At 72.8% G+C, this 114,933-nt stretch carries 103 protein-coding genes, 1 pseudogene and 2 riboswitches (1 of these 106 cut by a window edge); of the genes and pseudogenes, 80 read left to right on the top strand and 24 right to left on the bottom strand.

Translation table 11 applies throughout. From position 1 onward, the window contains the following. Positions 1 to 272: 272 nt before the first annotated feature. The 3 genes from ACVGV0_RS18455 (at position 273) to ACVGV0_RS18445 (ending at position 3,399) form a co-directional block, all read left to right on the top strand. A complete protein-coding gene (locus tag ACVGV0_RS18455) occupies positions 273 to 737 on the top strand; it encodes a cysteine dioxygenase (RefSeq protein WP_459156946.1) in 465 nt (154 codons plus the stop codon). Between the two features lie 93 nt (positions 738 to 830). Continuing rightward, positions 831 to 2,243, top strand: coding sequence for a MocR-like pyridoxine biosynthesis transcription factor PdxR (gene pdxR / locus ACVGV0_RS18450; RefSeq protein WP_459160056.1), 1,413 nt, complete (start codon positions 831 to 833; stop codon positions 2,241 to 2,243). A gap of 64 nt (positions 2,244 to 2,307) precedes the next feature. Continuing rightward, positions 2,308 to 3,399, top strand: coding sequence for a D-alanine--D-alanine ligase family protein (locus ACVGV0_RS18445; protein ID WP_459156945.1), 1,092 nt, complete (start codon positions 2,308 to 2,310; stop codon positions 3,397 to 3,399). Between the two features lie 180 nt (positions 3,400 to 3,579). Here the strand turns inward: ACVGV0_RS18445 and ACVGV0_RS18440 are convergent, their stop codons facing one another. Further along, on the bottom strand, positions 3,580 to 4,896 hold the full coding sequence (locus tag ACVGV0_RS18440; RefSeq protein ID WP_459156944.1) for an MFS transporter: 1,317 nt from the start codon (positions 4,894 to 4,896) through the stop codon (positions 3,580 to 3,582). Between the two features lie 416 nt (positions 4,897 to 5,312). Between ACVGV0_RS18440 and ACVGV0_RS18435 the strand changes: the two genes are divergently transcribed. Continuing rightward, positions 5,313 to 5,714: a MerR family transcriptional regulator gene (locus tag ACVGV0_RS18435; protein ID WP_459160055.1), complete on the top strand. Its 402-nt coding sequence runs from the start codon at positions 5,313 to 5,315 to the stop codon at positions 5,712 to 5,714. Positions 5,715 to 6,113: 399 nt separating this feature from the next. After that, complete coding sequence (locus tag ACVGV0_RS18430) at positions 6,114 to 7,589, top strand: SulP family inorganic anion transporter (protein ID WP_459156943.1); 1,476 nt, start codon at positions 6,114 to 6,116, stop codon at positions 7,587 to 7,589. An 85-nt stretch (positions 7,590 to 7,674) separates the two neighbouring features. Here ACVGV0_RS18430 and ACVGV0_RS18425 read toward each other — a convergent pair whose 3' ends face one another. The 4 genes from ACVGV0_RS18425 to ACVGV0_RS18410 all read right to left on the bottom strand — a co-directional run bounded on the left by ACVGV0_RS18425 (position 7,675) and on the right by ACVGV0_RS18410 (position 11,745). Continuing rightward, a complete protein-coding gene (locus ACVGV0_RS18425; protein WP_459156942.1) occupies positions 7,675 to 8,703 on the bottom strand; it encodes a LacI family DNA-binding transcriptional regulator in 1,029 nt (342 codons plus the stop codon). Positions 8,704 to 9,009: 306 nt separating this feature from the next. Then, positions 9,010 to 10,470 (bottom strand): alpha-amylase, encoded by a 1,461-nt coding sequence (locus tag ACVGV0_RS18420; RefSeq protein ID WP_459156941.1) that lies wholly within the window; start codon positions 10,468 to 10,470, stop codon positions 9,010 to 9,012. A gap of 373 nt (positions 10,471 to 10,843) precedes the next feature. Next, positions 10,844 to 11,422: a DUF3515 domain-containing protein gene (locus ACVGV0_RS18415; RefSeq protein ID WP_459156940.1), complete on the bottom strand. Its 579-nt coding sequence runs from the start codon at positions 11,420 to 11,422 to the stop codon at positions 10,844 to 10,846. Between the two features lie 89 nt (positions 11,423 to 11,511). After that, the gene (locus ACVGV0_RS18410) at positions 11,512 to 11,745 is read right to left on the bottom strand and encodes an Lrp/AsnC ligand binding domain-containing protein (RefSeq protein ID WP_459156939.1); all 234 of its coding nucleotides are present in this window, start codon (positions 11,743 to 11,745) and stop codon (positions 11,512 to 11,514) included. A gap of 96 nt (positions 11,746 to 11,841) precedes the next feature. Here ACVGV0_RS18410 and ACVGV0_RS18405 point away from each other — a divergent pair, with 96 nt between their 5' ends. From ACVGV0_RS18405 to ACVGV0_RS18395, 3 genes are all read left to right on the top strand, one after another. Continuing rightward, positions 11,842 to 12,807 carry a thiamine-phosphate kinase gene (locus ACVGV0_RS18405; RefSeq protein ID WP_459156938.1) on the top strand — a complete coding sequence of 322 codons (966 nt, stop codon included), beginning with the start codon at positions 11,842 to 11,844 and terminating at the stop codon, positions 12,805 to 12,807. 101 nt (positions 12,808 to 12,908) lie between these two features. Beyond that, on the top strand, positions 12,909 to 13,583 hold the full coding sequence (locus ACVGV0_RS18400; protein WP_459156937.1) for a uracil-DNA glycosylase: 675 nt from the start codon (positions 12,909 to 12,911) through the stop codon (positions 13,581 to 13,583). A gap of 228 nt (positions 13,584 to 13,811) precedes the next feature. Continuing rightward, positions 13,812 to 14,393 carry an Rv1733c family protein gene (locus ACVGV0_RS18395; RefSeq protein ID WP_459156936.1) on the top strand — a complete coding sequence of 194 codons (582 nt, stop codon included), beginning with the start codon at positions 13,812 to 13,814 and terminating at the stop codon, positions 14,391 to 14,393. A gap of 68 nt (positions 14,394 to 14,461) precedes the next feature. Here the strand turns inward: ACVGV0_RS18395 and rpmB are convergent, their stop codons facing one another. Beyond that, entirely contained in the window at positions 14,462 to 14,653 is a 192-nt protein-coding gene (rpmB, locus tag ACVGV0_RS18390; protein WP_459160054.1) for a 50S ribosomal protein L28, read from the bottom strand. Positions 14,654 to 15,059: 406 nt separating this feature from the next. Here rpmB and ACVGV0_RS18385 point away from each other — a divergent pair, with 406 nt between their 5' ends. The 5 genes and pseudogenes from ACVGV0_RS18385 to ACVGV0_RS18365 all read left to right on the top strand — a co-directional run bounded on the left by ACVGV0_RS18385 (position 15,060) and on the right by ACVGV0_RS18365 (position 19,433). Then, a complete protein-coding gene (locus ACVGV0_RS18385) occupies positions 15,060 to 16,655 on the top strand; it encodes a DAK2 domain-containing protein (protein WP_459156935.1) in 1,596 nt (531 codons plus the stop codon). Between the two features lie 296 nt (positions 16,656 to 16,951). Continuing rightward, positions 16,952 to 17,086 (top strand): hypothetical protein, encoded by a 135-nt coding sequence (locus tag ACVGV0_RS18380; protein ID WP_459156934.1) that lies wholly within the window; start codon positions 16,952 to 16,954, stop codon positions 17,084 to 17,086. Between the two features lie 140 nt (positions 17,087 to 17,226). Next, positions 17,227 to 17,328: pseudogene (locus ACVGV0_RS18375) on the top strand (YdcF family protein); the annotation flags it as partial. Between the two features lie 651 nt (positions 17,329 to 17,979). After that, the gene (locus tag ACVGV0_RS18370) at positions 17,980 to 18,747 is read left to right on the top strand and encodes a GntR family transcriptional regulator (protein ID WP_459156933.1); all 768 of its coding nucleotides are present in this window, start codon (positions 17,980 to 17,982) and stop codon (positions 18,745 to 18,747) included. Positions 18,748 to 18,767: 20 nt separating this feature from the next. Then, positions 18,768 to 19,433 carry a YdcF family protein gene (locus tag ACVGV0_RS18365; RefSeq protein ID WP_459156932.1) on the top strand — a complete coding sequence of 222 codons (666 nt, stop codon included), beginning with the start codon at positions 18,768 to 18,770 and terminating at the stop codon, positions 19,431 to 19,433. Between the two features lie 220 nt (positions 19,434 to 19,653). Here the strand turns inward: ACVGV0_RS18365 and ACVGV0_RS18360 are convergent, their stop codons facing one another. Beyond that, positions 19,654 to 20,115 carry a hypothetical protein gene (locus tag ACVGV0_RS18360; RefSeq protein ID WP_459156931.1) on the bottom strand — a complete coding sequence of 154 codons (462 nt, stop codon included), beginning with the start codon at positions 20,113 to 20,115 and terminating at the stop codon, positions 19,654 to 19,656. A 55-nt stretch (positions 20,116 to 20,170) separates the two neighbouring features. On the opposite strand from ACVGV0_RS18360, the gene ACVGV0_RS18355 reads away from it, so the two are divergent. The 13 genes from ACVGV0_RS18355 to mutM all read left to right on the top strand — a co-directional run bounded on the left by ACVGV0_RS18355 (position 20,171) and on the right by mutM (position 35,635). Then, positions 20,171 to 20,869, top strand: a complete 699-nt coding sequence (locus ACVGV0_RS18355) for a response regulator transcription factor (protein ID WP_459156930.1) — start codon at positions 20,171 to 20,173, stop codon at positions 20,867 to 20,869. Then, positions 20,869 to 22,161 (top strand): sensor histidine kinase, encoded by a 1,293-nt coding sequence (locus ACVGV0_RS18350; protein WP_459156929.1) that lies wholly within the window; start codon positions 20,869 to 20,871, stop codon positions 22,159 to 22,161. Before ACVGV0_RS18355 ends, ACVGV0_RS18350 begins: the two co-directional genes overlap by 1 nt. 105 nt (positions 22,162 to 22,266) lie before the next feature. Next, a complete protein-coding gene (locus ACVGV0_RS18345) occupies positions 22,267 to 22,800 on the top strand; it encodes a PepSY domain-containing protein (RefSeq protein WP_459156928.1) in 534 nt (177 codons plus the stop codon). A gap of 145 nt (positions 22,801 to 22,945) precedes the next feature. Beyond that, complete coding sequence (recG, locus tag ACVGV0_RS18340) at positions 22,946 to 25,210, top strand: ATP-dependent DNA helicase RecG (RefSeq protein WP_459156927.1); 2,265 nt, start codon at positions 22,946 to 22,948, stop codon at positions 25,208 to 25,210. Between the two features lie 835 nt (positions 25,211 to 26,045). Beyond that, a complete protein-coding gene (locus ACVGV0_RS18335) occupies positions 26,046 to 29,423 on the top strand; it encodes a pyruvate carboxylase (RefSeq protein ID WP_459156926.1) in 3,378 nt (1,125 codons plus the stop codon). 683 nt (positions 29,424 to 30,106) lie between these two features. Continuing rightward, a complete protein-coding gene (rsmD, locus tag ACVGV0_RS18330) occupies positions 30,107 to 30,775 on the top strand; it encodes a 16S rRNA (guanine(966)-N(2))-methyltransferase RsmD (RefSeq protein ID WP_459156925.1) in 669 nt (222 codons plus the stop codon). Positions 30,776 to 30,844: 69 nt separating this feature from the next. Further along, entirely contained in the window at positions 30,845 to 31,327 is a 483-nt protein-coding gene (gene coaD, locus ACVGV0_RS18325) for a pantetheine-phosphate adenylyltransferase (protein ID WP_459156924.1), read from the top strand. Between the two features lie 287 nt (positions 31,328 to 31,614). After that, on the top strand, positions 31,615 to 32,076 hold the full coding sequence (locus ACVGV0_RS18320) for a guanyl-specific ribonuclease (protein WP_459156923.1): 462 nt from the start codon (positions 31,615 to 31,617) through the stop codon (positions 32,074 to 32,076). Positions 32,077 to 32,254: 178 nt separating this feature from the next. Beyond that, on the top strand, positions 32,255 to 32,995 hold the full coding sequence (locus ACVGV0_RS18315; RefSeq protein ID WP_459160053.1) for a DivIVA domain-containing protein: 741 nt from the start codon (positions 32,255 to 32,257) through the stop codon (positions 32,993 to 32,995). 182 nt (positions 32,996 to 33,177) lie between these two features. Beyond that, the gene (locus ACVGV0_RS18310) at positions 33,178 to 33,747 is read left to right on the top strand and encodes a YceD family protein (protein ID WP_459156922.1); all 570 of its coding nucleotides are present in this window, start codon (positions 33,178 to 33,180) and stop codon (positions 33,745 to 33,747) included. A 2-nt stretch (positions 33,748 to 33,749) separates the two neighbouring features. Then, positions 33,750 to 33,932, top strand: coding sequence for a 50S ribosomal protein L32 (gene rpmF / locus ACVGV0_RS18305; RefSeq protein WP_459156921.1), 183 nt, complete (start codon positions 33,750 to 33,752; stop codon positions 33,930 to 33,932). Positions 33,933 to 33,946: 14 nt separating this feature from the next. Beyond that, the gene (gene rnc, locus ACVGV0_RS18300) at positions 33,947 to 34,711 is read left to right on the top strand and encodes a ribonuclease III (RefSeq protein WP_459156920.1); all 765 of its coding nucleotides are present in this window, start codon (positions 33,947 to 33,949) and stop codon (positions 34,709 to 34,711) included. Between the two features lie 24 nt (positions 34,712 to 34,735). Continuing rightward, on the top strand, positions 34,736 to 35,635 hold the full coding sequence (gene mutM / locus ACVGV0_RS18295) for a bifunctional DNA-formamidopyrimidine glycosylase/DNA-(apurinic or apyrimidinic site) lyase (RefSeq protein WP_459156919.1): 900 nt from the start codon (positions 34,736 to 34,738) through the stop codon (positions 35,633 to 35,635). A gap of 76 nt (positions 35,636 to 35,711) precedes the next feature. On the opposite strand, the gene asnB is transcribed toward mutM, so the two are convergent. Then, positions 35,712 to 37,607 (bottom strand): asparagine synthase (glutamine-hydrolyzing), encoded by a 1,896-nt coding sequence (gene asnB / locus ACVGV0_RS18290; protein WP_459156918.1) that lies wholly within the window; start codon positions 37,605 to 37,607, stop codon positions 35,712 to 35,714. A gap of 288 nt (positions 37,608 to 37,895) precedes the next feature. Here asnB and ACVGV0_RS18285 point away from each other — a divergent pair, with 288 nt between their 5' ends. Together ACVGV0_RS18285 and ACVGV0_RS18280 are read left to right on the top strand one after the other, a co-directional pair. Beyond that, positions 37,896 to 38,543, top strand: a complete 648-nt coding sequence (locus ACVGV0_RS18285; protein WP_459156917.1) for a winged helix-turn-helix domain-containing protein — start codon at positions 37,896 to 37,898, stop codon at positions 38,541 to 38,543. A gap of 154 nt (positions 38,544 to 38,697) precedes the next feature. Beyond that, positions 38,698 to 39,315 (top strand): nucleoside/nucleotide kinase family protein, encoded by a 618-nt coding sequence (locus tag ACVGV0_RS18280; RefSeq protein WP_459156916.1) that lies wholly within the window; start codon positions 38,698 to 38,700, stop codon positions 39,313 to 39,315. Positions 39,316 to 39,333: 18 nt separating this feature from the next. Here the strand turns inward: ACVGV0_RS18280 and ACVGV0_RS18275 are convergent, their stop codons facing one another. Next, positions 39,334 to 39,873 carry a hypothetical protein gene (locus ACVGV0_RS18275; protein WP_459156915.1) on the bottom strand — a complete coding sequence of 180 codons (540 nt, stop codon included), beginning with the start codon at positions 39,871 to 39,873 and terminating at the stop codon, positions 39,334 to 39,336. Positions 39,874 to 40,031: 158 nt separating this feature from the next. Here ACVGV0_RS18275 and ACVGV0_RS18270 point away from each other — a divergent pair, with 158 nt between their 5' ends. Both ACVGV0_RS18270 and smc read left to right on the top strand, forming a co-directional pair. Beyond that, on the top strand, positions 40,032 to 40,316 hold the full coding sequence (locus tag ACVGV0_RS18270; protein WP_459156914.1) for an acylphosphatase: 285 nt from the start codon (positions 40,032 to 40,034) through the stop codon (positions 40,314 to 40,316). Positions 40,317 to 40,426: 110 nt separating this feature from the next. Further along, a complete protein-coding gene (gene smc / locus ACVGV0_RS18265) occupies positions 40,427 to 44,173 on the top strand; it encodes a chromosome segregation protein SMC (protein ID WP_459156913.1) in 3,747 nt (1,248 codons plus the stop codon). Between the two features lie 140 nt (positions 44,174 to 44,313). On the opposite strand, the gene ACVGV0_RS18260 is transcribed toward smc, so the two are convergent. Together ACVGV0_RS18260 and ACVGV0_RS18255 are read right to left on the bottom strand one after the other, a co-directional pair. Next, positions 44,314 to 45,810 (bottom strand): sodium:solute symporter, encoded by a 1,497-nt coding sequence (locus ACVGV0_RS18260; protein WP_459156912.1) that lies wholly within the window; start codon positions 45,808 to 45,810, stop codon positions 44,314 to 44,316. Between the two features lie 2 nt (positions 45,811 to 45,812). Beyond that, positions 45,813 to 46,994, bottom strand: coding sequence for an anhydro-N-acetylmuramic acid kinase (locus ACVGV0_RS18255; RefSeq protein WP_459156911.1), 1,182 nt, complete (start codon positions 46,992 to 46,994; stop codon positions 45,813 to 45,815). 135 nt (positions 46,995 to 47,129) lie between these two features. Between ACVGV0_RS18255 and ftsY the strand changes: the two genes are divergently transcribed. The 3 genes from ftsY to ACVGV0_RS18240 all read left to right on the top strand — a co-directional run bounded on the left by ftsY (position 47,130) and on the right by ACVGV0_RS18240 (position 51,207). Then, positions 47,130 to 48,905, top strand: a complete 1,776-nt coding sequence (ftsY, locus tag ACVGV0_RS18250) for a signal recognition particle-docking protein FtsY (protein ID WP_459156910.1) — start codon at positions 47,130 to 47,132, stop codon at positions 48,903 to 48,905. 303 nt (positions 48,906 to 49,208) lie between these two features. Further along, entirely contained in the window at positions 49,209 to 49,889 is a 681-nt protein-coding gene (locus ACVGV0_RS18245; protein WP_459156909.1) for a FadR/GntR family transcriptional regulator, read from the top strand. Between the two features lie 100 nt (positions 49,890 to 49,989). After that, complete coding sequence (locus ACVGV0_RS18240; RefSeq protein ID WP_459156908.1) at positions 49,990 to 51,207, top strand: CynX/NimT family MFS transporter; 1,218 nt, start codon at positions 49,990 to 49,992, stop codon at positions 51,205 to 51,207. A 696-nt stretch (positions 51,208 to 51,903) separates the two neighbouring features. Here ACVGV0_RS18240 and ACVGV0_RS18235 read toward each other — a convergent pair. Continuing rightward, positions 51,904 to 52,269: a VOC family protein gene (locus ACVGV0_RS18235; protein ID WP_459156907.1), complete on the bottom strand. Its 366-nt coding sequence runs from the start codon at positions 52,267 to 52,269 to the stop codon at positions 51,904 to 51,906. Between the two features lie 89 nt (positions 52,270 to 52,358). On the opposite strand from ACVGV0_RS18235, the gene ACVGV0_RS18230 reads away from it, so the two are divergent. The 20 genes from ACVGV0_RS18230 to whiG all read left to right on the top strand — a co-directional run bounded on the left by ACVGV0_RS18230 (position 52,359) and on the right by whiG (position 72,347). Further along, entirely contained in the window at positions 52,359 to 53,309 is a 951-nt protein-coding gene (locus tag ACVGV0_RS18230) for a helix-turn-helix transcriptional regulator (RefSeq protein WP_459156906.1), read from the top strand. A gap of 183 nt (positions 53,310 to 53,492) precedes the next feature. After that, positions 53,493 to 54,107, top strand: coding sequence for an AAA family ATPase (locus ACVGV0_RS18225; protein ID WP_459156905.1), 615 nt, complete (start codon positions 53,493 to 53,495; stop codon positions 54,105 to 54,107). Positions 54,108 to 54,433: 326 nt separating this feature from the next. Continuing rightward, the gene (locus ACVGV0_RS18220; RefSeq protein WP_459156904.1) at positions 54,434 to 56,155 is read left to right on the top strand and encodes a DEAD/DEAH box helicase; all 1,722 of its coding nucleotides are present in this window, start codon (positions 54,434 to 54,436) and stop codon (positions 56,153 to 56,155) included. 120 nt (positions 56,156 to 56,275) lie between these two features. After that, complete coding sequence (ffh, locus tag ACVGV0_RS18215; protein ID WP_459156903.1) at positions 56,276 to 57,832, top strand: signal recognition particle protein; 1,557 nt, start codon at positions 56,276 to 56,278, stop codon at positions 57,830 to 57,832. Beyond that, positions 57,829 to 58,902, top strand: a complete 1,074-nt coding sequence (locus ACVGV0_RS18210; RefSeq protein ID WP_459156902.1) for an amidohydrolase family protein — start codon at positions 57,829 to 57,831, stop codon at positions 58,900 to 58,902. Before ffh ends, ACVGV0_RS18210 begins: the two co-directional genes overlap by 4 nt. An 89-nt stretch (positions 58,903 to 58,991) precedes the next feature. Then, a complete protein-coding gene (locus tag ACVGV0_RS18205) occupies positions 58,992 to 59,978 on the top strand; it encodes a CPBP family intramembrane glutamic endopeptidase (RefSeq protein ID WP_459156901.1) in 987 nt (328 codons plus the stop codon). An 88-nt stretch (positions 59,979 to 60,066) separates the two neighbouring features. Then, positions 60,067 to 60,885: a CPBP family intramembrane glutamic endopeptidase gene (locus ACVGV0_RS18200; RefSeq protein WP_459156900.1), complete on the top strand. Its 819-nt coding sequence runs from the start codon at positions 60,067 to 60,069 to the stop codon at positions 60,883 to 60,885. A gap of 187 nt (positions 60,886 to 61,072) precedes the next feature. After that, on the top strand, positions 61,073 to 61,531 hold the full coding sequence (gene rpsP, locus ACVGV0_RS18195; RefSeq protein WP_459156899.1) for a 30S ribosomal protein S16: 459 nt from the start codon (positions 61,073 to 61,075) through the stop codon (positions 61,529 to 61,531). Then, positions 61,528 to 61,773 carry an RNA-binding protein gene (locus ACVGV0_RS18190; RefSeq protein ID WP_459156898.1) on the top strand — a complete coding sequence of 82 codons (246 nt, stop codon included), beginning with the start codon at positions 61,528 to 61,530 and terminating at the stop codon, positions 61,771 to 61,773. Before rpsP ends, ACVGV0_RS18190 begins: the two co-directional genes overlap by 4 nt. Continuing rightward, a complete protein-coding gene (gene rimM, locus ACVGV0_RS18185; RefSeq protein WP_459156897.1) occupies positions 61,770 to 62,327 on the top strand; it encodes a ribosome maturation factor RimM in 558 nt (185 codons plus the stop codon). The genes ACVGV0_RS18190 and rimM overlap by 4 nt, the downstream gene beginning before the upstream one ends. A 92-nt stretch (positions 62,328 to 62,419) precedes the next feature. Continuing rightward, complete coding sequence (trmD, locus tag ACVGV0_RS18180) at positions 62,420 to 63,250, top strand: tRNA (guanosine(37)-N1)-methyltransferase TrmD (protein WP_459156896.1); 831 nt, start codon at positions 62,420 to 62,422, stop codon at positions 63,248 to 63,250. Between the two features lie 209 nt (positions 63,251 to 63,459). Next, the gene (rplS, locus tag ACVGV0_RS18175; protein ID WP_459156895.1) at positions 63,460 to 63,813 is read left to right on the top strand and encodes a 50S ribosomal protein L19; all 354 of its coding nucleotides are present in this window, start codon (positions 63,460 to 63,462) and stop codon (positions 63,811 to 63,813) included. Between the two features lie 376 nt (positions 63,814 to 64,189). After that, the gene (gene lepB, locus ACVGV0_RS18170) at positions 64,190 to 65,128 is read left to right on the top strand and encodes a signal peptidase I (RefSeq protein WP_459156894.1); all 939 of its coding nucleotides are present in this window, start codon (positions 64,190 to 64,192) and stop codon (positions 65,126 to 65,128) included. A gap of 59 nt (positions 65,129 to 65,187) precedes the next feature. Further along, the gene (locus tag ACVGV0_RS18165; RefSeq protein WP_459160052.1) at positions 65,188 to 65,913 is read left to right on the top strand and encodes a ribonuclease HII; all 726 of its coding nucleotides are present in this window, start codon (positions 65,188 to 65,190) and stop codon (positions 65,911 to 65,913) included. 21 nt (positions 65,914 to 65,934) lie between these two features. Further along, positions 65,935 to 66,258 carry a DUF2469 domain-containing protein gene (locus tag ACVGV0_RS18160; protein ID WP_459156893.1) on the top strand — a complete coding sequence of 108 codons (324 nt, stop codon included), beginning with the start codon at positions 65,935 to 65,937 and terminating at the stop codon, positions 66,256 to 66,258. 577 nt (positions 66,259 to 66,835) lie between these two features. Then, positions 66,836 to 67,234, top strand: coding sequence for a YraN family protein (locus ACVGV0_RS18155; protein WP_459156892.1), 399 nt, complete (start codon positions 66,836 to 66,838; stop codon positions 67,232 to 67,234). Next, positions 67,235 to 68,764 carry a YifB family Mg chelatase-like AAA ATPase gene (locus ACVGV0_RS18150; RefSeq protein ID WP_459156891.1) on the top strand — a complete coding sequence of 510 codons (1,530 nt, stop codon included), beginning with the start codon at positions 67,235 to 67,237 and terminating at the stop codon, positions 68,762 to 68,764. Positions 68,765 to 68,870: 106 nt separating this feature from the next. Continuing rightward, entirely contained in the window at positions 68,871 to 70,058 is a 1,188-nt protein-coding gene (dprA, locus tag ACVGV0_RS18145) for a DNA-processing protein DprA (protein WP_459156890.1), read from the top strand. 137 nt (positions 70,059 to 70,195) lie between these two features. After that, positions 70,196 to 71,170 (top strand): tyrosine recombinase XerC, encoded by a 975-nt coding sequence (locus ACVGV0_RS18140; RefSeq protein WP_459156889.1) that lies wholly within the window; start codon positions 70,196 to 70,198, stop codon positions 71,168 to 71,170. Beyond that, positions 71,145 to 72,347, top strand: coding sequence for an RNA polymerase sigma factor WhiG (gene whiG / locus ACVGV0_RS18135; protein ID WP_459156888.1), 1,203 nt, complete (start codon positions 71,145 to 71,147; stop codon positions 72,345 to 72,347). The genes ACVGV0_RS18140 and whiG overlap by 26 nt, the downstream gene beginning before the upstream one ends. Before the next feature lie 48 nt (positions 72,348 to 72,395). On the opposite strand, the gene ACVGV0_RS18130 is transcribed toward whiG, so the two are convergent. Continuing rightward, positions 72,396 to 73,055 (bottom strand): M23 family metallopeptidase, encoded by a 660-nt coding sequence (locus ACVGV0_RS18130; RefSeq protein ID WP_459156887.1) that lies wholly within the window; start codon positions 73,053 to 73,055, stop codon positions 72,396 to 72,398. A 610-nt stretch (positions 73,056 to 73,665) separates the two neighbouring features. Here ACVGV0_RS18130 and rpsB point away from each other — a divergent pair. The 6 genes from rpsB (at position 73,666) to ACVGV0_RS18100 (ending at position 78,758) form a co-directional block, all read left to right on the top strand. Further along, complete coding sequence (gene rpsB / locus ACVGV0_RS18125; RefSeq protein WP_459156886.1) at positions 73,666 to 74,508, top strand: 30S ribosomal protein S2; 843 nt, start codon at positions 73,666 to 73,668, stop codon at positions 74,506 to 74,508. Positions 74,509 to 74,634: 126 nt separating this feature from the next. Continuing rightward, positions 74,635 to 75,450 (top strand): translation elongation factor Ts, encoded by an 816-nt coding sequence (gene tsf / locus ACVGV0_RS18120; RefSeq protein WP_459156885.1) that lies wholly within the window; start codon positions 74,635 to 74,637, stop codon positions 75,448 to 75,450. Positions 75,451 to 75,695: 245 nt separating this feature from the next. Further along, positions 75,696 to 76,445, top strand: a complete 750-nt coding sequence (gene pyrH / locus ACVGV0_RS18115) for a UMP kinase (protein ID WP_459156884.1) — start codon at positions 75,696 to 75,698, stop codon at positions 76,443 to 76,445. 102 nt (positions 76,446 to 76,547) lie between these two features. Further along, a complete protein-coding gene (gene frr, locus ACVGV0_RS18110) occupies positions 76,548 to 77,105 on the top strand; it encodes a ribosome recycling factor (protein ID WP_459156883.1) in 558 nt (185 codons plus the stop codon). Between the two features lie 36 nt (positions 77,106 to 77,141). Further along, positions 77,142 to 77,984, top strand: a complete 843-nt coding sequence (locus tag ACVGV0_RS18105; protein WP_459156882.1) for a phosphatidate cytidylyltransferase — start codon at positions 77,142 to 77,144, stop codon at positions 77,982 to 77,984. Positions 77,985 to 78,044: 60 nt separating this feature from the next. Further along, positions 78,045 to 78,758 (top strand): class I SAM-dependent methyltransferase, encoded by a 714-nt coding sequence (locus ACVGV0_RS18100; RefSeq protein ID WP_459156881.1) that lies wholly within the window; start codon positions 78,045 to 78,047, stop codon positions 78,756 to 78,758. Between the two features lie 37 nt (positions 78,759 to 78,795). Here ACVGV0_RS18100 and ACVGV0_RS18095 read toward each other — a convergent pair whose 3' ends face one another. Beyond that, positions 78,796 to 79,569 (bottom strand): VOC family protein, encoded by a 774-nt coding sequence (locus ACVGV0_RS18095; protein WP_459156880.1) that lies wholly within the window; start codon positions 79,567 to 79,569, stop codon positions 78,796 to 78,798. Positions 79,570 to 79,817: 248 nt separating this feature from the next. Between ACVGV0_RS18095 and ACVGV0_RS18090 the strand changes: the two genes are divergently transcribed. Beyond that, positions 79,818 to 80,237, top strand: coding sequence for a hypothetical protein (locus tag ACVGV0_RS18090; protein ID WP_459156879.1), 420 nt, complete (start codon positions 79,818 to 79,820; stop codon positions 80,235 to 80,237). Positions 80,238 to 80,269: 32 nt separating this feature from the next. Here ACVGV0_RS18090 and ACVGV0_RS18085 read toward each other — a convergent pair whose 3' ends face one another. Genes ACVGV0_RS18085 through ACVGV0_RS18070 form a run of 4 tightly spaced genes read right to left on the bottom strand, consistent with a single transcriptional unit; the run spans position 80,270 to position 83,505 of the window. Beyond that, a complete protein-coding gene (locus ACVGV0_RS18085; protein WP_459156878.1) occupies positions 80,270 to 80,953 on the bottom strand; it encodes a metal-dependent transcriptional regulator in 684 nt (227 codons plus the stop codon). A gap of 4 nt (positions 80,954 to 80,957) precedes the next feature. Next, positions 80,958 to 81,803, bottom strand: a complete 846-nt coding sequence (locus ACVGV0_RS18080; RefSeq protein ID WP_459160051.1) for a metal ABC transporter permease — start codon at positions 81,801 to 81,803, stop codon at positions 80,958 to 80,960. 44 nt (positions 81,804 to 81,847) lie between these two features. Continuing rightward, a complete protein-coding gene (locus tag ACVGV0_RS18075; RefSeq protein ID WP_459156877.1) occupies positions 81,848 to 82,585 on the bottom strand; it encodes a metal ABC transporter ATP-binding protein in 738 nt (245 codons plus the stop codon). Next, entirely contained in the window at positions 82,582 to 83,505 is a 924-nt protein-coding gene (locus tag ACVGV0_RS18070) for a metal ABC transporter substrate-binding protein (protein ID WP_459156876.1), read from the bottom strand. Before ACVGV0_RS18070 ends, ACVGV0_RS18075 begins: the two co-directional genes overlap by 4 nt. A gap of 72 nt (positions 83,506 to 83,577) precedes the next feature. Here ACVGV0_RS18070 and rlmN point away from each other — a divergent pair, with 72 nt between their 5' ends. Both rlmN and ACVGV0_RS18060 read left to right on the top strand, forming a co-directional pair. Continuing rightward, positions 83,578 to 84,693, top strand: a complete 1,116-nt coding sequence (gene rlmN, locus ACVGV0_RS18065) for a 23S rRNA (adenine(2503)-C(2))-methyltransferase RlmN (RefSeq protein WP_459156875.1) — start codon at positions 83,578 to 83,580, stop codon at positions 84,691 to 84,693. Positions 84,694 to 84,883: 190 nt separating this feature from the next. After that, entirely contained in the window at positions 84,884 to 85,312 is a 429-nt protein-coding gene (locus ACVGV0_RS18060; RefSeq protein WP_459156874.1) for a hypothetical protein, read from the top strand. Between the two features lie 43 nt (positions 85,313 to 85,355). Here the strand turns inward: ACVGV0_RS18060 and ACVGV0_RS18055 are convergent, their stop codons facing one another. After that, positions 85,356 to 86,159 carry an SDR family NAD(P)-dependent oxidoreductase gene (locus tag ACVGV0_RS18055; protein WP_459156873.1) on the bottom strand — a complete coding sequence of 268 codons (804 nt, stop codon included), beginning with the start codon at positions 86,157 to 86,159 and terminating at the stop codon, positions 85,356 to 85,358. 271 nt (positions 86,160 to 86,430) lie between these two features. Here ACVGV0_RS18055 and ACVGV0_RS18050 point away from each other — a divergent pair, with 271 nt between their 5' ends. Further along, positions 86,431 to 87,045: a hypothetical protein gene (locus ACVGV0_RS18050; protein WP_459156872.1), complete on the top strand. Its 615-nt coding sequence runs from the start codon at positions 86,431 to 86,433 to the stop codon at positions 87,043 to 87,045. Between the two features lie 190 nt (positions 87,046 to 87,235). On the opposite strand, the gene ACVGV0_RS18045 is transcribed toward ACVGV0_RS18050, so the two are convergent. After that, positions 87,236 to 87,520 carry a DUF2631 domain-containing protein gene (locus ACVGV0_RS18045; RefSeq protein ID WP_459156871.1) on the bottom strand — a complete coding sequence of 95 codons (285 nt, stop codon included), beginning with the start codon at positions 87,518 to 87,520 and terminating at the stop codon, positions 87,236 to 87,238. Positions 87,521 to 87,770: 250 nt separating this feature from the next. On the opposite strand from ACVGV0_RS18045, the gene dxr reads away from it, so the two are divergent. From dxr to ACVGV0_RS18005, 8 genes are all read left to right on the top strand, one after another. After that, positions 87,771 to 88,997, top strand: coding sequence for a 1-deoxy-D-xylulose-5-phosphate reductoisomerase (gene dxr / locus ACVGV0_RS18040; protein ID WP_459156870.1), 1,227 nt, complete (start codon positions 87,771 to 87,773; stop codon positions 88,995 to 88,997). Positions 88,998 to 89,009: 12 nt separating this feature from the next. Then, positions 89,010 to 90,281, top strand: a complete 1,272-nt coding sequence (locus ACVGV0_RS18035; RefSeq protein ID WP_459156869.1) for a M50 family metallopeptidase — start codon at positions 89,010 to 89,012, stop codon at positions 90,279 to 90,281. 352 nt (positions 90,282 to 90,633) lie between these two features. Next, positions 90,634 to 91,785, top strand: coding sequence for a flavodoxin-dependent (E)-4-hydroxy-3-methylbut-2-enyl-diphosphate synthase (gene ispG / locus ACVGV0_RS18030; RefSeq protein WP_459156868.1), 1,152 nt, complete (start codon positions 90,634 to 90,636; stop codon positions 91,783 to 91,785). A gap of 133 nt (positions 91,786 to 91,918) precedes the next feature. Beyond that, complete coding sequence (locus tag ACVGV0_RS18025; protein ID WP_459156867.1) at positions 91,919 to 92,758, top strand: GNAT family N-acetyltransferase; 840 nt, start codon at positions 91,919 to 91,921, stop codon at positions 92,756 to 92,758. A 120-nt stretch (positions 92,759 to 92,878) separates the two neighbouring features. Then, a complete protein-coding gene (locus ACVGV0_RS18020; RefSeq protein WP_459156866.1) occupies positions 92,879 to 94,720 on the top strand; it encodes a penicillin-binding transpeptidase domain-containing protein in 1,842 nt (613 codons plus the stop codon). A gap of 156 nt (positions 94,721 to 94,876) precedes the next feature. Further along, positions 94,877 to 95,293, top strand: a complete 417-nt coding sequence (locus ACVGV0_RS18015; RefSeq protein ID WP_459156865.1) for a type II toxin-antitoxin system VapC family toxin — start codon at positions 94,877 to 94,879, stop codon at positions 95,291 to 95,293. A 96-nt stretch (positions 95,294 to 95,389) separates the two neighbouring features. Further along, on the top strand, positions 95,390 to 96,247 hold the full coding sequence (gene map, locus ACVGV0_RS18010) for a type I methionyl aminopeptidase (RefSeq protein WP_459156864.1): 858 nt from the start codon (positions 95,390 to 95,392) through the stop codon (positions 96,245 to 96,247). Positions 96,248 to 96,427: 180 nt separating this feature from the next. Beyond that, positions 96,428 to 97,903 carry a cobyric acid synthase gene (locus ACVGV0_RS18005; protein WP_459156863.1) on the top strand — a complete coding sequence of 492 codons (1,476 nt, stop codon included), beginning with the start codon at positions 96,428 to 96,430 and terminating at the stop codon, positions 97,901 to 97,903. Between the two features lie 55 nt (positions 97,904 to 97,958). Here ACVGV0_RS18005 and ACVGV0_RS18000 read toward each other — a convergent pair whose 3' ends face one another. The 3 genes from ACVGV0_RS18000 to ACVGV0_RS17990 all read right to left on the bottom strand — a co-directional run bounded on the left by ACVGV0_RS18000 (position 97,959) and on the right by ACVGV0_RS17990 (position 101,327). Next, on the bottom strand, positions 97,959 to 99,371 hold the full coding sequence (locus tag ACVGV0_RS18000; protein ID WP_459156862.1) for a mycothione reductase: 1,413 nt from the start codon (positions 99,369 to 99,371) through the stop codon (positions 97,959 to 97,961). Between the two features lie 14 nt (positions 99,372 to 99,385). Continuing rightward, positions 99,386 to 100,513: a VanZ family protein gene (locus ACVGV0_RS17995; protein ID WP_459156861.1), complete on the bottom strand. Its 1,128-nt coding sequence runs from the start codon at positions 100,511 to 100,513 to the stop codon at positions 99,386 to 99,388. 268 nt (positions 100,514 to 100,781) lie between these two features. Further along, positions 100,782 to 101,327, bottom strand: a complete 546-nt coding sequence (locus ACVGV0_RS17990) for a YbhB/YbcL family Raf kinase inhibitor-like protein (protein ID WP_459156860.1) — start codon at positions 101,325 to 101,327, stop codon at positions 100,782 to 100,784. 207 nt (positions 101,328 to 101,534) lie between these two features. Here ACVGV0_RS17990 and ACVGV0_RS17985 point away from each other — a divergent pair, with 207 nt between their 5' ends. The 4 genes from ACVGV0_RS17985 to ACVGV0_RS17970 all read left to right on the top strand — a co-directional run bounded on the left by ACVGV0_RS17985 (position 101,535) and on the right by ACVGV0_RS17970 (position 108,411). Continuing rightward, a complete protein-coding gene (locus ACVGV0_RS17985) occupies positions 101,535 to 102,506 on the top strand; it encodes a sugar kinase (RefSeq protein ID WP_459156859.1) in 972 nt (323 codons plus the stop codon). A gap of 1 nt (position 102,507) precedes the next feature. Beyond that, complete coding sequence (locus tag ACVGV0_RS17980; protein WP_459156858.1) at positions 102,508 to 103,116, top strand: bifunctional 4-hydroxy-2-oxoglutarate aldolase/2-dehydro-3-deoxy-phosphogluconate aldolase; 609 nt, start codon at positions 102,508 to 102,510, stop codon at positions 103,114 to 103,116. Between the two features lie 192 nt (positions 103,117 to 103,308). Continuing rightward, positions 103,309 to 103,430: riboswitch (cobalamin riboswitch) on the top strand. A gap of 54 nt (positions 103,431 to 103,484) precedes the next feature. Then, a complete protein-coding gene (gene cobN, locus ACVGV0_RS17975) occupies positions 103,485 to 107,159 on the top strand; it encodes a cobaltochelatase subunit CobN (RefSeq protein WP_459156857.1) in 3,675 nt (1,224 codons plus the stop codon). Between the two features lie 403 nt (positions 107,160 to 107,562). Then, the gene (locus ACVGV0_RS17970; protein WP_459156856.1) at positions 107,563 to 108,411 is read left to right on the top strand and encodes a S1 family peptidase; all 849 of its coding nucleotides are present in this window, start codon (positions 107,563 to 107,565) and stop codon (positions 108,409 to 108,411) included. 144 nt (positions 108,412 to 108,555) lie between these two features. Here the strand turns inward: ACVGV0_RS17970 and ACVGV0_RS17965 are convergent, their stop codons facing one another. Continuing rightward, positions 108,556 to 109,185 carry a LysE family translocator gene (locus ACVGV0_RS17965; RefSeq protein ID WP_459156855.1) on the bottom strand — a complete coding sequence of 210 codons (630 nt, stop codon included), beginning with the start codon at positions 109,183 to 109,185 and terminating at the stop codon, positions 108,556 to 108,558. Between the two features lie 261 nt (positions 109,186 to 109,446). Here ACVGV0_RS17965 and ACVGV0_RS17960 point away from each other — a divergent pair, with 261 nt between their 5' ends. The 5 genes from ACVGV0_RS17960 to ACVGV0_RS17940 form a co-directional block, all read left to right on the top strand. Continuing rightward, positions 109,447 to 110,295: a S1 family peptidase gene (locus tag ACVGV0_RS17960; RefSeq protein WP_459156854.1), complete on the top strand. Its 849-nt coding sequence runs from the start codon at positions 109,447 to 109,449 to the stop codon at positions 110,293 to 110,295. A gap of 138 nt (positions 110,296 to 110,433) precedes the next feature. Then, positions 110,434 to 110,889, top strand: coding sequence for a GNAT family N-acetyltransferase (locus tag ACVGV0_RS17955; RefSeq protein WP_459156853.1), 456 nt, complete (start codon positions 110,434 to 110,436; stop codon positions 110,887 to 110,889). Between the two features lie 191 nt (positions 110,890 to 111,080). Continuing rightward, positions 111,081 to 111,217: riboswitch (cobalamin riboswitch) on the top strand. Between the two features lie 58 nt (positions 111,218 to 111,275). Continuing rightward, positions 111,276 to 113,435: a magnesium chelatase subunit D family protein gene (locus ACVGV0_RS17950; RefSeq protein WP_459156852.1), complete on the top strand. Its 2,160-nt coding sequence runs from the start codon at positions 111,276 to 111,278 to the stop codon at positions 113,433 to 113,435. Positions 113,436 to 113,768: 333 nt separating this feature from the next. Beyond that, entirely contained in the window at positions 113,769 to 114,383 is a 615-nt protein-coding gene (gene cobO, locus ACVGV0_RS17945) for a cob(I)yrinic acid a,c-diamide adenosyltransferase (protein ID WP_459156851.1), read from the top strand. After that, positions 114,377 to 114,933 carry the 5' portion of a cobyrinate a,c-diamide synthase gene (locus ACVGV0_RS17940; protein WP_459156850.1) on the top strand. It continues 814 nt past the right edge of the window, so only the first 557 of its 1,371 coding nucleotides appear in the window; the start codon lies at positions 114,377 to 114,379; the stop codon falls past the right edge of the window. Before cobO ends, ACVGV0_RS17940 begins: the two co-directional genes overlap by 7 nt.

Genomic DNA, 114,933 nt, shown 5'->3' with positions numbered 1-114,933 from the left:
TGATGCTGGGTACACGGGAGTGTGACCGGAGCATCTCCCGCTTGACGGGGCGGTCCGGGACTGGTTTGGTGCGTGGCGTGTTGCAGCGTGCGTGGACAGTCCGACGCCTCGATCTGGGCGTGCGCCGGGGTACCGGCCTGCGCGCCCACATCGATCTGCGCCGTGTCGCCAGCGCGCTGTGTCCGTGTCTTTCGCGCTGATCGGTTCCGCACCTGGCCGCTGCGCGTGCGCACCGCCGCCGCGCGCCCCTGCTCGCGAAGGATGCCCCTCCCGTGTTCGCCGTTCCGGAAAACACCGTGACTCTGCCTGCCGAGGCCTCCCCCGCCGATCCGGTGAGGCCCACCGCCTTCCGCCCGTCCACCGCGCACCCGGTGCGCCTGGCGCGGGAACTGGCCGCCGACCGCGCGCGCTGGGCCCACCTGCTGCGCTACGACCCGGACGAGCGCTGGGCGAAGCGCTTCCTCGTCACCGAGGACCACGAGGTCTGGCTGCTGAGCTGGCTGCCGGGCCAGGGCGCCGAACCGCACCACCACGGCGGCGCCACCGGCGCGTTCACCGTCGTCAACGGCACGATCACGGAAAACGTGCTGCGGGCCGGTTCCGAAGCGGTGCACGTGCTCGGTCCGGGCCAGTCCCGCGTGTTCGGCCCGGACTACGTGCACCAGATGCGCAACGAGGGCGCGGACCCGGCCGTGACGATCCACGTCTACAGCCCGGAACGCCGCATGGGGCGGTAGGCCCGCCGTGACTCGGACAGGACCGCACCGCCGGTGCAGCGCGGAGTCATCGCGGTGCAGCGCGGGGTCGCCGCGGTGGGGGGCGGGGAACCGGTGAACGCCTCCGCCGTGGAGCCGGCGATCGCGCTGTCCCGGGACAGCGCGATCCCGCTGCCCGCGCAGATCGCCGACGCGCTGCGGCAGGCGGCCGCCGACGGCCGCCTGCGGGGCGGGGACCGGTTGCCCTCGACGCGCGTGCTCGCCCGGCAGCTGGGGGTCAGCCGCACGGTCACCGCCGCGGCTTACGAGCAGCTCCACGCCGAGGGGTGGATCAGCGGTGTGCGCGGCTCCGGCACCTACGTCACCACGACCCCGCCCGCCGCGGCGTCCCGGCTCGCCGCGGCACCCGCGGCGCCGCGGGGACCGGGGCCGGAGCAGGAAACGCCGCTCGTGCCGGGCGCGCCGTGGGCCGAAGGCGTGGACACCGCAGCCTGGCGCCGGGCGTGGCGGGCCGCCGCGGACCACCCGCCGGACTGGCGCACCAGCCGGGCGGGTCTGCCGGAGTACCGCGCGGCCGTGCTCGAACACCTGCTGCGGCACCGGGGACTGGCGGTGACCGCCTCCGCCGACCCGGTCGGCAACGTGCTGGCGACCGGTGGCACGACCGCCGCGGTCTCCGAGCTCGCCGCGGTCGCGCTGCGGCCGGGCGACGTGGTCGCCGTCGAGGAACCCGGCTACCAGCGCGCGGTGGCGGCCTTCCGCGACGCGGGCGTGCACGTCGTCCCCGCGCCGGTCGACCGCGCCGGGGTCCTCGTCGAGGGAGTCCCGTCCGGGGTGCGGGCGGTGTACTGCTCGCCCGCGCACCAGTACCCGCTCGGGGGGCGGCTGCCCGCGGAGCGGCGGATCGCGCTGGTGGAGCGGGCCCGCACCGAGGGGTGGTTGGTCGTCGAGGACGACTACGACGGCGAGCTGCGCTACGACGTGTCGCCGCTGCCGGTGCTCGCCTCGCTGGCACCGGACGTCGTCGTGCACCTCGGCACCACGAGCAAGCTGCTCAGCCCCACGCTGGGGGTGGGGTGGATGGTCGCCCCCGCCGCGGTGCTCGCGGCGGTGCTGGACCACCGGGAGCGCACCGGCACCGGCCCCGCGCCGGCGGGGCAGCGGCTGCTGGTCGAGTTCGCCCGCACCGGGGACCTGGCGCGGCACCTGCGACGGCTGCGCCGGGAGCTCTCGCGCAGGCGTGCCGAGGTGGTGCGCGCTCTCGAGGAGTCCGGGGTCCCGGTGTTCGGCGACCAGGCGGGGGCGCACGTCGTGGTCCCGCTGCCCAGCGCCGAGGCGGAGCGCGACGTCCTGGCCAGGGCGCGGGAGGAGGGGCTCGTGCTCGACGGCCTGGCGCGGCACCACCAGGGCGAGCAGGTGTGGTGCGGCATCGCGCTCGGGTTCGCCGCGTGCCCGCGCGAGGAGCTGCACAGCGCGCTGTCGCGGCTGGTCCGGTTGTGCGGCGGGACGGCGGGAGCAGCGGGTTGAGGGGCCGCGCAGCGGGTGCACGTCCCGCCCGCGCGGCCTGCCGGGGCGCGGTATCGTCCGGTGCATGGCACAGCGCAAGACCCGGGTGGCGGTCGTTTTCGGTGGACGCAGCAGCGAGCACGGCATTTCCTGCCTGTCGGCCGGAAGCGTGCTGGCGCACCTGGACCGGGAACGCTTCGAGGTCGTCCCCGTGGGGATCACCGCGGAGGGCGGCTGGGTCCTCGGCACCGACGATCCCGCGCAACTGGCCCTGCACGGCCGGCAGGAGCCCAGCGTGGCCGAGGACACCGCGCTCGTGCTGCCCGCGGACCCGACGCGGCGCGAGCTCGTGCACCTCGACTCCGACCGCGCCGGGAGGACGCTGTCCGATGTGGACGTGGTGCTGCCCGTGCTGCACGGCGCCTTCGGCGAGGACGGCACCGTCCAGGGGTTGCTGGAGATGGCCGCGTTGCCCTACGTGGGCGCGGGCGTGCTCGCCAGCGCCGTGTCGATGGACAAGGAGTACACCAAGAAGCTCCTCGCCGCGGAGGGCCTCCCGGTCGGCGAGTACGCCGTCGTGCGCCGCGGGGCGCGCACGCTCGACGACGAGCAGCGGGCGCGCCTGTCGCCCCCGCTGTTCGTCAAACCCGCGCGGGCCGGTTCCTCGGTCGGCATCACCAAGGTCGCCGACTGGGGCGGGTTGGACGACGCCATCGCCGAGGCCCGCAGGCACGACCCCAAGGTGATCGTCGAGTCCGCCTGCAGCGGGCGCGAGGTCGAGTGCGGCGTGCTGGAGTTCCCCGACGGCCGGGTGGAGGCCTCGATGCCCGCGGAGCTGCGCGTGACCGGCGAGGCCGACTGGTACGACTACGAGTCGAAGTACCTCGACGACGTCACCGAGTTCGACATCCCCGCGAAGCTCCCGGACGAGGTGGCCGAGGGCGTGCGCGACGCCGCCGTGCGCGCCTTCCGCGCCCTCGAGGGCCAGGGCCTGGCCCGGGTGGACTTCTTCGTCGCCGAGGACGGCGCGCTCGTGCTCAACGAGGTCAACACCATGCCCGGGTTCACGTCGATCTCGCTGTACCCGCGGATGTGGGAGCACATGGGCGTGGACTACGGCGCGCTGCTGACCACCCTCGTGGACACCGCGCTGGCGCGCGGCACCGGTCTGCGGTGATCCCGCGACCCGGTGGGGATTCCGCTGGTCGGTTGACGCGGGGAGTCCGCGGATCGGCTGGTGCAGCGGCTCGGGCGGGGGAACCTCCGGCGAGGCCTCGCTGCGGGATCACCACCGGGTCGCCACCTGCTCCCCGCTGCCCCGGCCCTCCGCCCCGGACAGCGGACATCGGGCGCCCTCCTACTCCCAGCTGCCTCCGGCCGCCGCTCGGGCGCGGTCCGGCGGTTCCGGCGGCGGGTGCTTGACCACGAGCGCGAGCAGCAGCACGGCCAGCGGCAGTGCGCACATGGCCAGCAGTGCGGGCCGGTAGGACTCGGCCGCCGAGCGGCCGAGCGCCAGCAGCAGCGGCCCGAGCGAGGAGGCCCCCACGGTCACCGAGTGCACCGTGCCGCGGAGCGCCCCCAGGTGCCGCAGGCCGAAGCAGCGGGGGAAGGCCACGGCTTCGAGCGTGCGGACGCCGTTGATGCAGATGCCGAGCGCGCAGCCGTAGGCGAACGCGCTCCACCCGGGCTGCACCCAGCCGGCGCCGGCGGTCGCACCGGCGAGCACGGCCATGACGCCGATGATGAGCGCCCGATCGCCGATGTGGTCGGCGAGCCAGCCGAGCGCGAAGCTCGCGCCGAGCCCGGCCAGGGTCTGCGGGACGAACGTGGCGGCGGCCTCGGCCGGGCTGAGCCCGCGTTCGCCGAGCACGGACACGAGGTGGAACGTCAGGCCGGTGGATACCAGGCTGCACGTTCCGACGCCGCTGGCGACCAGCCAGAACATGCCGGTGCGCACGGCTTCCGCGGGGGTCCAGTCCACCGCGGGCAGGTTGCGGCGGCCGCGGCCGGAACCGCCGTCCCCGGACTCCTCCGCTCCGCGCGGCGCCCGAGGCGGTTTCCGGGGCAGCACGAACGCAGCTGCGGGCACGACGAGCAGGAGGACGGCCACGCCTTCCCAACCCCACACCGCGCGCCAGCCCAGCTCGGCGATCAACCGCTCCAGCAGCACCGGTGCCAGCGAGATCCCCGCGGTGCCCAGTGCCGAGGTCACGCCCATCGCGAAACCCCGGTGGCGGTGGACGTAGACGGCGACGGTCGTGGTGGCCACGAGGTTCAGCGCGCCCTGGCCGCCGACGCGGATGCCGACGAAGGCGGCCGTGAGCCCGACGACCTCGGTCACCGCGGTGGCCGCCAGTAGGACGCCGCCGAAGCACAGGCCGATCGCGAGCATGACGCGCCGCGGCCCGTACCTGTCGATGAGCCTGCCGAGCAGCGGCAGCACCAGCGCCCCGGAGAGCGAACCGACGAGGTAGGCCGTGGAGACCGCCGCGCGCGGCAGTTCCAGCGAGCGGATCAGCGGGTCGATGAACACCGAGATCGCGGCGGTCTGCCCCGGGGCGGTGAGGGCGAGGGCGATCGACGCCGCGGTGATCACCCGCACCCGGTCGCCGCGCCCGGTCCCCGGATCCGCGGTCGGCTGCGTCGGTGCTCTCGTCTCGGAAGCGGTGTGCACGCGGCTCCTTCTCCGCCCTCGCGTGTGCTGTCACTGCGGCCGGCGTACCGTGCTACGCCTCCGCGGGTGCGGCGGACACCGCGCGGTGACGCATCCCACGACAGAACGTTCGTGTTTCACACGAACGTTCGCAGTGCAGTGCTCCGCGTTGCGGTGGTTCTGCGGGGAACTCCGCGCCGAGCGGTTCCGCGCCGGACGAGCGCGAGCTCGGGCGTGCGCGGAACGCGGCCGCTCCGCCCGGAACCCTATCGCGACGTCAGGGTTGCCCGCGGCGCGCGGTCAGCGGCCGCGTCGCCGCCCCGGTGCGGTCGGTAGCCTCGGTGCGACGAGCGGACGCGGGCAAGCGGAGCACGACGTCACAGCGGTGCGGGGCGCCGCAGCGGGACGAGGAAGGACGCGGTGTGGCCGACGAGCGGATGCAGATCGGCGAGGTGGCGGAACGCACGCAGCTGTCCCTGCGCACGATCCGCTACTACGAAGAGGTCGGCCTGGTCGTGCCCAGCGCGCGCAGCCAGGGCGGGTTCCGCCTGTACACCGAGCCCGACGTGCAGCGGCTGCTGCTGATCAAGCGGATGAAACCGCTGGGCTTCCAGCTGGGCGAGATGCGCGAGCTGCTCGCCATCCTCGACCCCGCACCGGGCGGTCCCGAACTCGACGACACCGCCGAGCGGCTCGCCGAGTTCGCCGGGAACGCGGAGGAGTCCTGCGCGGACCTGCGCGAACAGCTCCGCGACGGCGAGGAGTTCGCCGCTCTGCTCAAGGCGTACGTGGAGATCGCGCGGCGCGGCACGTGGCCCGCGCACATCCACCGCGACTGAGGGGGTCCGCGGACTGGTCGGCGCAGGTGCCGCACCTCCCGGGCCGCTGTGACGCGGCTCGCGACGTGATCCGGCGCTCATCGGGCGGGTGGGGGAGTGCGCCGCCCCGCGAGCGTTGTCTAACGTCAGGGAAGAGTTGCGGCCGTTGCGGCCTCGCGCCGCTCGGCCTCTGGGGTCACCGACGCCCCCGGCCTTCGACCGCGAAACCGAGGAGCGTCCATGCGTACCGAGCAGGGTGTGATCCGGCCGATCTGAGCCGTCACCCGTGACCGCCCGGGTGGACGGGAGTCCCGTCCCCGTCACGTCTGCCTTCTCCCCGCGCGCCGCCGCGGTGGGCACATCGCGCCGTGAGAACGGCGCCCGAGCACGTCAGGTTGAGTTGTGTCGAACACTGTGTCTTTGTCCCGTCTGCGCGGGGTGCGCCCCGCGTGGTTGTCCCCGAAAGTCGCCCGCACCGAGATCCTCGCGGGGCTGGTCGTCGCGCTGGCGCTGATCCCCGAGGCGATCTCGTTCTCGATCATCGCCGGTGTCGACCCGAGCGTGGGGCTGTTCGCCTCCTTCGTGATGGCGGTGGTGATCTCCGTCGTGGGCGGGCGCAGCGCGATGATCTCCGCCGCCACCGGCGCGGTCGCGCTCGTGCTGGCCCCGCTCGTGCACGAGCACGGGCTCGGCCACCTGCTCGCCGCGGTGGTCCTCGGCGGGGTGTTCCAGGTGCTCCTGGGATCGATCGGGGTGGCGCGGCTGATGCGGTTCATCCCGCGCAGCGTCATGGTCGGCTTCGTCAACGCGCTGGCCATCATGATCTTCATGGCCCAGGTGCCGGAGCTCGTCGACGTTCCCTGGCAGGTGTACCCGCTGTTCACCGCCGGGCTCGCGCTCATGGTGCTGCTCCCGCGGCTGACCAAGGCCGTCCCGGCGCCGCTGGTGTCCATCGTGGGGCTGACCGCGTTCACCGTCGCCGCCGGCATCGCGGTCCCCGCGGTCGGCGACAAGGGCGAGCTCCCGAACTCCCTCCCGGTGCCCGGGATCCCCGAGGTTCCATTCACTGTGGACACCCTGACGACCGTCTCTCCCTACGCGCTGGCGTTCGCGCTCGTGGGGCTCATGGAGTCGTTGATGACCGCCAAGCTCGTCGACGACCTCACCGACACCCACTCGAACAAGACCCGCGAGTCCATCGGCCAGGGCGTGGCGAACATCGTCACCGGCGTCTTCGGCGGCATGGGCGGCTGCGCGATGATCGGCCAGACCATGATCAACGTGAAGAGCGGGGCCCGCACGCGGCTCTCCACGTTCCTGGCCGGGATCTTCCTGCTGATCCTGTGCCTGGCGCTCGGACCGGTCGTCTCGCAGATCCCGATGGCCGCGCTGGTGGCCGTGATGGTGCTCGTGGCCTTCGGCACCTTCGACTGGCACAGCATCCACCCGCGGACGCTGCGCCGGATGCCGCTCGGCGAGACCACCGTCATGGTGGCGACCGTGGTCGTCGTCGTCGCCACCCACAACCTCGCCATCGGCGTGGTCGTCGGCAGCATCACGGCCATGGTCCTCTTCGCCCGCCGCGTCGCCCACCTCGTCGAGGTCACCGCGAGCGAGGACCCCGAGGGCGGTCAGATCGTCTACGCGGTCACCGGCGAGCTGTTCTTCGCCTCCAGCAACGACCTCGTCTACCAGTTCGACTACGCCGGCGATCCGCAGCACGTGGTCATCGACATGACCGACGCGCACATCTGGGACGCCTCCACGGTCGCCTCCCTGGACGCGGTGACCACGAAGTACGAGGCGCACGGCAAGACCGTGGAGATCGTCGGGCTCAACGAGCGCAGCGAGGCCATGCACACCAAGCTCACCGGTGAGCTCGCCGGCAGCCACTAGCAGGAGGGGCGGGCATCGCGCCCCACGAGCGCGGTGCCCGACCCGCGGGGGCGGCGGTGCGCGGCCGCTCCCCCGGTCCTGCGCCTCAGCCGCGGGCGGGCCCGGTGGACTCGCGGACGACCAGGCCGGGCCGGAACACGCGACCGGAGCTCGGGGAGGACCCCGCCGGCTCGTCAACGTCGAGCTGGCGGGCGAGGTCGTCCACCGCCGCGGCGGCCATGTCGTCGATCGGCTGCGCCAACGTGGTCAGCGCGGGTTGGCAGTAGGAGGCCAGCGGGATGTCGTCGAAGCCGACCACCGACACGTCCTCCGGAACGGACGACCCGCGGTGGTGGGCTTCCCGCATCGCGCCCAGCGCCATCACGTCCGAGGAGCACAGCACCGCGGTCGGGCCGGAGCCGGACAGCAGTTCGCCCATCGCCGCGGCTCCTCCCGCGGCACCGAAGGGCGCGTGCGCGACGAGTCCCGGTTCCGGTTCCACCTCGGCCTCCTCCAGCGCGGCCGTCCACCCGGCGCGCTTCAACCGGGAGGGCAGCGCCCGCGCCGGTCCGCTGACCAACCCGATCCGCCGGTGCCCCAGCTCGAGCAGGTGGCGAGCGGCGGTGTAGCCGGCGAGCTGCTCGTCGACGGCGATGTCGGGGACGTCCACGGTGGGGGCGCCGCCGTTGACGAACACCATCCGCACGCCTTCGGTCCGCAGCTTCTCGTAGTACGTGCGGCTGCGGTGCTCGCCGCCGTCCGGAGTGGCGATCGCAGGGGACACGAAGATCATGCCTTCCACGCCGCGGGCGACCAGCATCCGCACGTGGTCCTTCTCGGACATCGCGGCGCGCGTGTTGCACAGCACCGAGGCGTAGCCCGCCAGTGAGGCGCGCCGCTCCAGGGCTTCGGCGAAGGCCGGGAAGACCGGGTTGGACAGTTCCGGCACCAGCAGGCCGATCACTCCGGTGCGCCGCAGCGCCCCGGAACCGCGCGCGGTGTGCGGCGTCCGGTTGACCACCTCGAGCACGCGTTGGCGCGTCTCCTCCTTGATCCCCGGACGCCGGTTGAGCACGCGGCTCACCGTGGAGGTGCTCACCCCCGCCTTCCGGGCGATCTCGGCCAAATCAGCCACGTTCCGCTCCCGTCGCACCGTCGCCGACCGCTCCCGCGCCGTTCCCGAGCGGGACGGTTCCGCGAGGGCTCCCCACCGGCCCGATTGTGCGGGTGCCGCCCTGCGCCGCGAAACGGCCTCGTGCTGAGCGGATTCCGGGCGTGCTCGGCTGGACCGCGGGGCGGTGGCCACGACCGGTTGCCGGCAGCGGCGCAGCCGTGCGCGCTCGCCGGGGCGCGGAGTCCGCTCCGGGCGGGGGCCGCAGCGGACGCGGGGCGCGCGGGCCGATCCGGCGGAACCGCCCGGAAGAGCCCGCGCGCCGCGGGGTCAGGCCGGCTTCTCCCCGGTGTGCAGCGCGATCCCGGAGTCGGGTGCGGCGGTGGCGGTGAACGTGCCGTCCGCACCGACCTCGACGGAGCGACCGGTGCACCGGCCTCCCGCGGCCTCACCGGTCATCACGTCGCAGTACGTCCCCGCCGGCAACGAGGTCTGGAACGTCCGCGACAGCTCGCCGGCCTCCCGGTTGAACACCGCGAAACCGGACTCGCCGCGCCCGAACGCGATCTGCCCGCCCCCGTTGTCCCACCAGTCGGTGAGACCGGTGCCCTGCACCTCGTTGTTGAATCCGACCGTTCCGGCGATGGTCCGCCGCCGCTGTTCGCACACCCACGCGTCGTCCGCGCAATCCGCGGGCAGCGTCGTCCCGTCGGCTCGCGCCGGCGGTCCGGCGTCGGGGTCGTCGAACGCGTAGCTGGACATCAGCCGCGGCGTTCCGTACGGGTAGGCCAGCGTGAAGGCGTTGGCCAGGTCGTAGGCGGCGCCGTCCTCGTAGGTCAGCGTCGGTGAGGTGCGCTGCGTGTCGTGGTTGTCGACGAAGGCCACGGCCTGCTCGCTCGGCAACGGCATCGAGTCGGGCAGGTTCGCCAGCTGCGCCAGCGATCCGTCCGCGAACGCGTTGCTGACCTCGCCCTGGTAGGCGAACTCGGTCACGTCGCCGTTGCCCGCGTACTCCCCGGCCCTCGTCGTGCCGTCCGCGATGACCTCCTGGTACACGTAGGGCTTCTGGCCGGTCCCCGGAACGTCCCGCAGGGAGCCGAAGACCGCTGCGACGTCCTCGGGCGGCATGTGCTTGGCACCGTCCACCCGGAACCCGGACACGCCGAGCCCCACCAGCTCGTCGAGGTAGTCGATCTGGGTGCTGCGCACGTGTTCGGACTCCGTCGCCAGGTCGGCCAGGCCGACGAGCTCGCAGTTGCGCACTTCCTCCTTGTCGTCGTAGTTCTCGATGTCCCGGCGGCAGGCGTGGAAGTCCTCGTCCCCGTAGGTGCCGGGGTAGTCGTACTTCTCGTAGGCCGAACCGCCGCTGCCCGGGCCGCTGTCGACCGACCCGGAACCGGTCATGTGGTTGACCACCGCGTCGACGTAGACCTCGACCCCGGCGGTGTTGCAGGTCCGCACCATCGAGGCGAACGCGGCGCGGTCACCGCGGCGCGAGTCCAGCTCGTAGCTGACCGGCTGGTAGTCCTGGTACCAGGGATGGCCCTCGTCCTCGAGCACGACGTGCTCCTGCGGCGGCGAAACCTGGACGGCGCCGAAACCCTCGGGGCCGAGGAAGTCCGCGCACTCCTGCGCGACGGACTCCCAGGGCCACTGGAACATCTGGATGATCGGCCCCTCCACCGGTGCGGTGGCGGGGGTCTGGCCGGGCTCGGGCTGCTGGGCGGTCGCGGCGGGCACCAGGGACGTGCCCGCGAGCGCGGTGGCGAGTGCCAGCAGGGGTAATCGCATGCCAACCTCCTCTGCTCCGAAGCGGTAGCGCACATCACAATTTCTTTCACCGATAAAGTCAATACTCCATTGGTGACAGCTTTGAGCTGCAACGAAGGATGCAATTTCTTGCAAATCAGATTGCAAGGAGCGTCGGTGCCGCCGTGCTCACCTGCGAGCTCAGCGGAGTTCCGGGAGATCACCGAAGCGGTACCGGCGACGGGCGGGACCGGGCGGAGGGTCGACCAGCGCCGGCGGGACGTCGGGGTGGCGGTGCTCGGCCGGTGCGGTCCGCGCTCTCCGCGCGGGCGCGGGACGGCGCTGCGCAGCTCCGCGGGGCGTTGCGCGGCACCGCGGACCGGCGCGGGGTGGGAGGGGCCTCGGCCCGCGGGTGCTACTTGAAGACCTCGCCCTCCGGCAGGCTCGAGCCGAGGACGTTCGCGAGGTCCTGCAGTGGAGCGCTGCCCGAACCGGCGGGCAGGGTCAGCGCCACGTAGACCGACCGGTCCACGGCGAGCCACGTGGTGTCTCCGGCCTGGTTGATCTCCAGCCAGCGCACCCCGTTGACCTCGACCAGCGGCGAGGTCGGCCGCAACTCAGCGGGAGCGGGAACCCCGCAGCGCAGGGTGATCGGGTCGTGGTCCGCATCGCCCCAGGCCACGGCGCCGTCCGGGGCGGGTTGGGCGATCGCGCGCCGCGGCACCTGCTGACCGCCGATCTCGAGCGACTCCGGCAGCGCCTCCACCACCCGGGCGCACTCGGGGCCGCCGGCAGCGGGCGCGGGCACGGGCGGCATCGCCAGCGGGCCGGAACGCCGCGCCTGCTCGGCCCGCTCGACGGCCTGCTGGCGCTGGTGCTCGGTGTATCGGGAGTAGGCGCCCAGCCCCGCCACGACCAGGGCCAGCACCGCGCTCAGCGCGATCGCCGCGATCAAGGCAGGTTTGGGGATTCCGGACACCGTCTGCTCGCGCACGCACCCACTACAGCATCGCAGGCCGGCCACCGCGCACACCCCCCGGACGGATGCGCGGTGGGCAACACCCCAGCAGCCGGCCGCCGGGCTCAGAGGTGGACGATCGGGCAGGTGAGCGTGCGCGTGATGCCGCTGACGTTCTGGATGCGCGCGACCACCATCTTGCCCAGCTGGTCGACGTTCTCGGACTCGGCGCGCACGATGACGTCGTACGGACCGGTGACGTCCTCGGCGGTGAGGACGCCGGGCATGCCGGCGATCTCCGAGGCGACGTCGGCGGCCCTGCCGACCTCGGTCTGGATGAGGATGTACGCCTGTACCACGGTGTGCCCTTTCCGCTCGTCCCTGCACTCGGGTAGGAAACTGGCAGCGTAGTACCCCACTGCCCCGAGCCGATACTCGAGGAAGGACGGTTTCCGTTGGGGCCCGATGCGACGGAGAACACGCGCACGATCGCTGAGCTCGGTGAGTTCGACCTGATCTCCCGGGTGGCGGCGGGGCGCTCCCAGTCGGAGGCGACCCTGCTGGGACCCGGCGACGACGCGGCCGTGCTCGCGGCCCCCGGCGGCAGCGTCGTCGCCGGCACCGACGTCCTCGTCGACGGCGTGCACTTCCGGCTCGACTGGTCCACGCCGCACCAGGTCGGCCGCAAGGCCGCGGCGGTCAACCTCTCCGACATCGCCGCGATGGGGGCCGAGCCGACCGGACTGCTCGTCGGCCTCGCCTGCCCCGCGGACACGCCGCTCGACCTGGTCGACGGCCTCTCCGCCGGGCTGGCGGAGGAAGGCGGGAAGGTCGGAGTCGGCGTGATCGGCGGGGACATGGTCTCCTCCAGCGTGCTCACCCTCTCCGTCACGGCCCTCGGCGACCTGCGCGGGCGGGAACCCGTCACCCGCGCCGGTGCGCGCCCGGGCGACGTGCTCGCCGTCGCCGGGCGGCTCGGCTGGTCCGCGGCCGGGTACGCGGTGCTCGCGCGCGGGTTCCGCTCGCCGCTGGCCGTCGTCGGCGCCCACCGCGTCCCCGAACCGCCCTACGACGCCGGTCCGCAGGCCGCAGCAGCCGGCGCCACGTCCATGGTGGACATCTCCGACGGACTGCTGGCCGACCTCGGCCACGTGGCAGCGGCGTCCGATGTGGCCATCGACGTGCGGTCCGAACTGCTCGACGTGCCGCACCGGTTGAGCGAGGTCGCCTCGGCGCTCGGCGCCGACGCGCGGACCTGGGTGCTCACCGGAGGGGAGGACCAGGCGCTCGCTGCCACGTTCCCCGCCGGGTCGGCGGTGCCCGGAGGGTGGCGCGTGCTCGGCGAGGTCGCCGAAGGCAGCGGGGTCACCGTCGACGGGGCGGAGTTCGACGCGGAATCCGGTTGGCAGCACTGGCGTTAGGGAGTCCGGTCGCGCCCAGCGCGAGGGCTCGCCGGGGTGCCCGGCGCTCCCCGGCCACCCACCCGCGACGGCCCGTCCGCGGACTCCCTAAGCTGGCGAGCATGGCAGCACGTCCTCTGCACGAACAGATCGAGGCCGGGTGGGCCGAGGCGCTCGAGCCCGTGGCCGACCGCATCGCCGAGATGGGCGCGTTCCTGCGCGACGAGGTCACCGCGGGGCGGACGTACCTGCCCGCCCCGGAGAACGTGCTCCGCGCCTTCCAGCAGCCGTTCCACGACGTGCGGGTGCTCATCGTCGGCCAGGACCCGTATCCCACGCCGGGGCACGCGGTGGGGTTGAGCTTCTCCGTGGCGCCGGACGTGCGCCCGCCGAAGAGCTTGGTCAACATCTTCCGCGAGTACGTCTCCGACCTGGGGCACCCGATGCCGTCGAGCGGCGATCTCACGCCGTGGGCGGAGCGCGGCGTGCTGCTGCTCAACCGGGCGCTGACCGTCGAACCGCACAAGCCCGGCTCGCACCGCGGACGCGGGTGGGAGGAAGTGACCGCCCAGGCCATCCGCGCGCTCGCCGGGCGCTCCGAACCGCTCGTCGCCGTGCTGTGGGGCCGGCACGCGCGCGAACTGCGCTCGCTCATGCCCGGCGTGGCCTGCGTCGAATCCCCGCACCCGAGCCCCATGTCGGCCGACCGCGGATTCTTCGGCTCGCGCCCGTTCAGCAAGGCCAACGAGCTGCTCGAGCAGCAGGGCGGCCGCCCCGTCGACTGGAAGCTCCCGTAGCCCCGGCGCGGGGGAGCCGAGCCCGCCGTTCAGGAGCTCGCCGCACGGCCCGGAGCGCAGCACCGCGCCCCGGTGCGCTGGGACGAACCGGGCGCTTGTCACCCGGTTCAGTGACTAGCGGGGCTGCGTCCGGCCAGTGCTGGAGGGAGGCTCCGTCCCGGACGTACATTGGAACAGACGGGGCCATCCGTAGCGTCAGTGCTGGTCACTGCGGGGAGAGGGCTCGTTATGGCAGCCGGGAGGACGCCCTTCGGCCTGCGGTTCCTGTTCCGCGGGGGGCGAGACCGCGCGAATCCGCTGTGGCGCGGCACGGACTGGTTCGAGCCGCTCGCGGTGGCGCTCCTGGTCGCGTTCCTCATCGGCGGCTTCGTCACCGCGATGTTCGTCGGTCAGCTGGAACTGGCCCGGGGGGTCGACCAGGCCCGGGCCGAGCAGAGCGCGAAGAACGAGGTCGCGGCGACGGTCGTCGCCCGCGCGCCGCAGGAGCGGGGCGTGGAGAGCGTGGCCGTACGGCTCGGCCGGGGCGACGACGCGCGGTTCGCCATCGTCGACGTGCCCCGCAACGTCGCATCGCGGCCCGAGGTGCCCGTCTGGGTCGACAGGTCCGGCGACATCACCAGCCCGCCCATGACCGAGGGCGATGCCGTCCAGGCAGCCGGGGTGACCGGCGCGTTCGTGGCCGTCGGCTTCGCGGTCACCGGTGCCCTCGGCTACGGCGCGGCGCGCTGGTACATCACGCGGCGGCGCCTGCACGCCTGGGAAGAGGAGTGGGAGAAGGTGGAACCGCGCTGGCGGGGTCAACCCAACTGACGCCCCGCGGACGCGAAAAACCCCGGGTCGGTCCGACCGGCCCGGGGTTTTTCGCACGAGATGCGGTTTCAGCCGCGCACGACCTTGCCCGCCTTCAGGCAGGAGGTGCACACGTTCATCCGCTTGCGCTGCGACAGACCGATCTTGGCGTGCACGGTCTGAATGTTCGGGTTCCACCGGCGCCTCGTCTTCCGGTGGGAGTGCGAGACCCAGTTGCCGAAGCCAGGTCCTTTGCCGCAGACGTCGCAGACGGCAGCCACGTCAGACACCCCTTCTTCGCGTTGACGGTTACAGCGATGAGAGCCACGCAAGCGACTCCCACTTGCGTGTGGTCTGTCACCCAGGGGTGACTGCGCTTGCTGTGTACCGCCGTTGGCGGCTAGGCGCCCCGAGTCCGGTTCCCACGGGAACGCGGTCGCCCTGGGTTTCGCCGCCCGGGACCGGATCAGTGTAGCTCACCGGGGTCCTCCCCCCGCGCGGCGGGTCCGTTGTCCCGGCGCACCGTGCTGTCCCGCGCAGCGTACCGCCCGCCCCGCCGCGGTGTGCAGCGGAGCGGTGCCACGTGCGAGCTGAGTCACTCGGTGCCGGCCTCCGACGGCTGAACGCCTGGCGCGGCCCGGCGGGCTACTAGGCTGCGGGGCGCACGACACGGACGAGGAGGGGCCGGTGCTGCGGACGCTGGACGTCTCCGCTGCTCGTCGCTGGATGGCGCGGACGGTGGGGCATCTCACCGACGAGCGTGCCGCCATCGACCGGATCAACGTCTACCCGGTCGCCGACGGGGACACCGGGACGAACCTGCTGCACACGGCCCGCGCCGGCTGGCGCGCCATGGCCCCGGTGGGGGCTGCTGACCTCGGGGCCGCCCTGGAGGCGGCGGCGAAGGGCGCGGTCGCGGGCGCGCGCGGAAACTCCGGCGTGCTGCTGGCCCAGGCGCTGCGCGGTTTCGCCGCGGCCTTCGGCGGGTGCGCCACCGGGGACGGAGCGGCGTTCGCCGCCGCGCTGCGGCAGGCGGACCGGGCGGCCGCCGCGGCCGTCGCGGAACCCGCGCAGGGCACGTTCCTGTCGGTGACCCGGGCCGCGGCCGAGGCCGCCGACCGCGGCGGTGAACTGGGCGGCGGCGAGCTGGCCGAGGTGGTGCGGGCGGCCACGGTGGCCGCGGTCGACGCGCTCGCCGCCACACCCGGCCAGCTGTCCGCGCTGCGGGAGTCGGGCGTGGTCGACGCCGGCGGGCGGGGGTTCGTGGTCCTGCTGGACGCGCTGCACGAAACCGTCTGCGACGGGCGGCGTCTCGCCGCCGAACCGCCCGGCGGTCCCGCTGCCGCGGAGGACGCGACCGAGGCGGGCGGGGCGGCGCCCGCCGGCGGTTTCGAGTACGAGGTGATGTACCTGCTGTCCGGGACCACCCCGGAGCGCGCCGAGCAGCTGCGGCAGCGCCTGGCCGAGCTCGGCGACTGCATCTCGGTGGCCGGGGACGGCGCGGAGTCCTGGGCGGTGCACGTGCACTGCGACGACATCGGCGCGGCGATCGAGTGCGGCATCGAGTCCGGCCGGGTGCACCGCATCTCCGTGACGCGGTTCGCCGACGCGACCCCGGCCGAACCCCCCGCCGGCGTGCGCAGCGCCGTCCTCGCCGGTGCGCCGAGCCCCTCGGTGGCCGAGCTGTTCACCGCCGAGGGCGTGCACGCGGTGCTCCTCGACGCCTCCGCGGGCGCCGCGCGCCTGGGCGCAGCCGTCCGGGAGACCGCGGCCACCCACGTGGTGCTGCTGCCGAACGACGCGGAGGTCGCCGCTGCGGCGGAGGCCGCGGCGCGCCAGGCCGAGCGCGAGGGGCAGGAGGTCGTGGTCGTGCCCACCGTCTCGCCGGTGCAGGGCTTGGCAGCGGTGGCCGTGCACGATCCGCACCGGCGGCGCTCGGACGATCACGTCGCCATGGCCGAGGCCGCCGCGGCGACCCGCCGCGGGGAGCTGCGCGTGGCCGACACCGAGGCGTTGACCTGGGTGGGCCGGTGCCGGCCCGGGGACGTGCTCGGCCTGGTGGACGGCGAGGTCGTGCTCATCGCCGCCGACCGGCTCAGCGGTGCGCGGGAGCTCGTCGACCGCGTGCTGGACACCGGCGGGGAACTGCTCAGCGCGCTCGTCGCCGACCCGGAGCTGGCGGAGGAGCTGGGCGGCCACCTGCGCCGGAGGCACCCCGAGGTCGAGTTCACCGCCCACAGCGCACCGGACCTGGACGCGGTGCTCCTGCTCGGCATCGAGTGAGGGCGCAGCTGCGGGGAGCGCGTTGGGCGGGGTCGGTCGCTGCGCGGCCGTGCCAGTGCTGCGTGGTTGCCCCGGAGGTGTACTGGTTCGCAGCTCAGTGCAATGTTCCCGGTGAGCACATGGCATCCATGAATGTGGCATCTGCGCTGGCAGAATGCCGGAAACGACCGTCAAGTTGAGCGAGCGAGGGCGCTGATCTTCGCCGCGAACTCGGTCGGGGTTCCGGTACCGAGCTCGTCGAGTACCGCGACGGCAGTCGGGTCGTCATCGAGGCCCGCCGGGACATGACGCGGCGCATGCAGGACATGGCAATCGCGGCGCGGGAGGAGGCCGGCGGTTCCGGCTCGGTGGTCGACGACCTCCTCGCGGAACGCCGGGCCGAGGCCGCGGAGGGATCCGCTGGCGAGTGCGCGGGGACTCGGCCTCGGTGACCGCGCTTTCCTCGCCGTGGGCGCGCGTCGGGAGATCGCGGTGGTGACGGCTGATCGTGCGTGCGAGCCGCTCGACGGGGCAGCCGTCGACGGACGCTGCGCTGCGCGTCGAGCTGCCGCTGGAGGGCGAGTTCCCCGCCGCCGGGATGTTCCCGCTGATCGTGTTCACCGGTGCCAACGCACCGACCACGGTGGCGCGGTTCCCGCGCGGCGAGGCGGTGCACTACCGGGAACGCGCGGTTGCCGGGTCGCGCGGTGTCGCAGCAAGGTCGGCAGCTGTTGGCGCACTTGCATGTTCCGGACGGCTCTGGTCGTGGTCGATGGTTGGCCAGGTGATCGCGGGACCGTCCAAGCGGAACTCCGGGACCTCCCGCGCGGTTCTGATACCGCTCCGCGCGCGCAGTTGCTCGAGCGTTGAGCCGCTGGTGCCGACGGCCTCATGTCTCGGTCGGAACTCCGAGTGCCACAGGCACAGCGTGAGCGCCGCGAAGAACGTGGCGGCCGCTGTGGTGAGTAGTACGTGTGCCGCGCTCAACGTGCACTCCTGTCGCAGTGGTCCTCGTGCCGATCCAGTTCACTGAGGTTGGCGGTGTACCAACCGCACCGGTAGCACGAGTGCGACAGCCGGCGGCGGTGCTCCTGTTCGGTCTCGTCTGGCCGTTTGGTCATGTGCGGTCGTGTTCCAGTAGTCATAGGTTCTCCCCGCATGCCGGAACTCTTGGAGGGATCGCGCTTCTGGTTACGGACTCGGGAATGCAAGCCGAATAGTTGTACATCTATTTGATGCGATCATGGCCGCGGCGTCAATAGATGTACATGTAATGCTTGTGTGGATCACTTGAAAGAGTTAGATCTATACTTATTCATGCGGAGTAGATGGAAGGTCGGCGCACATGGGAACCGGGTACAAGGAGGTCGCTGCGGATCTCCGCGCAGCGCTCGAGAGTGGGCAGTACCCACCTGGATCGACCCTTCCGAAGCAGCGCGAGCTTGCCGAGACCTACGGCGTGAACCTCGGCACGATCCGCAAGGCCGTTGCAGCACTGGAGTCAGAAGGGCTCGTCACGCCGGTGCGTCGCCGCGGCACGGTCGTGCGCAGCCGTCCCCCGATGCGCAGGCTCGGTGCTGAACGCTACGCGAAGAGCAAGTGGAAGTTCGGCGGAGTGGTTGCCTTCGCCGCTGACCGCGAGGCTTCCGGCCGAGCGTGGAAATCGGGCGACCAGACCAACGAGGTCCGGAGTACCAGTGCCGACAGCGCGGTCGCCGAAGCGCTCGACATCAGCGCCGGTGAACCCGTGTACGAACGGACGCGCCTCGTGAAGGACAACGGCAGGCCCACGCACACGCTCACGAGTTACTACCGGCCTGAGGACGTCGAAGGCACTCCGCTCACGGACCCGGCACCGGGGCCTGCGGGACAGGGCGGTGGCTTCGCGATCCTCGCCCTCCAGGGGCTCGAGCCGGATGTGGTCACCGAAACCGTGTACTCGCGGATGCCGACCCCGGAGGAATCGGAAATCCTCGAACTGCCACCGGGCGAACCCGTGATGATCCTGCACAGAACGACGGCCACGGCCGGGGGCAGGGTTGTGGAGTTCGCCCGCGGGGTGCACGCCGCGTCCCGGTTCGCGTGGACCTACACGTTCAACATCCCGGACTGATCGAGTTGTGCGAGGACGCCGTGGGGACACCGGTACCGGCCATTCCGGAGGAGCTGCGCGCGGACGTCGAGCGCCTGTGGCGCTATCACGACCTCGGGCACGAGCCGCGGCCGTGCGACGCGGGGGTCGGCCTGGGCAGCCACGACCCCGGGGTCGCCGATCATACCGCCGAGCTGTACGCCGCCGGGATGTTCCCGCTGATCGTGTTCACCGGTGCCAACGCACCGACCACGGTGGCGCGGTTCCCGCGCGGCGAGGCGGTGCACTACCGGGAACGCGCCCTCGCCCGCGGGGTGCCCGACTCGGCCGTGCTCGTCGAACCCGCTGCGACGAACACCGGGGAGAACATCGCGTTCACCCGCGACCTGCTCGCCGCGCGGGACCACCAGGTCGCTTCGGTGCTGCTGGTCTGCCGCCCGTACCAGCAGCGCCGCGCCTTCGCCACGGCCCGCGAGGTCTGGCCCGAGGTGGAAGTCGTGTGCAGCTCGCAGCGGCTCGCGCTGGACGACTACGTCCGCTCGGTCGGCGACGCCGAGCGGGTCGTGTCCATGCTCGTCGGCGACACCCAGCGGATCACCCGCTACGCCGAGCTCGGGTTCGCCGCGCCGCAGGAGGTGCCCGCCGAGGTCGACCGGTCGTACCGGCGCCTGGTCGAGGCGGGCTACACCGCACGGTTGCTCCCGTGAGAGGGCCCGGAAACCGCAGGGCCCCGTGGCCCGCGGCGGGGTCGTTGCGCTGCCCGCCGCACACTGCTCGACGAATGGGCCTGCGCCCAGCCCTGCAGCACCGAGACCAACGGCGCGCAGCCTTGCCCACCTGGCTGCACGGCTACAACCACCACCGCCACCACACCAGCACCGGCGGCCCACCCATCAGCCGCGTACCCGACCTCACGGGGCAGTGCCGCTACTCGTCCACCTCGACCGAGGTGCGGGGCTTCCCCTCCTGGCACTGCACGGACACGTCCACGTCCCGCTCGTCGGACTCGAAGGTGATCTCCGCCTCGTCGGCCGGGTCGTCCTGGACGTCGTCGGCCTGGAACCCCTGCGCCGGGCTCCAGGACAGCAGCGAGGCCTGCCCGGCCTCGTCGCAGCCGGCCACCACGGTCCCGCCCGGGGTGCGTTCGACGTGGCGCTCCTGCGGCCGATCGCTCGGCCCCTCGGGCGCGGGGTCCGCCTGCGCGGGCGGCGCGGGGCGGGCCAGCTCCGCTTCGACCTCGCTCGGATCGGTCATCGGCGGTCCCGGGGCGAGGATGCCGCGCCCGAGGGCGGAGACGGCGACGAGGCCGACCGCGACCGCGACAGCGGCGGCGGCCAACCAACCCACCACCGCCAGGGCGGTGCGCGCGACGCGGGTGGGGCGAGCCATGGTGTCCACTATGCCAAGCCGTGGCCCGCGAGCCGAGCGGGCTACGGTGCGGTGCGTGGCGCAAGTGTTGTTGGTCGAGGACGACGCGACCATTCGCAGCTCGTTGAGCAAGGCGTTGCACGAACTCGGGCACGCCGTCACCTCGGCGGCGACCGCCATGCACGGGCTGAACCAGGTGGTGGCGCAGAACCCGGACGTGGTGGTGCTCGACATCGGCCTGCCCGATCTGGACGGGCGGGAGATGCTGCGCATGCTCCGCGCGGTCAGCCGCGTGCCGGTCGTGGTGGCCACGGCCCGCGGTGCGGAGGACGAGATCGTGGAGGTGCTGGACTCGGGCGCTGACGACTACGTCGTCAAACCGTTCGGGGCCGGTCAGCTGGACGCGCGCATCCGCGCGGTGCTGCGGCGCGGCGGGGAGCGCCCGGCTCCCGAGGTCCTGGTCGTGGGCGGACTGCGCCTCGACCCCGCCTCGCGCACGGCCACATTGGACGGTGCGGTGCTGGAGCTGACCCCGCGGGAGTTCGACGTGCTGCACTACCTCGCCCTGCGCCCCGGGCAGGTGGTGAGCAAGCGGGAGCTGCTCACCGAGGTGTGGCAGCTGCCCTACGGCGGAGCGGACAAGACCGTGGACGTGCACCTGTCGTGGATGCGGCGCAAGCTCGGGGAGACCGCGAAGAACGCGCGGTACCTGCACACGGTGCGCGGGGTGGGCGTGCGGCTGGGCACCCCCGAGGAGCAGGGGGGTGCCTCCTGATGCGGCGGCGGATCGCGCTGCTCGTCGTGGCCACCACCGTGCTCGTGGTGGTGGCCTTCCTCATCCCGCTGGCCGTGCTGGCGCGCACCGTGGCCTTCGACAGGGCGGTCAACGACGCGACCGTGCAGGCGCAGGCGCTCACCTCGGTGGTGTCCACCGCGGATCCGCGCGTGCTGGAGCTCAGCGTCCAGCAGGCCAACGCCGAGGGGCGGTTCCCGGTCACCGTCTTCCGCGGTGACGGCACGCAGCTCGGCGCGGAGTCCGAGCGCACTCCGGCGGTGCGGCTGGCCGAGCGGGGCCGCAGCCTCACCGTGGACACCGAGGACGGCGTGGAAGTGGTGGTGTCGGTGGGCGACGCCGCCGGCGGTCGGGCGGTCATCCGCACCGCGGTCAGCGAGGCGGAGCTCATGCGCGGGGTGCACCGCGCGTGGCTGCTGCTGGCCGGTCTGGGCGCGGCGCTGTCGGCGCTGAGCGTGCTCGTCGCCGACCGGATGGCGCGCGGTCTCGTGCGTCCGACGCGGGAGCTCGCCGGGGTGTCGCACCGGCTGGCGTCCGGGGAGCTGGACGCGCGCGCCCGGGTCCAGGCCCCGCAGGAGATGCGCGACGTCGGCACCGCGCTGAACCACCTGGCCGCCCGGATCCGCGAGCTGCTCGCCGAGGAACGCGAGCGCGCCGCGGACCTGTCCCACCGGCTGCGCACGCCGCTGATGTCGCTGCGGCTGGACGCCGAAGCGCTGTCCGACCCGGACGAGTCGCAGCGGATCACCGACCACGTGGACGCGCTGCAGCGCGCGGTCACCAGGATCATCGATGAGGCGGGGCGGCGCAGCGGCACCTCCACCGGCGAGGTCGCGGAGCACTGCGACGCGGCCGCCGTCGTGTCCGAGCGGGTGTCCTTCTGGTCGGTGCTCGCCGAGGACACCGACCGCGAGGTGCGCACCGACCTCGCCGCGGGGCCGCTGCCGGTCGCGGTCAGCGGGGCGGACCTGGCCGCGTGCGTGGACGCGCTGCTCGGCAACGTCTTCGGCCACACCGAGGACGGGGTCGGGTTCTCCGTGACGCTGGCGCCCGGGGACGGCGTGGTGCTGCTGGTGGTCGACGACGAGGGCGCGGGTTTCCCGACCTCGGACACCGGTCCGCTGCGGCGCGGGGCCAGCGGGAGCGGGTCGAGCGGTCTGGGCCTGGACATCGTCCGCCGCGCCGCCGTCGACTCGGGTGGCGGTGTGCGCCTGGAGCAGGCGCCCGGCGGAGGTGCCCGCGTGACCGTCGAGCTCGGGCGAGCAGCTTCGTGACCTGCGATGACGCTTTTTAACTTTTTCTTAGCGCTCGAGTAGCGCCCGGTTAGTCGCACCGCTGGGAACGTCGTGGTCGACGGCGACGCGAAGACGCGGAGCCCGATGGAAGGACACGTGGAAAGGCACGGCGTGATGGGCAACAAGAAGCTGATCGGAGCGGTCGCGGTTACCGGCGGAGTGCTGGCGCTGGGCAGCACGGCGGTCGCGTTCGCAGGCGACGGGGGCCAGAACGGAGGTCAGCCCGCCGAAGTCCGCCCGGCGTCGGCGCAGCAGCAGTCCGACCAGCCCTACACCGGACCGGACCCCGATGAGATCTACACCGGCCCGGGCGAGCACTACACCGGGCCCGACCCGGACGAGATCCGCACCGGTCCGGACGCGGACCGGGCGCACCCCCACCGGGGCAACCCGTGGCCCGAGCACTGCTCGACCGGGCAGCCCTCGGTCGACGAGAAGCAGGCCGAGCGGATCGCGCTGAAGAAGGTGCCCGGCGCGAGCGTCACCGAGATCGACCTCGACCGCTGCTACGGCGTGGAGTGGGAGCTCGACCTCCGCAAGGGCAACACCGAGTACGAGGTCGAGATCAACGCGGACAACGGGCAGATCGTCTCCTTCGAGGAGGACACCGACGACTGAGCCGAACCGCCTCCGCCGCGCGGGGCGCCCGGGCGGGCGCCCCGCGCGGCGGCACGGCCCCGGCGGGACCGGTGGTGCGCACGGTGTCGGCCCGATCCGATAGCTTTCTCAGCGGGAGTTCGGATCGAAGCTGGTGACGTGCACGATGACCACGAATTCGGAACAGGGGCGGACGACCACCGGGGACACCCGGCTGGACCGCGTCCTGGGGCGCAAGACGGCCAAGGCGCTCGACTCCGCGCTCGGCTTGAGCACGGTGGGCGATCTGCTGCGGCACTACCCGCGCCGCTACGCCGAGCGCGGCGAGCTCACCAAGATCTCCGGCCTGGAGATCGGCGAGCACGCGACGGTGCTCGCCCAGGTGGAGCGCGTCGGCAAGCGGAACATGCGCTCCCGCCGGGGCACGATCGTCGAAGCGCGGATCACCGACGGGCAGCGTTCGCTGATCTGCACGTTCTTCAACCAGGCGTGGCGCGAGCGGGAGCTGCAGCCGGGGCGGCGCGGCATGTTCGCGGGCAAGGTCACCGCCTACCGCAGCCAGCTCCAGCTGGCCCACCCGGAGTACCAGCTGTTCACTTCGGACGGCGCCGACGCGGACTCGGCCGCCGAGGAGTTCGCAGCAGCGCTGATCCCCGTGTACCCGGCCGCGCAGGGGATGCCGTCCTGGTCGATCGCCCGCTGCGTCCGGCAGGTGCTCGACGTCTGGGACGGCACCGACGATCCGCTCCCCGCTGAGGTCCGCGAACGCCACGAGCTGTCCGACTTGGAATCGGCGCTGCGCCGGATCCACCTGCCGCAGGACCACGCGGACGTGGAGGCCGCGCAGGAGCGGCTCAAGTGGGACGAGGCGCTGGCGGTGCAGCTGGCCCTGGCGCGGCAGCGCGCCGACGTCGAGCACCAGCCCGCGCCCGCGAGCCCGCCCCGGGAGAGCGGGCTGCTGAGCCGCTTCGACGAGCGGATCCCGTTCGAGCTCACCACGGGCCAGCGCGAGGTGGGCGAGCACATCGCCGCCGACCTGGCGGCCGAGCACCCGATGAACCGCCTGGTGCAGGGGGAAGTGGGCAGCGGCAAGACCGTGGTGGCGCTGCGCGCGATGCTGCAGGTGATCGACTCCGGCAGGCAGGCGGCGATGCTCGCGCCGACCGAGGTGCTCGCCGCCCAGCACGCCCGCTCGCTCGCGGAACTGCTCGGCGAGCTGGCGCGCGGCGGCGAGCTCGGCGCTGACGACGAGGCCACGCGGATCGTGCTGATCACGGGCTCGCTGCCGGCGGCGCAGCGCAGGCAGGCCCTGCTGGACGCGACCTCGGGGCGGGCCGGCATCGTCGTCGGCACGCACGCCCTGATCCAGGACCAGGTGTCCTTCGCCGACCTGGGGATGGTGGTCGTGGACGAGCAGCACCGCTTCGGGGTGGAGCAGCGCGACGCCCTGCGGGGGCGCGCCGGGGCGGGGATGTCCCCGCACGTGCTGGTCATGACCGCGACGCCGATTCCGCGCACGGTGGCGATGACCGTCTACGGCGATCTGGAGACCTCGGCGCTGCGGGAACTGCCGCACGGGCGCCCCCCGATCAGCACGAGCGTGGTGCCGGCGGCGGAGAAACCCGCGTGGCTGACCCGGGCGTGGGAGCGCATCCGCGAGGAGGTCGGCACCGGCCACCAGGTCTACGTCGTCTGCCCGCGCATCGGTGATGATCCCGATTCCCGGCGTTCCGAGGAGTCCACATCGGATTCAGACGAGGAAGGGGCGAGCAACCAGTCCGATGAGGACGCCGCAGGTGACTCCGGGAACGGGCAGCGGCAGCCGCTCGCGGTGCTCGACGTGGCCGAGCAGCTGCGCCGCGGCCCGTTGTCGGACCTGCGCATCGGCGAGCTGCACGGGAGACTGTCCTCCGAGGACAAGGACGAGACGATGCGCGCCTTCGCCGCGGGGGAGCTCGACGTGCTCGTGGCCACCACGGTGGTCGAGGTCGGCGTGGACGTGCCCAACGCGACGGTCATGGTCATCATGGACGCCGACCGGTTCGGCGTGAGCCAGCTGCACCAGCTGCGCGGCCGCGTCGGGCGCGGCCGCGCCCCCGGGCTGTGCCTGCTGGTGACCGAAGCGCTGGCGGGGACGACCACGCGCGAACGACTGGACGCGGTCGCCTCCACCACGGACGGGTTCGAACTCGCTCGGCTGGACCTGCAGCTGCGGCGCGAGGGCGACATCCTCGGAGCGGCGCAGTCGGGGCGCCGCTCCGGCCTGCGGATGCTCTCGCTGCTGCGGGACGAGGACGTCATCGCCCGGGCGCGGGAGGAGGCGGAGCGGCTCACCAGCGACGATCCGCGCCTCCAGCGCCACCAGGGCCTGCGGCGGATGGTCGACGAGCTGGTCGCCGACGAGCAGGCCGAGTACCTGGAGAAGGTCTAGTGGTGCTTTGTTATGTCACTGACGCCTGCCGTCGCGGGGCAGCCGCGATTGCCTCCCCTTCGACACGGCAGTGTCGAAGCGCCACCTGAGCAACCGGACCATCGGCGGGTTCTCCTGCGTGGCTCTCGCGAGGAAGGCGAGACGTGGTGCAGGTCGCTACTCGAGGTCGAGCACCCGGAGCGAGAGCCGTGCAGGAGGTTCCTCCCATCTGCCCCCAGCCGCCCGCCCTCAACCGTGCGCAAAACGACCTGACGAAGTCCTTCTCGGCCCCTCGCGCGGCCCGCGCGCACGGATCCGTGCTGCTGTGGGCGACGGAGCGCAGCGGCGACTCCTGCGAGGTCGCCGCGAAGATCCGGCACGTGCCGGTGCTGTCCGGGGATTCGGCGTTGGACCGCACCGCGGGGCAGCCGGCGACCGGGAGCTCCCGGTGGTCGACCGCGTTCTCGCGGCCCGCGCGCACGTCCTCCACGGTGGTCGGGAAGGGCGTGCGGACCAGCTGCTCCACCGGGCCGCTGCCGGTGGATTCCCAGGCGCACGCCGAGTCGCCGTGCATCTTGGGCATGTTCGGCGCAGGCCCGGTGGGGACTCGGCGCGGGTTCGGCGAGCGCCGCGGGGGCGTGCGGCGGGCGGGTCCGCGCCCCGCTGCTCGCCCCTTCTTACCTGAACGAAAAATTTCCAAAAATTTTCTCCTCCTGCTCGCTTGTGTCGCTGGCGAGTCCGTGCAGGTCATGAAGCTGATGCGCGTTTCACCACGCGGGAGGTTCTCCCGCTCCGGAGAAATTTCGCGGTAATGTTCGAGCATCAACCGACACCCGCCCGTAGGAGGTAGCCGGCAATGTTCCGCAAGGTGCTCGTCGCCAATCGCGGGGAGATCGCGATTCGAGCCTTCCGCGCCGCCTATGAACAGGGGGCCGGGACCGTCGCGGTCTTCCCGCACGAGGACCGCAACTCCATGCACCGGCTCAAAGCCGACGAGTCCTACGAGATCGGCGAACCCGGCCACCCGGTGCGCGCCTACCTCTCCGTGGACGAGATCATCGCTGCGGCGCAGCGCTCCGGCGCGGACGCGGTCTACCCCGGCTACGGGTTCCTGTCGGAGAACCCCGAGCTCGCGCGCGCCTGCGAGCAGGCCGGCATCACCTTCGTCGGGCCGAGCCACGAGATCCTCCAGATGACCGGCAACAAGGCCACCGCCGTGGCCGCCGCCGCCGAGGCGGGCGTGCCGGTGCTCGACTCCTCGGAGCCCTCCCGCGACCGCGACGAGCTGCTCGCGGCCGCCGAGAACATGCCGTTCCCCGTGTTCGTCAAGGCCGTCGCCGGCGGCGGCGGGCGCGGCATGCGGCGCGTCGACGACCCCGCCGCGCTCGGCGAAGCGCTCGACACGGCGATGCGCGAAGCCGAGTCCGCCTTCGGCGACCCGACCGTGTTCCTCGAGCAGGCCGTGGTCAACCCGCGGCACATCGAGGTGCAGATCCTCGCTGACACGCACGGAAACGTCGTGCACCTGTACGAGCGGGACTGCTCGTTGCAGCGGCGGCACCAGAAGGTCATCGAGCTCGCCCCCGCACCGAACCTCGACCCAGAGCTGCGCGAGCGGATCTGCGGCGACGCGGTGCGGTTCGCCCGCCAGATCGGCTACCGCAACGCCGGCACCGTCGAGTTCCTCGTCGACGAGCACGGCCGGCACGTGTTCATCGAGATGAACCCGCGCATCCAGGTCGAGCACACCGTCACCGAAGAGGTGACCGACGCCGACCTGGTGCAGTCGCAGATGCGCATCGCCGCCGGTGCGAGCCTGCCGGAGCTGTCCATGCAGCAGGACCAGATCCGGCTGCGCGGCAACGCGCTGCAGTGCCGCATCACCACCGAAGACCCGGCCAACGGGTTCCGCCCGGACACCGGCATGATCAGCGCCTACCGCTCGCCGGGCGGCGCGGGCATCCGGCTCGACGGCGGCACCGCGATGGCGGGCAACAGCATCAACGCGCACTTCGACTCGATGCTGGTGAAGCTGTCCTGCCGCGGCCGCGACTTCTCCACGGCCGTCGCACGCGCGCGCCGGGCCGTCGCCGAGTTCCGCATCCGCGGTGTGGCCACCAACATCCCGTTCCTGCAGGCGGTGCTCGACGACCCGGACTTCGCGGCGGGGCGCGTCACCACGTCCTTCATCGACGAGCGACCGCAACTGCTCACCGCGCGGCACTCCGCCGACCGCGGCACTCGGATGCTGACCTACCTCGCCGACGTCACCGTCAACCAGCCCAACGGCCCGCGGCCGACCGCCGTCGAACCGGTGGCGAAACTGCCCAAGCTGCACGGCGGTGCCGCACCGCAGGCCGGGTCGAAGCAGCGGCTCGACGAACTCGGCCCCGAGGGGTTCGCCGGCTGGTTGCGGCAGCGCTCCGCCGTCGGCGTCACCGACACCACCTTCCGCGACGCGCACCAGTCGCTGCTGGCGACCCGGCTGCGCACCAGGGACCTGCTCGAAGCGGCCCCGCACGTCGCCCGCGCGACCCCGGAGCTGCTGTCCGTGGAGTGCTGGGGCGGCGCCACCTACGACGTGGCGCTGCGGTTCCTCGCCGAAGACCCGTGGGAGCGCCTGGAGAAGCTGCGCGCGGCGATGCCGAACATCTGCCTGCAGATGCTGCTGCGCGGGCGGAACACGGTCGGCTACACGCCGTACCCCACCAAGGTCACCGAGGAGTTCGTCCGCGAGGCCACGGAAACCGGCATCGACATCTTCCGCATCTTCGACGCGCTCAACGACGTCGAGCAGATGCGCCCCGCGATCGAGGCCGTGCGCAACACCGGGTCCTCGGTCGCCGAAGTGGCGCTGTGCTACACCGGCGACCTGTCCGATCCGAACGAGGACCTGTACACGCTGGACTACTACCTGCGGCTGGCCGAGCGCATCGTCGAAGCGGGCGCCCACGTCATCGCGATCAAGGACATGGCCGGTCTGCTGCGCGCGCCCGCGGCGGCCACTCTCGTGTCGGCGCTGCGCGCTGAGTTCGACCTGCCGGTGCACCTGCACACGCACGACACCCCCGGCGGCCAGCTGGCCACCTACCTCTCCGCCATCCAGGCGGGGGTGGACGCCGTCGACGGCGCCAGCGCCTCCCTGGCGGGCACCACCTCCCAGCCGGCGCTGTCCTCGATCGTCGCTGCCACCGACCACACCGACCGGGCGACCGGGATCGACCTGCGGTCGGTGTGCGACCTGGAGCCCTACTGGGAAGCGGCCCGCCGCATCTACCAGCCCTTCGAGGCCGGCCTGGCCTCGCCGACCGGGCGCGTGTACGAGCACGAGATCCCCGGCGGGCAGCTGTCCAACCTGCGCACCCAGGCGCGCGCCCTCGGGCTCGCCGACCGGTTCGAGGAAGTCGAAGCGATGTACGCCGCGGCCGACCGCATGCTCGGGCGCCTGGTCAAGGTCACCCCCTCGTCCAAGGTCGTCGGCGACCTCGCGCTGCACCTCGTCGGAGCGGGGGTCTCCCCCGAGGACTTCGAGGCCGATCCCCGCCGGTTCGACATCCCCGACTCGGTGATCGGTTTCCTGCAGGGCGAGCTCGGTGACCCGCCCGCCGGGTGGCCGGAGCCCTTCCGCACGCGCGCGCTGGAGGGGCGCACCGCCACCCGGGGCGTCACCGAGCTGTCCGAGGAGGACGAGCAGGGGCTGCGGGAGAACCCGCGCGCCACGCTGAACCGGCTGCTGTTCCCCAAGCCCACCGCGACGTTGGAGGAGCACCGCGCCGCTTACGGCGACACGTCGCTGCTGCGCAGCAAGGACTTCTTCTACGGGCTCCGGCCGGGGGAGGAGTACTCCGTCGACCTCGAGCCGGGCGTGCGGCTGATCATCGCCCTGGAGGCGATCAGCGAACCCGACCAGCGGGGCATGCGGACCGTCATGGCCACGCTCAACGGGCAGATGCGGCCGATCCAGGTGCGGGACCGCTCGGTGGCCTCCGAACTGCCCGCAGCGGAGAAGGCCGACCGCACCGACCAGGGGCACGTGGCCGCACCGTTCTCCGGGGTCGTGACCCTCGCCGCGGCCGAGGGCGAGAGCGTCGACGCGGGTCAGACCGTGGCCACGATCGAGGCGATGAAGATGGAGGCCGCCATCACCGCGCCGCAGTCCGGGCAGGTCAAGCGCTTGGCGATCGCCGCCGTGCAGCAGGTGGAGGGAGGCGACCTCATCGTCGAGCTCGGGTGACCCCGGCTCCCGGTGCCGTGCCGCGGCACCCGCCCGGCCCGAGCTGCGGTCCGGCCGGAGCGCCCCGGGGGTGCTCCGGCCCCTCGGCCGGTCCCCTCGGCCGGTCCCCTCGTCCGGTCTCCGCGGCCGGTTCGCTCGTCCGCGTGAGCGCGGACGCGGTCGGAGCCGGGGCAGGCCGGCCTGAGAAGCCCCGCGACCAGCGGTTGGGGCATTTCTCGTGGGGGTTCAAACCACTCGTTCGCGTGAAGTGCTGGCGCGGGACCCGCGCCGAGCCGGTCAGCTGCTCCGGTCAGCTGGTCCGGTCGGCGAAGCCCGCGGGGAGTTCCTCCGGAGCGCGGAGCGTGTGCCGATCTCCCGCTTCCAGGGCAGTCAACTGATTCCTTGGAAAAACTAGATTCATCGGGCCTCTCGTGCCGCACCCGAGGTCCGGTGCTGGCCTCGCTGCCGTCCCGGGCAGCGACCTGCTGCCCCGCAGGACCTATCCTGGAGGTGAGGTCGTGCCCGGTGGAACGAGGAGGCCTGCGCCCGGGGGTTCGGGCATCTCCCGGGGAATGTCCGACAGCTCGGGGCGTCCGCGGAGCGGTCCCGGCGCGGTTCCGCAGGGCTCCAGGGCTCCGCGGGCTCGCCGGGGCGGCGCGGAGGGGATCGGCGGCGCGCCGGTAGCGCAACGGAGGAGGGTGCTCGTGACCCGCATCGTGGCCGGCAGCCTCGGGGGCCGGCGTCTGCACGTGCCGCAACGGGGGACCCGCCCCACGTCCGAGCGGGTCCGCGAGGCGGTGTTCAACGCGCTGGAAGCGATGCTCGACCTCGACGGCGCGCGCGTGCTCGACCTCTACGGCGGGTCCGGTGCCATGGGTCTGGAAGCCCTCTCCCGTGGTGCCGAGCACGCCCTGTTCATCGAATCGGACCGCCGCGCCGCGGAGACGTTGCGTGGCAACATCCGCTCGCTCGGCCAGCAGCGCTCGGCCGCCGTCACCGTGGCCAAGGCCGAATCCGCGCTGGCGGCGCACGCGGACGCGCCCTACGACGCGGTGCTGGCCGACCCGCCGTACGCGCTGACCGGAGCGCACCTGCGCGAGGTGCTCGAAGCGCTGGTCACCGGCGGTTGGGTGGCTGCGGGCGGCCTCGTCGTGATGGAGCAGTCCACCCGGGGCGACGCCTGGGAATGGCCGGAGCCGCTGCGGCAGACGCGCGTGCGCCGCTACGGCGAAACGGTGGTGTACTGGGCCCTCCACGAACCGGCGGACACCGAAGCCCCGGCGGACACCGAAGCCCCGGCGGACGCCGAACCCCCGGGCAGCGCCGGGGGAGTGGCGGACGCCGAGGCCTCCGCGGCGAGCGGGAACAGCTGAGTGGGCGCGTGGTGAGCCACACCACGCGCGCGTGGGGGAGGGTGCTATGCGCTGTTACGGTTCCGCCTCATGAGGCGCGCGGTGTGTCCGGGGTCGTACGACCCGGTGACGAACGGCCATCTGGACATCATCGAACGAGCCGCGAAGCTCTTCGACGAAGTCGTCATCGCGGTGCTGGAGAACAAGAACAAGAAGAGCCTGTTCACCGTGGACGAGCGGATGGGGATGCTCGCCGACGTCACGGCGAGCTGGCCGAACGTGCGCATCGACTCCTGGCACGGGCTGCTCGTCGACTACTGCCGGGACAACGGCATCGGTGCGATCGTCAAGGGGCTGCGCGCGGTCAGCGACTTCGACTACGAGCTGCAGATGGCGCAGATGAACCAGCGCCTGTCCGGTGTGGAAACGCTGTTCATGTCCACCAATCCGGAGTACAGCTTCCTGGCCTCCTCCCTGGTCAAGGAGGTCGCCACCTACGGCGGGAACGTGACCGGGCTGCTGCCGCCGAAGATCGAGCAGCGGCTGCGCGAGCGCCTGGCCGAGACCTCCTGAGGCTCGGAGTCCTGCGGTACCGGAGCTCTGCGGTGCCGGGGCTCTGAGGGGTCGGAGCTCTGCGGTGCCGGGGCCTGCTGGAACCTCGTCGGACCGCGGGAGCGGGCAGGACCCTCGCCGGCGTTCCCCGGTGCCGGGAGGCTCGGCGGGACCGCTTCCCGTGCGCAGGGGGCCCTTCCCGTGCGGCGATCCGGACCTTCCCGCGTTATCGCCCGGGCGGGTGAGAGTCCGACGTGTTCACGTCAACGCCCCTTCGAGGTCATCGAGCGCGGCTACGGTCAGCGACCATGCGGTGGATCACACGGAACAGCACCAGCACGCGCCCCCTCGTCGCCGCGCTCTTCGCCGCGGTGCTCGTCCTGGCACCCGCCGGGGCGGCCGCGGCCGAAGCTCCCGCGGCCGGAACCCCCGCAGCCGCGGCTCCGCCCGCGCAGGTGGCGGCCGCGCCGTGCGGTGACACGAGCGAGTTCGAACGCGTCGACCTCTCCCAGCTCCCGCCGGAAGCCGCCGACACGGTGGAGCTGATCCAGCAGGGCGGCCCGTTCCCGTACCCGCAGGACGGCCAGACCTTCGAGAACCGCGAGGGCATCCTGCCGGACTGCGCCGAGGGCTACTACGAGGAGTACACGGTGGAGACCCCCGGTGAGGACGACCGCGGTGCCCGCCGGTTCGTCGTCGGGCGGGGCGAGGAGTACTTCTACACCGCCGACCACTACGAGAGCTTCCGGCTGACCGACATCAACGCCTGACCGACCGCTCCGCCGAGCCGCCCCGGGACGTGCTGCGGCCGTGGACACGCGGATCGCCGAAATTGCGGGACGCGGCGGCCGATCAGGGGCAGACTGGCGGGGGCACTACCCGTGATCGCCGGTCGCGGGTGCTCTGACATGCTTGTCCCGAGGCGGCGACGACGGCAGGGGGATCAAGGTGTACCGGGTGTTCGAGGCTCTCGACGAGCTGGTCACGATCGTCGAAGAAGCGCGCAGCGTGCCGATGACGTCCGGTTGCGTGGTGCCGCGCGGGGACGTGCTGGAACTGCTCGACGACGTGCGGGACGCCATCCCGCGCGAGGTCGACGACGCCCAGGACGTGCTCGAGCAGCGCGACGACGTCGTGTCCAAGGCCGAGTCGCAGGCCGAGCAACGGCTCACCGAGGCGCGCCAGCAGGCCGAGCGCACCGTCTCCGAGGCCCGCGCCGAGGCCGAGCAGCTCCTGGCCGACGCGCGCGAGCAGGCCGACCAGGTGAAGGCCGAGGCCCGCGCCGAGGCCGAGCAGGCCGCGACGTCCGGGCGGCGGGAGTACGAGGACTACATCAGCCGTGCGCAGGCGGAGGCCGACCGGATGGTGCAGGCCGGGCGGGCGGCGTACGAGCAGTCCGTGCACGAGGGGAAGTCGGAGCAGTCCCGCCTGGTCACCGACACCGAGGTGGCCCAGGAGGCCCACGCCGAGGCCAAGCGCATCGTGGACCAGGCCAACAGCGACGCCGAGCGGCTGCGCAGCGACTGCGACGCCTACGTCGATTCGCGCCTGGGCGAGCTGGAGGACCTCCTCTCGCGCACCCTGCGGACCGTGGGCCGGGGCAGGCAGCAGTTGCGCACCCCGCTGAACCAGCCGTTCGACTACGAGGACTGGCAGGAGTCCGCCTCCGACCGCGCGCCGGCGAACTGAGCGGCGCACCGGCGGGTCCGCCGTTGCGGTGCTCGCGCGGCGGCGCGGGCCCTGTGTCAGGTGCGCGCGCTGTTCGCGTAGCCTGGACGGGCTGGCCTCGGGTGACGCCGTCACTCGGGATCGTCGCATCCGACCGCCGGCCCACTCATCGACCGCGTACCGAAAGCACGACCGGATCTGTGATGCCTGAGCAAGCCGACGCGCACGTCCCCGGGGACTCCTGGATCCTCGATGTCCGGGAACTGGCGCACCAGCCGGGGAGCAGCCGCGCGTACTCCCGGCAGGTCCCCGCTCCGGAGGGGTTCGGCCTGGACCTGATCTCGGTTCCGGCCGGTGCTGCGGTGCGGCTCGACGTGCTGGCGGAGTCCGTGGTGGAAGGCGTGCTGGTGTCCGGCACCGCCGCGGCGGAGCTGGCGGGCGAGTGCGCCCGCTGCCTGGACCCGGTCGCGGAGGAGGTCGAGGTCGAGGTGCGGGAGCTGTTCGCGTACCCGGACAGCGCGACGGACGCCAGCACCGAGGAGGACGAGGTCGAACGGATCGCGGACGATCAGATCGACCTGCAGTCGGTGGTTCGCGACGCGATGCTGCCCGCGATGCCCTCGGCCCCGGTGTGCTCCCCGGACTGCCCGGGGTTGTGCGCCGGCTGCGGGGCGAAGTGGGTGGACCTCGCCGCTGACCACACGCATGAGACCATTGATCCGCGCTGGGCCGCGTTGCGTGAGCGGTTCGGCGGGACCGAGAAGGAGAGCTAGTCGTGGCCGTCCCGAAGTTCAAGAAGTCCCGCTCCAACACTCGCCACCGTCGTTCGCAGTGGAAGGCGTCGGCTCCCACGGTTTCGGAGTGCCCGAATCGTTCGTGCCGTCAGCCGAAGCTGCCGCACACGGTCTGCCCGGCTTGCGGCCAGTACAAGGGTCGCCAGATCGGGCAGCCTGCCTGATCGGCGGTTGAGCTGTGGGGGGAAAGCAATCTCGGGGCCGCAAGGCCGACCGAAGTGCACTGTTGCGGGCGCTCGGCATCGAGATCGATGCCGAGCTGCTCACCCTCGCGCTGACGCACCGGTCCTACGCGTACGAGAACGGGGGACTGCCGCCGAACGAGCGGCTGGAGTTCTTGGGTGACGCGGTGCTGGGACTGGTGATCACCGACCGGCTGTACAACGACCACCCGGATCTTCCGGAGGGGCAGCTGGCGAAACTGCGCGCGAGCGTGGTCAACCAGCACGCGCTGGCCGGTGTGGCCCGCCAGCTCGGTGACGGCGGTCTGGGCAGTTACCTGCTGCTGGGGCGCGGTGAGGAGCTCACCGGCGGCCGGGACAAGGCGAGCATCCTCGCGGACGGGCTCGAAGCCGTGCTCGGGGCCGTGTACCTGCAGAGCGGTATCGACACCTCCCGCGAGGTCATCCACCGCCTGTTCGACCCGCTGCTGAACGAGGCCCCGCAGCGCGGGGCGGGGCTCGACTGGAAGACCAGCCTGCAGGAGCTCACCGCCGCCTCCTCGCTCGGCGTGCCCGAGTACCACGTCGACGAGCAGGGGCCGGACCACCGCAAGGAGTTCCACGCCTCGGTGTCCGTCGGTGGTGACGTGCTCGGCCGCGGTGACGGCCGCACCAAGAAGGAGGCCGAGCAGAAGGCCGCTGAGACCGCGTGGCGCGCGCTCTCCGAGAGCCAGGTCGCCGCGGGGGCCGAGGACGCGGCCGGAGCGGGCGCTTCGGAGTAGCCCCCCGACCGCCGAGGACGTGTCGTGCCTGAACTGCCGGAAGTCGAAGTCGTCCGCAGCGGGGTGGACGAGCACGTCGCGGGACGCACCGTCGCCGCGGTCGAGGTGCTGCACCCGCGCGCGGTGCGGCGCCACGTCCCCGGCGCGGACGATTTCGCCGCCCGCACGGTCGGACGCCGCGTGCGCGGCGTGCGGCGCCGCGGCAAGTACCTGTGGTGCGAGCTCGGCGCGGAGGAGCAGCCCACCGCCGCCGACGCCGGTTTCGGCGACTCCGTGGTCGTGCACCTGGGCATGAGCGGACAGCTGCTCGTGCAGCCCTCCGGTGCTGCCGACGAGCGGCACCTGCGGGTGCGGTTCCGCTTCGCCGACGGCGGTCCCGAGCTGCGGTTCGTGGACCAGCGCACGTTCGGCGGCCTGCACCTGGCCGAGCTCGTGCCCGCCGCCGGGCTCGCCGTGCCGAAGCCGATCGAGCACATCGCCGTCGATCCGCTCGAGGAGGCCTTCGACCTGGCCGCGCTCACCGAGCGGCTCCGCGCGCGCAGGACCGGGGTGAAGCGCGCGCTGCTGGACCAGGGGCTCGTCTCCGGCATCGGCAACATCTACGCCGACGAGGCGCTGTGGCGGGCGCAGCTGCACTGGGCCCGTCCCACTGCGACGATGAACCGCCCCGCGGTGCACCGGTTGTTCGACGCGGTCACCGCGGTGATGCGCGAAGCGCTGGAGGCGGGCGGCACCTCGTTCGACGAGCTGTACGTCGACGTCAACGGCGAATCGGGCTACTTCGAGCGTTCCCTGTCGGTGTACGGCAGGACGGGCCTGCCGTGCCCGCGCTGCGGTGCGGCGGTGCGCCGCGACGTGTTCATGAACCGCTCGGCCTACAGCTGCCCCGCGTGCCAGCCCCGCCCGCGCAACGCGCACTACTAGCAGGCGCGCTACCAGCAGGGCGTCCGGCGCGGGCTGAGCTGGTGCGGGGGAGGGGCTGGCCCGCGGGAGACCGGACTCAGACCTTCACGGTCGGGGCGTGCAGCTCGAACCAGGTGGAGAAGTCCAGCACGTGCTCGAGCAGGTTCCGCCCGCCGGCGCTGAGCTCGGCCGGTTCGGTTTCGGCGGCCTGGCGCACCTGGCCGGGGTCGAACAGGTCGAACGCCGGCTCCTGCCCGCCGAGCAGGTCGTGCACCTGGTGCTGCAGCGCTGCCGCGTACTTCGCGTCCTGCGTGGACGGGTAGGGGCTCTTGACGCGGTTGGCCACGGACTCCGGCAGGACGTCCGCCGTGGCGCCGCGCAGCAGGCTCTTCTCCCGCCCGTCGTGGGTCTTCAGCGACCACGGCGCGTTGAACGCGTACTCGACGAGGCGGTGGTCGCAGAAGGGCACGCGCACTTCCAGGCCGACCGCCATGGACAGGCGGTCCTTGCGGTCCAGCAGCATCCGCACGAACCGGGTGAGGTGCAGGTAGCAGATCACCCGCATGCGCCGCTCGAAGTCGGACTCGCCGGGAACGGTGGGCACTTCCGCGACCGCGCTGCGGTAGGAGTCGGCGAGGAACGTCTCCGCGTCGACGGCGCGGCGGACGTGGGGGTTCAGGGCTCGGAGGTGCTCGTCCGTGTGCGCGGAGGCGGCCGCCATCCAGGGGAACGTCTCGGCTCGCTGCACCCGGGGGTCGTGGAACCAGCGGTACCCGCCGAAGACCTCGTCGGCCGATTCGCCGGACAGCGCCACGGTGGAGTGCTCGCGGATGGCCTTGAACAGCAGGTACAGCGACTGGTCCATGTCGCCGAGGCCGGCGGGGATGTCGCGGGAGCGCACGGCGGCGCGTCGCACGGCCGGGTCGGCCAGCGCACCCGGGTCGAGCACGATGTCGCGGTGTTCGGACTGCACGTGCTCGGCCACGTCGTGCACGTACGGGCCGTCCGGGGTGTCGCGCATCAGGTCGGGCACGAAGTTCTCGGTCTGCCCGACGAAGTCGACGGCGAAGGTGCGCAGGGCCTCACCGGTGCCGCGGAGCTGCTCGGCGGACAGCGCGGTCAGCGCGCTGGAGTCGAGGCCGCCGGACAGCAGCACGCAGCGGGGGACGTCGCTGACGAGCTGGCGCCGCACGATGTCGTCGAGCAGTTCGCGGACGTGCGCGGTGGAGGTGCTCTGGTCGTCGGTGTGCTCGGCGGGTTCCAGGCGCCAGTAGGTGGTTTCGCGCACCCCCGTGCGGTCCACCGCGACCACGGTGCCGGGCTGCACTTCGCGCATGCCCGACCAGATGCCGTGCCCGGGTGTTTTGGTGTGCAGGAGGAGCTCCCGCAGGCCGTCGGCCTCGACGGTCTTCTCGGCCGCGGGGTTGGCCAGGATCGCCTTCGGCTCCGATCCGAACAGCACGCCGTGCTCGGTGGGGTAGTAGTACAGCGGCTTGATGCCCAGCCTGTCGCGGACGAGCACGAGCTGCTCGGTGCGGTTGTCCCAGATGGCGAAGGCGAACATGCCGTTGAGCCGCTCGGCGAGCTCGGTGCCCCACTCCAGGTAGGCGCGCAGCACGACCTCGGTGTCGCTGTCGGTGCTGAAGCGGTGCCCGCGGCTGCGCAGGTCCTCGCGGAGCTCGGTGAAGTTGTAGGTCTCGCCGCTGTAGACGAGGGCGACCTCGCCGTCGCGGACCGCGTCGCCGCTGCGGCCGGGCGTTCCGACGGGGGCGCCTGCCGCGGAGTTGTCGGTGGGGTCGCAGGTCATCGGTTGGGTGCCGCCGGGCAGGTCGATGATCGCCAGGCGTCGGTGCATCAGGGCCGCGTGCTGGGACACCCAGGTGCCGGCGGCGTCCGGGCCGCGGCAGGCCATGGTGTCCGACATGGACTCGAGCGTCGGGGTGTCACCGCGAAGATCGCGGTGGAAATCGATCCAGCCGCAGATGCCGCACATCGTGCGCTCCCTCGTTGGTACCGGTTGTGTGCTCGTTTCGACCGGCCGGTCGGTACCTCGGTTCGTTGCCCTGGACAACTTGTTAGTGACGTTAACGAAGAACTTCCGGGGTGGCCATCCGAGGGCGGAGTGACCTCGCCCACTCCCGATGCGGAGGGGAGAGGCGTGCGGTGCGCACCGGAACGCCGCGGTGCCGTGGGCCTGCCGCTCGCCGTTGCGGAGGTGGTGCCGCGCACAGCGCTCCGCACGATAGGAAGGGAAGCCACCGCACCGAACCGAAGGAGAGGTATGCCGACGGTCGTGGTCATCGCGGAAGCCCCCGACGCCGCACGTGCGTTCCGGGCCGTGCTGTCCCCGCACGGCTACGAGGTGCTCGACGCCACCGCCCCCGAGGAGGCCGAGCCCGACGCGCGCATCGTCGACTTCGGCGCGACCGCGGACGCGGGCGCCGTGGCGCGGCTGCGCACCCGCAGCGACGCACCCGTGCTCGCCGTGGCACCCCGGGACAGCCCCGGCCTGCGCGCGGAACTGCTCAACGCCGGTGCCGACGACTGCGTGAGCAGGCCCTTCGACGTCGGGGAGTTCCTCGCCCGCCTGCAGGCGGTCACGCGGCGCGGGAGCGGTGGCAGCACCCCCGACGTCGTGCGCACCCCGTCGTTCGCGGTGCACCTCGACGCGAAGAAGGTCGCGCGCGGCGAGATCGCCGTGCGCCTGACGCCGACCGAGTGGGCCATCCTCGAGATCCTCGTGCGCGCGGACGGCGCGCTCGTCAGCCAGCAGGACCTGCTGACCCGGGTGTGGGGCTCCGACTACGCCCGCCAGACCCACTACCTGCGCGGCTACCTGGCGCAGCTGCGCAGGAAGCTCGAACCGGAGCCGGACAGCCCGCGCCACTTCATCACCGAACCGGGGCGCGGCTACCGCTTCGAGATCTGACGGCTTCGAGGCGTGGCTACCCGATGTCGGGGGATCCCGCAGCGAGGCCTCGCCGGAGGCTCCCCCACTCGACCTGCCGCGCCAGCCGATCCGCGGAGTCCCTTCGAGCCCCGCCGGGCCCGCGCGCCGCGCCCGCCGCCCGTAGCCTGGGGCCGTGATCGAATTCGACGCACTCGTGGACCGCGCCCGGACCCTCGCCGCGAGCGGTGAGCGGGAACTGCTCGGCATCGCGGGCGCCCCCGCCGCGGGCAAGGGACGGCTCGCGAAGCTCCTGCTCGGCGCGCTGGGCGAGGACGCGGCGCTGGTGCCGATGGACGGGTTCCACCTGGCCAACGCCGAACTGCGGCGGTTGGGCAGCCAGGACCGGAAGGGTGCGCCGGACACCTTCGACGCGGCCGGGTACGTGGCGCTGCTGCGGCGCCTGCGCGAACCGGGGCGGCGCACCGTCTACGCCCCCAGGTTCCACCGCTCGGTCGAGGAGTCCTACGCGGCGGAGATCGCCGTGCCGCCCGAGGTGCCGCTGGTGATCACCGAGGGCAACTACTTGCTGCTCGACCGCCCGCCCTGGGACGAGATCCGCGGCCTGCTCGACGAGGCGTGGTTCCTCGCCCCCGACGACGGCGCGCGCGTCCAGCGGCTCATCGACCGGCACGTGCGGCACGGCCGCAGCCCCGAGCAGGCGCGCGAGTGGGTCGAGCGCAGCGACGAGAGCAACGCCGCGCTGATCGCGCCGACGAGGGAGCGGGCCGATCTCGTCGTGGACCTGGGGTGAGGGGACCGCGGCGCTTGTTCACCCGGACGAGGGGCTGCTCGAATCCGGTTGCTCCGAGCTGGTCGTCGGTTCGGGAGGGTCCGTCGTGCCCGTGCTCGTCGGCGGTGTGCTCGGTTCCGTCGGATCCGAGGTCGGTGTCGGATCGCTCGTCGGCTCCGGATCGTCGGTGGTCGGCGGCGGTGCGGGCGTGCTGGTCCCGGTGTCCGGCGGTTGCGGAGGCGGCGCGGGCGGGCGGTGCGGCGCGTCCGGTTCCGAGCGCGGCTGCTCCTGCGTGGTCGTCCCGGGCGCGTCCGCGGACTCCGAGCCCGCGGTCGTGGTCCGCGGGTTCTCGGACGACGAGGGCGCGGGCGGTGGCGGCTGCGGCGGCCGCGGACCCGACGAGGTGCTGGACTCGACTGCCGAGGTCGGTTGCAGCGTGATGTCCGGTCCCGCCTCGTCCGGGCGTTGCGAGGTGGCGACCATCGCCGCCGTCGTGGCGAAAACGGTGGCCACGCCCACGCCGGTGGCGGCGAGCACCAGCAGGCGCCTCGGCCGGGAGTCCGGGTCTTCCTGGTCCATCGCGGTCCTCGCGGATTCGGGTGGTCGGAGCAACACCGTAGCGACCGGGAAAACCGGGATGATCCGCAGGTCCGCGGGATGCGGGCGAGCGCACCCCGCGCACCCCGCCGTGCGGCGGTGGTGTGCCGCCGCCGCGGCGGGTCAGGCATGATGCGGATGTGACCGAAGCAGAGCAGGCGCGAGTGACGGCGTGGGTGCACGGACAGGTGCAGGGCGTGGGTTTCCGCTGGTGGACGCGGGCTCGCGCGCTGGAGCTCGGTCTGGTCGGCAGCGCCGCCAACAAGCCGGGCAGCCGCGTGGAAGTGGTCGCCGAAGGACCCCGGCGGGCCTGCGCGGAGCTGCTGGAGGCGCTGCGGTCCGGCGACACCCCGGGACGGGTCGACAACGTCGTGGAGCAGTGGGCGGAGCCCCGAGGCGGGCTGACGGAGTTCGTCGAGCGGTAGCGCCGCGCGGGAGCCGATGCGGGCCCGGTTCGGCGGTCACCCGGTAGGCTTCCGGTGGTGAAGCGCCGTGACCGGCGGCACCTCGTCACGCGGGAAGGTCGATCGACGCCGTGCACCTGAAGAGCCTGACGCTGAAAGGGTTCAAATCCTTCGCCTCGGCCACCACGCTGCGCTTCGAACCCGGCATCACCTGCGTGGTCGGACCGAACGGCTCCGGCAAGTCGAACGTGCTCGACGCCCTCACCTGGGTGATGGGCGAGCAGGGCGCGAAGGCCCTGCGCGGCGGGAAGATGGAGGACGTCATCTTCGCGGGCACCTCCGGGCGCCAGCCGCTGGGCCGCGCCGAGGTCACGCTCACCATCGACAACGCCGACGGGGCCCTGCCGATCGAGTACACCGAGGTCTCGATCACCCGGCGGATGTTCCGCGACGGCGCCAGCGAGTACGAGATCAACGGCGACACCTGCCGCCTGCGGGACGTGCAGGAGCTGCTGTCCGACTCGGGCATCGGCCGGGAGATGCACGTCATCGTCGGTCAGGGCCAGCTGTCCACGATCCTGCAGGCCAAACCGGAGGAGCACCGGCGGCTCATCGAGGAGGCCGCGGGCGTGCTCAAGCACCGCAAGCGCAAGGAGAAGGCGCTGCGCAAGCTGGAGGCGATGCAGGCCAACCTCACCCGGTTGACCGATCTCACCAGCGAGCTGCGGCGGCAGCTGAAACCGCTGGGCAAGCAGGCCGAGATCGCCCGCAAGGCGCAGACGGTGCAGGCGGACCTGCGGGACGCGCGGCTGCGGCTGCACGCCGACGACCTCGTCTCCGCCCGCCAGGAGCTCGCCAAGGACGAGGCCGACCAGGAAGCCGCCCGCGCCAAGCGGGCCGAGGTGGAGACCCAGCTGCAGCACGCCCAGGCCACGGAGAAGTCGCTCGAGGAGCAGGCGGCGGCCGACGCGCCGCGGCTGAACGAGGCGCAGGACACCTGGTACCGGCTGTCCGCGCTGGAGGAGCGCCTGAGCGGCACGCTGCGGCTGGCCCAGGAACGGCACCGCCACCTCAGCGCCGCGCCCACCGAGGAGCAGCGCCCCGGGCGCGACCCGGAGGAGCTCGAAGCCGAGGCCGACGAGGCCGAGGAGCAGGAGGTCGAGCTCCGCGAGGAGACCGAGCAGGCCCGCGAGGCGCTGAACCGCACCACCGAGCGGCGCAAGGAGCTCGACACCGCGGCCCAGCAGGCCGAGCAGGAGCACCTCGCCGCCGTGCGCGCGATCGCCGACCGGCGCGAGGGGGTGGCCAAGCTCTCCGGTGAGGTGGAGTCCACCCGCAGCACCCTCAGCGCCACCGCCGACGAGATCGAGCGGCTCACCGCTTCGCTGCAGGAAGCCGGCGAGCGCGCGGAGGAAGCCGAACGCGCCCGCGCCGAGGCCGAGGACGCCACCGGGGAGGAGGACTCCGGTGAGGAGCACCTGCAGGAGAGGCTGAGCAGCACCACCCGGGGACGCGACGCCGCGCGGGAGCGCGTCGCCGAGCTCACCAGGTCCGAGCGCGCCGCCGAGCAGGAGATCGCCTCCTGGAAGGCGCGCGTGGAGGCGCTGTCCATGGGCCTGAACCGCAAGGACGGAGCGGGCGCCCTGCTGCAGGCCGGCGAACGCGTGCCCGGCCTGCTCGGTGCCGTCTCCGCGCTGCTGACCGTGGAGAGCGGTGCCGAGGTGGCGCTGGCCGCCGCGCTCGGCAGCGTCGCCGAGGCGGTCGCGGTGCGGGGCGTCGACGACGCGGCCGCCGCGCTGCGGCTGCTGCGCGGTGACGAGTCCGGGCGCGCCGCGGTGCTCGTCGGTTCGGAGGCGGCCACCACCGACCGCTCCTGCTGGCCCGCGCTGGACGGGGGAGCCCGCTGGGCGGTCGACCTCGTGGCGGCCCCGGAAGCGCTGCGCCCGGCCGTGCTGCGGGCGCTGGACCGCGTCGCCGTGGTGGACGACCTGGACACGGCCTCGGACCTGGTCCGGCGGCACCCCGAGGTGCGCGCGGTGACCACCTCCGGCGACGTCCTCGGGGCGCACTGGGCCAGCGGCGGCTCCGAGGACGCGCAGAGCGCGCTCGAGGTCCGCGCCGCCGTGGACGAGGCGGAGCAGGAACTCGCCGCGGCGCATCGCCGGCTGGAGCAGCACTCGGCCGCGCTGGAGGGCGCCCGCGCCGAGGAGGAGTCGCGCAACGCGGAACTGCGCGCGGTGCAGGAGGAGATCAACGAGACCAAGGTGCGCCGCGCCCGCAGCAGCGAGCGCATCAACAGCCTGCGCAAGGCCGCCGAGTCCGCCCAGGCCGAAGTGCAGCGGCTGACCAAGCAGCGCGCCGAGGTGGAGCAGTCGCGGGAGAAGTCCCAGATGCGGCTGGCCGCCCTGGAGGAGCAGCTGGCCGCGGTGCAGACCGAGCAGGAGGAGGCGCCCGAGCCGGACACCACCGAGCGGGACCGGCTCAACGAGGAGCTCACCCAGGTGCGCCAGCAGGAGGTGGACGCGCAGCTGACCCTGCGCACCGCCGAGGAGCGGGCCCGCTCGGTGCAGGGGCGCGCCGACCAGCTGCGCCGCGCCGCGCGCCACGAGCGGGAGGCCCGCGCCCGAGCCGAGGCCGCGCGCCAGGCCCGCGAACGCGGCGCCCGCGTCGCCCGCGCCGTGGTGGAGGGCGCCGAGCAGGCCGCGGAGCGCATCCGCACCTCGCTGCGGGCGGCCACCGAAGCGCGGGACGAGGCGCAGCGCAAGCAGGCGGAGAACGAGCAGGCGCTGAACACGGCGCGCCAGCAGGTGCGCGAGCTCGGCGGCGAGCTGGAGAAGCTCACCGACGCGATGCACCGCGACGAGGTCGTCCGCGCCGAGCAGCGGATGCGCATCGAGCAGCTGGAGAACAAGATCGTCGAGGAGTTCGGCGTCGCCCTCGACGACCTCGTCGCCGAGTACGGGCCGGACGTGCCGGTGCCGCCGAGTGCGGCGGAGATGGCCGAGTACGAGGCGGCGAAGGAGCGCGGCGAGCAGGTCAGCGAGCCGCCGTCGGTGCCGTACGACCGGTCCGAGCAGGAGCGCCGGGCCAAGCGCGCCGAGAAGGACCTGCAGCAGCTGGGCAAGGTCAACCCGCTGGCGCTGGAGGAGTACGCGGCGCTGGAGGAGCGCTACAAGTACCTCTCCAACCAGCTGGAGGACCTCAAGGCCACGCGGCGGGACCTGCTGGACGTGGTCAAGGAGGTCGACGAGAAGATCCTGGAGGTCTTCTCCTCGGCGTTCCAGGACGTCGCCGCCGAGTTCGAGAAGGTCTTCTCCGTGCTGTTCCCCGGCGGGTCCGGGCGGCTGACGCTGACCGACCCGGAGGACATGCTCACCACCGGCGTCGAGGTGGAGGCGCGCCCGCCGGGCAAGAAGGTCAAGCGCCTGTCGCTGCTGTCCGGTGGGGAGAAGTCGCTGACGGCGGTGGCGATGCTCGTGGCGATCTTCCGCGCCCGCCCCTCGCCGTTCTACGTGCTCGACGAGGTCGAGGCCGCGCTGGACGACACGAACCTGCGGCGGCTGATCACCCTGCTGGATCAGCTGCGCACCACCTCGCAGCTGCTCATCATCACGCACCAGAAGCCGACGATGGAGATCGGCGACGCGCTCTACGGCGTGAGCATGCGCGGCGACGGCATCACCGAGGTGATCTCCCAGCGGCTGCGCTCGGAAGCGGAGCTCGGCCAGACCGCGGGTGCCGACCCGGTCGAGGTGGCCGCGGGCACCGGTGCGGACGCGGCCGAGCAGGCGGGAACCGGGTCCCCGGATGCCGGGCCCTCGGATACCGGGCAGGAGGGCACCAGCTCGGCGGGCGGCGGGGACGACGCCGCGGAGTGAGCGCGTGCTGCGCCCGCCGCGGGCCCGCCGGAGCCAACGCGGCTACCGCGGCGGGTGGCTGGCCGCACCCCGCGGACCCGCGGCGGGCTCCCCAACCCCGGAGTCGCGTCCCGCGGGTGCACGCCCCTGCCCGCGGGTGCTCACTCGGTCCCGGAGCGCTCGCCGCGCCGCTGCGGCGCCGGGTGCAGCAGCGACAGCGCGGTGCCGACGAGCAGGGTGACGACCACGCCGGCCGGCGTGTACCAGGGGAAGGCCAAGCTGCTGGTGCCGCCCTCCCCGTCGGGCAGGCGCACGCCGTAGCCGAGCGCGGCCACCACGGCCAGCGTGACCACGAACGCGGCGATCGCGTCGGACTGGCGGGCGCGGCGCACGAACAGCCCGAGGGCGAACGCGCCGAGCAGCGCCCCGTAGGTGTAGCTGGCGATCGCCAGGCCGACCTCGACGACCGGGTTGTCGGTGCTGGTGAACATCACGCCGAACAGGACGAACACCGCCGCCCACACCAGCGTCCACAGCTTGCCGAGCCGCAGGACGCGCGCGTCCTGCCCGCCGGTGACCTTGCGGTAGATGTCGGTGACCGTCGACGTCGACAGCGAGTTCAGCGTCGACGACAGGGTGCTCATCGCCGCGGCGAGGATGCCCGCGATGAGGACGCCGGACAGCCCCGGCGGCAGCTCGGTGACGATGAACGTGGGGAAGAGCTCGTCATCGCTGGCCATGCCCATCGACTCGGGCGAGGCCCCGCGGTAGAAGACCCACAGCAGCGCGCCGACGAACAGGAACAGGGCGAACTGGAGGAACACCACCACGCCGCTGGAGATCAGCGCGCGCCGGCCGTCCTGGACGGTGCGGCAGGCCAGCAGGCGCTGCACCATCAGCTGGTCGGCGCCGTGCGAGGCCATCGCGAACAGCGCTCCGCCGAGCACCGCGGTGATCAGGGAGTACTGGTCGGTGAGGATCGGCGCGCCGGGGTCGAACAGCTGGAGCTTGCCCGCCTCGGCGAGGCTGCCCAGCCACCCGTCCGGCAGCCGGCCGACGAGGAAGCCGATCACGGCGAGGGCGCCGAGCACGTAGACGACCATCTGGATCACGTCGACCCACACGACCGCTCGGATCCCGCCGAAGTAGGTGTAGACGACGGTCAGCGCGGCCAGCGCCAGGATGATCTGCCAGTAGGACGTCCCCAGGCCGAACGCGTCGAGCATGACCTTGACCGGGATGGCGGTGGCGAACAGCCGCAGCCCGTCCGCGAGCAGCCGCGTCACCAGGAACGTCACCGAGGCGGTGGCCTGCAGCCCACCGCCGAAGCGCTGCCCCAGGAACGCGTAGGCGCTGACCAGGTCGCCGGCGTAGTAGCGGGGCAGCAGCCAGAACGCGACGACGACGCGGCCGATCAGGTAGCCGATCGCCAGCTGCAGGTAGGTGAACGAGCCCAGGTAGGCCACCGTCGGCACGCTGATCACCGTCAGCGTGGACGTCTCGGTGGCGACCACCGACAGGCACACCGCCCACCACGGCAGCGCGCGGTTGCCGACGAAGTAGTCGCGGGCGGTGCGCTGCCGTCCGCTGAGCAGCAGGCCGAGCGCGGGCATCGCCAGCAGGTAGACGACGATGATCGCGATGTCCACCGAACGCATGGTCACTCCTCGGGCAGGCCGCCGATGCGCAACCGCCGGGGCGGTTCGACGGGGGTGGGCAGGTGCAGGGGGCCCGCGCCCGGGGTGATGGAGCCGAGCACGCGCGGGCCGCGCGCGCCCGTTCCGCCCCGGAGCGTGCCGGGAAGGCCGTGCAGGGTGAGGAACCCGAGCAGCGCGGCCAGGTAGGCCTCCTTCGCCGGGGCGGGCAGGCCGAGGTCGTCGCTGTGCACGAGCCGTCGCCCGTGCACGTGGAGGTGCTCGCGCAGGGCGCGCACGAGCACGGGGTTGCGCACTCCGCCGCCGGAGGCCACGACCACGTCCACCCGGTGCCGCTCGCAGGCCTCGGCGATCGTGGTCGCGGTGAACTCGGTCAGCGTGGCCAGCAGGTCGTGGGGGGTGAGCTCCTCGAGCTCCGCCGTGGCCGCGCGCAGGTAGGTGGCGTTGAAGTGCTCCTTGCCGGTGGACTTCGGCGGCCTGCGGCTCAGGTACGGGTCCGCGAGCAGGCGGTCGAGCAGGTCGTGCCGGACGCGCCCGCGGGCGGCCAGCGCCCCGCCGGTGTCCCGCGCGGCGTCGGTGTACCAGGAGGCGGCGACGTCGAGCAGCGCGTTGCCCGGCCCGGTGTCGAAGGCCAGCAGGCGGTCCTCGTCGACGACGGTGAGGTTGGCGATGCCGCCGATGTTCAGCGCGGCGTGCACCTCCGTCCGGTCGGCGAGCCACAGCGCGTCGAGGGCGCTCGCCAGCGGTGCGCCCTGCCCGCCCGCGGCGATGTCGCGGGCGCGGAAGTCGTGCACCACGGGCAGACCGGTCGTCTCGGCGATCCACGCGGGTTGCCCGAGCTGGAGGCTGCCGAGCGCGGTGCCCTGCTCGACCCAGTGGTACAGCGTCTGCCCCAGGGAAGCGACCAGGTCGGCGCTGCCCCCGGCGAGTTCGACGCCGCGCCGCGCGGCGAGCGCGAAGCACTGCCCGACGGCGGTGTCCAGGTGGCACACCTGCGCGGCGGTCACCGGGGCGGGCGGCAGGGCGCTGGTGAGGTCGGTGCGCAGCGAGTCCGGGTAGTCGATCTCGGTGTGCCCGAGCGGCTCCAGGTGGAGCGTCCCCCCGCGCAGGCGCAGTGCGCAGGCGGCGACGTCCACGCCGTCCAGGGAGGTGCCGGACAGCACCCCGATCGCTCGCCAAGTGGCCACGCCCCGTGGTCTAGTCCACACGGCGTGCGAGGCGCAAGCGTTTCGCCCGTTTCGCCGCGGAATCGGTCGTAGCCGGGCGCCCGCGCTGCGGGGTGCGCGCCGGGCTGCGCCGTCGCGGGTGCGAGGATGGAGGCCGTGACCAGCTCAACCGTGATCGTGATCGTCGCCGCGGTCCTCGTGGCACTGGTGCTCGCCGTGACCGCCGGTCTGCTGCTGGCGCGCCGGCGCCGGATCAGCCTGGGCGAGCGGCAGGAACGGGACGAGGTCTCCTCGTCGGAGACGCAGCAGCGCACCGGCTACCGCACGGGCAGCGGCATCAGTCTGTCCAGCGGAGGACCGCCGCAGCAGGGCTCCGGTTCCTCGACGGCCACCGCCGAGCCCGAGCAGCCGGCGGAGACCCGCACCGAAGCGGACGGTGAACCCGCGCTCGGGGACGAGGCGGCCGTACCCCGGGACAGCGAGCGGCGCGGCATCGTCGACGTCGACCTGCCCGACACGGCGACCGGGGCTCCCGGCGTGCCGGACGCGCGCACGGCGCCGGAAGCGCCCGCCGAGCCAGCTGTGACCGAGCGGGAGATCGCCGAGCAGAAGGCTCCGGCGGAACCGGAGACCCCGGCCGATTCGGAGGGCGAGTCGGAGCAGGCGCTCGCGGACGGTGCCGCGACCGCGGAGGCGGACACCGCTGCGGCCGAGACCCCCGCGGCGCAGGAGACTGAAGCCACCGAGGCGCAGGAGACCGGGACGGGGGAGAGCACCGGCTCCGCGGGCACGACCGCGACTGCCGGAAGCGGCGCGGCGGCCCCGGCGGAACCGGTGGTGCCGGAGCCCGCCGAGCCTGCCGCGACCGAGCGGGAGATCGCCGAGCAGAAGGCCCCGGCCGAGCCGGAGACCCCCGTTGAGCAGCCCCCCGCTGCCGCCGCGCCGGACACCGCTGCTGGCGAGGCCACCGCTCCCGCGGCCGAACGGGAGGAGATCGAACCGACCAGCGGGCGGCTGGAGCGCCTGCGCGGCCGCCTCTCCCAGTCCCGCTCGACGCTCGGGCAGAGCCTGCTCGGTCTGCTCGGCGCCGGTGACCTCGACGAGGACTCCTGGGAGGAGATCGAGGACACCCTGCTGATGGCCGATCTCGGCGCGGCCACCACCACGGAGATCACCGAGCGGCTGCGCTCGGAGATCGCCACGCGGGGGGTGCGCACCTCGGAGCAGGTGCGCGCACTGCTGCGCGAGGTGCTCGTCGACGCGCTCGGCCCGGACATGGACCGCTCGGTGCGGGCGCTGCCGCACGGGGACCCGGTTGACGGCGGCAAATCGGCCGTGGTGCTCGTCGTCGGCGTCAACGGCACCGGCAAGACGACCACCACCGGCAAGCTCGCCCGGGTGCTCATCGCCGACGGGCGCTCGGTGCTGCTCGGCGCGGCCGACACGTTCCGCGCGGCCGCGGTGGAGCAGCTCGGCACGTGGGGTGAGCGCGTGGGTGCCGAGGTGGTGCGCGGCAACGAGGGCGCCGACCCGGCCAGCGTGGCGTTCGAGTCGGTCAGCCGGGCCGGGGAGACGGGCGTCGACGCGGTGCTGGTGGACACGGCCGGCCGGCTGCACACCAAGACCGGCCTCATGGACGAGCTCGGCAAGGTCAAGCGCGTCGTGGAGAAGAAGGCCCAGGTCGACGAGGTGCTGCTGGTGCTGGACGCCACGACCGGCCAGAACGGGCTCGCCCAGGCGCGCGTGTTCGCCGACGTCGTCGACGTGACCGGCATCGTGCTGACGAAGCTGGACGGCACGGCCAAGGGCGGCATCGTGTTCCAGGTGCAGCGCGAACTGGGCGTGCCGGTCAAGCTCGTCGGGCTCGGGGAAGGGCCGGATCACCTGGCCCCGTTCGACCCGGGCGCGTTCGTCGACGCCTTGCTGGAGTGACCCGCTCCCCGGAGTGATCCCGGCCCGCCGGGAGAACCCCGGCTTCCCGGAGCCCCGGGGCGAGTCTCAGCTCGCTTTGCGGGTCCCGGTGGCGGTGGACGTTTCTGGGGACATGTCCACCCGCCTGTGCCGGAGCCCTGCTCGCGGCCGGGGCGGGCGCATGTGCTGTGGCCGGGATCTCCGCGGCAAAAATTGTCTGATGACTGACAACTCTCCTAGCCTGGTCGAGTGAGGGCATCGACCCGCCCCCGCGGAGGCGAGCCGTCCGCGGGGGCGGGGTGCGGGTCGCGAACAGGGGGAGACATGCGCAGCGTGGGCAAGCGCTCCTCGGTGGAGGACGTCATCGCCCGGCTCACCGAGCAGCTCTCCGCCGGCGCGTGGCGCCCGGGGGAACGGATCCCGACGGAGCAGGAGCTCAGCGGTGAGCTCGACGTCAGCCGCGCCGTCGTCCGCGAAGCCGTCCGCGCGTTGGTGCACCTCGGCGTGCTGGAGAGCCGCCAGGGCTCCGGGACCTACGTCGTCAGCGCGACCGACCCGACACCCATGCTGCGGCAGCTCAACCTGGCGCGGGTGCGCGAGGTGTTCGAGGTCCAGCTCGGCTACGACGTGACCGCAGCCCGGTTCGCCGCGGTGCGCCGCACCGACGAGGACATCGCGCGGCTGCGGGCCCTGCTGGAACGGCGCGACGAGGCCGCCACTCCCGACGAGTTCGGCTCCGCCGAGGTCGACTTCCACCAGGCCGTGGTGGAAACCGCCGGCAACCCCCTGCTGCTGGAGATGTACCGGTACCTGCTGAGCAGGTTGCGGGAGAGCCTCGAAACCCTGCGCGCGGCGCACGAGCTGGTCGAATCCGGCCCGCAGGCGCACCGCGCTCTGGTGGACGCCATCGCCGGTGGTGATGCCGACGCCGCGGCCCGCGCCGCGCAGGCGGTGATCGAGCCCGGACTCGATTCCCTGCGCAGTGCCCTCGACGAGGACCGATGACGCAACGCCGGGTGCACGCGCGGCGGAACCACCGGCTGCCGCACCGGTCGACCGGCGGCACAGCCGCGCGCGCAGAGAGGAATGCAGGAGAGCTGTGAGCATGCGAACCGAAGTGCACGACCACCAGCGGCGGAGGTCCAGCGCGGTCATCGCCACGATGGTGCTCGTCGTGCTGGTCGCGGTGGCCCTGCGACCGCCGTTCACCTCCGTCGCGCCGCTGCTGGAGGGGATTCAGCGCGACCTGGGCCTGTCCTCCTCGTTCGGCGGCGTGCTCACCACGCTGCCCGTGGTGTGCCTGGGGGCGTTCGCCTTCCTCGCGCCGAAGCTGCGGCAGCGGTTCGGCGACGAGCGCGTGCTGCTGGGCTGCCTGGTGGTGCTCGTCGCGGGCAACCTGCTGCGCGCGGCAGGACCGGTGTCGACGCTGCTGCTGGGCACCGTCGTGGTCGGTGCGGGCATCGCCGTGGCCAACGTGGCGCTGCCCGGGCTGATCAAGCGGGACTTCCCGGACAACGTTCCGGTGATCACCGCCGTGTACACGGTGTGCCTCACGCTCGGCGGTGCGGTCGCCGCGAGCGTCGTCGTGCCGATCTCCGAAACCACCGGATCGGCCTGGCGCGCCCCGCTCGGCCTGCTCGCGGTCCCGGTGGCGGTCGCGCTGGTGATCAGCCTGTTCGTGCTGCGCGGGCGCTCCGGTCCGGCGCCGCTGCCCTCTCGCCCGGGGCGGCTGTGGCGGTCGCCGCTGGCGTGGCAGGTCACGGTGTTCATGGGGTTGCAGTCGGCCATGGCCTACGTCGTGTTCGGGTGGCTGCCGAGCATGCTGCAAGGCCGCGAGTTCAGCGCGGGGACGGCCGGCCTGGCGCTCGGCGTGCAGGCCGCGGTGCAGGCCGTCGGGTCGATGAGCGTGCCGGTGCTGGTGCGCCGCACCCGCGACCAGCGGCTCATCGCCGTCGTCCTGGCCGTGCTCATCGCCCTCGGCTTCACCGGGGTCGTGTTCGGCCCGGCACCGGCCGGCGTGTGGGCGGCGGTCGTTCTGCTCGGCGTCGCCCAGGGAGCCGCGTTCGGCCTGGCGCTGACCCTGTTCGGGCTGCGTTCGCCGGACAGCGACACCACGGCGGCCCTGTCCGGCATGGCCCAGGGCGGCGGCTACCTCATCGCGGCCGCCGGTCCGCTGCTGATCGGCCTGATCCACGACCTGTCGGGCAACTGGACCGCACCCCTGGTGCTGCTGTGGGCGTGCTGCGCCGGGCACTTCGCCGCCGGGATGTTCGCCGGACGCCCGGTGCAGGTCGACTCCGTCACCGGGGGAACGAGCTCGTGACCGACCGCCGCGCCTGACCCGGGGCACGGCCCCCCGCGTGATTGGACTCGTTCCAGAGAGCGCAATTTTCATGAAAATTGTGAGTTGTCCCCACGCGAATGGAGCACAAGTTATCCCCAGGGGGGTCGGGTTCTCCCCAAGGGCCCTGCGCGTCGGGCGGGGTGTTGCCGTGCGTGTCGGGGCCCCGGCGCAGTCCGCGGCGCAGCCGTCCGCACGACGTCAGGGGCGGGTTGCCCGCGATCACGGCCGACCTCTCCGGCGCCCGCGTCACCCGTCTGGCACGGGCGCCGGTGCGCTTCGGCAGCTTCCCACGGGGGCGCTCCGGTGCGGGGGCTGCGCCTCCGCGAGTCGCGCGCACCGGGGCGGGTCTCACGTGTCCGGTGGGGCCTGCACCTCCGGGCGAGCCGCGCGTGTCCGGGTGGGCCCCACGCGTCCGGACGGTGTCTACGCATTCGGAATGCGTATCTCTACCTAGATCAACACACGGGGGTTCACGGTCTCGGCGCCCCCGCTCGGACCGGGAGACTCATTCGTGCACGGCGCAGAGGGAAGGCCGGGCGGTCAGGGCGAATCCCCGCCCGTTCTGGGGGTCGGGCGGGGATTGCTCAGCCGCCGTGCACGAGGGGAGCCGAGGGGGATCAGGGGGAGAGGCCGGAGCGGCCCGCACGTGGGGGAAGGGCCGCTCCGCGACCTCCGTCAATCCACCGGTGCGACGCGGATCAGGTTGCCGTCGGGATCGGCGACGACGAAGGTCCGCCCGAACACCTCGTCGCGCGGCTCCGCGACGACGTCGACGCCCTTCTCCGACCACGCGCGGAACTGCCGGTCGATCGCCTCGGGCCCACCGGGCAGGGCCACGCACAGCTCGCCGGTCCTCGTCAGCGTCCGGGCCGCGCGCTCCGGATCCCCGCTCCACAGGGCGAGCTGGACACCGCCGTCGAGGTCGAAGGCGATGAACCTGGGGGTTTCGAAGCTGGGAGCCATCTCGAACAGGTCGGCGTAGAAGCGGGCGGACGCCGGTGCGTCGGTGACGTGGACGATGAACATGTTCGGGCGCGTCACGGAAGACCTCCACGTGTTCGTGGTGTGCGGACACGCGGAGACTGCGCGTCATCGGTGACGAGTTCCGGCATGATTGATGAGATCCTCCGGTGGTGCCGCCGGATCGCTTCTTCTCCCTGCTGATCGCGCTGCAGAGCTGCGAGTCCACGACCACCGCCGAGCTGGCCCGCGAGCTCGGGGTCTCCGTGCGGACCGTGCTGCGCGACCTGCGTTGGTTGCAGGAGGCGGGTTTTCCGCTGCTGGTGCGGCGCGGCCGGTGGGGCGGGGTGGCACTGCTGCCCGGTGGAGCCCTGGACGCATCGCGGCTCGCACCGGCCGAACGCGACCACCTCGCGCTGGAGGGCCTCGACGACGAGCAGCGGGACCAACTGGGTACCGCTGTCGAGGCCCGGCGCGCCCGCAGCAAGGTGGCAGCCGTCCGGCGGTCACCGGAGCAGGACGCGCTGCCGCTGAGCGCGGTCGTCACCACCGACAACACGCCGTGGTTCGGACCCCGGCCGGGAGGGATCTCCCCGGCGGAGCTGCTCGGGGACCTGCGCCGGGGAGTGCGCCTGCGCATCCACTACCGCCGCTCCGAGGAGGGCGAGCCCGCCTGGCGGACGGTGGATCCCTATGGTCTGCTGGCCAAGGGCGGCCGCTGGTACCTGGTCGCCGACCGCGGCGGCTCCCCCCGCCTGTACTCGCTCGAGCGCCTCGTCGAGTGGCGGGCGCTGCGAACACCGCGCCGCCTGCGCGCGGGGGCGACGTTGCCCCGCGTCGCCGCGGAGCTCACCGAGCAGTGGGAAGCTCCCGCCCCGCTGCGGGTCGAGGCCGTGCTCGACTCCGCCCAACTCGACCGCGCGAAGCGCATCCTCGGCAGCCGGCTGACTGTGCGCTCCGCCGAGCAGTGCGACCGGGTGGACATCGCGGTGGCGTGCCGCGAGGTGGAGGACGTGCGCCAACTGCTGCAGTTCGCCGACGGCATCACCGTGACCGGGCCGCCCGCGGCGCGGGACCGCCTCCGCCAGCTCGCCGCCGACACCTTGCAGCAGTACCTCTAGCAGGGCTTCGTCAGGTCGTTTTGCGCACGGGGTGGCCGGGGGCAGGTGGGAGGACCTCCTGCACGTCCCAGCTGCCCCGAGCACCCGCCCTGGACAACGGAACCTCGAGCACCGACCCGCCAGCGGCGCGGGGGCGGTGGTCGGGCGCGAGCGATCAAGATCGACGCGTAACCTGTTGATGTCGTGGACCCCTCCGCGGCGCCTGCCGCCGACCCGCCGGTCATCAGCGTGCCCCGGCGCTCGCTCGTCGTCTTCGCCGGCATTCCCGGCGCGGGCAAGAGCACCGTGCTCGGCCGGTTGTCCACGCGCGCCGGCGCAGCCGCGCGTGCAACGCCCGGGGAACCGGTCGTGCTCGACTCGGACGAGGCGCGCGAGCGCCTGCGCTCGGTGCTGCCCGGCTGGGTGCGCTACGGCTGGTACCGCCCCCTGGTGCACGTGCTGCACGGGTTGCGCATCGTCCGCTGGTGCCTCGTCGCCAGCGGTCCCGTCGCAGCGCACGAGCCGGCCACCCGGGCGAGCAGCCGCGCTCTCCTGGCGTTGTGCGCGCGGCTGAGCGGAAGGGAGCGGGTGCTCGTGTGGCTGCGGGTCGATCCCGGTGACGCGCTCGACGGGCAGCGCGCCCGCGGCCGCCTCATCGGCGCGTGGTCCTTCGCCCGCCACGTGCGGCGCGCGGTGCGCATCGAGGGCCTGCTCGCGACCGGGGCCGGCCTGCGCGGCTGGCCGCGGGTGCACGCGTTCAGCAGGCACCAGCTCGACGGCGGGATCCGCGTGGACGTGTCCGAGCAGTGCTCGCGGTGACGTTCGTCCCCGTTTCCCGGGGTGGCGCGCGCAGCGGCGATCGTCCTGGTTAGGCTGGTGGACCGTGCGGCGGGCAGATTCCGCCGTTCCGGCTGAGATCATCGAGCTGCGAGTGACTGGCAACGGGGTGCTCATCCCGGTGCGTGGTGTGGCCACCCGCGGGATGTGCTGGGTGGCGTCGACACGTGGTCGACTGTGTGGTGCGCACTGCCGTGATGGCGCACTGCGTGATGACGCGCTGCGCTGTTTCACCCCGGACGTGCCGCGTAGGGCCGCTTCGGATCTGATCCAGCCCTGATCGACCTACGAGGAGACCCGCGTCCAGCATGCCGACTTTCGATGAGCTCGATCTCGACCCCGAGGTACTGAAAACTCTGGTCGAGCTCGGTTACGAAACACCGACCCCCATCCAGGAACGCACGATCCCGCCGCTGCTGGAAGGCAACGACGTCCTGGGCCTGGCCCAGACCGGCACCGGCAAGACAGCGGCGTTCGCCCTGCCCATCCTGTCCACGGTGAACGTGGCGGAGCAGCAGCCGCAGGCGCTGGTGCTGTGCCCCACCCGCGAACTCGCCATCCAGGTCAGCGACGCGATCCAGAGCTACGCCACCGGCCTCGACGGCCTGCGCGTGCTGTCCATCTACGGCGGTCAGAGCTACCGCCCGCAGCTGGAGGGCCTGCGCCGCGGCCCGCACGTGGTCGTCGGCACGCCCGGGCGCGTCATCGACCACCTCAACCGCGGCACGCTCGACCTCAGCGGCCTCGAGCACGTCGTGCTCGACGAGGCCGACGAGATGCTGCGCATGGGCTTCGTCGAGGACGTCGAGACGATCCTGAGCTCGGCGCCCGCCCAGCGCCGCACCGCGCTGTTCTCCGCGACGATGCCGCCGGCGGTGCGCCGCATCAGCCAGTCCTACATGCGCGAGCCGGTCGAGGTCACCGTGGAGAGCTCCACGCGGACGGCCGCCACGGTCAACCAGCGCTACCTGTCCGTGCGGGACTCGGCCAAGCGCGACGCGCTGACCCGGGTGCTGGAGGCGGAGCAGTGCGACGGCGTGATCGTGTTCGTGCGCACCAAGCAGCTCACCGAGGAGCTCGCCGAGTACGTGCAGGCGCGGGGCTTCCGCGCCACCGCCATCAACGGTGACGTGCCGCAGCAGCTGCGCGAGCGCACGATCGGCCAGCTGCGCGACGGGAAGGTCGACATCCTCGTCGCGACCGACGTGGCGGCGCGCGGGCTCGACGTCGAGCGCATCTCGCACGTGTTCAACTACGACATCCCTCGCGACCGCGAGGCCTACGTGCACCGGGTCGGCCGGACCGGCCGGGCCGGCCGCACCGGTGAGGCGATCCTGTTCGTCTCACCGCGCGAGCGCGGGCTGCTGCGCGGGATCGAGAAGTCCACGGGGCAGACGATCACACCGATGCAGCTGCCCACCGTCGAGGAGGTCAACAAGCAGCGGCTCGCCCGCTTCGCCGCGCAGATCACCGACACGCTCGGCAGCGGGGACCTCGAGGTGTTCGAGGACCTGGTGCGGGACTACCAGAGCGAGCACGACGCGGACCCGGTGCGGATCGCCGCGGCGCTGGCGAGCATGGCCCAGGGCGACCGGCCCCTGCTGCTGGACCCCTCCGACGAGCTGGAAACCCCGGACTTCGAGTCGAACAAGTCCGACAAGGAGACCTACCGGGTCGAGGTGGGGCGCCGGAACCGCGTGACGCCGAAGGCCCTCGTCGGGGCGCTGGCGAACGAAGGCGGGCTCGCCAGCAAGCACATCGGCAACATCGACATCCGCGCCGAGCACACGCTGGTCGAACTGCCCGCCGACCTGCCCGAGCAGCTGCTGCGCAAGCTCGGCCGGACCCAGGTCGCCGGGCGCGGGCTGCACATCAGCCGCGCCGATGACGAGGTCGTCGGGCGGCGCGGCGGGCGGCCGAACCGCAGCCGCGGCACCGACCGCGGGCGGAAGAGCGGCGCCGGACCGCGCAAGGAGGGTCGCGCGGGCCGGTTCGACAAGCGTCCGCGCCGCCCGCACAGCACCTCCTGACGCGGGCCTCCGGCCGGACGCGGGTGGCGCGGAACCGCCACCCGCGTCCGGCACTGGCGCACGCCGGTTACCCTTCAGGGGTGCCGAGGTACACGCATCGACTCTGGAGCCTGTGACCCCGTGTTCGACACACTTTCCGACCGGCTCACTTCGGTCCTGCAGAACCTGCGCGGAAAAGGCCGCCTGACCGACGCGGACGTGGACGCCACGGCCAGGGAGATCCGCATCGCCCTGCTCGAGGCCGACGTCGCGCTGCCGGTCGTCCGCGAGTTCATCAAGGGCGTGAAGGAGCGGGCCAAGGGCGCCGAGGTCTCGCAGGCGCTCAACCCGGCCCAGCAGGTCATCAAGATCGTCAACGAGGAACTGGTGAACATCCTCGGTGGCGAGACCCGGCGGCTGGACTACGCCAAGCACCCGCCCACGGTGATCATGCTCGCCGGTCTGCAGGGTTCGGGCAAGACGACGCTGGCGGGCAAGCTGGCCAAGTGGCTGTCCAAGCAGAACCACACCCCGCTGCTCGTGGCCTGCGACCTGCAGCGGCCGAACGCGGTCAACCAGCTCCAGGTGGTCGGTGAGCGCGCCGGCGTGCCGGTGCACGCGCCCGAACCGGGCAACGGTGTCGGCGACCCGGTCGCCGTGGCGCGGCAGGGCGTCGAGCAGGCCCGGCACAGCCACCACGACATCGTCATCGTCGACACGGCCGGCCGGCTCGGCGTCGACGAGGAGATGATGCAGCAGGCCTCGGACATCCGGGACGCGGTCGAACCGAACGAGACGCTGTTCGTGCTCGACGCCATGGTCGGTCAGGACGCGGTGACCACCGCGGAGGCCTTCCGCGACGGTGTCGGGTTCACCGGCGTGGTGCTGACGAAGCTGGACGGCGACGCCCGCGGCGGTGCTGCGCTCTCGGTCCGCCAGGTCACCGGCGAGCCGATCCTGTTCGCCTCGAACGGCGAGAAGGTGGACGACTTCGACGTCTTCCACCCGGACCGGATGGCCAGCCGGATCCTCGGCATGGGCGACATGCTCACCCTCATCGAGCAGGCCGAGCAGGCCTTCGACCAGGACCAGGCGGAGCAGGCCGCGGAGAAGCTCGGCACCGGTGACCTCACCCTCGAGGACTTCCTCGAGCAGATGCAGGCGGTGCGGCGGATGGGGCCGCTGCAGAACCTGCTCGGCATGCTGCCCGGCGCCAACGGGATGAAGGACCAGCTGGAGAACTTCGACGAGAAGCACCTCGACCGGGTTCAGGCGATCATCCGCGGCATGACGCCCGATGAGCGGTCCAACCCCAAGATCATCAACGCTTCGCGGCGGCAGCGCATCGCGCGCGGTTCCGGCGTGCAGATCAGCGACATCAACGACCTGGTCAACCGGTTCTTCGAGGCGCGCAAGATGATGCAGCAGATGGCCGGCCAGTACGGCATCGGCGGCGGCAGCGCGACGAAGAGCAAGAAGGGCAAGAAGGGCAAGAAGGGGAAGAAGGGCAAGAACAAGGGCCCCACGCCGCCGAAGGGCGGACGCGGGATGCCCGGTGGCATGCCCGGCATGCCCGGAGGCCTCCCCGGCGGCATGCCGGGTGGCGGCAACCAGGACATGTCCAAGCTCGAGCAGGGCCTCAACGACCTGCCCGCCGGGTTCGACCCCTCCAAGCTCAACTTCGGAAAGAAGAAGTGACGGCGCTCCACCTCAGCGGTGCGGTGCTGCCCGGCGGTGAGCACCGCGACCTGTGGATCAGCGGCGGTGCGGTGCGCGCCGAACCGGTCCCGGAGGCGGAAACCGTCTTCCGCGGCGGCTACGTGCTGCCGGGGCTGGTCGACGCGCACTGCCACGTGGGCATCGGCCCGCAGGGCCCGGTGGACCTCGTCGAGGCCGCCGAGCAGGCCGAGACCGAGCGGGACGCCGGGGTGCTGCTGCTGCGCGACTGCGGTGCTCCGGGCGACACCCGCCCGCTCGACGCGCGGGAGGACCTGCCGCGGATCATCCGCGCCGGGCGGCACCTGTCCAAGCCGAAGCGCTACATCCCCTCGCTGGCCGAGGAGCTCGAGGACGAGGCGCAGCTGCCCGATCTCGTGGCCAAGCAGGCCCGCGCCGGGGACGGGTGGGTCAAGCTCGTCGGCGACTGGATCGACCGCTCCGCGGGCGACCTCGCTCCCGTGTTCTCGGACGAGGTGCTCGTCGACGCGATCGCCGCCGCCCACGGCGAAGGCGCCCGGGTGACCGCGCACGTCTTCGGCGAGGACGCGCTGCCCGGGCTGCTCGACGCCGGGATCGACTGCATCGAGCACGGCACCGGGCTCACCGACGGGACCATCGAGCGGATGGCGCGCAACGGCACCGCGCTCGTGCCGACGCTGATCAACGTGGCGAACTTCCCCGCCTTCGCCTCCGCGGCCACGAAGTACCCCGCCTACGCCGCGCACATGACGGCGCTGCACGAGCGCGCGGACACCACCGCGGCCAAGGCGATCGAGGCCGGCGTACCCGTCTACGCGGGCACCGACGCCGGTGGCAGCATCAGCCACGGCTCGCTCGTCGACGAGCTGCACGCGCTGCACCGCGTCGGCATGTCCCGCGAGCGGGCGATCGGCGCGGCCTGCTGGGCCGCGCGCGACTGGCTCGGTGCCGCCGCCGGCGTTCCCGGCGGCGCGGCCGACCTGCTGTGCTACGACACCGACCCGCGCGAGGACCTCGCCGTGCTGCGCCACCCGCGACGCATCATCCTGCGGGGGCGCGTGCTGCGTTGATGCGCGCCCCGCGCGGGTCGGATGTGATTCCGGCGGACGCCGCCGTGCCGGGCGCGCGTCCGCGGTGGGTCGAGCGAGGAGTAGTGCGAGTGGTGCGAGAGGGACAGCCCTCCGAGGAATCCGACGACGCGCGGGACCCGCAGGGGGCGACTCCGGACGCGGGCGGGCCCGCCGGTGCGCCTCCGCCCGGCCCGCAGGCCGGGAACACCGGTGTCCCCGGAGGTACCGGGGCCGCGGGGGATGCCGGCTCCGCCGGGGGCGGGGACGCCGGAAGCAGCGGGGGGTCGGGCATCTGGAACATGCCGGCGATGGGCGAGGCCGATGACGTGCGCGACCGCGACCTGCACCGCTGGTTCTGGCAAGCGCAGCTCGAAACCGCGCGGCGGGGTTCGCTGGCCTGGGGGTTCGCCGCCTTCTTCCTCGGCTACGGCGGCTACTACCTGGCCGGGATGATCATTTCGCTCGTCCAGCGGACCCAGCAGAGCGGTTTCGACCCCGCGCAGCCGCCGAACGCCGGACCGGTCCTGCTGCTGGCCTTCGCCCCGAACGTGCTGCTCGGGCTGCTGCCCGCGCTGTTCTCCTGGCGCCGCGGCCACGGGCTGCGCTCCGACTTCGGGATCGTGCCGAAGTGGCGGGACCTGAAGATCGGCCTGGCCTGCGGCGGTATCGCCCTGCTCGGCTCCTGGCTGCTGACGATCGTGCTGATCAGCCTGAGCGGGCCGCCGCCCGACACCGAGATCAGCCGGCTGATGGGCGGGGACCGCACGGTCTGGCTGTTCGTCTTCGCGCTGTTCGCGTTCATCGGCGCCCCGCTGACCGAGGAGCTGCTCATGCGCGGCGCCCTGTGGGGGGCGCTGGAGCACCACCGGATCCCCCGCTGGGCGATCCTCGTGCTCACCGCGCTCGTGTTCGCGCTGATCCACCAGGAGATGTGGCGCACGCCGGTGCTGTTCTTCGGCGGGCTGGCCATCGGGGCGGCACGCATGATCACCGGCCGCGTGGGAGCGAGCGTCGTCGCGCACGCGACGAACAACTTCCTCCCGGCGCTGCTCCTCTTCGCCACCGCGGGGTCGTGAACGGCACCGATCGGGTTCTCGCTCCGGTGCGGTGCTGATCGCTAGGCTGGCAGGCCTGCCGCCGCGCCGGAGGGAGGAGCGACACCGCGTGAGCGCGTCCCCGGAGGAACCCGCAGCCAGCGGCGACGTGCGTCCGGACAGGCCCGCGCAGCCGGGCGGGGCGGGACGCTCGGGCGGAGCGGGACGGCCGGGCGGTTCCGCACCGCCGGCGGGGAGCGAGCGCGCCGAGCGCGAGCACCGCTGGGGGCTGGGCGCGTTCTTCCTCGCGCAGGCGGTGTTCGTGCTCGTGTCGGTGGTGCTGGCCGCGATGCTGGCCAGCCCGGACGAGCTGGAGCTCGTGCTCATGCTGGTGCTGCCCACGCTCGTGGCCGGCGGGGTGGCGGTGCTCATCACCGTCGTGCGCGGCAACGGACCGCGCGTCGACTTCGGACTGCGGTGGCGCCGGTCCGACATCGTGACGGGGCTGTCGATCGGCGGCGCGGGCCTGGTGACGACGACGATCGCCACCGGCCTGTGGACGCGGTTCGGTCCTTCCGAGGGGACCTCCGCGGTCACCGGGGTGCTCGACGAGCTGCAGCTGCCGCCCGCGCTGGCCGTGGTCATCTTCCTGTACATCTGGTTGGTGGCCCCGCTGTGCGAGGAGCTGATCTACCGCGGACTGCTCTGGGGCGCCATGGAACGGCTGCGGTGGAGCCGCCCGAACGTGCTGGTGCTGACCACGGCGATCTTCGCGATCGGGCACCTCGAACCGGAGCGCACCTGGCTGCTCGTGGTGATCGCGGTGCCCGTGGGCATCGCCCGCATGGTCACCGGCCGGCTGACCGCCAGCGTCGTCGCGCACCAGGTGAACAACTTCCTGCCCGCGCTGGGGCTGCTGCTGGTGTCGCTGGGGCTGCTGCCCGCGTGAGGGCCGTGACAGGGGGATCCCGACGAGGGCAGCCGGGTCCGTCTGGCACAATGGGCAGTTGTTCACCGCGAGCGGTTCCCTCTCACCGCCCGCGGTTGGTAGACCTACGAGCGTTCCATCCGTTCTCCCCACGCGGAGTGGCATGCTCGCCGACGCACGAACGTAGAGCTGAGGAGCACCACCAGCCGTGGCTGTGAAGATCAAGCTTGCGCGGATCGGCAAGATCCGCGAACCGCACTACCGCATCGTGGTCGCCGACGCCCGCACTCGGCGGGACGGCCGCCCGATCGAGACGATCGGCCAGTACCACCCGAAGGAGAGCCCGAGCCACATCGAGCTCGACTCCGAGCGGGCGCAGTACTGGCTGGGCGTCGGCGCGCAGCCGACCGAGCCGGTCCGCGGCATCATGCAGGTGACCGGTGACTGGCAGAAGTTCAAGGGCCTGCCGGGCGAGGAGGGCAAGCTCCAGGCCAAGGAGGCCAAGACCTCCAAGCAGGAGCGCTTCGAGGCCGCCCTGGCCGCCGCCTACGAGGAGCCGGGCGTCGAGGCCGTCACGCCGAAGAAGAAGGGCGGCAAGAAGGAGGACAAGGCCGAGTCGGCCGAGTCCTCCGAGTCCGCGGAGGACACCGAGGAAGGTCAGCAGTGACCACCACGGTCCTCGCGGACGCGCTGGAGCACCTGGTGCGGGGCATCGTCGACAACCCCGACGATGTCCGCGTCCAGGCCTCGACCAACCGGCGCGGCCGGACGCTCGAGGTGCACGTGCACCCCGATGACCTGGGCAAGGTCATCGGGCGGAGCGGTCGCACCGCGACCTCCCTGCGTACCGTGATCTCCGGCATCGGCGGTCGCGGTGTCCGGGTCGACGTGGTGGACACCGACCGGTGAGCTCCACCGGCGACACGACCGGGCGTGATTCCCTCGAGCTCGCCGTCGGTCGGATCGTCAAACCGCACGGCATCCGCGGCGAGCTCGTGGTCGATCCGCTGACGGACAGCCCCGAGCTGCGCTTCGCCGCGGGCTGCGCGCTCGAGGCGCGGCGCCGCGGTGGCAGGACGGCGCACAACGTGACGGTGGCATCCGTCCGCCCCCACGGCGGGCGGATGCTCCTGTCTCTGCGGGAGGTCGCCTCCCGCGACGAGGCCGAGCAGTGGCGGGGCGTGCTGCTGGTCGCGCACGTCGACCCGGACGAGGCCGCCGAGGACCCGGAGGAGTTCCACGACCACCAGCTGGAAGGCCTGCGGGTGGACGACCAGGCCGGCCGGCGGCTCGGTGAGGTCCGCGAGGTCGTGCACACCCCCGCCGGCGAGCTCCTCGCGGTGCGCACGCCGGACGAGGCGGAGGTGCTCGTGCCCTTCGTCGCGGAGATCGTGCCCGAGCTCGACCTGGAGCGGGGGTACGTCGTGGTGGCACCTCCGGAGGGCCTGTTCGGCGCTGAGTGATCAGCCCGGCACGGCACCGGTCCGCGGCCCGAGCGGCTTTCGGCACGACCAGCGCGGCGCTGCGGCGCCGCCCCGGCAGGCGGGACCCGACCATGCGCATCGACATCCTCACGATCTTCCCGGACTACCTGACGCCCCTGCGCGAAGCGCTGCTCGGCAAGGCCATCGACGCGGGACGCATGCGGGTGGACGTGCACGACCTGCGCGGCTGGACTCACGACGTGCACCGCTCCGTCGACGACAGCCCGTACGGCGGTGGGCCGGGGATGGTGATGAAGCCCCAGGTCTGGGGCGAGGCGCTCGACGAGGTCTGCGCCCCGGACGAGCGGGGCGCGGTGCCGCGCCTGGTCGTGCCCACTCCTGCGGGGCGGCCGTTCACGCAGGAGACGGCGGCGCGCTGGGCGCAGGAGCCGTGGCTGGTCTTCGCCTGCGGGCGCTACGAGGGGATCGACGAGCGCGTCGTGGAGGACGCTGCCGCCCGCATGCCGGTCGAGGAGGTCTCCCTCGGCGACTACGTGCTCGTCGGTGGCGAGGTCGGCGCGCTGGTGATGGTCGAGGCCGTGGCCCGGCTGCTGCCGGGGGTGCTGGGCAACCCCCGTTCGGCGGCGGAGGACTCGTTCTCCGACGGGTTGCTGGAGGGGCCCAGTTACACGCGCCCCGAGGTGTGGCGGGGGCGGGCCGTCCCCGACGTGCTGCGTTCGGGCAACCACGCCGCGATCGCGCGCTGGCGCCGGGACAGGGCCTTGGAGCGGACCTACCACCGGCGGCCGGACCTGCTGGAGCGGTTGTCCGCGCAGGACCTCGATGCGGCCGACCGGGAGCAGCTCGCTAGACTGGCCGAACCCGAGCGGTCCGGATCGACCGAGCCGCCCGCCGGGCAGCGGTGGGGCGGCCACCCGCAGTCCCCGGAGCAGGGGCAGTAGCGGACGGTCCCCCGGCTGCGCCGCGCCGGAAGTCCACCCCGGGGTAGGGCGGTAATCCGCGCGTGGCACACTGGAAGGGTTGCTGCCGCCGGGAACTGTTCCCGGCGTGCTGAGCACAAGTTCACCCCGTGTCAGACGGTTGCCCACCGTGCGGTTGGGTCACATGCGAGAACACGGGTGCCATCGACACGGATGAGGACGGACGACCGATGAATACCTTGGACGCATTGGACGCCAAGTCGCTGCGTTCCGATATCCCGGATTTCCGGCCCGGCGATACGCTGAAGGTCCACGTCCGCGTCATCGAGGGTTCGCGCGAACGGACTCAGGTTTTCCAGGGCGCTGTGATCCGTCGTCAAGGCGACGGCATTCGGGAGACCTTCACCGTGCGCAAGGTGTCCTTCGGTATCGGCGTGGAGCGGACGTTCCCGGTGCACACCCCGAACATCGCCAAGATCGAGGTCGTGACCCGCGGCGATGTGCGGCGCGCGAAGCTGTACTACCTGCGCGACCGGCGCGGCAAGGCGGCGAAGATCAAGGAGAAGCAGTTCGCGAAGTCCTGACCGCCGACCGGCTCCGCTGCGGCCGAACGACCCGGGTGTGCGCGCACCCGGGTCGTGGTGTGTCGGGCGGCTTCGTGCCCGGAGGGACGCCTCCCGGCGGGCGGCGCAGTGGTCCGGGTGGTTGTCCGCGGCCAGCGGGGCTGAGCTGGGGCGGGCTCGTCCCGCGCTCCGCGCTGTGAGCCCCGTCTCCCCGGTGCGAATCGGCTGGCGACCACTTTCGAGTGATCACAATGCGAGCGGCTTGCGCTTTTCGTCCGAAACGATGTTCCGGAATGGGCGAATGCGCACGTCAGCCGGGTTGTGCGTGCTCGGCGGCGCAGGGCGCCGGCGCGGGGGAGTTCGTCCGCGGCCCCGTCCGGTCCAGTAGCCTGGGCCGGTGGCCGATGTGATGCGCTCCGGTGGGCCGACCGGCCCCGAGGAACCCTCCGAGTCCGACGAGCGGGGGTCGCAGCAGGACGACCCCGCGCGCGAGCGCTCGGATCGGAAGAAGAGGAAGAACGCGAAGAAGGGCTCGTTCTGGCGCGAGCTGCCGATCCTCATCGGTACTGCCCTGGTGCTGACGGTGCTCATCCAGGTGTTCCTGGCGCGGGTCTACCTGATCCCGTCGCAGTCCATGGAGGAGACGCTGCACGGCTGCCCCGGGTGCAACAACGACCGGGTGCTCGTGGACAAGGTCACCTACCGGTTCAGCGACCCGCAGCCGGGTGACGTGGTCGTCTTCCGCGGCCCGCAACCCTGGGTGCAAGGCGAGCTCAGCAGTTCTGAACCGACGAACCCGGTGGTCAGCGCCGTCCGCTACATCGGATCGCTGATCGGCTTCGGCTCACCCAGCGAGAAGGACTTCGTCAAGCGCGTCATCGCCACCGGCGGGCAGACCGTCGAGTGCTGCGACCCGCAGAACCGGGTGATGGTCGACGGCGAGCCCCTGGAGGAGCCCTACATCCACTGGGAGGGCGAACCGCACCAGCGGTCGTTCGGCCCGGTGACGGTTCCACCCGGACACCTCTGGATGATGGGGGACAACCGCAACAACTCGGCCGACTCCCGGCTGCAGGGCGGCGGCGGTGCGAACGGCGCCGTGCCGGTGGACAACGTCATCGGCAAGGCGCAGGTCATCGTGCTGCCACCGACGCGCTGGCAGGGCATCCCCGAGCCGAACCCGCAGGAGCGGGCTCAGGCCATGGACGCCCCGGCGTGGCAGGGGGGCGCTCCGCTGGCCGTGGGGGCCGCTGCGGCGTTCCCCACCGTGTGGGCGGGTCGTAGGCTCGGTGGTGTGGTGACGCGCGGAGTGAAGCGGGAGCGGGAGCGGCACTGACGTTGGCGAGGCTGGCTTCGACGGCAGGACGCAAGCCGGGAGCGTGGCCACCGCGCGCGGTGATCCGCCGGGACAGCGGGACGTGGGCGCTGCAGAGCGCGCTGGACCGCACCGGCCTCGGCCCCGTCGCGGGCGTCGACGAGGCCGGTCGAGGGGCGTGCGCGGGGCCGCTCGTCGTGGCCGCGTGCGCGCTGCGGTCCGGTGACGCGCGGCAGTTCGACGGCCTGACCGATTCGAAGGCGCTCAGCCCCGCGGAGCGGGAGCGGCTGCACGACCGCATCACCAAGCGGGCGCAGAGCTGGTCGACCGTGGTCGTGCCGGCCGAGGAGGTCGACGCGCACGGCATCCACACGTGCAACCTCGAGGGGATGCGCCGCGCGGTGGCACGGCTCTCCGTCGACCCCGGCTACGTGCTCACGGACGGTTTTCGCGTGCAGGGGCTTCCCTCGCCGAGCGTGGCCGTGGTCAAGGGGGACCTCGTGGCCGCGTGCGTGGCCGCGGCCTCGGTGCTGGCGAAGGTGGAGCGCGACCGGATCATGGCGGAGCTGGACCGGGAACATCCCGGGTACGGCTTCACCGAGCACAAGGGCTACTCCACAGCGACGCACACCGCACGGCTCAACGAGCTCGGTCCGTGCCTCCAGCACCGGTGGTCGTACGCGAACGTGGTGAGCGCGGCGCGGGAGAACGGTGTCCGCTGCCCGCGCCAGTTGCTGGGAAAACCCGGTTTGCTCGATGCTGCCACGGGTAGCGTGGGGAATAATGGCAAGTCGTCCGATCGGTAACGGAGAAGGGCTCGCAGAGCGATGAGCGCCGAGGATCTCGAGAAGTACGAAACCGAGATGGAGCTGCAGCTCTACAAGGAGTACCGCGACATCGTCGGGCAGTTCACCTACGTCGTCGAGACCGAGCGGCGCTTCTACCTCGCGAACGCGGTGGATGTGCAGGTGCGCAACTCCGATTCGGAGGTGTACTTCGAGGTCGCCATGTCGGACGCGTGGGTGTGGGACATGTACCGGCCCGCTCGTTTCGTCAAGAACGTCCGCGTGATCACGTTCAAGGACGTCAACGTCGAGGAGCTGGACAAGCCCGACCTGCGGCTGCCCGAGGGCGGTCCGTTCGGCGGGTGACGCCCGCCCCTCGGAACCAGCGCCGCCCCTCGGAACCAGCGCCGCCCCTCGGGGCAGCGCCGACCTCCGGGTCCGGTGGCCCCGGGCGGTCGAGCGCTCGGACGGGTTCGGTGCTCGCACGACCGCGCCGCGGTGAGGCCTCGTCAGGCACTGCCGCGGCGCGGTCGCGCATCGGCCGCCGCAGCGGGGAACCTCCGCTGCGGCCATGCGGGTGCGGGCGCCTGATCGGTGCGGGCGGATCGGTTCGCCCGGCCTGATCGCGCCCGGCCTGATCGCGCCCGGGCGGATCCGATCGGCCCGGGCGCTCTCCGCACGTGAGTGCGGTCCCGCGGGAAAGCTCCCCCCGCTCGCGTGCACTCCCCTCGCGTGGTCGTGGGAGAACGAGCTCCCGACATTCTTCGGCGTGTCGGCGGATGTCCTCGGATCGTGGTTGCCGAACGAGTGAGGAAACCCGAGAAAAGGTTGAGTTGTCCCCAAGGGGGCGAGTTGTCCACAGATTTCTCGGACGTCGTGGTGCGGCACTTTTCCTCCCGGCACAGTGGGATCACGACGATCACCGATCCGGGAGGAAAGCACCGTGGTCAGCGCTATCACAGGAAACCTGTCCGATGACGACACGCGCGGTCGGCGCCACGAACTCGGCGCGGAAGGAGAACGCGTCGCCGCCCAGGCGCTGGAGCGGCACGGCCTGACGGTCCTCGAGAGGAACTGGCACTGCCGCCACGGCGAACTGGACATCATCGCCAGCACCGGTGATGCCGTGGTCTTCTGCGAGGTGCGCACGCGCTCCTGCACCGACTACGGAACACCTGAGGAGAGCGTCCGCGCGGACAAGATCCGCCGCGTGCGCGAGTTGGCCCGGCACTGGCTGCACGAGCGCGGGCTCACCGGATGCCGCGTGCGGTTCGACGTGCTCGCCGTGCTGTGGCCCCCGGGGCGGGCCCCGCACGTGAAGCATTTCCAGGGGGTGTTCTGAATGCTGCGGAAGACCTGGTCCGTGGCCCTGTTCGGAATCGACGGCGTGCTCGTGGAAATCGAGGCCGACGTCCGATCGGGTGGGCTTCCCTCGGTGCAATTGCTGGGCCTTCCGGATTCCGCGCTGCAGGAATCGAAGAATCGGGTTCGGGCCGCGGTGCACAACTGCGGGGAGAAGTGGCCGGACAGTTGTGTGACGCTCGCGCTGTCCCCGGCGGCATTGCCGAAGACCGGGACCTCGTACGACTTGGCGCTGGCCTGCGCGGTCCTGGCCGCCGCCGAGCGTGTGCCCGCGCACCGGCTGCCGGGAACCCTGCTGTTCGGCGAGCTCGCCCTGGACGGGCGGCTGCGGTCCGTACCCGGGCTGCTGCCAGCTCTGCTGGCGGCGCGGCGGGAGGGGATGCGGCGCGCCGTCGTGCCCGTCTCCGGTCTGGCCGAAGCCCGCCTCGTCGACGACCTGGAAGTTCTCGGTGCGGAGAGCCTCGACGAAGTCCTGGCGTGGTTGCGCGAGCTCGATGAGCTGCGGTGCGAGCCCGCGGACCCCGAATCCGGCGCGGAACAGCCCGTTCCGGAGCTCTCCGACGTCGTGGGGCAGCCGGAGGCCCGGTGGGCGCTCGAGGTCGCCGCGGCCGGCGGCCACCACCTGCTCATGGTCGGCCCGCCAGGTACCGGAAAGACCATGCTGGCGCGCCGCCTGTGCGGGCTGCTGCCCGAGCTGACCTGGCAGGAAGCCCTCGAAGTGACCGCGGTGCGCTCCGCGGCGGGTGATCTGATGGATGGTTTCGACGGGGCCGAGCGAGCCGTCAGCCGCACGCCGCCGTTCACCGCGCCGCACTCCTCGCTGACCGTGCCGGCGCTGATCGGCGGCGGTACCGGGTGGGCCCGTCCGGGAGCGGTCAGCCGCGCCCACCGCGGGGTGCTGATGCTCGACGAAGCCTGCGAGCTCGGGACGAAACGGCTGGAAGCCCTGCGCACAGCGATGGAGGAAGGGGAGGTTCGGCTCGCGCGCGGTGACGGGACCGTCCGCTACCCGGCCCGGTTCCAGCTCGTGCTCGCCACGAACCCGTGCCCGTGCGCACCCGTCCGCGACGTGGACTGCCAGTGCCCGCCGCAGGCGCGGCGCCGCTACCTCGGCAAGCTGTCCGGACCGCTGCTGGACCGGGTGGACCTGCGGGTGTCGATGCGCCCCGTCACCGCGATGGCGCGCACGGCCGACGCCGATCCCGAGTCCACCGAGGTCGTGCGGGAGCGCGTGGCGCGGGCGCGCGGTGCTGCGCGGGAGCGCTGGGCCGCGCACGGGTGGCGCTCCAACACGGAGGTGCCGGGTCCGGCGCTGCGGCGGGAGTTCGCACTGCCAGCGGAGGTGACCGCTCCGCTGGACCGCGGGTTGGAGACGGGCGCGCTGACCGCGCGGGGTGCGGACAGGTGCCTGCGGGTGGCCTGGACGCTGGCGGATCTCGAGGGCTGCGAGCGCCCCGAGGCCGACCACGTCTCCGCCGCCCTCGATTTCAGGGAGCGGAAGGGGCCGTGATGGCCGGGCGATGCGGAGCCGGGCAGCGGACGCCGCTCGGCAGGGATGCATGTCTGCGCTGGGTACATGATGCGTGGCACTGCCCCGGCGGGAGAGGAGGAGGACGATGAGCACGCGGGACGAGCGGATGCGCCGGGCCCGGGCGTACCTGGCCGCTGCGGCCGAACCGCCTGCGGCCGCGTTGGCCGCGTTCGTGGCCGAGTGCGGTCCGGTGCGGGCGGTGGAACTGATCGAGCGGGGGCGCGAGCCGGAGGAGGTCGGTGCGGACCTCACCGCTCGGCACGTGTCGGCCGACGAGGTCCTCGCGGCGACCGAGCAGGCGGGAGCCCGGCTGGTCGTGCCGGAAGACCCCGAGTGGCCGGAGGGACCGTTCGCCGTGCTGGCCCGTGCCCGTGCGGTGGGCGTGGCCAGTGAGACCGAACCGCTCGCGCTGTGGGCCCGCGGGCAGGGCACGGTGGGTGCGCTGCTGGAGCGCGCGGTGGCGGTGGTCGGTGCACGCGCGGCGTCCGGTTACGGCGAGCACGTCGCCGCCGAGATCGCGCACGGCGCGGCGCGTGCCGGGTGGACCGTGGTCTCCGGTGCCGCCTACGGCATCGACGGCGCGGCGCACCGGGGAGCGCTGAGCGCCGACCGGCGTACCGTGGCGTTCCTGGCCTGCGGCATCGACCGGGACTACCCGGCCGGGCACGGCCGCTTGCTGCGGGTGATCGCCGGGCAGGGCGTCGTGCTCAGCGAGTACCCACCGGGCACGGAACCGCGCAGGCACCGGTTCCTCGTGCGCAACCGGCTCATCGCGGCGGCCGGGCAGGCCGCGGTCGTTGTCGAGGCCGGGGCCCGCAGCGGTGCGGTGAACACGGCGAACCACGCGGACGCGCTGGGCCATCCCGTCATGGCCGTGCCGGGCCCGGTGACCGCGAAGAACTCGGTCGGCTGCCACGACCTGCTGCGCAGCGGCAGGGCAGCACTGGCCACCGGGGCGGGAGACCTGTTGGAGATGCTGGAGCCGCTGGGGTCGGTGGCCGAGCCGGCCGCGGGACCAGCGGAGGAGCCAGCGGAGCAGCGGGCGGGGCCGAACCGGAACCTGCTGCCGGCGCAGGCGCGGGACGTGCTCGACGCGCTCGAGTCCGGGACGGCCGGTGCGGACGAGGTCGCGCGGCGCTCGGCCGTGCCGTTGCGCACCGTGCGGGCGCTGCTGCCGGAGCTGGAACTCGCCGGGTTCACCCACCGCTCCGATCGGGGGTGGTCTCTGGCGGATTCCGCAGCCGAGCACGGTGACACGGACGCGGCGCGGTGACACGGGTGGGCTGGAAAAGCACGGACACGGCACGTGGGATGCGGACGAGGCAGGATGATGCGGACGCGGCGCGGTGATACGGACGCGCCGAGCCGTGGTGCTTGACGCGCTCCCGATCGGTCGCGAGCGTCGAAACCATGGTCCGCAAGCCTGCCCGAGCCGCGCGCCCGAACCTCCGTGCCGCCCGTGCGGAGCTGCCGGAGGCTCTGGGCGGGGCCGTGGATCGGTTCGAACGGCATCTGGCCGCGGAACGCGGCCTGTCCGGGCACACCGTGCGGGCCTACCTCGGCGATGTCGTGTCGCTGCTGTCCTACCTGTGCGAACGGCGCGGTTCCGCGGCGCAGCTGGGAGAACTGGACCTCGACGTGCTGCGCGGGTGGTTGGCCCTGCAGCACGAGGAAACCGCCGCGCGCTCGAGCGTGACGCGGCGGGCGGCCTCCGCGCGGAGCTTCACCGCGTGGGCCCACCGGACCGGGATGCTGTCCGCGGATCCGGGTCCGCGGCTGTCGGCACCGCGCGAGCGGCGCACGCTGCCGGCCGTCTCCCGCGCGGACCAGGCCGGCGAGGTCATGCGCACGGCTGCGCTGGGGGCCGAGCAGGGGGAACCGGCCGCGGTGCGCGATCACGCCCTGCTGGAGCTGTTGTACGCCACCGGCGTGCGGGTCTCGGAGCTGTGCGGTCTCGACGTGGACGACGTCGACAGCGAGCGCAGTGTGGCGCGCGTGCGGGGCAAGGGCGGCCGTGAGCGGTACGTCCCGTTCGGTCGGCCCGCTGCGCACGCGGTGGACCGCTGGCTCACCGCGGGGCGCCCGGCCCTCGCGCGGGCGGAGTCCGGGGCTGCGCTGTTCCTCGGCGTGCGCGGTGGCCGGATCGATGCCCGCGTGGCGCGGCGTGTCGTCCGCGCCGCGTTCGACGCGGTCCCCGGGGCTCCTGAGCTGGGTCCGCACGGTGTGCGGCACTCGACGGCGACCCACGTGCTGGAGGGCGGAGCGGACCTCCGTAGCGTTCAGGAGTTGCTTGGTCACGCTACGCTCGCTACGACCCAGCTTTACACGCATGTGACCGTCGAACGGCTGAAGGCGATTCATGAGCGAACCCACCCCCGTTCCTGACAGTGCCGGGGGCGGCGCCGATCCGGGGCCCGCGCGGCCGGGCTCGGCGCGTGCGGCCTCCCGCGGCGCGGACGGCCACTCGAACCGGCAGCGCGTCGTCTCCCCGCGCGGCGGCGACGGGGTGCAGGCGGACGCGATGGATGCCGGCTCCGGCGGCAGCAGATCGGGCAGGCGCGCAACGACCGCGGGACGCGCGGGGGCCGGCGCCCGCTCCGCTGCCGTGCGCACCGGGGAGGGCGCTGAGAGCTCGGCTGCCGCGTGGTTCGACACCGCCTCCGGGGGCGCCGGGGCCGGAGGGCTCGACCGCGAGTGCTCGACGGGACCGGTCGGTGGCACCGACACTGGCGGGGTGGACACCGGCGCCTTCGGGGTGGAGACCCTGGACCAGGACGGTGCGGAGCACGTGGATCCGCACGACGACGTGGAAGCCGGGATCGTGGCCCTGTGGCGCGCCTTCGGCGAGCAGCGCGACCAGCGGCTGCGGGATCGACTCGTGCTGCACTACGCACCGCTGGTGAAGTACGTGGCCGGGCGTGTCGGCACCGGCCTGCCGGCGCACGTGGAAGTATCCGACCTGGTGCAGTCGGGCATCTTCGGGCTGGTCGACGCGATCGAGAAGTTCGAGCCGGAGCGCGGGCTGAAGTTCGAGACCTACGCCATGCAGCGCATCCGCGGGGCGATCCTGGACGACCTGCGCGCGCTGGACTGGGTGCCGCGCTCGGTGCGCAGCCGTTCCCGCGACGTGGAGCGCGCGTTGGAACGCCTGGAAGCGCGTCTGCAGCGCACGGCCACGGACGCGGAGCTGGCCGAGGAAGTCGGGCTCGACGTCGCCGAGCTGCGCGAGCTGTTCGCGCAGTTGCAGATGACCAGCGTCGTGGCCCTGGACGACCTCATCGGCGGCGGGGGGGCCAGCCAGGTCTCCCTGGCGGAGACGCTGCGCGACGACCGCGCGGAGGACCCGGTCAACGCCCTGGTCAACCGGGACAGCAGGCGGCAGCTGGCCGAGGCCGTCAAGCGGCTGAGCGAACGCGACCGGGTCGTGGTGACGCTGTACTACTTCGAGAACCTCACGCTGGCGGAGATCGGCAAGGTCCTCGGCGTGACCGAGTCGCGGGTGTGCCAGCTGCACACCCGCGCGGTGCTGCGCCTGCGCGGCAAACTGGCCGAGCAGAACTGATGTGCCCGCCCCGGGCGGCGCCGTCCGGGGCGGGCACGTGCCGCTCGTTCAGTCCCGGCCCGCGTCCCAGGGCAGCAGCCTGATCTCGACGCGGTGCACCAGCCGCACCGGATCGATGTAGGTCTCCCCGCGGCGCGCACCCCAGTGCAGGCACGCCCGCTCGCCCTCCGGGCGGGGGTCGCCTGCTGCCGCGGTGGGCGGGCAGCCGGGGTGTCCCGGCGCCAGCCTGCCGATCCGGTCGCCGCGAGCGACGGCATCGCCCGCGGCGACCTCCGGCACGACGGGTTGGTACGTGGTGCGCAGCCCGCCGGGGTGCTCGAGGGAGACGACCCCGTGCTCGGCGACGGGGCCGGCGAAGGAGACGCGCCCGTCGGCTGCGGCCAGGACGGGCTGGCTCGCCGTTCCGGCGAGGTCGAGGCCCCGGTGTCCGGGACCGTACTCGGTGGCCGGCGGGTCGAACGGGCGCACCGGCCGGGGCGGCCGCAGCGGCCAGTCGAAGGGGGCGCCGCGCCGCTCGGTCGAGGTTCGGTGGGGCGCCGCCGGGGACGCTGCCGGGGGCGCTGCGCTCGCCGCGGCGGTTCCGGCACCGGCCGGCTGGAAGCCGGCCGGTGGGGCCGTCGTCAGCGGCAGCAGGGTGCTGAGCAGCAGGACCAGCGCGCCGAGCGCGCCGCGGATCCGCTGCGGTGCGTGCGACCTGGTGTGTGGCATCCCCTCAGCGTGCGCGCGGGAACGCGGCGGCGGTACTGACCGGCGCGCGGGTTGTGGACAGCCGGCGCCGTTGTGGACAACTCGGGTCCGCGATCGGGTCTCCGCCACTTGTCCAGTACACTCGGGGCGCGGTCGCCTGTGTCCGGTGTCCGCGGTACCGAGTCCCGAACAGCGGAGTCCCCACGGCGAGTCCCGGCGGTGCCGGGGCACCGGCGAGGGGTTCCCAGGGGGTCCCAGCGGCTGAACTGCCAGCGGCTGAGCCATCAGGGGCTGCGCTGCCAGCGGTGGTGCGGCCAGTGGTCGTGATCCCCGCGTCCGGGCCCGGTGCCGCCGCCGCGATGCGAGGCGAACCGACTTCGCGTGCTCCGCGCGGTCCTGAGCCGACCGCGGTGCCGAGTGCCGCGTTCCGCCCGAGGGCCGGATCTCCCCGGCCCGCCCGCGGAGCGAGTCCTGGTGCCGCGGGAGCGCAGAGGGCTGTCGGATCCCCGCTGGTCCCGTGCCTCGCACGGGTGGGGCGCCGAGGAGCACCAGGGCGGTGACCAGGCTTCACCGCGGCAACCGGAAATCCGCGCGCTCCGGCGCGCCAGACCGACGAGGTGCGAATCAGGCTATGGCCGTCGTCACCATGAAGCAGCTGCTCGACAGCGGCGTGCATTTCGGACACCAGACCCGGCGCTGGAACCCGAAGATGAAGCGCTACATCTTCACCGAGCGCAACGGGATCTACATCATCGACCTGCGGCAGACGCTGTCGTACATCGACACCGCGTACGACTTCGTCAAGCAGACGGTCGCGCACGGCGGGTCGATCCTGTTCATCGGTACGAAGAAGCAGGCGCAGGAAGCGATCGCCGAGCAGGCCCAGCGGGTCGGGATGCCGTTCGTGAACCAGCGTTGGCTGGGCGGCATGCTGACGAACTTCCAGACCGTGCACCGCCGGCTCCAGCGGCTCAAGGAGCTGGAGACCATGGAGCAGACCGGCGGTTTCGAGGGTCGCACCAAGAAGGAAATCCTGATGCTGACCCGCGAGAAGGAGAAGCTCGAGCGCACGCTCGGCGGTATCCGGGACATGGCCAAGGTCCCGAGCGCGGTGTGGATCGTCGACACCAAGAAGGAGCACATCGCCGTCAGCGAGGCCCGCAAGCTGGGCATCCCGACGGTGGCCATCCTCGACACCAACTGCGACCCGGACGAGGTCGACTACCCGATCCCGGGCAACGACGACGCGATCCGCTCCGCCGCGATGCTGACCCGCGTGGTGGCCGACGGCGTGGCCGACGGCCTCATGGCGCGGAGCAGCCGGGAGAACGGTGCGGCCGCGGAGAGCTCCGCCGAGAGCGGCGAGCCGCTGGCCGAGTGGGAGAAGGAACTGCTGGAGAGCGGCCAGGCGGAGGGCGCCTCCGCCGAGGCGTCGGCCGAGCAGGCCGGCGAGCAGCAGGCTGCGCAGTCCTGACACACGTCGAGCGTCGTCGCGCCCGCGCAGCGCGGGCGCGACGACGCACATGTCCGGGCGTGCACGACAGCGCCCGTGACCTTTTCCTACGCGTACACATTCCGGAAGAGGACGGACACACGCACGATGGCGAACTACAGCGCAGCCGACGTCAAGCGCCTTCGGGACATGACCGGCTCCGGCATGATGGACTGCAAGAAGGCGCTGGAGGAGAATGACGGCGACTTCGACAAGGCCGTTGAGCACCTGCGCATCAAGGGTGCCAAGGACGTGGGCAAGCGTGCCGAGCGCTCCACGGCCGAGGGGCTCGTGGCGGCCGACGGCGGTGTGATCATCGAGCTGAACTGCGAGACCGACTTCGTCGCGAAGAACGACGAGTTCGTCGCCCTCGCCGACCGCATCGTCACCGCCGTCAAGGAGGCCGGTGCCACCGACCTCGAGTCGGCGAAGGCGCTGCAGGTGGACGGCAAGACCGTGGACCAGGCCGTGCAGGACCTGGCCGCGAAGATCGGTGAGAAGCTCGAGCTGCGGCGCGTGGAGAACCTGGACGGCCAGGTGGCCACCTACCTGCACCGCCGCGCTTCCGGCCTGCCCCCGGCCGTGGGTGTGCTGGTGCAGTACACCGGTTCGGACGAGGAGGCCGCGCGCGGTGCGGCCATGCAGGTTGCGGCGCTCAAGCCGAAGTTCCTCAACCGCGACGAGGTGCCCGCGGACACGGTGGAGAACGAGCGGCGGATCGCCGAGGAGACCGCCAAGTCCGAGGGCAAGCCGGAGCAGGCCCTGCCGAAGATCGTCGAGGGCCGGCTGAACGGCTTCTACAAGGACCAGGTGCTGCTGGACCAGCCGGCGGTGCAGGACAACAAGAAGTCCGTCAAGGACCTGCTGGACGAGGCCGGCGTCACCGCCACCCGCTTCGTCCGCTTCGAGGTCGGCCAGGACTGAGCGGCGCTCGAGCCGGCGGTGGTCGGCTCGGCCCGGTCCTGCGGACTCGCGGCTTCCCGCTGCGGATCGGGTGGCGGGAAACCCGTGTTGACGTGGTGCGATCGGCGCCCCGCCTTGTGCCAAGGCGGGGCGCTTTCGCGGGTCGCCCGGGTGCCGTCGGCGGCGGTACCGGGCACGATCGACCAGGCCGGCCTGCTCGTCGGCGAGTGGCGGCCGTCAGCTGATCACCGCAAGGAGGATTCCAAGTGAGCGACGAGGAACCGGCCCACCGCGGCTACGGCCGAGTTCTGCTGAAGCTGGGTGGCGAGATGTTCGGCGGCGGTGACGTGGGGATCGACCCCGACGTCGTCGGCGCGGTCGCCCGCCAGATCGCCGAGGTCGTCGGGGACGGGGTCGAGGTGGCCATCGTCATCGGCGGGGGGAACTTCTTCCGCGGTGCGGAACTGCAGCAGCGGGGCATGGAGCGCGCCCGCGGCGACTACATGGCCATGCTGGGCACGGTGATGAACTGCCTGTCGCTGCAGGACTTCCTCGAACGGGAGCACGCGATCGACACGCGCGTGATGACGGCCATCGAGATGGGGCAGGTGGCCGAGCCGTACATCCCGCGCCGGGCCATGCGGCACATGGAGAAGGGGCGCGTGGTCATCTTCGGTGCGGGTACGGGGATGCCGTACTTCTCCACCGATACCACCGCTGCGCAGCGGGCGCTGGAGATCGGCTGCGAGGTGGTGCTCATGGCCAAGGGCGTCGACGGGGTGTACTCGGCCGATCCGCGCACCACGCCGGATGCCGCGCTGTTCGAGACCATCACCCACCGGGAGGTCATCGAGCAGGGCCTGAAGGTGGCCGACTCTACGGCGTTCAGCCTCTGCATGGACAACCACCTGCCGATCCTGGTGTTCAACCTCCTGCAGGAAGGCAATATCGCCCGGGCGGTGGGTGGTGAGAAAATCGGGACGTTGGTGCGGACCCCGGCGGCACCGTCTGCCTAGGTCAGCTGCGATCCTGATTGGGCAGAACCGATACCTGCGGTCGCTCGGTGCAGCGGGCGGCAGCTGTCATGTCCACCGGTGGCCAGACTCGAAGGAGCAGCCGTGATCGACGAAGCTCTTCTCGGCGGCGAGGAGAAGATGCAAAAGGCGGTGACGGTGGCCAAGGACGACTTGGCGACCGTCCGCACCGGCCGTGCCAATCCCGCGATGTTCTCGGGGATCGTGGTCGACTACTACGGTTCCCCGACGCCGCTGAACCAGTTGGCCAGCATCAGCGTGCCGGAGGCGCAGCTGGTGGTGATCAAGCCGTACGACCAGAGCCAGCTCAAGGCGATGGAGACGGCGATCCGGGACTCGGACCTCGGCGTGAACCCGTCCAACGACGGCAAGCTCATCCGCATCGCGATCCCGCAGATGACCGAGGAGCGGCGCAAGGAGATGGTCAAGCTCGCCCGGCACAAGGGCGAGGAGGCGCGCATCAGCGTGCGGAGCATCCGCCGCAAGGTCAAGGACGAGATCGACAAGGCGGTCAAGGACAGCCAGGTCAGCGAGGACGACGGTGCCCGCGGGGAGAAGGAGCTGGAGAACCTCACCCAGCGCTACGTCGGCAAGATCGACGACCTGGTCAAGCACAAGGAATCCGAACTTCTCGAGGTCTGAGCGGTGACGACCGGCCAACGCGAGGGTGAGTCCGGAATGTCCAGTTCACCGCTGGGCTCGTCTTCGCATTCGGAACGGGCCGGTCGTGATCTTCCCGCGGCGATCGCCGTCGGCGTCCTGCTGGGCGCGGGCATCGTCGCCGCGCTGCTGACCGTGCCCGTCCTGTTCGTGGTGATCGTGGCAGTGGCCGTCGCGATCTCCACGGCGGAGTTCGCGGGCGCGCTGCGCCGCGGTGCCGACGTGCGGGTGAGCCGGCTGCCCGTCCTGCTCGGCGGCCAGGCGATGCTCTGGTCCGCCTGGTTCCTCGGCCTGCGCGGACTGCTGCTGTGCTTCGCGATCACCGTCCTGGTGTGCTTGGCGTGGCGGTTCCGGGCCGGGGCGGAGAACTACCTGCGCGATGCGTCCGCCTCCGTGCTGACCGCCGCCTACCTGCCGCTGTTCGCCTCGTTCGCCGCACTGCTGGTGCGGCCGGAGGACGGCGCGTTCCGGGCGCTGTGCTTCATGATCGGCGTGGTGGCTTCGGACACCGGCGGCTACGCGGCCGGCGCGTGGTTGGGCCAGCACCCGATGGCCCCGCGGGTGAGCCCGAAGAAGTCCTGGGAGGGCTTCGCCGGCTCACTGGCGACCGGACTGCTGGCCGGGGCGCTGTCGGTCACCTTCCTGCTCGGGGGCCAGTGGTGGGAAGGCATGCTCTTCGGCGCCGCGCTGGTGCTCAGCGCCACGGTCGGCGACCTGATGGAATCGCTGATGAAGCGCGATCTCGGCATCAAGGACATGGGCACCCTCCTGCCGGGGCACGGGGGGCTCATGGACCGGATGGATTCGCTGCTGCCCTCGGCCGCCGTGGCCTGGATGATGCTGTACTGGCTCGTGGCGTAACGACTGGTGCTCGTCGGTGCCGGGCTCAGCGGTGGCCGGGCGAGCGGGTGGGAGTGGAGCGTGTTCACGCGCGAGCGGCCGGCGGGTCGCGACGATCAGGTCCGGCCGAGCCCGAACATCTGGAACTGGCCCGAGGTGTACGAGGCCGAGAACCGGGCGCAGGACAGCACCGGGGCGATCTGGCGGACCCTGAGCACCCGCGTCGACTGGGTGGGCGGTGACGTGGTGGACCTCGGCTGCGGCGACGGGTTCCACCTGCCGCTGTTCGCCGCGACCGCGCGCAGCGTCATCGGCGTGGAGCCGCACGCGGGGCTGGTCGAGCGCGCCCGCCGCCGCGTCGCCGGCGTGCCCGGGGTCGACGTGCGCGCAGGGGCGGCGCACGAGCTGCCGCTGGCGAGCGCGAGCGCGGACGTGGTGCACGCGCGCACCGCCTACTTCTTCGGCCCGGGCTGCGAGCCGGGGCTGGCCGAGGTGGAGCGGGTGCTGCGCCCCGGCGGTGCGCTCGCGATCGTCGACCTCGACGCGACGTGCCCGCCGTACGGCACGTGGATGCGGGCCGACCTGCCGGACTACGACCCGGACGCGGTGGAGCGGTTCTTCACCCGGCAGGGGTTCGACAGCGTCTCGGTCGACACGCTGTGGCGCTTCACCGACCGCCGCAGCTTGCAGAGCGTCCTCGGCATCGAGTTCTCCCCGCGGGTGGCGCAACGCGCGTGCCGGGAGACGCCGGGGCTGACGATCCCGGTCGGCTACCGGGCGCGGTTCCGGCGCTAACCCGCCGGTCTGCGCGCTCCCTGAGCGCACAGGCCGGTCACTCGCCGGTGCGGGTGGCCGTGTCGATGAGGAAGAACGGGGCGCCGACCACGTCGCGCACCAGCGCGATGCGTCCGTAGGGCGAGTCGGAGGGCGGGCGCAGTTCCGCACCGCCGAGCTCGCGCACCCGCGCAACGGCCGCGTCCGCGTCCTGGGCGGGGTTCACCTGGAAGTAGAGGTGCCACTGGCCCGGGTTGAACTCGGGCACCGCGGCGGTGGTGACGAACCGGCCCAGCGTGGGCAGGTCGTCGAGGTACCAGACCGCGTAGTCGATGTCGGAGTTCATGTCGCCGATCGGTTCCTGCCGGTAGCCGAACAGCGCGGTGTAGAACGAATCGACCCGGGAGCTGTCCCAGGTGTGCAGCTCGGCCCAGCTGAGCATGCCGTCGTTGTCGTGGCCGAGGTCACCGTCCGGGGGCGCTTGCCAGAGCCCGAGCACCGCGCCCGCCGGGTCGCGGGCGACGGCGAAGACCTCGTCGCCCGGTGTCCCGGTGGGCCCGATGACGACCCGGCCGCCGAGCTCCTGCACGCGGTCGGCGGTGCGGGCCGTGTCCCCGCACTCCACGAACAGCGTCCAGTGCGCGGGCACCGGCGGGTCCGAGGGCGCGGGAACCCGGACGCCGGCGACGGGTGCGCGGTGCTGGAACGCGATGTTGTACGCCGGCCGCTCGAGCCAGCTCCAGCCGAACAGCCCGGTGTAGAAGTCGCGGGTGGCGGCGGCCTCCTGCGTGGGCAGTTCCACCCATCCCGGGGCGCCGACGGGGCGGGCCATGCGCACCTCCGTACCGGCTTCGCGGGTGCCGGTCTGACGGTCCGACGACCGGCGCGGGACCACCCCGGGGGTGTCCGCAGCGGCGGCGCGGGAAACGCGGCGCCGGTCCGGGACCGCGCGTCCGGTGCGCCCCGGTGCCCGGCGCCGGCGTGCGCGCTCCGCGCGCGAGTCCGCCATCGCCGCGGTCTTGAACACCGCGCAGCTTCGTGATCGACTGCCAGGTTCGGGGGAGTGAATGAGGTGAGGGCATGGCTCAGCGCGCAGCACAGCCGGTCACTGCGGGACTGCACCGGCTCGCCGAGCTCGACCGCCGCGAGCGGGCCCGCATCGTGCGCCACCTGTGCGCGCACTACCCCGCGTTCCGCTCCCTGCTGCGCAAGGTCACGATCGCGCGCGGCGTCGTGTTCGCCTCGAGCGTGGTGGTGCTGCTGGGTGTGCTGCTGCTCGCCGACGGTGTGGCGCAGTGGGCCGTCACCGCCCTGGTGCTGACCGGGCTCGCCGGTTTCGCCGCGGCCACCGTGGTGCTCACCAACAACCGGTTCGACCTGCTGCTGGCGGTGCTCGGCGCGCACCGCACGGACGAGCTGCACCAGCACCTGCTCGCCGAGCAGATCTACGGTGCCGATCCCGCGACCGCCGAGACCGGGCGGAACGACGAGGCCGCCTGAGCGGGCTGCGGGGCGGGTGAACGCGTGGCACCTCACCGGTGCACGTCGATGAGCAGCGCTGCGGCGATCTCGGTGCCGAGGAAGAGCGTCTCGTCCGCGTCGTCGTCCCCGACGCGCACCACCAGCGGGCCGCCGAACGGTTGGCGCTCCACGAGTTCGATGCGCGTGCCCAGCGTCAGGCCGTTGTCCGTCAGGTATCGCAGCAGTTCCGGGTCGGTGTCCCACACGCGCGCCACCGTGCCCACGGTTCCGGGCTCGACCTGGTCGAGCAGCTGGGTGGGCGGGGTGTGCACCGTGCCGTCGGAGGCGGGGATCGGATCGCCGTGCGGGTCGTGCGTGGGGTGGCCCAGCTTCGCCGCGAGGTGTTCGACGAGGTTGTCCGACACGGCGTGCTCGAGGGTGTCGGCCTCGTCGTGGACCTCGTCCCAGGTGTAGCCGAGCTCCTCGACGAGGAACGTCTCGATGAGCCGGTGGCGCCGGAGCACGTCGTGGGCGAGCTTGCGGCCCTGCTCGGTGAGTTCGATGCTGCGGTACCGCACGTGGGTGACGAGCCCGAGCTGGGCGAGCTTGTTGAGCATCCCGGAGATCGACGAGGGGCTCAGCCCCAGCCGTTGCGCCACGGTGGTGTTCGTGATCGCGGCGCCGCGCTCACCGAGCCCGTGGATGGTGCGGAGGTAGTCCTCCACGGACGGCGAGGGGCGTGCGGTAGTGCTCATGTCTTCACGATACGGGCGGTGCGGTGGGAACCGCCGAACGGTCGTGGCGGGTCCGGCGGCGCAGCAGCCGCGGCACGAGCCCGTGCCGCGGGGCGCCGAGGTAGACCGCGGTGAACAGCGCGGCCTGGCACAGCACGATCATGCCGCCGGTCGAGGCGTCCACGTGGAAGCTCAGGTACACGCCGAGCACGGAGCTGGACACCGACACCCCGGCCGCGGTGGCGAGCATGGCCGGGAACCGGCGGTGGAGCAGGAACGCGGTCGCGCCCGGCGTGATGAGCATCGCGGTGACGAGGATGACGCCGACCGCTTGCAGCGCGACCACGACGGTCAGCGCCAGCATCGCCAGCAGCAGCGCGCCGGTGCGCCGCGGGTTCAGCCCGATCGCGTGCGCGTGGGTGGGGTCGAACGCGTACAGCGTGAGGTCGCGCCGCTTGACCAGGGCGGCGGTGAGCACGCCCGCGGCGATGAGCGCGACCTGGAGGATGTCGGCGTCGGTGACGCCGAGGACGTTGCCGAACAGGATGTGGTCCAGGTCCACCTGGCTCGGCGTGCGCGAGAGCAGCACCACGCCGAAGGCGAACAGCGCGGTGAACACCACACCGATGGCGGTGTCCCCGTGCAGGCGGGTCGTGCCGCGCACCCCGGCGATGAGCGCGACCGCGAGCATCCCGAACAGGAACGCGCCCACCGAGAACGGCAGGCCGAACAGGTGGGCCAGCACCACGCCGGGCAGCACCGCGTGCGAGACGGCGTCGCCGAGCAGCGACCAGCCGATGAGCGTGATCCAGCAGGACAGCACCGCGCACACGAGTCCGGCCAGCAGGCTGACCAGCAGCGCGCGGCGCATGAAGCCGAACTGGAGCGGTTCGAGCAGCCAACCGGCGAGGTCGGTCACGGTCCCTCCACGGGTGCGGACGGCGGGGTGCCGAAGGCGCGGGCGAGGACGTCGGGCGCGACGACGTCCTGCACCGGGCCGTGCGCGAGCACGCCGCGGTGCAGCAGCACGGCCTCGTCGCAGAGCTCGCCGACGCCGGCGATGTCGTGCGTGGACACGAGGACCGTGCGGCCCTCCCCGCGCAGGGCGTGCAGCAACTCGGTGATCGTGGCCTGCGAGGAGCGGTCGACCCCGGCGAAGGGTTCGTCGAGCAGCAGCAGCTGCGCCCCCTGGGCGATGCCGCGGGCGACGAAGGTGCGCTTGCGCTGTCCCCCGGAGAGCTGGCCGATCGGCCGCGCGGCCAGCTCGGCCAGTCCGACGCGCTCCAGCGCGTCGTGCGCCGCGGCCCGGTCCGCGCGGCGCGGGCGGCGCAGCGGGCCCATGTGCGCGTACCGGCCCATGAGCACCACGTCCCGCACGGTGACGGGGAAGCGCCAGTCCACCGCTTCGGACTGGGGCACGTAGGCGATCGACGCGTTCGCGCGGGCCCGCCGCTGCGGCCGGTCGAGCAGCCGGACCTGGCCGCGCTCGGCGGGGACGAGGCCGAGCAGGGCTTTGAACAGGGTGGACTTGCCGGAGCCGTTCGTGCCGAGCAGCCCGCACACGCGGCCGTCGCCGACGCGCAGGGACACGTCGTCGAGCGCCAGGGTCTCGCCGTAGCGCACGGTCAGTCCGCGGGTGTCGACGGCGGTCATCGCGCCTCCTGCCGGAGCCCGGTGACGATGGCGCGCGCGTCGTGGCGGAGCAGTTCGAGGTAGGTGGGCACGGGCCCGCCGGGCGCGGACAGCGAGTCCACGTGCAGCTTCGGGCCCAGCCGGGCGCCGGTCTCGCGGGCCACCTGCCGCTGCGCGCGGTCGCTCACGGTCGATTCGCAGAACACGGTCGGGATGTCGTGCTCGCGCACCAGCCGCGTGGTGGCGGTGATGCGCTGCGGCGTGGCGCCGGACTCGGAGTTGACCGGCCACAGGGAGGCCTCCCGCAGCCCGGCGTCGCGGGCGAGGTAGGAGAAGGCGCCTTCGCAGGTGACGAGCCAGCGGTGCCGTTCGGGGATGCGGGCCAGCTGCGCGCGCAGGTACCGGTCGACGGTGTCGAGGCGGGCGGTGTAGCGCTGCGCGTTCGCGCGGAAGTCCGCCGCGTGGGCCGGGTCGAGCCGGGTGAGCGCGTCGCGGATGGCGGCCACGTAGGTCTTGCCCTGCCGGGGTGACATCCAGGCGTGCGGGTTGACCGCGCCGGGTGCGCCGCCGTGCAGCGGCACCGGGTCGACGGCGCCGGTCAGCGTCACGTGGCGGGCCTCGCTGCGCTGCACGAACCGCTGGAACCAGCGTTCGAGCCCGAGACCGTTGTCGAGAACCAGGTCGGCCTTGGCCGCGGTGAGCATGTCGCTCGGGGTCGGCTCGTAGTCGTGCACCTCGGCGCCGGGTTCGAGCAGCGAGTGCACGGCGATGTGCCCGCCGGCGACGGCGCGCGCCATGTCGGCGATCACCGTGAACGTGGTGACCACCTGTTTGCGCTGGTCGTTCCCGGTGTCCGCGGGAAGCGCGCAGGCGCCCGCGACGAGCAGGACCGTCGCGCCGAGAGCAATGTTTCGCCATGCCGATGACGCAAGTTTCGCCACGGCGAAAAACAGTACCTGTGCGGGGGAAGGCGTGCCACCCCCGGGTGGTGCGTATGGGACACTGGTGGCGCTATGACTGCGACTACCCTTCCGCTCGCCTTCGAAGCTCCCCGGCGCGGCATGCCTCCGCGCCACCTGGCCGACCTCTCGGCCGAGCAGCGCGAGGAGGCCGTCGCCGAGCTCGGCGAGAAGCCCTTCCGGGCGCGGCAGCTGGCCCGGCACTACTTCGCGCGCCTGACCGGGGACGTCGCGCAGATGACCGATCTGCCCGCGAGCAGCCGGGAGGTGCTCGGGGAGCGGTTGCTGCCGACCCTGCTCACCCCGACGCGGCACGTCGACACCGACGAGGGCGCCACCCGCAAGACGCTGTGGCGCGCGCACGACGGCACGCTGCTGGAGAGCGTGCTCATGCGCTACCCGGACCGCGCCACCGTCTGCATCTCCAGCCAGGCCGGGTGCGCCATGGCCTGCCCGTTCTGCGCCACCGGCCAGGGCGGTCTGCAGCGCAACCTCTCCACCGCGGAGATCGTCGACCAGGTGCGCCAGGCCGCGGCGATGATGCGCGACGGCGATGTGCCGGGCGGGCCGGGGCGCCTGTCCAACGTCGTGTTCATGGGCATGGGCGAGCCGCTGGCCAACCCGAAGCGCGTGCTCGCAGCGGTGCGCCGGATCTGCGATCCGGAGCCGGGCGGCCTCGGGCTGTCGCAGCGCTCGGTGACGGTCTCCACCGTCGGCGTCGTGCCGGCGATGCGGCGGATGATCGAGGAGGACCTGCAGGTCACCCTGGCGGTGTCGCTGCACACCCCGGACGACGAGCTGCGCGACACCCTCGTGCCGGTGAACAACCGCTGGAAGGTCGCCGAGGTGCTGGAGACCGCGCGGGCCTACGCCGAGCACACCGGCCGCCGGGTGTCCATCGAGTACGCCCTCATCCGGGACAAGAACGACCAGCCCTGGCGCGCCGACCTGCTCGGCCGGCTGCTGCACGAGCACCTCGGCCGGTTCGCGCACGTCAACCTCATCCCGCTGAACCCGACCCCGGGCAGCGAGTGGGACGCGAGCCCGAAGCACGTGGAGCGGGAGTTCGTCCGCCGCGTCCAGGACGCCGGCGTTCCGTGCACCGTGCGCGACACGCGCGGGCAGGACATCTCGGCGGCCTGCGGGCAGCTCGCCGCCGACGAGGAGTGACGGCCGCCGGGAACGGGCGAGCGGTTCCGCCGCCGGCGGGTTGCGGGTGGCGCTTCGGCCGGCGCGATCGAGCACGAGGGAGGACACGCCGCGATGACGGGGTTGCGCTATGACGGGGACGCCGCGATGACGGGGACGCCGCGATGACGGGAGACGCCGCGATGGCGGGGCCCGCACTATGACGGGCCTCGTGCGAAGGAACCGCACCGGCGCCGCGGCCGTGTTCGCCGGCGCCGCGCTGCTGCTCGGCGCGTGCGCGAACGAGGCCGGGCCGACCGCCACGCAGCAGCAGCCCGCGCAGGAGATCTCGCTGGCGGACGTGGCGCACAAGGTCGAGCTGGTGCAGCACGACCCGTGCTACGAGCGGCCCGTGCAGCACGGCCCCACGAACTGCGAGCGCTATCTCGTCGAGGTGCGCAACATCGCCGATTCGGCGGCCGACTCCCCCGTCGCGAGCCCGGAGGTCCGCTCCGCCGCGCGCGATCTGGGCGGTGCGGTGCAGACGCTCTACGACGACCAGTGCCTACCGCCGAGCCCGGAGGACGAGCAGACCTGCAACGAGGACCTGGCCGCGATCGCGCGGGCGATGGACGGCCTGGCCGAGGTGCTGCCCCGCTGACCGCTCCCGCCGGGGCCGCTCGGCGGCCCCGGCGCAGGCGGTCTCAGCCGAGCGAGGGCGCGACGCCGCCGTCGACGCGCAGCGCCGCACCGCTGGTGGCCGCCCCGGCCTCCGAGGCCGCGTAGAGCGCGAGGTTCGCGACCTCCTCGGGGCGGATGAGCCGCTGCAGCAGCGAGGTCGGGCGCTCCTCGGCGACGAACCGCTTCTCGGCCTCCTCGAACGGCACGTCCGGGATGCGGGTGGTGATGAACTCGCGGACGCCGGGGGTCAGCGTCGGGCCCGGCAGCACGCTGTTGACCGTCACCCCGGTTCCCGCGACCTCCTGGGCCATGCCGCGCGCGGCGGCGATCTGCGCGGACTTCGTCGTGCCGTAGTGGACCATCTCGGTCGGGATGAGCAGCCCCGACTCGCTGCTGATGAACAGCACGCGGCCCCAGCCCCGCCGCACCATGCGCGGGGCGTAGTGGCGGGCCAGGCGCACGCCGGAGAGCACGTTGGTCTCGAAGAACCGCTGCCACTCCTCGTCGCTGATCTCGAAGACGGGCTGCGGTTCGAAGATCCCCGCGTTGTTGACCAGCACGTCCACGTCCTCGACGGTCTCGGTCAACGCAGCGGCCCCTTCCGCGGTGGCCACGTCGGCGGCCACGGCGCGGAAGGCGTCCAGGCCGGTTTCCCGGCGCAGTTCCGCGGCCGCGTCCTCGGTGCGGTCCGCCTGGCGCCCGTTGACCACCACCTCGGCGCCCGCCCGGGCGAACGCGGCGGCGATGCTGTGGCCGATGCCGGCCGTGGATCCGGTGACCAGCGCCGTCCGCCCGGTGAGGTCGGTGTTCATGGCGGTGTCCGTCACTGCCGTGTTCCTCTCGTGCGACGTCCTCGTGCTGTCCGGTGATCCGGCTGGTGCCGGGCATCCCTCGGGGGACCGGCATCCCTCGGGGGACCGGCATCCCTCGGGGGACCGGCATCCCTCCGGGGGCCGGACAGCACCACTCCGCTTGGTCCGAACGGCGCGCGCGGCACCGGCTATTCCCTCGTGCGGGGGATGTGATCGCGGGAACCACGCGGAGCGCGCGCTGCCCGTTTTGTCTTTCACGACGGGTGGCGTCCGTAGAATCGTCCGCGTGGACGCGCCCGTCGACGCCGCGCAGCAGCGCGCGGAGCGGCTCGAAGAGGTGTTGCACGTCCCCGTGCTCATCGCGGCGGCGATGTCCGTGCCCGGCGTGTTCCTCAGCGCGCTGGACGGCCCCGCGGGGATCACCGGCACCGTCGTCAACTGGCTGTCCATGCTCGTGCTCACCGGCGAGTCGGCCCTGCTGTTCCTGGCCAGTCCCGACCGGCTGCGCTGGCTGCGGGAGCACTGGTGGATCCTCGCCGTCACGCTCGTGAGCATCCCCGCCGTCGTGTTCGCCGTCGGACCCGCGCAGGTGCTCCGGCTCGTCCGCGTGGTGACCGCCGTGCAGGTGCTCAAAGTGGGGCGGCTGCTCAAGGTCGCGCGGGTGGTGCTGCGCCGCGGGGTGCGGTTCGGCCGCGCCCGCGGGGTGCTGGCCGGCGCCACCGTGCTGCTGGCCGCGGCGCTCGTGGGCGTGCTGCTCGCCGATCCGGACACCGCCGTGCGCCAGGTCTGGGACGCGGGTGCGCAGCACTGGGGGTGGGGACCGCTGCTCGGTGCCGTGGTCCTCGCCGGGAGCGCGGCCGTCGCCGCGGGCGGCCTGCTGCACCGCCGCTTCCGCCGCTAGCGGGACTGCGCTGCTGGCAGGACTGCGGGCTGCTGGCAGGACTGTGGTGAGTCGTTCTGCGCAGGTGCCGGTGGCGTGCCGGAACACCACCGGGGCTGCGCACACGTGACGCGGGGGAGCGCGGCGCGAAACGGCGCCCCGCCGGGGACGAGGTGCCGGGAGGTGGCGGGCGGGGCGCCGCCCGCGGTGGTCACCGGCTGCGCCAGGACCTCTTCTTGCGGCGCAGGTCCACCAGCAGTCCGAGCACCATGAACGCGGCGATGATGATCAGGAAGTACTCCGCGACCTTCATCTGACCGGTCATGAGCACGCCTTGATGGTTGCCGATGAGCATGAGCAGGACGGCGGCCGTGCAGAACCAGCCGGCGATCTGAGTGCCCTTCGGGAAGCCCCCGTGCCAACCCCACTCGACCGACGGTTCCTCGGCCGGGTCGATGGCCTCGCTGGGCTTCTTCTCCAGCTCGGTGTTCGCCACGTTCCCCTCCTTGCCACGTCCGGCCGTGCGGACCGGTGCCCGCGTGCCCCGCCGGCTGAGCCACTGCTCGAAAACCCTGCTGGAGGACGCTCTCGGGCACCGCAGGCGCTGCCGGCAGCTCAGCGGATCATCTTCGCGCGGGCTCATCTTCGCACACCGCCGCCCCGCGGCGGCACGCCCAGGGCAGTGGGCCGCGCCACCGGGCCGACCGCGCGCCACCGCGGGGAGGGGCCGCGGGACAATGGTGCCGATGCAGCCCGATGATCTCCCCTCCGGCGAGGCGCGCAGCGTGCTCGTGCTCGGTTCGACCGGTTCGATCGGTACCCAGGCCCTCGACGTGGTGCGCCGCAACCCCGGCCGGTTCCGGGTCGCCGGCATCGCCGCGGGCGGCGGCGACCCGGCTGCGCTCGCCGCGCAGGCCTGGGAGTTCCAGGTCGGGGCGGTGGCCGTGGCGCGCGGCACCGCCGTCGAGGACGTGCAGCTCGCGCTGTACGCGGAAGCGCAGCGGCACGGTTACGACGAGGGCAACGTGCGGCTGCCCCGAATCCTGGCCGGACCGGACGCGGCGACCGAGCTCGTCGAGTCCGCCCCGGTCGACCTCGTGCTCAACGGCATGGACGGTTCGCGGGGGCTGGCGCCGACGCTGGCCGCCCTCGACACCGGGGCGACGCTGGCGCTGGCCAACAAGGAGTCGCTCATCGCGGGCGGCCCGCTCGTGCTCGACCGCGCCGCACCGGACCAGATCATCCCCGTCGACTCCGAGCACTCCGCGCTCGCGCAGTGCCTGCGCGGGGGTCGCGGCGCCGAGGTCGACCGGCTCGTGCTCACCGCCTCCGGCGGTCCGTTCCGCGGCCGCGGCCGAGCGGAGCTGGAGCAGGTCACCGTCGAGCAGGCGCTGGCGCACCCGACCTGGGCGATGGGCGACGTCGTCACCATCAACTCGGCGACGCTGGTGAACAAGGGGCTGGAACTCATCGAGGCCCAACTGCTGTTCGGCGTACCCTATGAGCGGATCGACGTCGTGGTGCATCCGCAGTCGATCGTGCACTCGATGGTGACGTTCGCCGACGGGTCCACGTTGGCGCAGGCCAGTCCACCGGACATGCGGCTGCCGATCGCGCTGGCGCTGGGCTGGCCCGACCGCGTGCCGCAGGCGGCTCCGCAGCTGGACTTCACCGAAGCGATGTCGTGGACCTTCGAGCCGCTGGACCACGCGGCGTTCCCCGCCGTGGAGCTCGCGCGGCACGCCGGCAGCACCGGCGGTTGCCTCCCGGCCGTGTACAACGCGGCGAACGAGGAGGCGCTGGCCGCGTTCGTCGACGGAGGTCTCGGGTTCCTCGGCATCGTGCACACTGTCAGCGGAGTACTCGCCGATGCCGACCAGTGGCGGAAGGCGCCTGCGGACGTCGACGAGGTTTTCGCGGCCGAACGGTGGGCGCGGCAGCGCGCCCACGAACTGCTCGGGAGGGCAAACTAGATGCTGGTCGTCGTGGGCATCGTGATTTTCTTCCTCGGCCTGCTGTTCTCCATCGCGTGGCACGAGCTGGGGCACCTGGCCACGGCGAAGATGTTCGGCGTCAAGGTCACCCAGTACATGGTCGGCTTCGGCCGCACCCTGTGGTCGCGCAGGATCGGCGAGACCGAGTACGGGATCAAGGCCGTCCCGTTCGGCGGTTACATCCGGATGATCGGCATGTTCCCGCCGAAGAAGGACGAGGAGCACGGCCGCACCGCCTCCTCGGCGCCGTGGCGGGTGATGATCGAGGACGCCCGGCAGATGTCGGCCGAGGAGGTCGCCCCCGAGGACTCGCACCGGCAGTTCTACCAGCGCAAACCGTGGAAGCGGATCATCGTCATGCTGGCCGGGCCGGCGATGAACCTCATCCTCGCGGTGGTGATCTTCGCCGCGCTGCTCATGGGTTACGGCATCCCCCAGCCCACCACCACGGTGCAGGAGGTCAGCGAGTGCGTCGTCTCCGCCGACGTGCAGGACACGAGTCGCTGCCCGGAGGGCGCGCCGCCCTCGCCCGCCGCCGCGGCCGGCATGCGGGCGGGTGACCGCATCGTCGCGTTCAACGGCCAACCCGCCGTGTCCTGGCAGCACCTGCAGCAGGAGATCCGCGACTCGCGCGGCAGCGCCACCGTCGTCGTCGAGCGCGACGGCCAGCGCGTGCCGCTGCGGGCGAACCTGATGCAGTCCGAGCAGCCGAGCCTCGACGACCGGGACGAAACGGTGCGCGTCGGCTTCCTCGGCGTGAGCCCCACCCAGCACTACGTCCGGCAGGACTTCGGCGAGGTGGCCGGTGCGATCGGCCAGTACGTGTCGTTGACCGCCGAGAAGGTGGTCCAGCTGCCGCAGCGCGTGCCGGACCTGGTGCAGGCCATCGGCGGCGGGGAGCGCGAAAAGGACTCGCCGGTCGGCATCGTCGGTGCCAGCCGCCTCGGCGGGGAAGTGCTCTCCTCGGACCAGTTCGACCGCCAGGCGCGCGTGGTGCTGCTGTTCAACCTGCTCGCCGGGGTGAACCTCTCGCTGTTCGTGTTCAACATGCTGCCGCTGCTGCCGCTGGACGGCGGGCACGTGTTCGGCGCGCTGTGGGAGGCGGTCCGGCGCCGGTTCAACCAGCTGCTGCGGCGCCCCGACCCCGGTCCGTTCGACACCGCCAAGCTCATGCCGATCGCCTACGCGTTCACCGTGGTGCTCATCGGGTACTCGCTGCTGCTGGCGGTGGCCGACCTCGTCAACCCCGTCCGCCTGTTCTGACCCCGTGCTCCGGACCGGCACCGCCCGTTGCCGGATCCGGTCCGCCCGCACCGGGAGCAGCGCCCCTCCGGCGTGCGGATCACCTCTTCGTGTGGGATATGTCATGGGGCGCGCGTGCGTGGCGCTGCCGTGGGAGTTCGGCGGCGGCGCGGCGACGCGCGGGTGTCCCCGGTGTGTCCGGCGAGCGACGGGCGTGCGGACGCACGTCGTTCACGCGGGTAAGGCGGCCTCGCTCCGAACGAGCAGTGCATCACGCTCCGTCACCGGTCGGGGAGTCGCTGCCGTCCGGCCGGATGAGCTGCGATGGGTATCGTGGAGTGCGGCGGCCAACCTACGAGGCGGAGAGGAATCGATGACGGTCGATCTCGGCATGCCCGCGAACCCCGCGCCGACGCTGGCGGAGCGGCGCAAGACGCGACAGCTGCACGTCGGCCCTGTGGGAGTGGGCAGTGAGTACCCGGTCTCCGTGCAGAGCATGACCACGACGAACACCACGGACATCAACGGCACGCTGCAGCAGATCGCGGAGCTCACCGCGAGCGGCTGCGACATCGTGCGCGTGGCCTGCCCCAGCGCCGACGACGCGGAGGCGCTGCCGATTATCGCCCAGAAGTCGAAGATCCCGGTGATCGCCGACATCCACTTCCAGCCGAAGTACGTCTTCAAGGCCATCGAGGGCGGCTGCGCCGGTGTGCGGGTGAACCCGGGCAACATCCGCAAGTTCGACGACCAGGTCAAGGAGATCGCGCAGGCGGCCAAGGACCACGGCACGCCGATCCGCATCGGCGTCAACGCCGGCTCCCTCGACCCGCGGCTGCTGGCCAAGCACGGCAAGGCCACCCCGGAGGCGCTGGCCGAGTCGGCGCTGTGGGAGGCGGGCCTGTTCGCCGAGCACGACTTCCACGACATCAAGATCTCGGTCAAGCACCACGACCCCGTGGTGATGATCCGCGCCTACGAGCTGCTCGCCGAGCAGTGCGACTACCCCCTGCACCTCGGCGTGACCGAGGCCGGTCCGGCGTTCCAGGGCACGATCAAGTCCTCCGTCGCCTTCGGCACCCTGCTGCGGGAAGGCATCGGCGACACCATCCGCGTGTCCCTGTCGGCCCCCCCGGTGGAAGAGGTCAAGGTCGGCCAGCAGATCCTCGAGTCGCTCAACCTCCGCCCGCGCAAGCTGGAGATCGTCTCCTGCCCGTCCTGCGGCCGCGCCCAGGTCGACGTCTACAAGCTCGCCGACGAGGTCACCGCGGGCCTGGAAGGCATGGAGGTGCCGCTGCGCGTGGCCGTCATGGGCTGCGTCGTCAACGGGCCCGGTGAGGCCAAGGAAGCCGATCTCGGCGTCGCCTCGGGCAACGGCAAGGGGCAGATCTTCGTCAAGGGCGAGGTCATCAAGACCGTGCCGGAGGACAAGATCGTCGAGACGCTGATCGATGAGGCCAACCGCATCGCCGAGGACATGGAGCCGCAGGAGGGCGCGGAGCCCGACGTCACCGTGGGCGGCTGACCAGCTCCTCCGCGGCGGGCTCCCGCGGACCGGTGCGCCGCCGCGAGCGCGTCCGGCGGCCGCGCACCGGGCGGAGATCACGTCGCCGGAGTCGGGGAAGCCGAGCGCGGGCGGTGTCTGGCACCCTTGGCGCGTGCTCAAGCTCGCCGGCGCCAGGCTCCTCGACGACCGCGACGCGGTCGAGGTGGAAGCCGTCCTGTCGTCCATGCCCCTGACCGCCTGCATGGTGGCTTCCCGGGTGGAGCACGTCGGTCTCCACCCGGTGCGGCTCGGCGGCGAGATGTGGGGCTACGGGGAGGCTCTGGAGGGCCTGTGCTTCTCCGGGGCCAATCTCGTCCCGCTGCGCGGCAGCGCCCGCGCCTGGGACGCGTTCGCCGACCGCGCGCTGCGTCGCCGCCGCCTGTGCTCCTCGCTCGTCGGTCCCGTCGAGCAGGTGCTGCCGCTGTGGGAGCGCCTCGCCCCCTACTGGGGTCCTGCTCGCGAGGTGCGCGACGACCAGCCGCTGATGGTCTGCTCCGACGTGCCGCCGGTTCCGGGCGATCCGCTGGTGCGGCAGGTGCGGCCGGAGGAGCTCGACCGGTACCTGCCCGCCGCCGTAGCCATGTTCACCGAGGAGGTCGGTGTCGACCCGAACCGGGAAGCCGGCGCGGCGGCCTACCGGGCCCGCATCGACGAGCTCATCCGCGCCGGGCGCGCGTTCGCGCGCTTCGAGGACGGGCACGTCGTGTTCAAGGCGGAGATCGGGGCGATGTCCCGCGGTGTCGGCCAGATCCAGGGCGTGTGGGTGCACCCGGACTACCGGGGTCGCGGTTTCGGCACCCGCGGGATGGCCGCGGTGACCGAACGCCTCGTGCGGGATTTCGGGCGCACGGCGAGCCTGTACGTCAACGACTTCAACGTCGCCGCGCGCCAGGCCTACGACAAGGTCGGCTACCACCGCGCCGGAACGTTCAGCACCGTGCTGCTGAGCTGACGGGCCGCACGGTGGCGATCGCGCTCGGCGCGGCCGCCGGGCCCGAGATCGGACGTAGCCGCCATCCGGGCGCGTGTCGGGATTTCGTGCACCGCGGACCCCGCGCCCTACACTCGCAGGATGCGTTCGACCGGAACTCGGCTCTGGCGGACCGCGGCACGCTCCCTCGGAGTCGGCGCGGCGCTGCTGTTAGCGATCCCCCTCGCCGGCTGCGGCCCGCTCGGCGGCCCCTCGGAGGAGGACGCCGCGCGCGCCTTCCTCACCGCGATGACCACGGGCAAGCCGGCTGACGCGGCGAACCGGACCACCGACCCGGACGCGGCTCGCACGGCGATCGCGCAGAGCAGGCAGGGGCTCGACGCCGAGTCGGTGCGGGCGCAGCTGCGCGAGGTGACCGAGAACGACCGCGGGCAGACCGTCGCGCACTACGGACTGCGCTGGGACTTCGGGCAGGGCGAGGTGTGGCGCTACGACGCCTCGGCGCTCCTCGTCCCCGACGAGGAGCAGGGCTGGAAGGTGCGCTGGTCACCGAAGGCGCTGCACCCGCGGTTGGCGCAGGGGCAGTCGCTGGCGTTCCACGAGGAGCGCCCGGATCCGGCCCCGGTGTACGACCGCTCCGGGGACGAGCTGATGACGCCGCAGCGGGTCGTCACCGTGCAGCTGGACCCGCGAGCCGCGGGGGACGTCCCCGCCGTGGCCGGTGAGCTCGCCGGGGCGCTGGGCGGGGTCGCCCCGGGGGTCACGCAGCAGTCCATCACCGAGGGCGTCCGCCAGACCCCGGAGGGGCAGCCCTACACCGTTGTCTCGCTGCGCGACGCGGACTACCGGCAGGTGCGCGACAGCATCCACGACCTGCCCGGGGTGCGGTTCCCGTCCCGCACCCAGCTCGTCACGGTCGACCGCAGCATGGGAACGCAGACGCTGTCCGGGATCACCGAGCGCGTCGACGAGCAGGTGAAGGCCAACGCCGGCTGGCGGGTGGTCGCGCAGCAGCGGAACTCCGGTGCGCGGGCCGCGACGCTGCACGAGGTGCGGCCGCGGCCGGTGCAGCCGGTGCGCACGACGCTCGACGCGGCGACGCAGCGCGCGGCCGAGGGCGTGCTCGACCAGCACGGCAAGTCGGCGATGCTCGTGGCCATGCGCCCGTCCGACGGCGAGATCGTCACGATCGCGCAGAACGACGCGGCCGACGCGTCCGGTCCGGTGGCGCTGACCGGCCAGTACCCACCGGGTTCGACGTTCAAGATGGTGACCGCCACCGCGGCGCTGTCCGCGCAGGGCGGCCGCCTCACCCCCGACACGCCCGTGGCGTGCCCGCCGCGGAAGACGTTCAACGGGCGCGTGCTGCCGAACGAGGACGAGTTCGACCTCGGTCGCGTGCCGCTGCACACGGCGTTCGCGCAGTCCTGCAACACCACGTTCGCGCAGCTGGCGGCCGATCAACCGGCGGACGCCCTGCCGAAGACCGCGCGCAAGCTCGGGGTGGGCGCGGACTTCCGGATCCCGGGTGCCACGACGATCACCGGTTCGGTCGAGGCCTCCGAGGAGGTGGTCGGGCGCGCGGAGAACGGCATCGGGCAGGGCACGGTGCTGGCCAGCCCGTTCGGCATGGCGCTGGCGACCTCCACGATCGCCGGTGGTGAGATGCCGACGCCGAAGTTGGTGCGCGACGCGCCCACGGAGACGACGAAGCCCGCCGGCGAACCACCGCCGCCCCAGGTGCTCGACCAGGTGCGCGGCATGATGCGCGAGGTCGTCACCTCCGGCACGGCGAGCGGGCTGTCCGGCTCCGGCGAGGTCCACGGCAAGACCGGTACGGCGCAGTACGGGGACGGGTCGCACGCCCACGGGTGGTTCACCGGTTACCGGGGGGACCTCGCGTTCGCCGTGCTGCTCACCGACGCGGGTTCCTCCAAGCCCGCCGTGAGCGCGGCCGGCGACTTCCTCGGCGCGATCGGATGATCCCGCGCCGCTGATCTGTCACCACCCGCGATCACCGTGCTACGTTCCGGCGCTTGAAGCAGCGCGACGGCGGTGCCGGAGGGGGCGGTCCGGCACCGCCGTCGCGAGAGGTGTTCCCTCGGCACTCACGCGGACCGGGAGGAGTGGGCAGCGGTGATGATCTATCTGGATTCCTCCGCGCTGGTGAAGCTGATCGCGCCGGAGACCGAGAGCGCGGCGCTGAGCGAGTGGATCCGGGCGCGCTGGGAGCACTCCCGGGCCACCAGCGCCCTGTCGCGGGTGGACGTGCTGCGCGGGTTCCGCGAAACCGGGCCCGCGGCGGAAGACCTGGCCGCGATCGTGCTGGACAAGATCGAGTCGCTGGCCGTTTCACCGGACGTGCTCGCCGCGGCCGCGGACCTGCCGGTGGGGGTGAGCACCACGGGCGCCGTGCACCTGGCGACGGCGCGCGCGTTCGACGTCGAGCTGCTCGCCTACGTCAGCTACGACGCCGCGCTGCTGGAGGAGGCCGCGCGGGTCGGCCTGCCCACGGCTTCCCCCGGGCTGGAACAGCCGACCACCCCGCTCGGGTGACATGCCGCCGCCGCGGCGTGTGCGCTTCGCCATAGCAGCGCCGCGCGGGCCCCTGGGGCGCGACGTCACCGCGACACGACGTTCTAGAGTGAGGGCATGCCCGTTCGATCCCCCCTAGAGCCAGGTGTGCAGACGCCGCGTCGGCCGGTGCCCGCGCACATCGCGCGTCCCGAGTACGTGGACAAGCCCGCTCCGGCCCGGAACACGGATCCGGACGTGCAACCGCCCGAGGTCATCGAGGCGATGCGCGTCGCGGGCAAGCTCGCCGCGCAGGCCCGGGTGGAAGCGGGCAAGGCGGTCCGCCCCGGGGTGACGACGGACCACGTCGACTCCGTGGTGCACGAGTTCTTCTGCGATCACGGCGTGTACCCCTCCACGCTCGGGTACCGCGGGTTCCCGAAGTCGTGCTGCACCTCGTTGAACGAGGTCATCTGCCACGGGATCCCGGATTCGACGGAGATCCGGGACGGCGACATCGTCAACGTCGACGTCACCGGCTACGTCGGGGGCGTGCACGGCGACACCAACGCCACCTTCATCGCCGGTGAGGCCTCCGAGGACGTGCGGTCGCTCGTCGAGCGGACCCACGAGGCGACGATGCGCGGGATCCGCGCGGCCAAGCCGGGGCGCCAGCTCAACGTGATCGGCCGCGTCATCGAGTCCTACGCCAAGCGGTTCGGTTACGGCGTCGTCCGCGACTTCACCGGGCACGGGATCGGGCGCTCGTTCCACAGCGGGCTCGTCGTGCTGCACTACGACGAGCCGTCGGTGCAGACCGTCATCGAGCCCGGGATGACGTTCACCATCGAGCCGATGATCACCCTCGGCGGCATCGACTACGACATCTGGGACGACGGCTGGACCGTCACGACCAAGGACAAGAGCTGGACCGCCCAGTTCGAGCACACGATCCTCATCACCGAGGACGGGAACGAGATCCTCACCGAGTCGTGACCCGCCCCGCTCCGCCTGACCGGTCCCCGGGGTGCGGCGGCAGGTCGGGGCACGAGAGGACCGCGCTGCCCGGAACGGCTCCAGACGGTGTTCGCGGGTGGCGGGGCGCTGCCGGTGGGACGGGGCACATTTCCCGCGCGCGCCCCGCTCGCGGGCGATCGTCTGCGGTAGGAAAGGCCCGTGTCCGCACTGTTGGTAGCCGGGACGACCTCCGACGCCGGGAAGAGCGTGCTCACCGCGGGACTGTGCCGCTGGTTGACCCGCGACGGCGCGCGGGTCGCACCGTTCAAGGCCCAGAACATGTCGAACAACTCCGCCGTCACCCTCGACGGCGGGGAGATCGGGCGCGCGCAGGCGTTGCAGTCCGCCGCGTGCGGAGTCGAACCGTCGGTGCGGTTCAACCCGGTGCTGCTCAAGCCCGGCAGCGACCGCAGCTCCCAGGTCGTGGTGCTCGGTCGCGTGGCCGGGGAGGTCACGGCGCTGTCCTACCGCGAGCGCAAGTCCGCGCTGCTGGACGTCGTGGTGCGCACCCTGACCGAGCTGCGCGCCGAGCACGACCACGTGATCTGCGAGGGCGCGGGATCGCCCGCGGAGATCAACCTGCGCGAGCACGACATCGCCAACATGGGGTTGGCGCGCGCGGCGCAGCTGCCGGTGCTCGTCGTCGGCGACATCGACCGGGGCGGGGTGTTCGCGCAGCTGTACGGCACGCTCGCGCTGCTGGACCCGGCCGACCAGGCGCTGCTGCGCGGGTTCGTGGTCAACAAGTTCCGCGGTGACCGGCGGCTGCTCGACCCCGGGCTGGAGCAGCTGCGGCAGTTGACCGAACGCCCCACGATGGGCGTGCTGCCCTGGGCCGAGGACCTGTGGTTGGACGCGGAGGACTCGTTGTCCTACGTGGCCGACGGGGTGATCGGCAGGCCCCGGTCACCGGTGGGGGAGGAGTGGCTGCGGGTGGCGGTGGTGCGCCTGCCGCGCATCTCCAACGCGACCGATGCGGAGGCCCTGGCCGCGGAACCGGGTGTTTCCGCCCGGTTCGTGACCGAACCCTCGCGCATCGCGGATGCCGACGTCGTCCTGCTTCCCGGGTCGAAATCCACTGTGGATGACTTGGCGTGGTTGCGCCGGACCGGGCTGGCCGAGGCGATCACGCGGCACGCGCGCGCCGGCAAGCCGCTCGTGGGAATCTGCGGCGGATTCCAGATGCTCAGCCGGCGCATCGTCGACTCCGTCGAATCCCGCGCCGGCGAGGTCGACGGGCTCGGGCTGCTCGACGCGGACATCGCGTTCTCCCCGGAGAAGACGCTGGCACGTCCGCACGGGACGGCCTGGGGCGAACCGGTCAGCGGCTACGAGATCCACCACGGCCAGGCCCGCCGCGGCGATCTGCTCCCACTGCTCGAGCACTCCGACGGCACGGCCGAGGGCGGCGTGTCCGGCGCCGTGTGCGGAACACACTGGCACGGGCTGTTCGAGAACGACGGGTTCCGCCGGCGGTTCCTCGGCACCGCCGCGGAGCGCGCGGGACGCGACGGGTTCCGACCGGCCGCCGACGTCTCCTTCGCCGCGGTGCGCGAGCAGCAGCTCGACCTCCTCGGCGACCTCGTCGAGCAGCACCTGGACACGGACGCGGTGCGGCGGTTGCTCGGCGAGTAGCGCGGTCGGGTGCGGGCCGCGGGGTGCTCGCGGTGGCCGCGAACACCCCCGGGCATCAGCGGGCCTGCTCGTTCAGCGGCAGGTTCAGCAGCGCGTTCTCCAGCAGTTCCGGCATGGCCGGGTGGATCCAGTACTGGCCGCGCGCGAGCTCGCGCGCGTGCTGGCCGAACACCATCGCCTGGATCAGCGGCTGCACCAGGGTCGGCGCCTGCGGGCCGATGATGTGCGCCCCGAGCAGCGCACCCGTGTTCGGATCGGCCAGCAGCTTGCAGAAGCCGGTGGTGTTCTCCATCGCCCAGCCGTAGGCGATGCCCGCGTAGTCCTGCTGCGAGGTGACGTAGTCGACGCCCTGCTCGCGAGCGGCCTGCTCGGTCAGCCCGACCGAGGCGATCTGCGGCGAGCTGAACACGGCGTGCGGCACCCAGCGGTGGTCCGCCTGCTGCGGGGAGTTCGGGTGCAGCAGGTTGTGCTGCACGACGCGGGCTTCGTGGTTGGCGACGTGCTTGAGCTCGTGCTCCGAGCTGATGTCGCCGAGAGCCCACACGCCGTCCTGCGGGGTGGCCTGGGTGCTGTCGACCTTCACCAGGCCGTCCGGGTGCAGTTCGACCCCTCCGGTCGCTGCGTCGATCATGTCCGTGTTCGGGATGCGCCCGGTGGCGATGAGCAGCTGGTCGGCTTCGACCGCCTCCCATCCGGCCTCGGGGCTGTCGAGGTACATGCGGATGCACTCGTCGTCCTGCTCGACGCTGCGGACGGAGCGGTTCAGCCGCAGGTCCCACTGCCGGGAAGCGATCTCGGTGAACCGCTCGGAGACCGACTCCTCCTCGGCGCGCAGCATCCGGCCGGAGCGGCCGACCACGGTGACCGCGACGCCGAGGGAGTGGAACACGTGCGCCAGCTCGGCGCTGATGAATCCCGTGCCCAGGATGATCATCCGCTCGGGCAGGGTCTCCAACCGCATGACCGTGTCGCTGGTGTGGTACCAGACCTCGTCGATGCCGGTGATCTCCGGAATGCTCGGCCGGCTCCCCGCGGCGAGCACGATGTGATCGGCGGTGAGCGTTTCCGGCCCCTCGAGGCCGTAGACGGTCAGCTCCTTCTTCCCGGTGAACCGGCTGTAGCCCTGGTAGAGGGTGACGTTGGCGTTCTCCTCGGCGCGGTAGCGGCGCCCGCCCTCCGCGATCGCGTCGATCCGGCCGAAGATGCGGTCGCGGATGTCCTGCCAGCGCACGTGCGGGTCGGCGAGATCGACGCCGAGTGCGCCCGAGTGCCGCGGAGTCGCAGCGACGTCGGCGGCGTGCACGAACATCTTGCTGGGGATGCACCCCACGTTCAGGCACGTTCCGCCGTAGGAGTCCTCCGGACCGATGCCCTTCTCCACGATGGCGACGTTCCAGTCCGCGAACCGTTCGTCCACGATCGTGTTGCCGGATCCGGAGCCGAGGATGATGAGGTCGAAGTGTGGCACTGCTCCAGCCTGCCTTACCGCTCGCCGCGTTGGGGTGCTCGTGCGTCGACTACGGACAACAGCGCGTGCTGCGCGGGCATTCCGCGTCGTGGCTCGATTCTCGGTCGTGCCCGCGGCGTCCCCGCCGCCGGGTCGGGCAGTGCCGCCCCGCCGGCCGATCCCTCCCGGCCGTGATCGCGCCGCGGGGGTGTGCGCAGGCGCAACGACAGGCCGCAGGCGTGCAGCACGTGCCCGGTCGCCAGCACCGGTGCGTGCCACGCCGGCGCGACGAGCCCGGCGACGCCCTGGGTGACCGCCAGCACCCCGGCCCCCGTCGCCCAGTGCACCACCGCACGGGCGAGCGGTGCCGGTCCGCGCAGCCGCAGCAGGACCGCCCCGTGCCCGGGGGTGCCACCGGTGCAGGCGGTGTGCACCAGCAGCAGCGCCGCGGGGGCGAACCACAGGGCGGTGGCCTCCGCGAGCCGGGACCCGGCGGGCGGGAACGCGCCGGTGTCGCGCAGCAGGGCGAGCGCTGCGAGCAGGGCACTGCCCGACCACCACAGCGCGAGGAGGTCGCAACAGCGCGCGAGCAGCCGCCGCGCAGGTGTGGCCGGGCGGGGAGCGGCTCGGTCCGCGGTCGGCCCTCCGGATCGCTCCCTTCGCGGCAGCGCGCCGACCAGCCGTGCCCCGAGCGCCGCACCGAGGGTGTTCGCCAGGAGGTCGTCGACGTCGAACACGCGGTGGGCGCAGGGTGCCCACCCCCACATGCCGGTGAGCTGGGTCGTCTCCACCAGCAGCGAGCAGGCCGCGGCCCACGCCGCCGTGCGCGGCAGGCGGTGGCCGGCGAGCGCGAGGAACGCGCCGAACGGTGTGAACAGGGCGATGTTGCAGAGGAACTGCAACAGCACCGGGTCGGTGACCGACGGGCTCAGCCGGCCGAGCGGGATCCAGCGCGGACGGCGGCAGGGCGCGTCGGGTTCGGGTGGTAGCACGTAGCAGGCCACCGCCGTGGCGTAGAGCAGCACCGCCGCGCGCATCAGGCTCGGACCGGGGCGCAGTCGGCCGTGCCGCCGGTGCTCGGCTGCCACGTACGGGGCGAAGAGGCAGGTCACGAGCACTGCGGTGAGCACGGCGGCGGAGCCCGCCGGTGCGATCGCGATCATTGCTGCCTCCTTCCCCGTGCGTGGCACGGGGAAGGAGGGCTCAGCCGGCGTTGCAAATGCACCCCGGACGGGTGATCTTCGTGCGCGTCAGCGGAGGCCCATCCCCCATCCGCGTGGGGACAACTCACAATTTTCATGAAAATTGTGCTCTCTGGAGGAGTTCCAGATAAGTGGGCGCCTGCGCCCCGGGCACGAGTGCGCCCCGGTGCTCCGCGGGGGTGCACCGGGGCGGGAAGAGCGGGTCGCGAGAACCGCGGAAGAGCTCGGCTCAGATCTGGTAGGTCGGGGCGATGACCGCGCGGCCCACCGTGTGGAACGCGAGCATGAAGTTCACGACGGCCGGGCTGGCGGTGTCGTCCACGCCCAGCTTCTCGGTGTCCGCGGCGATGACCGCGAAGTAGTACCGGTGCGGCCGGTCGCCTTCCGGCGGGGCGGCGCCGCCGAAGGCGCGCTCGCCGAAGTCGTTGGCCACGTGGAAGGCCCCCGCCGGGACGCCCTGGCCGTTGCGGTTGCCGGCGTCCGCGGGCAGCTCGGCCACCGAGGCGGGGATGTCCACCATGGCCCAGTGCCAGAACCCGCCCGGGATCGGCGCGTCCGGGTCGAAGCAGGTCACCACGAAGCTCTTCGCGGATTCCCCGAAACCGCTCCAGCTCAGCTGGGGCGAGAGGTTCCGGCCGCCCATGCCCATGCCGTCGTAGGCGTGGGTCTGGTCCATGGGCTGCCCGTCGGTCACGTCGGTCGAAGCGAGGGTGAACTGCGGCACCTCGGGCAGCAGCGAGTACGGGTCCGGGTCAACCGGGCGCTGAAGGCTCATGAGTGCTCCTTTGCCTGCGGACGGTGAGTCGTGATCGCCCCGCCCCAGCGTAGAGGTCGGCTCCACCTCCGCGCCGTGTGGATCGTTTGCACCATGTGCACGGTCGCTGTGGATCGCGCACGCCGGGTGGGTAGCGTGTTCCCGGTCGGCGCGTCCGGCCGCACCGCCGCGGGCCGCGCCGGACGTGAGCAGAGAGGGGAGTGCCGCATGACCGCCGAACTGCCCGGGGCGTTCGAGGCGCTGTGCGTGGGCGAGACGATGTCGCTGATCGCGCCGGAGCAGCCGGTCGCCCTCGAGAACGCCGCGCGGTTCACCCTCTCCGCAGGGGGTGCGGAGTCCAATGTGGCGATGCACCTGGCCGGGCTGGGACACCGGGTCGGATGGGCGAGCAAAGTGGGCGACGACCCGCTCGGGCGGCGCCTCGTCGCCGACATCTCCGCCGCGGGCGTGGCCACCGACCTCGTCGCGACCGAATCCGCCGCGCCCACCGGGGTCTACTTCAAGAACCCCGGACCGGACGGCACGCGCGTGCACTACTACCGCTCCGGGTCCGCGGCCTCCACGATGGACGAGGGCTTCCTCGGCGACGGAGTGCTCGACGCCGTCGAGGTCCTGCACGTCAGCGGCATCACCCCCGCCCTGTCGGCGGCCTGCGACCGGATGGTGCAGCACCTGCTCGCGCGTCCACGCCGGCACCTGCTGTCGTTCGACGTGAACCACCGCCCCGCGATGTGGCCGGCCGAGCAGGCGGCGCCCCGGTTGCGGGAGCTCGCCGACCTCGCCGACATCGTGTTCGTCGGCCTCGACGAAGCAGCCGCGCTGTGGGGCGCGCGCACCGCGGAGGAGGTGCGGGCGATGCTGCCGCGCCCCGGCACCGTCGTCGTCAAGGACGCGGCGAACGCGGCCTGGGAGCTGGGCGCCGAGCCCGTGTCCGTTCCCGCGCCGCACGTCGACGTCGTGGAACCCGTGGGGGCGGGGGACGCCTTCGCCGCGGGGTACCTCGCGGGCGTCCTCCGCGGCTTCGACCCGCAGCGGCGCCTGCGGTTCGGCCACCTGCTCGCCGCGCACAGCCTGCTCAGCACCACCGACCAGACCGCGCCGCCGGAGGAATCCGCGCTCGCCGGCTGGTTGGACCGCTCCGATCAGAGCTGGCGCGCGCTCCGGTTCGGGGAGGGCTGAGATGCACACCTTCGACGAGCTGTTCACCGTCCCGGTCATGGCGATCCTGCGCGGGATGGATCCGCAGCGCACGGTCAGCCTCGCCGAGCGGGCGTGGGACCTGGGGATCCGCGCGGTGGAAGTGCCGATCGAAACGGGGGAGGCCGAGCCGTCCCTGCGGGCCGCCGTCGAAGCGGGCAGGCGGCGCGGACGCCCCGTCGGCGCCGGCACAGTGGTCGGCCTCGACCAGCTGCACGCGGCGCACGCCGCCGGCGCGGCGTTCACCGTCGCTCCCGGCCTGGATTCCGAAGTGCTGCGCACCAGCGAGGAGCTGCGAGTGCCGCACCTGCCCGGCGTGGCCACCCCGAGCGAGATGCAGTGGGCCCAACGGCTGGGGGTGACCTGGGTGAAGGCCTTCCCCGCCGCCGAGCTCTCCGCCGGGTGGTTCCGCGCGATGCGCGGACCGTTCCCGAGCATGCGCCTGGTCGCCACCGGCGGCGTGCACGCGGGCAACGCGGAGGAGTACCTCGCGGCCGGGGCCTCGGTGGTCGCCGTGGGTTCGGCGCTGGAGGACTCCGCGCAGCTGGCCAGGCTGGCCGACCTCGTCGGTGGCGCGGGCGCGCCGGGCTGAGCCGCCCTCCGGTGTGGCCCAGCACACCCGCGCGCCGCGCGGCGCTGCCGACCGCTGGTCACCTGCGACGATCGCGCGCGCTCCCGCTGCGCGGCGCTGCCCGGCGCCGTTGCGGGGGAGACGGGTGAAGCAGCTCATGGCGCCGCGTGCCGCGCCCGTTAGGATGGGCCGGCAAGCCTGCGGCGAAATCGGAGGAACCCGGTGCGAGTCCGGGGCGGTCGCGCCACTGTGACCGGGGAGCTGCCCCTGAGATGCCACGGCCCGGAACGGGCGGGAAGGCGGGGGAGGTGCGGTGATCCGGGAGCCAGGAGACTCCGAGCGCCGCAAACCCCCACCCGGGGCGCGCACCCCGAGAGAGAGGACGAGGCGTGACCGAATCCGCCAGTACACGTGTGCTGCTGCTGTCCACCGCCGACACCGACCTGCTCGCCGCACGTGCCTGCGAAGCGGACTACCGCGTGGCGAACCCGGCCCGCGTCTCTGCTGAGGAAGTGCCCGACCTGGTGTCCGGTGTGGACATCGTCGTTGTGCGGCTGCTCGGCGGCAAGCGCGCCTGGGAGGACGGGCTGGACGCGGTCCTCGAGACCGGTGTCCCGACCGTCGCGCTCGGCGGCGAGGCGACTCCGGACGCGGAGCTGATGGCCCTGTCCACCGTTCCCTCCGGTGTGGCCACCCAAGCCCTGTCCTACTTGGCGGAAGGTGGTCCGCGCAACCTCGCGCACCTGGCCTGGTTCCTCTCGGACACGGTGCTGCTCACCGGGACCGCGTTCGAGCCGCCGGAGAAGACCCCCGAGTTCGGTGTGCACGGCAGCCGGGAGCACGACCCCGCCCGCCCCACAGTCGGCGTCGTGTTCTACCGGGCGCACGCCCTGGCCGGGAACACCGCGTTCGTGGACGTGCTCGCCGACGAGGTCGAAGCCGCCGGTGCCAACGTGCTGCCGGTGTACTGCGGGTCGCTGCGCGGCCTGGCGGACGCCGAAGGGCTGCGCGAACTCCTCGGCGAGTGCGACGCCCTGATCGCCACGGTGCTCGCCGCGGGCGGTTCCGTGGCCGCCAACGCCAGCGCGGGCGGCGACGAGGACTCGTGGGACGCCGGCGCTCTGGCCGAACTGGACATTCCCGTGCTGCAGGGGATGTGCCTGACCAGCAGCCGTGCGCAGTGGGAGGAGAGCGACGCCGCGCTGTCCCCGATGGACGCCGCCATGCAGGTGGCCGTCCCCGAGTTCGACGGCCGCCTGATCAGCGTCCCGTTCTCCTTCAAGGAGTCCGGTGAGGACGAGATCCCGGTCTACGTCGCGGATCCGGAGCGCGCGCGGCGCGTCGCCGGGACAGCGGTGGCCCTGTCCCGGCTGCGCGGAACCCGCAACGGGGACAAGCGCCTCGGCGTCGTGCTGTCGTCGTACCCCACCAAGCACTCCCGCGTCGGCAACGCCGTCGGACTCGACACCCCCGCCTCGGCCGTGGTGCTGCTGCGCGCGCTCGAATCCGCCGGCTACGACCTCGGTGGTCTCGACACGTCCGGACTGGACGGCGACGCGCTGATCCACCGGCTCATCGCCGCGGGCGGGCACGACGTCGAGTGGCTCACCGAGGAGCAGATGTCGCAGGCCGCCGTCCGGATCCCGGCGACGCGCTACCGCGAGTGGTTCGACGCGCTGCCCAAGCCGCTGGCCGACAGCATGGTCGAGCACTGGGGAACGCCGCCGGGCGGCCTCTACGTCGACGAGGAAGGCGCGATCTACGTCGCCGCTCTGCGGTTCGGCAACGTGGTGCTGCTGATCCAGCCGCCGCGCGGCTTCGGCGAGAACCCCATCGCGATCTACCACGACCCGGACCTGCCGCCGTCGCACCAGTACTTCGCCGCCTACCGGTGGTTGGAGGAGGAGTTCGGCGCCGACGCCGTGGTGCACCTGGGCAAGCACGGCACGCTGGAGTGGTTGCCCGGCAAGGGGATCGGGCTGTCGGCCGACTGCGCCCCCGACCCGGTGCTGGGCGACATGCCGCTGGTGTACCCGTTCATCGTCAACGACCCGGGCGAGGGCACGCAGGCCAAGCGGCGCGGGCACGCGACGGTCATCGACCACATGATCCCGCCGATGGACCGGGCCGATTCCTACGGCGACATCGCGAAGCTGGAGCAGCTGCTCGACGAGTACGCGTTGGTGTCCGACATGGACCCGGAGAAGAAGCCGGCGCTGCGCGACCAGATCTGGGAGCTGGTCACCTCGGCCGAGCTGCACCACGACCTGCACCAGCAGGAGCAGCCGGACGCGGATTCGTTCGACGACTTCGTGATGCACATCGACGGCTACCTCTGCGAGATCAAGGACGTGCAGATCCGCGACGGGCTGCACGTGCTGGGCAGGGCCCCGCAGGACGAGGAGCTCGTCAACGACGCGCTCGCCGTGCTGCGCGCCCGGCAGGTCTTCGGCGGAGCGGTCGGCGCCGTCCCGGGGCTGCGCTCGGCGCTGGCCGAGCACTTCGGCATGGACGAGCAGGCGCTGCTCGCCGACCCCGGCAGCCGCGCGTCCGTGCCGAGCGCGCTGACCGACCTCGTGGACGGGCCCGCCGCCTCCGGGGCGGACGCGGTGGATCTGCTGGAGTCGCTGGCGCGGCGCATCGTGGAAGCCGTGGCCACCACCGGCTGGGACGCCGACCGCGCCGCCGCGACCGCGCAGGAGGTGCTCGGCGGCAGCGTGCCGCAGGTCGAGAAGGTCGCGCACTTCGCCTGCGCCGAACTCGTGCCGCGGCTGGCGCGCACCACCGACGAGATCGACAACGCGGTGCACGCCCTCGACGGCGGATTCGTCCAGTCCGGACCGTCCGGTTCGCCCACCCGGGGACTGGTCTCCGTGCTGCCGACGGGGCGGAACTTCTACTCGGTCGACCCCAAGGCCATCCCCTCGCGCAACGCCTTCGACGTCGGTTCGTCCCTGGCGGATTCGCTGATCGCGCGGCACGTGGCCGACCAGGGGTCCCACCCCCGCTCGGTCGGGCTCACCGTGTGGGGGACCTCGGCCATGCGGACGCAGGGCGACGACATCGCCGAGATCCTGTGGCTGCTGGGCTGCCGCCCCGCGTGGGACGACGCCTCGCGGCGCGTCACCGGGTTCGAGATCGTCCCGCTGGAGGAGCTCGGCCGTCCGCGCATCGACGTCGTGATGCGGATTTCCGGCTTCTTCCGGGACGCGTTCCCGCACGTGGTCAGCCTCGTCGACGACGCGATCCGCGCGGTCGCGCAACTCGACGAGTCCGATGCGGACAACTACGTGGCCGCGCACTACCGCGCCGATCTCGGCGAGCACGGCGACGAGCGCCGCGCCAGCTCGCGGATCTTCGGCTCGAAACCGGGGGCCTACGGCGCCGGCCTGCTGCCGCTCATCGATGCGCGGAACTGGCGCAGCGACGAGGACCTCGCCGAGGTGTACGCCACCTGGGGCGGCTACGCCTACGGGCGGGGCCTCGACGGGCGGGAGGCCCGCGCCGAGATGGAGACGGCGTTCAAGCGCATCCAGGTCGCCGCGAAGAACGTCGACACCCGCGAGCACGACATCGCCGACTCCGACGACTACTTCCAGTACCACGGCGGCATGGTCGCCATGGTCCGCTCGCTGTCCGGGCAGAACCCCGAGGCCTACGTCGGGGACTCGGCCGTGCCGCACGCGGTGAAGACCCGCACCCTCGGCGAGGAGACCAAGCGCGTCTTCCGGGCGCGCGTGGTCAATCCGAAGTGGATCAACGCCATGCGCCGGCACGGGTACAAGGGCGCGTTCGAGATGGCGGCCACCGTGGACTACCTTTTCGGCTTCGACGCCACGGCCGAAGTGGTCGACGACTGGATGTACTCCAAGCTCGCCGAGACCTACGTGTTCGACGACGAGGTCCGGCAGTTCCTCAACGACGCCAACCCGTGGGCGCTGCGCGGCATGACCGAGCGGCTGCTGGAGGCCGCCGACCGCGGTCTCTGGGAGGAGCCCGACCAGGAGAAGCTGGAGGAGCTGCGGTCGATCTACCTCGAGCTCGAAGGCGAGCTCGAGGAGTAGCCGATCCGGCGGGAGACGGCGCTTCCCGGGACGCGGGTCCTCGAGCACGGGGGTTCTCGAGCACGCGGGCCCTCGAGCACGCGGGTCCTCGAGCACGCGGGTCCTCGAGCACGGCCTGCTGCCCGACATGCCGGGACGTGTCGGGCAGCAGGCCGGTCCGAGTTCTGCGACGTACGGCATGCGCGTGCCGTGTTCGATCGTTTTCTGCCGTGTGCCAGTGGATCTGGATGTCCACTGTGTCCTGACGCGCAGTGTTCTCCGCCGGCCAACTTCACCGGATCGAGTGGTGGGGGACGGGGGTGCCGAAAACCTCTCGCACTGTGACCCTGCTGAGTGGGGACACTCCGGTGCGGATGCGAACGGTCCGCTCCGGGAGCGGTAACACCAGGGAGGAGAGGGAGTCATGGCGCGAGGCAGTACTCCGCGGAGGAGCAGGCACGTCACGGCCGTGCTGTCCGCGGCCGCGGTGGTGTCGGGGTCGATCGCTGCGGCCGGGATCGCGGGCACGGCGCACGCCGCTCCTGAGCAGCCCGCCGCCGCGGCCTCCTCGGCCGCGGCGCAGGCACCGCCGATCGTGGGCGGCGAACCCGCCCCGATCGCAGCGAGCCCGTGGGTGGTGTACCTGAGTGATGGCCAGGGCAACCAGTTCTGCGGGGGAACGCTCGTGCGCTCGAACAAGGTGGTGACCGCGGCGCACTGCGTGGAGGGGGAGTCCGCGGGTTCGGTCGAGGTCGTCTCCGGACGTGCGGACAAGAACACGGACGCGGGAACAGTGTCCGAGGTCACATCAGTGTGGACACATCCGTCCTATCGGAACCCGCAGGCGGGGGCCGACATCGCCGTGCTCACGCTCGCAGGTGAGCTGCGGCAGCCGACGCTGGACCTCGCCGCACCGCAGGACGAGCAGCTCTACGCGCCCGGCACGCCCGCCACGGTGTACGGCTGGGGGACGACGAGCGAGGGCGGGCAGTCCTCCGACGTGCTGCGCAGCGCCGAAGTGCCGCTGGTCGGCGACGAGAAGTGCGGCGCGGCCTACGGCGGCGACTTCGACGCCAGCGCGATGGTGTGCGCGGGCCTGCCCGAAGGCGGTGTGGACAGCTGCCAGGGCGACTCCGGAGGTCCCCTGGTCGCCGGTGACCGGCTGGTCGGGATCGTCTCCTGGGGCAACGGGTGCGCCCGGCCGGGATCGCCGGGGGTCTACACCCGCACGGCCGCCTACCAGCAGGACGTGGTCGCCCAGCTGAACGCGTGAACCGCACCCGCTCGCCGGCGGCGCGGCAGCGCGGAGGGCGCGGAGACGGGTGCGCGGCGCGGCCCGCCGACCCGCGGCGGAGGGTGGACGCGGCGGTGCGGGAACCGCCTCGCGCCGCCGCACCTCCCCGCTGGCGGCAGGTGCTCAGCCCGCCACCAGGCCGATCGAGATCGTGACGAAAGCGGTGGCGCTGACGAGGTCGAGGGTTCGACCGACCCGGGGGTTGCGCAGCCGGTCGGCGATGTGCCCCGCCCCCAGGACGATCGCGAGCTCCCAGACGGCGGCGAGGGCGAGGAACAGCACGCCGAGCACGACGAGCTGCGCGGCGGGGTAGGCGGCGGAGCCGACGAACTGCGGCAGGAAGGCCAGGCTGAACAGCAGCATCTTCGGGTTGGTGATGTTGCTGAGGAAGCCGCGGGTGAACGGTTTCGCCGTCTCGGCGTGCCGCGCGGGCAGCCCGCTGCGGGCCTCCCGTCGCGCCAACCAGAGCCCGCGCAGGATGCTCCCGGCCAGGTAGAGCAGGTAGGCCGCGCCGATCCACTTCAACGTGGACAGCACCGCCGGCTGCTGCGTGATGAGCGCGCCGAGCCCGGAGATCACCACGGTCATCTGCACCGCGCTGGCGCTGTGGATGCCGAGCAGGGCGCGCAGGCCGGCGCCCCGTCCCTGGTGCAGCGAGGTGCGCAGCAGGAGGAACGTGTCCACGCCCGGGGTGAGGATCACGACGAGGCTGGCGATCAGGAACGCGGGCACCGTGCTGAGATCCACGAACACGTCCTCCTCCTCACACGATCAGGTTCGATCTGCCGGTGGCTACCGGCACGGGTCGGGACGCGTCGGGTGCGCCCCGTTCGATGCAAAGCCCCCAGTGCGCACATCCATGTGCTCAACATGCCCATGGAGAGGAAAATTTCCGCGCTTTATCCATGGTAACGGGATTTTTTCCGGGAACCATGTGAGTTGTGCCTCCGCCCGGCGAGCGCGCGGGGGCACTACGGTGATCGGCTGGCGCAACCCGGTGAGAGGAGGCACCCCGTGGCGAGGTGCGACGGGAACGGAGACGCCGCCGGCGCCCCCGGTGCGGAGGCGGGTGGGCGCGGCCGGCTCGTGCGCGGTGCGGGCGTGCTCGGCGGTGTGGTCACCGTTCTGGCCGGGATGTCCCCGGCCGCGCAGGCCGTCACCGCCGAGCCGAAGGTGCTCGGCGGGGAGCGGAGCGACACGAGCCGGGCTCCGTGGGTGGTGGCGCTCACCGACGCCGAGGGGCGGCAGTTCTGCGGCGGCACGCTCGTGCGCCCCGGCAAGGTCGTCACCGCGGCCCACTGCACCGTCGACCAGCTCACCGGCGTCGAGCGCCCGTCGGAGGACCTGCACGTGGTGGCCGGGCGCAGCGACCTGCGCACCGACGCCGGGAGCGAGGCCACCGTCGCCGACGTGTGGCGCCACCCCGACTACCGCGACGTGCAGCACGGCGACGACATCGCGGTGCTCACGCTGCGCGACCCGCTGCCGCAGCCGACGATCGACCTCGTCGAGCCGGGTGATGCGGAGTCGTACCGCCCCGGCACGCGCGGCACCGTGTACGGCTGGGGCCGCACCGCCGAGTCCGGTCCGTCCTCACCCGTGCTGCGCTCCGCCGAGGTGCCCGTGGCGGCGAACGCGGAGTGCGCGGAGACCTACTCCGAGTACGACCGGTCCGCGATGTTCTGCGCCGGAGTTCCCCGGGGCGGCGTGGACTCCTGCGCCGGGGACTCCGGTGGCCCCTACGTGGTCAACGGGCGGCTGGCCGGCGTCGTCTCCTACGGCGACGGGTGCGGCCGCCCGGACACCCCGGGGGTGTACACCCGCACCTCGGGCTACGTCCCGCTGCTCGAGGGGCAGCTGTGAGCCCGCCTGCGAGCCGCCTGCGCGGTGCTCCGGCGCAGGCCGGGGCGCCCAGCGGCGCGCCCCCGGCGGGGTGGCGTGCCTAACGGTGCGGCGGGGTCGGGCGAACCGGGCGGGCGCTGCTGTGGTATCCACGAACAGGTGATACTTCAGCCGCTCGCGACTGCTGTCCACCGGGCGTACACCGCCGATCTGGACGCGACCGATTTCTACCGCATGCTGCGCCTGCGGGTCGACGTGTTCGTCGTGGAGCAGAACTGCCCGTACCGCGAGCTGGACGACCGCGATCTCGAGGAGACCACCCGGCACTTCTGGATCGACTCCGCCGACGGAGTCGTCCTCGGCTACCTCCGGCTGCTGGAGGAGCCCGACGGCACGTACCGCATCGGCCGGGTGTGCACCGAGGCGGGCGCCCGCGGCATGGGGCTGGCGCGCAAGCTGATGCGCGCCGCGCTCGCCGAGATCAGGCGCAGTCCGGCCGTGCTGTCCGCGCAGGTGGACAAGGCCGGCTTCTACCGCTCCTTCGGCTTCGTCGAGAGCGGTCCGGTCCACGACGAGGACGGCATCCCGCACGTCGACATGCGGCTGGCCGAGTGAGGCCAGGCCCCGGCCGGGTCGCGGACCTCCTGCGCAGCTCGGGTGGAGCGCCGCAGCGCGGAACGGCCCGGTGAGCTCCCGCGGGCTCCGTGGGACTTCTCTCCGATCGGGCCCGCTGTGTTGGATCCGTGATCGCGCTCTGCCAGGATGCTGGTGGACCTGCAGGAAACGGTTCCACGAGGGGGCGCCAGGGAAGCCGGTGCGAATCCGGCACGGCCGGCGCCACTGTGACCGGGGAGCGGACCTCCCGCGCGGGCCACCGGACCGCGGCGCACGGACGCCGCCCCGGGAAGGCCGGAGGGACGCGAGGATCCGGGAGTCAGGACACTGCCGCCCCTCGCCCCGACACCCCGGGCGTCCGAGACCGGAGGAAGGAAGACCTTGGTATGACTGCCTCGCCGCAGGCCTCCCGCGTGAGTCCGCGCTTCCCGTTTTCCGCCGTCGTCGGGCACGACGACCTGCGGTTGGCGTTGCTGCTGAACGCGGTGCACCCCCGCATCGGCGGTGTGCTGGTGCGCGGTGAGAAGGGCACGGCGAAGTCGACGGTGGTGCGAGCGCTGGCCTCGCTGCTGCCGGTGCTGGACGTGGTGCCGGAATGCCGGTTCGCCTGCTCCCCCGCGCAGCCCGACGCGCAGTGCCCGGACGGTCCGCACGCCTCCGCGGAGGCGCAGCACCGCGCGGCGCGCCTGGTGGAGCTGCCCGTCGGCGCCACCGAGGACCGGCTGCTCGGATCGCTGGACGTGGAGCGGGCGCTGTCCGAGGGCGTCCGCGCCTACCAGCCCGGCCTGCTGGCCGCGGCGCACCGGGGCGTGCTCTACGTCGACGAGGTCAACCTGCTGCACGACCACCTCGTGGACGTCCTGCTGGACGCGGCGGGGATGGGGCGCGCGCACGTCGAGCGGGAGGGCGTGTCCGTCTCGCACGCGGCGTCGTTCGTCCTGGTCGGGACGATGAACCCGGAGGAGGGCGAGCTCCGGCCGCAGCTGCTCGACCGGTTCGGGCTGGCGGTGGAGGTCGGTGCCGACCGCGAGGTCGGGACCCGGTCCGAGGTGATGCGCCGCCGCCTGGCCTTCGAGGACGACCCCGAGGGGTTCGCCGCGCGGTGGGCCGCCGAGGAGGCCGAGCTGGCCGAGCGGATCGCGCGGGCGCGCGACCAGGTGGGCAAGGTCGTCCTGCCCGACGCGGAACTGCGCCGCATCGCTGCGCTGTGCGCGTCGTTCGAGGTGGACGGGATGCGCGCGGACCTCGTGCTGGCGCGCACCGCGGTGGCGCACGCGGCCTGGCGCGGTGCGGACGCCGTGGCCGCCACCGACGTGGAGACGGCGGCGAAGCTCGTGCTGCCGCACCGGCGGCGCCGCGATCCGTTCGACGAACCGGGTGTGGACGACGACCAGCTGCAGCAGGCGCTCGACGACGCCGCGCAGCACGCGGACGAGCCCGGTGACGACCAGGGCGGCGGTTCGGACGGCGACGGGGACGACTCGGGCGGAACGGACGGCGACGGAGGGCCGGACGACGAAGGGCCGGACGACGGTGGTCCCGATGACGACGGCCCCGGCGGCGGCGCGCCCGAACCGGAGGAGCAGCAGGCCTCGGCGCCCTCCTCGCAGTCGCAGGGGCAGGAGTCCGAGGACTCGGACGGTTCCTCGCCGGCGCCGCAGGAGCGCCGCGCGCCGGCGCCCGGGTCCGAGTTCCGCGCGCGCCTGCTGGAAGTTCCCGGCACGGGGGAGGGAGCTCCCGGCCGCCGCAGCCGCGCCCGCTCGCGCACGGGACGCGGGGTGCGCGCCTCGTCCCACGAGGGGTACGGGGTCCACCTTCCGTCCACTGTGGTCGCTGCTGCTCCGCACCAGCACGCGCGGGGGCGCAGCGGCCCCGGTCTGGTGGTGCGCAACGAGGACGTGCGCCGCACGGTGCGCGAGGGGCGCGAGGGGAACCTCGTGCTGTTCGCCGTGGACGCGTCCGGCTCGATGGCCGCGCGGGAGCGGATGTCCGCGGTCAGCGGCGCGGTGCTGTCACTGCTGCGGGACGCCTACCAGCGCCGGGACAAGGTCGGCGTGATCTCCTTCCGCGGGGAGTCCGCCGAGGTGGTGCTGCCACCGACGTCCTCTGTGGACGTTGCTGCGGCGCGGATGCGCCAGCTGCGCACCGGTGGCCGCACGCCGCTGGCCGACGGACTGCTGCGCGCGCAGCGGGTGGTGGACAGCGAGCGGGTGCGCGATCCGCAGCGCCGCCCGTTGCTGGTGCTGCTCACCGACGGCAAGGCGACGGTCCCGGCGAACGCGGCGACCGCCCCGAGCGGATCCCGGCAGCGGGCGCGGCAGGCGAGCGCCGATGCGGTGCGCGCGGCCGGCGTGCTCGCCGAGCGGGAGGTCGCCGGTGTGGTCGTGGACTGCGAGCAGGGGCCGGTGCGGCTCGGACTGGCCGGTCAGGTGGCCGCTGCGCTCGGTGCTTCCGCGCTGCGGCTGGAGGAGCTCTCGGCCGATGCGGTGGCCGGCGTGGTGCGCGCGGCGCAGCAGCCGGCGGGGGCGGTTCGGCGCGCCGCATGAGCGCGCCGTACACGAATTTTTATCGTGTTTTGGGAAACGCCGCATGGTTGCTACGGTGATCACCGTCCACCTGACCCCCAGGGGTGGACCCGCGAAGTGCCCCTGCGCTCCCGGTGACCCCCAGGCCGGTTGAGCGTGGGGGCCTTCTTCACGCGGAACCGATCGCTCCGCATCCGATGCAGTCCGGAAGTGCGTGAGCGGCAACCGCTCCCGCGGTGCTCCCGGTAGGAGGCGGCGCGCGGACCGGTGCCGCCAACCGCCCGGTTCGTCGGAGAAAGTGAGCCTTCTCCTGCGCGCATCGGCGCGCAGGGGGAGGTTGGTTAGGGTCGGACTATGCCACAGGGACAGCCAACGACAGTGCCCGACGACGGGCTCACCACGCGCCAACGGCGCAACCGCCCGCTGGTCGTGGTGCACACGGGGGAGATGAAGGGGAAGTCCACGGCCGCCTTCGGTCTCGCGCTGCGCGGCTGGAACCAGGGCTGGTCGATCGGCGTGTTCCAGTTCGTGAAGTCCGCGAAGTGGCGCGTCGGCGAGGAGAGCGCCTTCCGCGCCCTCGGGCGCGCGCACGAGGAGACCGGTGAGGGCGGTCCCGTCGAGTGGAACAAGATGGGCGAAGGCTGGTCGTGGACGCGCAAGAAGTCCACGACCGAGGACCACGCCGCCGCCGCGCTCGAGGGCTGGGAGGAGATCGAGCGGCGCCTGCAGGCGCAGCAGCACACCGTCTACGTCCTCGACGAGTTCACCTACCCGCTGCACTGGGGCTGGGTGGACGTGCAGCGCGTCGTCGAGGCGCTGCGCACGCGCCCCGGGTACCAGCACGTCGTGATCACCGGCCGCAACGCGCCGCAGGAGCTCGTCGACGCCGCGGACCTGGTGATGCGCACCGACAAGGTCAAGCACCCGATGGACGCCGGGCAGAAGGGGCAGAAGGGCATCGAGTGGTGAACGACGCACGCGTCGTGGTTGCCGCTCCCGCGTCCGGCCACGGCAAGACGACGGTGGCCACAGGACTGCTCGCTGCGCTGCGGCAACGCGGTGCGCAGGCCGCGCCGTTCAAGATCGGCCCCGACTACGTCGACCCCGGGTACCACCGGTTGGCATGCGGGCGGCCGGGGCGCAACCTCGACCCCGTGCTGGTCGGCGAGGAGCGCATCGCCCCGCTGTTCCGGCACGGCTCCGCGGACGCGGAGCTGTCCGTCATCGAGGGCGTGATGGGGCTGTTCGACGGGCGCATCGCACCGACCGGTGGCTCCGCCGCCCCGGAGGGCAGCACCGCGCGGGTCGCCGAGCTGCTCGCCGCCCCCGTGGTGCTGGTCGTCGACGCGCGCGGGCAGGGGCACAGCCTCGCCGCGCTGCTGCACGGGTTCCGCACCTACCGCGCGGACGTGCGCCTGGACGGGGTGATCCTCAACCACGTGGGCTCGGCGCGGCACGAGCAGGTGCTCACCGACGCAGCGCACGCGGCGGGGGTGCGGGTGCTGGGCGCCATCCCGCG

Source organism: Salinifilum ghardaiensis, assembly GCF_054491345.1.
This window is presented reverse-complemented; position numbering and strand designations above follow the sequence as displayed.

Bases quoted from the DNA above. Each gene is read 5' to 3' on its own strand.
- ACVGV0_RS17950 (WP_459156852.1), top strand. From the start codon at position 111,276: ATGACTGCCTCGCCGCAGGCCTCCCGCGTGAGTCCGCGCTTCCCGTTT.
- ACVGV0_RS18095 (WP_459156880.1), bottom strand. From the start codon at position 79,569: ATGGCCCGCCCCGTCGGCGCCCCGGGATGGGTGGAACTGCCCACGCAG.
- ACVGV0_RS17985 (WP_459156859.1), top strand. From the start codon at position 101,535: ATGACCGCCGAACTGCCCGGGGCGTTCGAGGCGCTGTGCGTGGGCGAG.
- ACVGV0_RS18160 (WP_459156893.1), top strand. From the start codon at position 65,935: ATGAGCGCCGAGGATCTCGAGAAGTACGAAACCGAGATGGAGCTGCAG.
- ACVGV0_RS18395 (WP_459156936.1), top strand. From the start codon at position 13,812: ATGGCAGCCGGGAGGACGCCCTTCGGCCTGCGGTTCCTGTTCCGCGGG.
- ACVGV0_RS18090 (WP_459156879.1), top strand. From the start codon at position 79,818: ATGGCTCAGCGCGCAGCACAGCCGGTCACTGCGGGACTGCACCGGCTC.
- ACVGV0_RS18015 (WP_459156865.1), top strand. From the start codon at position 94,877: ATGATCTATCTGGATTCCTCCGCGCTGGTGAAGCTGATCGCGCCGGAG.
- ACVGV0_RS18320 (WP_459156923.1), top strand. From the start codon at position 31,615: ATGCGGTGGATCACACGGAACAGCACCAGCACGCGCCCCCTCGTCGCC.
- rplS (WP_459156895.1), top strand. From the start codon at position 63,460: ATGAATACCTTGGACGCATTGGACGCCAAGTCGCTGCGTTCCGATATC.
- ACVGV0_RS18130 (WP_459156887.1), bottom strand. From the start codon at position 73,055: ATGCCACACACCAGGTCGCACGCACCGCAGCGGATCCGCGGCGCGCTC.
- ACVGV0_RS18020 (WP_459156866.1), top strand. From the start codon at position 92,879: ATGCGTTCGACCGGAACTCGGCTCTGGCGGACCGCGGCACGCTCCCTC.
- ACVGV0_RS17980 (WP_459156858.1), top strand. From the start codon at position 102,508: ATGCACACCTTCGACGAGCTGTTCACCGTCCCGGTCATGGCGATCCTG.
- ACVGV0_RS18080 (WP_459160051.1), bottom strand. From the start codon at position 81,803: ATGCGCCGCGCGCTGCTGGTCAGCCTGCTGGCCGGACTCGTGTGCGCG.
- ACVGV0_RS18380 (WP_459156934.1), top strand. From the start codon at position 16,952: ATGCAGGACATGGCAATCGCGGCGCGGGAGGAGGCCGGCGGTTCCGGC.
- ACVGV0_RS17990 (WP_459156860.1), bottom strand. From the start codon at position 101,327: ATGAGCCTTCAGCGCCCGGTTGACCCGGACCCGTACTCGCTGCTGCCC.
- ACVGV0_RS18345 (WP_459156928.1), top strand. From the start codon at position 22,267: ATGGAAGGACACGTGGAAAGGCACGGCGTGATGGGCAACAAGAAGCTG.
- ACVGV0_RS18140 (WP_459156889.1), top strand. From the start codon at position 70,196: ATGGTCCGCAAGCCTGCCCGAGCCGCGCGCCCGAACCTCCGTGCCGCC.
- rpsB (WP_459156886.1), top strand. From the start codon at position 73,666: ATGGCCGTCGTCACCATGAAGCAGCTGCTCGACAGCGGCGTGCATTTC.
- ACVGV0_RS18435 (WP_459160055.1), top strand. From the start codon at position 5,313: ATGCAGATCGGCGAGGTGGCGGAACGCACGCAGCTGTCCCTGCGCACG.
- ACVGV0_RS18420 (WP_459156941.1), bottom strand. From the start codon at position 10,470: ATGCGATTACCCCTGCTGGCACTCGCCACCGCGCTCGCGGGCACGTCC.
- dxr (WP_459156870.1), top strand. From the start codon at position 87,771: ATGCAGCCCGATGATCTCCCCTCCGGCGAGGCGCGCAGCGTGCTCGTG.
- ACVGV0_RS18275 (WP_459156915.1), bottom strand. From the start codon at position 39,873: ATGGACCAGGAAGACCCGGACTCCCGGCCGAGGCGCCTGCTGGTGCTC.
- trmD (WP_459156896.1), top strand. From the start codon at position 62,420: ATGCGCATCGACATCCTCACGATCTTCCCGGACTACCTGACGCCCCTG.
- ACVGV0_RS18105 (WP_459156882.1), top strand. From the start codon at position 77,142: ATGTCCAGTTCACCGCTGGGCTCGTCTTCGCATTCGGAACGGGCCGGT.
- coaD (WP_459156924.1), top strand. From the start codon at position 30,845: ATGAGGCGCGCGGTGTGTCCGGGGTCGTACGACCCGGTGACGAACGGC.
- cobO (WP_459156851.1), top strand. From the start codon at position 113,769: ATGCCACAGGGACAGCCAACGACAGTGCCCGACGACGGGCTCACCACG.
- ACVGV0_RS18240 (WP_459156908.1), top strand. From the start codon at position 49,990: ATGCGAACCGAAGTGCACGACCACCAGCGGCGGAGGTCCAGCGCGGTC.
- ACVGV0_RS18285 (WP_459156917.1), top strand. From the start codon at position 37,896: ATGCCGACGGTCGTGGTCATCGCGGAAGCCCCCGACGCCGCACGTGCG.
- ACVGV0_RS18085 (WP_459156878.1), bottom strand. From the start codon at position 80,953: ATGAGCACTACCGCACGCCCCTCGCCGTCCGTGGAGGACTACCTCCGC.
- ACVGV0_RS18310 (WP_459156922.1), top strand. From the start codon at position 33,178: ATGCCTGAGCAAGCCGACGCGCACGTCCCCGGGGACTCCTGGATCCTC.
- ACVGV0_RS18150 (WP_459156891.1), top strand. From the start codon at position 67,235: ATGCTGCGGAAGACCTGGTCCGTGGCCCTGTTCGGAATCGACGGCGTG.
- ACVGV0_RS18335 (WP_459156926.1), top strand. From the start codon at position 26,046: ATGTTCCGCAAGGTGCTCGTCGCCAATCGCGGGGAGATCGCGATTCGA.
- rlmN (WP_459156875.1), top strand. From the start codon at position 83,578: ATGACTGCGACTACCCTTCCGCTCGCCTTCGAAGCTCCCCGGCGCGGC.
- ACVGV0_RS18360 (WP_459156931.1), bottom strand. From the start codon at position 20,115: ATGGCTCGCCCCACCCGCGTCGCGCGCACCGCCCTGGCGGTGGTGGGT.
- whiG (WP_459156888.1), top strand. From the start codon at position 71,145: ATGAGCGAACCCACCCCCGTTCCTGACAGTGCCGGGGGCGGCGCCGAT.
- tsf (WP_459156885.1), top strand. From the start codon at position 74,635: ATGGCGAACTACAGCGCAGCCGACGTCAAGCGCCTTCGGGACATGACC.
- ACVGV0_RS18350 (WP_459156929.1), top strand. From the start codon at position 20,869: ATGCGGCGGCGGATCGCGCTGCTCGTCGTGGCCACCACCGTGCTCGTG.
- map (WP_459156864.1), top strand. From the start codon at position 95,390: ATGCCCGTTCGATCCCCCCTAGAGCCAGGTGTGCAGACGCCGCGTCGG.
- ACVGV0_RS17970 (WP_459156856.1), top strand. From the start codon at position 107,563: ATGGCGCGAGGCAGTACTCCGCGGAGGAGCAGGCACGTCACGGCCGTG.
- ACVGV0_RS17995 (WP_459156861.1), bottom strand. From the start codon at position 100,513: ATGATCGCGATCGCACCGGCGGGCTCCGCCGCCGTGCTCACCGCAGTG.
- ACVGV0_RS18220 (WP_459156904.1), top strand. From the start codon at position 54,434: ATGCCGACTTTCGATGAGCTCGATCTCGACCCCGAGGTACTGAAAACT.
- dprA (WP_459156890.1), top strand. From the start codon at position 68,871: ATGAGCACGCGGGACGAGCGGATGCGCCGGGCCCGGGCGTACCTGGCC.
- ACVGV0_RS18260 (WP_459156912.1), bottom strand. From the start codon at position 45,810: ATGCGTTCGGTGGACATCGCGATCATCGTCGTCTACCTGCTGGCGATG.
- ACVGV0_RS18245 (WP_459156909.1), top strand. From the start codon at position 49,209: ATGCGCAGCGTGGGCAAGCGCTCCTCGGTGGAGGACGTCATCGCCCGG.
- ACVGV0_RS18400 (WP_459156937.1), top strand. From the start codon at position 12,909: ATGGCAGCACGTCCTCTGCACGAACAGATCGAGGCCGGGTGGGCCGAG.
- ACVGV0_RS18370 (WP_459156933.1), top strand. From the start codon at position 17,980: ATGGGAACCGGGTACAAGGAGGTCGCTGCGGATCTCCGCGCAGCGCTC.
- recG (WP_459156927.1), top strand. From the start codon at position 22,946: ATGACCACGAATTCGGAACAGGGGCGGACGACCACCGGGGACACCCGG.
- ACVGV0_RS18445 (WP_459156945.1), top strand. From the start codon at position 2,308: ATGGCACAGCGCAAGACCCGGGTGGCGGTCGTTTTCGGTGGACGCAGC.
- asnB (WP_459156918.1), bottom strand. From the start codon at position 37,607: ATGTGCGGCATCTGCGGCTGGATCGATTTCCACCGCGATCTTCGCGGT.
- ACVGV0_RS18075 (WP_459156877.1), bottom strand. From the start codon at position 82,585: ATGACCGCCGTCGACACCCGCGGACTGACCGTGCGCTACGGCGAGACC.
- ispG (WP_459156868.1), top strand. From the start codon at position 90,634: ATGACGGTCGATCTCGGCATGCCCGCGAACCCCGCGCCGACGCTGGCG.